Annotated in this window: 109 protein-coding genes, 2 tRNA genes and 1 pseudogene (1 of these 112 only partly in view); 85 read left to right on the forward strand and 27 right to left on the reverse strand. The window is 34.2% G+C overall.

The features are described from left to right. Window positions 1-23 precede the first annotated feature (23 nt). Both ACZ5EP_RS00280 and ACZ5EP_RS00285 read right to left on the reverse strand, forming a co-directional pair. The gene (locus ACZ5EP_RS00280) at window positions 24-1,430 is read right to left on the reverse strand and encodes a flagellar hook-length control protein FliK (protein ID WP_464508948.1); all 1,407 of its coding nucleotides are present in this window, start codon (window positions 1,428-1,430) and stop codon (window positions 24-26) included. A gap of 45 nt (window positions 1,431-1,475) precedes the next feature. Continuing rightward, a pseudogene (locus tag ACZ5EP_RS00285) lies at window positions 1,476-3,020 on the reverse strand (methyl-accepting chemotaxis protein); the annotation flags it as partial. A 336-nt stretch (window positions 3,021-3,356) separates the two neighbouring features. Between ACZ5EP_RS00285 and typA the strand changes: the two are divergent. From typA to rdgB, 8 genes are all read left to right on the forward strand, one after another. Next, window positions 3,357-5,165, forward strand: coding sequence for a translational GTPase TypA (gene typA, locus ACZ5EP_RS00290; RefSeq protein WP_464508949.1), 1,809 nt, complete (start codon window positions 3,357-3,359; stop codon window positions 5,163-5,165). A 192-nt stretch (window positions 5,166-5,357) separates the two neighbouring features. Further along, complete coding sequence (locus ACZ5EP_RS00295; RefSeq protein ID WP_464508950.1) at window positions 5,358-6,740, forward strand: TolC family protein; 1,383 nt, start codon at window positions 5,358-5,360, stop codon at window positions 6,738-6,740. After that, window positions 6,737-7,771, forward strand: a complete 1,035-nt coding sequence (locus ACZ5EP_RS00300; RefSeq protein ID WP_127681395.1) for an efflux RND transporter periplasmic adaptor subunit — start codon at window positions 6,737-6,739, stop codon at window positions 7,769-7,771. The genes ACZ5EP_RS00295 and ACZ5EP_RS00300 overlap by 4 nt, the downstream gene beginning before the upstream one ends. Before the next feature lie 8 nt (window positions 7,772-7,779). Next, a complete protein-coding gene (locus ACZ5EP_RS00305; protein WP_464508951.1) occupies window positions 7,780-11,256 on the forward strand; it encodes an efflux RND transporter permease subunit in 3,477 nt (1,158 codons plus the stop codon). 77 nt (window positions 11,257-11,333) lie between these two features. Next, complete coding sequence (locus ACZ5EP_RS00310) at window positions 11,334-13,247, forward strand: EAL domain-containing protein (RefSeq protein WP_464508952.1); 1,914 nt, start codon at window positions 11,334-11,336, stop codon at window positions 13,245-13,247. A gap of 27 nt (window positions 13,248-13,274) precedes the next feature. Next, window positions 13,275-14,243, forward strand: a complete 969-nt coding sequence (locus ACZ5EP_RS00315; protein WP_464508954.1) for a L,D-transpeptidase family protein — start codon at window positions 13,275-13,277, stop codon at window positions 14,241-14,243. After that, window positions 14,243-15,526 carry a M14 family metallopeptidase gene (locus ACZ5EP_RS00320; RefSeq protein WP_464508955.1) on the forward strand — a complete coding sequence of 428 codons (1,284 nt, stop codon included), beginning with the start codon at window positions 14,243-14,245 and terminating at the stop codon, window positions 15,524-15,526. Before ACZ5EP_RS00315 ends, ACZ5EP_RS00320 begins: the two co-directional genes overlap by 1 nt. After that, window positions 15,523-16,104: an RdgB/HAM1 family non-canonical purine NTP pyrophosphatase gene (gene rdgB, locus ACZ5EP_RS00325; protein WP_464508956.1), complete on the forward strand. Its 582-nt coding sequence runs from the start codon at window positions 15,523-15,525 to the stop codon at window positions 16,102-16,104. The genes ACZ5EP_RS00320 and rdgB overlap by 4 nt, the downstream gene beginning before the upstream one ends. Here rdgB and ACZ5EP_RS00330 read toward each other — a convergent pair. The 9 genes from ACZ5EP_RS00330 to ACZ5EP_RS00370 form a co-directional block, all read right to left on the reverse strand. After that, window positions 16,097-17,074 (reverse strand): hypothetical protein, encoded by a 978-nt coding sequence (locus ACZ5EP_RS00330; protein ID WP_464508957.1) that lies wholly within the window; start codon window positions 17,072-17,074, stop codon window positions 16,097-16,099. The genes rdgB and ACZ5EP_RS00330 overlap by 8 nt on opposite strands. Next, complete coding sequence (locus tag ACZ5EP_RS00335) at window positions 17,067-18,893, reverse strand: polysaccharide deacetylase family protein (protein ID WP_464508958.1); 1,827 nt, start codon at window positions 18,891-18,893, stop codon at window positions 17,067-17,069. The genes ACZ5EP_RS00330 and ACZ5EP_RS00335 overlap by 8 nt, the downstream gene beginning before the upstream one ends. Further along, the gene (locus tag ACZ5EP_RS00340; protein WP_127681379.1) at window positions 18,856-19,041 is read right to left on the reverse strand and encodes a hypothetical protein; all 186 of its coding nucleotides are present in this window, start codon (window positions 19,039-19,041) and stop codon (window positions 18,856-18,858) included. Before ACZ5EP_RS00340 ends, ACZ5EP_RS00335 begins: the two co-directional genes overlap by 38 nt. Further along, window positions 19,038-20,348 (reverse strand): glycosyltransferase family 2 protein, encoded by a 1,311-nt coding sequence (locus ACZ5EP_RS00345; protein ID WP_464508959.1) that lies wholly within the window; start codon window positions 20,346-20,348, stop codon window positions 19,038-19,040. The genes ACZ5EP_RS00340 and ACZ5EP_RS00345 overlap by 4 nt, the downstream gene beginning before the upstream one ends. Beyond that, window positions 20,345-23,782: a tetratricopeptide repeat protein gene (locus ACZ5EP_RS00350; RefSeq protein WP_464508960.1), complete on the reverse strand. Its 3,438-nt coding sequence runs from the start codon at window positions 23,780-23,782 to the stop codon at window positions 20,345-20,347. The genes ACZ5EP_RS00345 and ACZ5EP_RS00350 overlap by 4 nt, the downstream gene beginning before the upstream one ends. After that, window positions 23,779-25,110: a response regulator gene (locus ACZ5EP_RS00355; RefSeq protein WP_464508961.1), complete on the reverse strand. Its 1,332-nt coding sequence runs from the start codon at window positions 25,108-25,110 to the stop codon at window positions 23,779-23,781. The genes ACZ5EP_RS00350 and ACZ5EP_RS00355 overlap by 4 nt, the downstream gene beginning before the upstream one ends. After that, entirely contained in the window at window positions 25,107-26,972 is a 1,866-nt protein-coding gene (locus ACZ5EP_RS00360; RefSeq protein WP_464509649.1) for an ATP-binding protein, read from the reverse strand. The genes ACZ5EP_RS00355 and ACZ5EP_RS00360 overlap by 4 nt, the downstream gene beginning before the upstream one ends. 63 nt (window positions 26,973-27,035) lie before the next feature. After that, entirely contained in the window at window positions 27,036-27,674 is a 639-nt protein-coding gene (locus ACZ5EP_RS00365) for a response regulator transcription factor (RefSeq protein ID WP_127681369.1), read from the reverse strand. A 149-nt stretch (window positions 27,675-27,823) separates the two neighbouring features. Then, on the reverse strand, window positions 27,824-28,483 hold the full coding sequence (locus ACZ5EP_RS00370) for a 16S rRNA (uracil(1498)-N(3))-methyltransferase (protein ID WP_464508962.1): 660 nt from the start codon (window positions 28,481-28,483) through the stop codon (window positions 27,824-27,826). Window positions 28,484-28,534: 51 nt separating this feature from the next. Between ACZ5EP_RS00370 and ACZ5EP_RS00375 the strand changes: the two genes are divergently transcribed. From ACZ5EP_RS00375 to ACZ5EP_RS00435, 13 genes are all read left to right on the forward strand, one after another. Next, a complete protein-coding gene (locus tag ACZ5EP_RS00375; protein WP_464508963.1) occupies window positions 28,535-30,247 on the forward strand; it encodes an ATP-binding protein in 1,713 nt (570 codons plus the stop codon). Between the two features lie 159 nt (window positions 30,248-30,406). After that, window positions 30,407-30,745: an NADH-quinone oxidoreductase subunit A gene (locus ACZ5EP_RS00380; RefSeq protein ID WP_127681363.1), complete on the forward strand. Its 339-nt coding sequence runs from the start codon at window positions 30,407-30,409 to the stop codon at window positions 30,743-30,745. Next, window positions 30,729-31,202, forward strand: a complete 474-nt coding sequence (locus tag ACZ5EP_RS00385; protein ID WP_015901732.1) for an NADH-quinone oxidoreductase subunit B — start codon at window positions 30,729-30,731, stop codon at window positions 31,200-31,202. Before ACZ5EP_RS00380 ends, ACZ5EP_RS00385 begins: the two co-directional genes overlap by 17 nt. A 9-nt stretch (window positions 31,203-31,211) precedes the next feature. After that, window positions 31,212-32,861, forward strand: coding sequence for an NADH-quinone oxidoreductase subunit D-related protein (locus ACZ5EP_RS00390; RefSeq protein ID WP_464508964.1), 1,650 nt, complete (start codon window positions 31,212-31,214; stop codon window positions 32,859-32,861). 9 nt (window positions 32,862-32,870) lie between these two features. Beyond that, window positions 32,871-33,842 carry a complex I subunit 1/NuoH family protein gene (locus ACZ5EP_RS00395; protein WP_127681359.1) on the forward strand — a complete coding sequence of 324 codons (972 nt, stop codon included), beginning with the start codon at window positions 32,871-32,873 and terminating at the stop codon, window positions 33,840-33,842. 1 nt (window position 33,843) lies between these two features. Further along, window positions 33,844-34,410, forward strand: coding sequence for a 4Fe-4S binding protein (locus ACZ5EP_RS00400; protein ID WP_464508965.1), 567 nt, complete (start codon window positions 33,844-33,846; stop codon window positions 34,408-34,410). Beyond that, window positions 34,410-34,877 carry an NADH-quinone oxidoreductase subunit J family protein gene (locus tag ACZ5EP_RS00405; RefSeq protein ID WP_464508966.1) on the forward strand — a complete coding sequence of 156 codons (468 nt, stop codon included), beginning with the start codon at window positions 34,410-34,412 and terminating at the stop codon, window positions 34,875-34,877. Before ACZ5EP_RS00400 ends, ACZ5EP_RS00405 begins: the two co-directional genes overlap by 1 nt. 2 nt (window positions 34,878-34,879) lie before the next feature. Beyond that, entirely contained in the window at window positions 34,880-35,188 is a 309-nt protein-coding gene (locus ACZ5EP_RS00410; RefSeq protein WP_127681353.1) for an NADH-quinone oxidoreductase subunit NuoK, read from the forward strand. After that, a complete protein-coding gene (locus ACZ5EP_RS00415; protein ID WP_464508967.1) occupies window positions 35,181-37,034 on the forward strand; it encodes an NADH-quinone oxidoreductase subunit 5 family protein in 1,854 nt (617 codons plus the stop codon). Before ACZ5EP_RS00410 ends, ACZ5EP_RS00415 begins: the two co-directional genes overlap by 8 nt. Next, window positions 37,031-38,461 carry a complex I subunit 4 family protein gene (locus tag ACZ5EP_RS00420; protein WP_464508968.1) on the forward strand — a complete coding sequence of 477 codons (1,431 nt, stop codon included), beginning with the start codon at window positions 37,031-37,033 and terminating at the stop codon, window positions 38,459-38,461. Before ACZ5EP_RS00415 ends, ACZ5EP_RS00420 begins: the two co-directional genes overlap by 4 nt. Then, window positions 38,461-39,798: an NADH-quinone oxidoreductase subunit N gene (locus ACZ5EP_RS00425; RefSeq protein ID WP_464508969.1), complete on the forward strand. Its 1,338-nt coding sequence runs from the start codon at window positions 38,461-38,463 to the stop codon at window positions 39,796-39,798. The genes ACZ5EP_RS00420 and ACZ5EP_RS00425 overlap by 1 nt, the downstream gene beginning before the upstream one ends. 31 nt (window positions 39,799-39,829) lie before the next feature. Next, window positions 39,830-42,094 (forward strand): tetratricopeptide repeat protein, encoded by a 2,265-nt coding sequence (locus ACZ5EP_RS00430; RefSeq protein WP_464508970.1) that lies wholly within the window; start codon window positions 39,830-39,832, stop codon window positions 42,092-42,094. Window positions 42,095-42,199: 105 nt separating this feature from the next. Then, window positions 42,200-43,561 (forward strand): class II 3-deoxy-7-phosphoheptulonate synthase, encoded by a 1,362-nt coding sequence (locus ACZ5EP_RS00435; protein WP_464508971.1) that lies wholly within the window; start codon window positions 42,200-42,202, stop codon window positions 43,559-43,561. A gap of 11 nt (window positions 43,562-43,572) precedes the next feature. Here ACZ5EP_RS00435 and miaA read toward each other — a convergent pair whose 3' ends face one another. After that, the gene (gene miaA, locus ACZ5EP_RS00440) at window positions 43,573-44,430 is read right to left on the reverse strand and encodes a tRNA (adenosine(37)-N6)-dimethylallyltransferase MiaA (protein WP_464508972.1); all 858 of its coding nucleotides are present in this window, start codon (window positions 44,428-44,430) and stop codon (window positions 43,573-43,575) included. A 77-nt stretch (window positions 44,431-44,507) separates the two neighbouring features. Here miaA and mqnP point away from each other — a divergent pair, with 77 nt between their 5' ends. The 12 genes from mqnP to smpB all read left to right on the forward strand — a co-directional run bounded on the left by mqnP (window position 44,508) and on the right by smpB (window position 51,846). Continuing rightward, window positions 44,508-45,344, forward strand: a complete 837-nt coding sequence (mqnP, locus tag ACZ5EP_RS00445) for a menaquinone biosynthesis prenyltransferase MqnP (RefSeq protein ID WP_127681339.1) — start codon at window positions 44,508-44,510, stop codon at window positions 45,342-45,344. Window positions 45,345-45,346: 2 nt separating this feature from the next. Then, complete coding sequence (locus tag ACZ5EP_RS00450; protein ID WP_464508973.1) at window positions 45,347-45,856, forward strand: hypothetical protein; 510 nt, start codon at window positions 45,347-45,349, stop codon at window positions 45,854-45,856. Continuing rightward, the gene (locus ACZ5EP_RS00455; RefSeq protein ID WP_464508974.1) at window positions 45,849-46,313 is read left to right on the forward strand and encodes a DUF6115 domain-containing protein; all 465 of its coding nucleotides are present in this window, start codon (window positions 45,849-45,851) and stop codon (window positions 46,311-46,313) included. Before ACZ5EP_RS00450 ends, ACZ5EP_RS00455 begins: the two co-directional genes overlap by 8 nt. Window positions 46,314-46,422: 109 nt before the next feature. Further along, a complete protein-coding gene (gene rplM / locus ACZ5EP_RS00460) occupies window positions 46,423-46,845 on the forward strand; it encodes a 50S ribosomal protein L13 (protein WP_127681333.1) in 423 nt (140 codons plus the stop codon). 5 nt (window positions 46,846-46,850) lie between these two features. Next, complete coding sequence (gene rpsI / locus ACZ5EP_RS00465; protein WP_246831117.1) at window positions 46,851-47,243, forward strand: 30S ribosomal protein S9; 393 nt, start codon at window positions 46,851-46,853, stop codon at window positions 47,241-47,243. Window positions 47,244-47,481: 238 nt separating this feature from the next. Next, window positions 47,482-48,318 carry a patatin-like phospholipase family protein gene (locus ACZ5EP_RS00470; RefSeq protein ID WP_127681329.1) on the forward strand — a complete coding sequence of 279 codons (837 nt, stop codon included), beginning with the start codon at window positions 47,482-47,484 and terminating at the stop codon, window positions 48,316-48,318. Between the two features lie 41 nt (window positions 48,319-48,359). Next, entirely contained in the window at window positions 48,360-48,731 is a 372-nt protein-coding gene (locus ACZ5EP_RS00475; protein ID WP_127681327.1) for a RidA family protein, read from the forward strand. 84 nt (window positions 48,732-48,815) lie between these two features. Further along, complete coding sequence (gene rplU / locus ACZ5EP_RS00480) at window positions 48,816-49,127, forward strand: 50S ribosomal protein L21 (protein ID WP_127681325.1); 312 nt, start codon at window positions 48,816-48,818, stop codon at window positions 49,125-49,127. Window positions 49,128-49,141: 14 nt separating this feature from the next. Next, window positions 49,142-49,405 (forward strand): 50S ribosomal protein L27, encoded by a 264-nt coding sequence (gene rpmA, locus ACZ5EP_RS00485; RefSeq protein WP_015902555.1) that lies wholly within the window; start codon window positions 49,142-49,144, stop codon window positions 49,403-49,405. A 141-nt stretch (window positions 49,406-49,546) separates the two neighbouring features. Beyond that, window positions 49,547-50,620 carry a GTPase ObgE gene (obgE, locus tag ACZ5EP_RS00490; RefSeq protein ID WP_464508976.1) on the forward strand — a complete coding sequence of 358 codons (1,074 nt, stop codon included), beginning with the start codon at window positions 49,547-49,549 and terminating at the stop codon, window positions 50,618-50,620. Continuing rightward, complete coding sequence (proB, locus tag ACZ5EP_RS00495; protein ID WP_464508977.1) at window positions 50,601-51,359, forward strand: glutamate 5-kinase; 759 nt, start codon at window positions 50,601-50,603, stop codon at window positions 51,357-51,359. Before obgE ends, proB begins: the two co-directional genes overlap by 20 nt. A 31-nt stretch (window positions 51,360-51,390) precedes the next feature. Then, entirely contained in the window at window positions 51,391-51,846 is a 456-nt protein-coding gene (smpB, locus tag ACZ5EP_RS00500; protein ID WP_127681319.1) for an SsrA-binding protein SmpB, read from the forward strand. 152 nt (window positions 51,847-51,998) lie between these two features. On the opposite strand, the gene bcp is transcribed toward smpB, so the two are convergent. Next, the gene (gene bcp, locus ACZ5EP_RS00505; RefSeq protein ID WP_464508978.1) at window positions 51,999-52,454 is read right to left on the reverse strand and encodes a thioredoxin-dependent thiol peroxidase; all 456 of its coding nucleotides are present in this window, start codon (window positions 52,452-52,454) and stop codon (window positions 51,999-52,001) included. A 122-nt stretch (window positions 52,455-52,576) separates the two neighbouring features. Here bcp and ACZ5EP_RS00510 point away from each other — a divergent pair, with 122 nt between their 5' ends. Both ACZ5EP_RS00510 and ACZ5EP_RS00515 read left to right on the forward strand, forming a co-directional pair. Beyond that, window positions 52,577-54,562 carry a methyl-accepting chemotaxis protein gene (locus tag ACZ5EP_RS00510; RefSeq protein ID WP_464508980.1) on the forward strand — a complete coding sequence of 662 codons (1,986 nt, stop codon included), beginning with the start codon at window positions 52,577-52,579 and terminating at the stop codon, window positions 54,560-54,562. Window positions 54,563-54,627: 65 nt separating this feature from the next. Beyond that, on the forward strand, window positions 54,628-55,038 hold the full coding sequence (locus tag ACZ5EP_RS00515; RefSeq protein ID WP_464508981.1) for an NUDIX domain-containing protein: 411 nt from the start codon (window positions 54,628-54,630) through the stop codon (window positions 55,036-55,038). Between the two features lie 117 nt (window positions 55,039-55,155). Here the strand turns inward: ACZ5EP_RS00515 and prfA are convergent, their stop codons facing one another. Both prfA and rpsT read right to left on the reverse strand, forming a co-directional pair. Further along, complete coding sequence (gene prfA / locus ACZ5EP_RS00520; RefSeq protein ID WP_464508982.1) at window positions 55,156-56,223, reverse strand: peptide chain release factor 1; 1,068 nt, start codon at window positions 56,221-56,223, stop codon at window positions 55,156-55,158. A 96-nt stretch (window positions 56,224-56,319) separates the two neighbouring features. Further along, complete coding sequence (gene rpsT, locus ACZ5EP_RS00525; RefSeq protein WP_464508983.1) at window positions 56,320-56,592, reverse strand: 30S ribosomal protein S20; 273 nt, start codon at window positions 56,590-56,592, stop codon at window positions 56,320-56,322. A 79-nt stretch (window positions 56,593-56,671) separates the two neighbouring features. Here rpsT and glmM point away from each other — a divergent pair, with 79 nt between their 5' ends. The 4 genes from glmM (at window position 56,672) to ACZ5EP_RS00545 (ending at window position 59,098) form a co-directional block, all read left to right on the forward strand. After that, window positions 56,672-57,994: a phosphoglucosamine mutase gene (glmM, locus tag ACZ5EP_RS00530; RefSeq protein ID WP_464508984.1), complete on the forward strand. Its 1,323-nt coding sequence runs from the start codon at window positions 56,672-56,674 to the stop codon at window positions 57,992-57,994. A 3-nt stretch (window positions 57,995-57,997) separates the two neighbouring features. Further along, window positions 57,998-58,474, forward strand: a complete 477-nt coding sequence (lspA, locus tag ACZ5EP_RS00535) for a signal peptidase II (RefSeq protein ID WP_127681301.1) — start codon at window positions 57,998-58,000, stop codon at window positions 58,472-58,474. Beyond that, window positions 58,465-58,541: transfer RNA gene (locus ACZ5EP_RS00540), tRNA-Val, on the forward strand. Before lspA ends, ACZ5EP_RS00540 begins: the two co-directional genes overlap by 10 nt. 95 nt (window positions 58,542-58,636) lie before the next feature. Then, window positions 58,637-59,098, forward strand: coding sequence for an HAD family hydrolase (locus ACZ5EP_RS00545; RefSeq protein ID WP_464508985.1), 462 nt, complete (start codon window positions 58,637-58,639; stop codon window positions 59,096-59,098). 99 nt (window positions 59,099-59,197) lie between these two features. On the opposite strand, the gene tilS is transcribed toward ACZ5EP_RS00545, so the two are convergent. Next, a complete protein-coding gene (tilS, locus tag ACZ5EP_RS00550; protein WP_464508986.1) occupies window positions 59,198-60,055 on the reverse strand; it encodes a tRNA lysidine(34) synthetase TilS in 858 nt (285 codons plus the stop codon). A 52-nt stretch (window positions 60,056-60,107) separates the two neighbouring features. After that, on the reverse strand, window positions 60,108-61,406 hold the full coding sequence (gene rimO, locus ACZ5EP_RS00555; RefSeq protein WP_464508987.1) for a 30S ribosomal protein S12 methylthiotransferase RimO: 1,299 nt from the start codon (window positions 61,404-61,406) through the stop codon (window positions 60,108-60,110). Between the two features lie 66 nt (window positions 61,407-61,472). Between rimO and ACZ5EP_RS00560 the strand changes: the two genes are divergently transcribed. Further along, window positions 61,473-61,712 (forward strand): hypothetical protein, encoded by a 240-nt coding sequence (locus ACZ5EP_RS00560; protein ID WP_464508988.1) that lies wholly within the window; start codon window positions 61,473-61,475, stop codon window positions 61,710-61,712. Then, window positions 61,705-65,013 (forward strand): hypothetical protein, encoded by a 3,309-nt coding sequence (locus ACZ5EP_RS00565; RefSeq protein ID WP_464508989.1) that lies wholly within the window; start codon window positions 61,705-61,707, stop codon window positions 65,011-65,013. The genes ACZ5EP_RS00560 and ACZ5EP_RS00565 overlap by 8 nt, the downstream gene beginning before the upstream one ends. On the opposite strand, the gene panC is transcribed toward ACZ5EP_RS00565, so the two are convergent. Continuing rightward, entirely contained in the window at window positions 65,014-65,832 is an 819-nt protein-coding gene (gene panC / locus ACZ5EP_RS00570; protein ID WP_464508990.1) for a pantoate--beta-alanine ligase, read from the reverse strand. It lies immediately after the preceding gene. A 58-nt stretch (window positions 65,833-65,890) separates the two neighbouring features. Here panC and prfB point away from each other — a divergent pair, with 58 nt between their 5' ends. The 16 genes from prfB to ACZ5EP_RS00650 all read left to right on the forward strand — a co-directional run bounded on the left by prfB (window position 65,891) and on the right by ACZ5EP_RS00650 (window position 79,010). Further along, window positions 65,891-66,994 (forward strand): peptide chain release factor 2, encoded by a 1,104-nt coding sequence (prfB, locus tag ACZ5EP_RS00575; RefSeq protein WP_464508991.1) that lies wholly within the window; start codon window positions 65,891-65,893, stop codon window positions 66,992-66,994. After that, complete coding sequence (locus ACZ5EP_RS00580) at window positions 66,991-67,620, forward strand: type II secretion system protein (RefSeq protein ID WP_464508992.1); 630 nt, start codon at window positions 66,991-66,993, stop codon at window positions 67,618-67,620. Before prfB ends, ACZ5EP_RS00580 begins: the two co-directional genes overlap by 4 nt. Window positions 67,621-67,625: 5 nt before the next feature. After that, window positions 67,626-68,606 carry a type II secretion system protein gene (locus ACZ5EP_RS00585; protein ID WP_464508993.1) on the forward strand — a complete coding sequence of 327 codons (981 nt, stop codon included), beginning with the start codon at window positions 67,626-67,628 and terminating at the stop codon, window positions 68,604-68,606. 1 nt (window position 68,607) lies between these two features. Next, window positions 68,608-69,054: a hypothetical protein gene (locus tag ACZ5EP_RS00590; protein ID WP_127681278.1), complete on the forward strand. Its 447-nt coding sequence runs from the start codon at window positions 68,608-68,610 to the stop codon at window positions 69,052-69,054. Further along, window positions 69,054-69,503, forward strand: a complete 450-nt coding sequence (locus ACZ5EP_RS00595; RefSeq protein ID WP_464508994.1) for a pilus assembly FimT family protein — start codon at window positions 69,054-69,056, stop codon at window positions 69,501-69,503. Before ACZ5EP_RS00590 ends, ACZ5EP_RS00595 begins: the two co-directional genes overlap by 1 nt. A 4-nt stretch (window positions 69,504-69,507) precedes the next feature. Next, window positions 69,508-70,941 (forward strand): hypothetical protein, encoded by a 1,434-nt coding sequence (locus ACZ5EP_RS00600; protein ID WP_464508995.1) that lies wholly within the window; start codon window positions 69,508-69,510, stop codon window positions 70,939-70,941. Next, complete coding sequence (locus ACZ5EP_RS00605; RefSeq protein WP_464508997.1) at window positions 70,934-71,521, forward strand: hypothetical protein; 588 nt, start codon at window positions 70,934-70,936, stop codon at window positions 71,519-71,521. The genes ACZ5EP_RS00600 and ACZ5EP_RS00605 overlap by 8 nt, the downstream gene beginning before the upstream one ends. Then, a complete protein-coding gene (locus ACZ5EP_RS00610) occupies window positions 71,518-71,886 on the forward strand; it encodes a hypothetical protein (RefSeq protein WP_464508998.1) in 369 nt (122 codons plus the stop codon). The genes ACZ5EP_RS00605 and ACZ5EP_RS00610 overlap by 4 nt, the downstream gene beginning before the upstream one ends. Then, entirely contained in the window at window positions 71,883-73,232 is a 1,350-nt protein-coding gene (locus ACZ5EP_RS00615) for a type II secretion system protein GspD (RefSeq protein ID WP_464509000.1), read from the forward strand. Before ACZ5EP_RS00610 ends, ACZ5EP_RS00615 begins: the two co-directional genes overlap by 4 nt. After that, a complete protein-coding gene (locus ACZ5EP_RS00620; RefSeq protein WP_464509001.1) occupies window positions 73,222-73,905 on the forward strand; it encodes an AAA family ATPase in 684 nt (227 codons plus the stop codon). Before ACZ5EP_RS00615 ends, ACZ5EP_RS00620 begins: the two co-directional genes overlap by 11 nt. Further along, a complete protein-coding gene (locus tag ACZ5EP_RS00625; RefSeq protein ID WP_464509002.1) occupies window positions 73,902-74,558 on the forward strand; it encodes a tetratricopeptide repeat protein in 657 nt (218 codons plus the stop codon). Before ACZ5EP_RS00620 ends, ACZ5EP_RS00625 begins: the two co-directional genes overlap by 4 nt. Next, on the forward strand, window positions 74,542-75,066 hold the full coding sequence (locus ACZ5EP_RS00630) for a hypothetical protein (protein WP_464509003.1): 525 nt from the start codon (window positions 74,542-74,544) through the stop codon (window positions 75,064-75,066). The genes ACZ5EP_RS00625 and ACZ5EP_RS00630 overlap by 17 nt, the downstream gene beginning before the upstream one ends. Beyond that, window positions 75,063-76,736, forward strand: a complete 1,674-nt coding sequence (locus tag ACZ5EP_RS00635) for a GspE/PulE family protein (RefSeq protein WP_127681260.1) — start codon at window positions 75,063-75,065, stop codon at window positions 76,734-76,736. Before ACZ5EP_RS00630 ends, ACZ5EP_RS00635 begins: the two co-directional genes overlap by 4 nt. Beyond that, on the forward strand, window positions 76,726-77,943 hold the full coding sequence (locus ACZ5EP_RS00640; protein ID WP_464509004.1) for a type II secretion system F family protein: 1,218 nt from the start codon (window positions 76,726-76,728) through the stop codon (window positions 77,941-77,943). The genes ACZ5EP_RS00635 and ACZ5EP_RS00640 overlap by 11 nt, the downstream gene beginning before the upstream one ends. 159 nt (window positions 77,944-78,102) lie before the next feature. After that, window positions 78,103-78,525 carry a type II secretion system protein gene (locus ACZ5EP_RS00645; RefSeq protein WP_464509006.1) on the forward strand — a complete coding sequence of 141 codons (423 nt, stop codon included), beginning with the start codon at window positions 78,103-78,105 and terminating at the stop codon, window positions 78,523-78,525. Beyond that, window positions 78,525-79,010 (forward strand): type II secretion system protein, encoded by a 486-nt coding sequence (locus ACZ5EP_RS00650; RefSeq protein ID WP_464509007.1) that lies wholly within the window; start codon window positions 78,525-78,527, stop codon window positions 79,008-79,010. Before ACZ5EP_RS00645 ends, ACZ5EP_RS00650 begins: the two co-directional genes overlap by 1 nt. 69 nt (window positions 79,011-79,079) lie before the next feature. Here ACZ5EP_RS00650 and ACZ5EP_RS00655 read toward each other — a convergent pair whose 3' ends face one another. After that, window positions 79,080-80,039: a sensor histidine kinase gene (locus tag ACZ5EP_RS00655; protein WP_464509009.1), complete on the reverse strand. Its 960-nt coding sequence runs from the start codon at window positions 80,037-80,039 to the stop codon at window positions 79,080-79,082. Between the two features lie 96 nt (window positions 80,040-80,135). Between ACZ5EP_RS00655 and ACZ5EP_RS00660 the strand changes: the two genes are divergently transcribed. From ACZ5EP_RS00660 to ACZ5EP_RS00700, 9 genes are all read left to right on the forward strand, one after another. Continuing rightward, window positions 80,136-81,689 carry a fatty acid--CoA ligase gene (locus ACZ5EP_RS00660; RefSeq protein ID WP_464509010.1) on the forward strand — a complete coding sequence of 518 codons (1,554 nt, stop codon included), beginning with the start codon at window positions 80,136-80,138 and terminating at the stop codon, window positions 81,687-81,689. Window positions 81,690-81,844: 155 nt separating this feature from the next. Next, window positions 81,845-82,180 (forward strand): 30S ribosomal protein S6, encoded by a 336-nt coding sequence (gene rpsF / locus ACZ5EP_RS00665; protein ID WP_464509011.1) that lies wholly within the window; start codon window positions 81,845-81,847, stop codon window positions 82,178-82,180. Then, window positions 82,173-82,658: a single-stranded DNA-binding protein gene (ssb, locus tag ACZ5EP_RS00670; protein WP_464509012.1), complete on the forward strand. Its 486-nt coding sequence runs from the start codon at window positions 82,173-82,175 to the stop codon at window positions 82,656-82,658. The genes rpsF and ssb overlap by 8 nt, the downstream gene beginning before the upstream one ends. Window positions 82,659-82,668: 10 nt before the next feature. After that, window positions 82,669-82,953, forward strand: coding sequence for a 30S ribosomal protein S18 (rpsR, locus tag ACZ5EP_RS00675; protein ID WP_127681244.1), 285 nt, complete (start codon window positions 82,669-82,671; stop codon window positions 82,951-82,953). Window positions 82,954-82,992: 39 nt separating this feature from the next. Beyond that, window positions 82,993-83,970 carry an alanine racemase gene (locus ACZ5EP_RS00680; RefSeq protein ID WP_464509015.1) on the forward strand — a complete coding sequence of 326 codons (978 nt, stop codon included), beginning with the start codon at window positions 82,993-82,995 and terminating at the stop codon, window positions 83,968-83,970. An 8-nt stretch (window positions 83,971-83,978) separates the two neighbouring features. Continuing rightward, window positions 83,979-85,316: an exodeoxyribonuclease VII large subunit gene (gene xseA / locus ACZ5EP_RS00685; RefSeq protein ID WP_464509016.1), complete on the forward strand. Its 1,338-nt coding sequence runs from the start codon at window positions 83,979-83,981 to the stop codon at window positions 85,314-85,316. A 112-nt stretch (window positions 85,317-85,428) separates the two neighbouring features. Then, a complete protein-coding gene (flgL, locus tag ACZ5EP_RS00690) occupies window positions 85,429-88,038 on the forward strand; it encodes a flagellar hook-associated protein FlgL (protein ID WP_464509017.1) in 2,610 nt (869 codons plus the stop codon). Window positions 88,039-88,066: 28 nt separating this feature from the next. Beyond that, a complete protein-coding gene (locus tag ACZ5EP_RS00695) occupies window positions 88,067-90,226 on the forward strand; it encodes an FtsK/SpoIIIE family DNA translocase (RefSeq protein ID WP_464509018.1) in 2,160 nt (719 codons plus the stop codon). A gap of 10 nt (window positions 90,227-90,236) precedes the next feature. Beyond that, entirely contained in the window at window positions 90,237-90,854 is a 618-nt protein-coding gene (locus ACZ5EP_RS00700) for an OmpA family protein (RefSeq protein ID WP_464509019.1), read from the forward strand. Here ACZ5EP_RS00700 and mqnF read toward each other — a convergent pair whose 3' ends face one another. Continuing rightward, complete coding sequence (mqnF, locus tag ACZ5EP_RS00705; RefSeq protein ID WP_464509020.1) at window positions 90,855-92,069, reverse strand: aminofutalosine deaminase family hydrolase; 1,215 nt, start codon at window positions 92,067-92,069, stop codon at window positions 90,855-90,857. Between the two features lie 74 nt (window positions 92,070-92,143). Here mqnF and aroQ point away from each other — a divergent pair, with 74 nt between their 5' ends. Genes aroQ through fliY form a run of 10 tightly spaced genes read left to right on the forward strand, consistent with a single transcriptional unit; the run spans window position 92,144 to window position 99,378 of the window. Further along, window positions 92,144-92,635, forward strand: a complete 492-nt coding sequence (aroQ, locus tag ACZ5EP_RS00710; RefSeq protein ID WP_127681237.1) for a type II 3-dehydroquinate dehydratase — start codon at window positions 92,144-92,146, stop codon at window positions 92,633-92,635. Window positions 92,636-92,659: 24 nt separating this feature from the next. Next, window positions 92,660-93,673: a M24 family metallopeptidase gene (locus ACZ5EP_RS00715; protein WP_464509021.1), complete on the forward strand. Its 1,014-nt coding sequence runs from the start codon at window positions 92,660-92,662 to the stop codon at window positions 93,671-93,673. 16 nt (window positions 93,674-93,689) lie between these two features. Beyond that, window positions 93,690-93,854: a hypothetical protein gene (locus ACZ5EP_RS00720; protein ID WP_168175725.1), complete on the forward strand. Its 165-nt coding sequence runs from the start codon at window positions 93,690-93,692 to the stop codon at window positions 93,852-93,854. Window positions 93,855-93,857: 3 nt separating this feature from the next. Beyond that, the gene (gene folK, locus ACZ5EP_RS00725) at window positions 93,858-94,358 is read left to right on the forward strand and encodes a 2-amino-4-hydroxy-6-hydroxymethyldihydropteridine diphosphokinase (protein ID WP_127681235.1); all 501 of its coding nucleotides are present in this window, start codon (window positions 93,858-93,860) and stop codon (window positions 94,356-94,358) included. 1 nt (window position 94,359) lies between these two features. Further along, complete coding sequence (gene flhF, locus ACZ5EP_RS00730; RefSeq protein ID WP_464509023.1) at window positions 94,360-95,616, forward strand: flagellar biosynthesis protein FlhF; 1,257 nt, start codon at window positions 94,360-94,362, stop codon at window positions 95,614-95,616. Beyond that, window positions 95,613-96,479: a MinD/ParA family protein gene (locus ACZ5EP_RS00735; RefSeq protein ID WP_464509025.1), complete on the forward strand. Its 867-nt coding sequence runs from the start codon at window positions 95,613-95,615 to the stop codon at window positions 96,477-96,479. The genes flhF and ACZ5EP_RS00735 overlap by 4 nt, the downstream gene beginning before the upstream one ends. 9 nt (window positions 96,480-96,488) lie before the next feature. Continuing rightward, on the forward strand, window positions 96,489-96,824 hold the full coding sequence (locus tag ACZ5EP_RS00740; RefSeq protein ID WP_464509026.1) for a hypothetical protein: 336 nt from the start codon (window positions 96,489-96,491) through the stop codon (window positions 96,822-96,824). After that, window positions 96,821-97,510, forward strand: a complete 690-nt coding sequence (locus tag ACZ5EP_RS00745; RefSeq protein ID WP_127681231.1) for an RNA polymerase sigma factor FliA — start codon at window positions 96,821-96,823, stop codon at window positions 97,508-97,510. The genes ACZ5EP_RS00740 and ACZ5EP_RS00745 overlap by 4 nt, the downstream gene beginning before the upstream one ends. Further along, complete coding sequence (fliM, locus tag ACZ5EP_RS00750; RefSeq protein WP_464509029.1) at window positions 97,503-98,558, forward strand: flagellar motor switch protein FliM; 1,056 nt, start codon at window positions 97,503-97,505, stop codon at window positions 98,556-98,558. The genes ACZ5EP_RS00745 and fliM overlap by 8 nt, the downstream gene beginning before the upstream one ends. Window positions 98,559-98,565: 7 nt before the next feature. Then, window positions 98,566-99,378, forward strand: a complete 813-nt coding sequence (gene fliY / locus ACZ5EP_RS00755) for a flagellar motor switch protein FliY (RefSeq protein ID WP_127681229.1) — start codon at window positions 98,566-98,568, stop codon at window positions 99,376-99,378. On the opposite strand, the gene ACZ5EP_RS00760 is transcribed toward fliY, so the two are convergent. The 3 genes from ACZ5EP_RS00760 to thrS form a co-directional block, all read right to left on the reverse strand. Next, window positions 99,379-100,614, reverse strand: coding sequence for a diguanylate cyclase (locus ACZ5EP_RS00760; RefSeq protein WP_464509030.1), 1,236 nt, complete (start codon window positions 100,612-100,614; stop codon window positions 99,379-99,381). Window positions 100,615-100,689: 75 nt separating this feature from the next. Continuing rightward, entirely contained in the window at window positions 100,690-101,226 is a 537-nt protein-coding gene (gene infC, locus ACZ5EP_RS00765; protein WP_127681227.1) for a translation initiation factor IF-3, read from the reverse strand. Further along, on the reverse strand, window positions 101,223-103,058 hold the full coding sequence (gene thrS, locus ACZ5EP_RS00770; RefSeq protein ID WP_464509032.1) for a threonine--tRNA ligase: 1,836 nt from the start codon (window positions 103,056-103,058) through the stop codon (window positions 101,223-101,225). The genes infC and thrS overlap by 4 nt, the downstream gene beginning before the upstream one ends. A gap of 311 nt (window positions 103,059-103,369) precedes the next feature. Here thrS and ACZ5EP_RS00775 point away from each other — a divergent pair, with 311 nt between their 5' ends. Beyond that, window positions 103,370-103,714 (forward strand): hypothetical protein, encoded by a 345-nt coding sequence (locus tag ACZ5EP_RS00775; protein WP_127681223.1) that lies wholly within the window; start codon window positions 103,370-103,372, stop codon window positions 103,712-103,714. A gap of 94 nt (window positions 103,715-103,808) precedes the next feature. Here the strand turns inward: ACZ5EP_RS00775 and ACZ5EP_RS00780 are convergent, their stop codons facing one another. Continuing rightward, window positions 103,809-104,153 carry a hypothetical protein gene (locus tag ACZ5EP_RS00780; RefSeq protein WP_127681221.1) on the reverse strand — a complete coding sequence of 115 codons (345 nt, stop codon included), beginning with the start codon at window positions 104,151-104,153 and terminating at the stop codon, window positions 103,809-103,811. Window positions 104,154-104,334: 181 nt separating this feature from the next. On the opposite strand from ACZ5EP_RS00780, the gene ACZ5EP_RS00785 reads away from it, so the two are divergent. Beyond that, window positions 104,335-104,433 (forward strand) — tRNA-Sec (locus ACZ5EP_RS00785). A gap of 210 nt (window positions 104,434-104,643) precedes the next feature. On the opposite strand, the gene ACZ5EP_RS00790 is transcribed toward ACZ5EP_RS00785, so the two are convergent. Further along, window positions 104,644-104,898: an RNA recognition motif domain-containing protein gene (locus ACZ5EP_RS00790; protein ID WP_015902068.1), complete on the reverse strand. Its 255-nt coding sequence runs from the start codon at window positions 104,896-104,898 to the stop codon at window positions 104,644-104,646. A gap of 96 nt (window positions 104,899-104,994) precedes the next feature. On the opposite strand from ACZ5EP_RS00790, the gene ACZ5EP_RS00795 reads away from it, so the two are divergent. From ACZ5EP_RS00795 to ACZ5EP_RS00810, 4 genes are all read left to right on the forward strand, one after another. After that, window positions 104,995-105,426 carry a DNA polymerase III subunit alpha gene (locus ACZ5EP_RS00795; RefSeq protein ID WP_127681219.1) on the forward strand — a complete coding sequence of 144 codons (432 nt, stop codon included), beginning with the start codon at window positions 104,995-104,997 and terminating at the stop codon, window positions 105,424-105,426. Between the two features lie 67 nt (window positions 105,427-105,493). After that, on the forward strand, window positions 105,494-107,152 hold the full coding sequence (locus ACZ5EP_RS00800) for an EAL domain-containing protein (RefSeq protein WP_464509033.1): 1,659 nt from the start codon (window positions 105,494-105,496) through the stop codon (window positions 107,150-107,152). A gap of 2 nt (window positions 107,153-107,154) precedes the next feature. Further along, on the forward strand, window positions 107,155-107,709 hold the full coding sequence (locus ACZ5EP_RS00805; protein ID WP_464509034.1) for a LemA family protein: 555 nt from the start codon (window positions 107,155-107,157) through the stop codon (window positions 107,707-107,709). Next, complete coding sequence (locus ACZ5EP_RS00810) at window positions 107,706-108,644, forward strand: DUF3137 domain-containing protein (RefSeq protein WP_464509035.1); 939 nt, start codon at window positions 107,706-107,708, stop codon at window positions 108,642-108,644. The genes ACZ5EP_RS00805 and ACZ5EP_RS00810 overlap by 4 nt, the downstream gene beginning before the upstream one ends. On the opposite strand, the gene dnaE is transcribed toward ACZ5EP_RS00810, so the two are convergent. Together dnaE and ACZ5EP_RS00820 are read right to left on the reverse strand one after the other, a co-directional pair. Beyond that, window positions 108,639-112,037 (reverse strand): DNA polymerase III subunit alpha, encoded by a 3,399-nt coding sequence (gene dnaE, locus ACZ5EP_RS00815; RefSeq protein WP_464509036.1) that lies wholly within the window; start codon window positions 112,035-112,037, stop codon window positions 108,639-108,641. The two genes, ACZ5EP_RS00810 and dnaE, sit on opposite strands and share 6 nt — an antisense overlap. Before the next feature lie 30 nt (window positions 112,038-112,067). Then, window positions 112,068-112,376: an iron-sulfur cluster assembly protein gene (locus ACZ5EP_RS00820; RefSeq protein WP_127681209.1), complete on the reverse strand. Its 309-nt coding sequence runs from the start codon at window positions 112,374-112,376 to the stop codon at window positions 112,068-112,070. Between the two features lie 64 nt (window positions 112,377-112,440). Between ACZ5EP_RS00820 and ACZ5EP_RS00825 the strand changes: the two genes are divergently transcribed. The 3 genes in view from ACZ5EP_RS00825 to ACZ5EP_RS00835 are tightly spaced (at most 29 nt apart) and all read left to right on the forward strand, a layout consistent with a single transcriptional unit that may run on beyond the window. Continuing rightward, window positions 112,441-113,013: a hypothetical protein gene (locus tag ACZ5EP_RS00825; protein ID WP_464509038.1), complete on the forward strand. Its 573-nt coding sequence runs from the start codon at window positions 112,441-112,443 to the stop codon at window positions 113,011-113,013. A 29-nt stretch (window positions 113,014-113,042) separates the two neighbouring features. Next, window positions 113,043-114,824, forward strand: a complete 1,782-nt coding sequence (gene lepA, locus ACZ5EP_RS00830) for a translation elongation factor 4 (RefSeq protein ID WP_464509040.1) — start codon at window positions 113,043-113,045, stop codon at window positions 114,822-114,824. A gap of 21 nt (window positions 114,825-114,845) precedes the next feature. Then, on the forward strand, window positions 114,846-115,343 hold the 5' portion of the coding sequence (locus ACZ5EP_RS00835) for a rhomboid family intramembrane serine protease (protein WP_464509041.1). 60 nt of this gene lie beyond the right edge of the window; 498 of the gene's 558 nt are visible here — the first part of the coding sequence; its start codon is at window positions 114,846-114,848; the stop codon falls past the right edge of the window.

Raw genomic sequence — 115,343 nt, forward strand, 5'->3', positions numbered from 1 at the left:
AGATAGATTTTTGTTTTTTTGTATTATGCGTATTGGTAAGGTATCTCTATAATGAGCTCGTCATTTTCTTCGCTGTTGTTATTGCCGAATTTTTGATTTTGTCTGTATTCTTTGTTACCCTGATCCTGCTGATGGTTAAAACTCATATTTACGTCGGTAAAGCCCATGTTAATTAAGTTTTGTCTAAGCTCCTGCTGTTGAGAATGTAAAAAACTTACAGCGGTGTTGTTTGAATTTATCTGTATTTGTAAATTGTCTCCCCTGTGAACAAGAGTTACTTCTACTTTTCCAAGTTCTTTTGGATGAAGTTCCATTGATAATTTGGAAATAGGCGGTTTATAATTGTCTACGGCTTCTTTTAATCTGCTGCTGAAATGCTGAATAGACTGTTTGGCTTTGTGTATGTTTTGTTTTAACTGGTCGACACTGAAACCGCTGTTTTGTGTAATTGAATCTGTTTTAACGTTTCTGCTTTGTGTGTGTTTTTCTTTATTGTCAGACACAGTGTCTTTTAAAGCGTTGATATTTAACTGTTCTTCCGGGTTTAGAGTGTCTTTGCTCTGTTTAATTAAAGATGAAAGTATGTTTTTAGGGGTTTCTTTTGAAACCGTGTTTGTATTGTTAAATTTTAAATCTTTTTTTAAACTGTTTAATTTATCGGTTTTTAAAGCTATTTTGTTTTTAGGAAGAAATTGCTGAATATCCTGTTTAGGAGGATTTTTTTCATAAGAAATAACTATTTTGCTTATATTTAATTCTTTTTTGTTGGCAAAATCCACAAGTTCTTTAAATGTTTTTATTTCTTTGAATTCTTTTACGTCATTTTCTGAAAATTTTATATTTTCAAGTGTCTGCTGGGAAGTAATCATTTTTTTCGTTACATTTACTATCTTTTCTTCCAGAGCGTTTTTGTCGGTTGATAAAGAGGTATTAAGAGTGCTGTTTATCAGTTCAGCTATATTTTCACTGCTGTTGTCTGATTCATTTTTTTTATTGTCAGTAAAGAGTTTATTTATTTTGTCTTCAAGCTCTTTATTGGATATTGGTGTTTCGTTAATGAGTTTTTTTAGTATTTCCGATTCGGTTGAGTCAGTTTTAATGTCTTTGACGATTTTTTCATTTAATTTTTCTTTTGAATTTTTTATATCCGGTTTTGGAAAATCTTTTAAATTAGTGGTTTTTTCTTCTTTTAAAGATTGTTTTAAATCATCAATAAGCTTTTTTAGGCTCTGTGCGTCTTTATCCTGTAAAGTTATTTTGTCCAGATCTTTTTCGTTTAGATTTAAATTTTTAAAAAGTTTAGTAAGTTCTTCAGGATTGTCTTTGTATGTTTTCATTAAATCCAATAAAAAGTTGCCTTTGGAACCGTTTGAAGGTTTAACGCTCCCGTCATCGGCTGTATTTAAAATAAGACTTTCAATAATAGACATGCATGAGCCTTTTTTTAAGAGGCTCAAGCAATTTTTATTCCTAATTTAAATTTTAAATTTTTCTGTTTCGTTTTTCAGTTCGTTTGAAACGCTTTCAAGTTCAGTTACAATCTGTTTTAGTTTTTTTGAGATGTCTTCTGTCGTTTTGCTTTCTTCCAACAGACCATGAGCCGTTTCTATTAAGGCCTGAATGTGTTCGTTTATTTTTAACGTTTCTTCTTTTGCTATATGTGCGTTTTGTATGGTTGTGTTAAGTTTTTCCATGGTGCTGTTGGTTTGCGTTATCAGTTCGTCCGTTTCGGTTGTAGTGTTTTGAAATTCCTGAACGTTTTGTTCTATGGTATGCTGGGCCTGAAGTATACCCTGAACTATGATATTTACACCGGCGTCTATTTCGGAAAGAGATTTTTGTGTTCTTTCGGCCAGTTTTCTTACTTCATCTGCCACTACGGCAAAACCTCTTCCGTGTTCTCCCGCTCTTGCGGCCTCGATTGCCGCGTTAAGTGCCAGGAGGTTTGTCTGGTCAGCTATTTCTTTGATAATTGTAATTATATCTTTGATTTGATTTGACTGGCCCGCAAGATTTGTAATGTGCTGTGCTATTTCCGTTTCATTTTGAACTTCGTGCTGTATTTTATTAACAACGTCTGTCAGTTTTTTGGTTGTCATTTCAAGTGTTTTTTGAGTGTCGATTATATCGTCAACCGTTTTTACCACTTTGTCTTCTGCCGAGTCGACGCTTTGCTGAACTCTGTTAATATATGTGTTAAGATTTTTTATGAGGTTTGTCTGAGTTTCAACATTTAATTCGATGTTTTCAGCATTTTTTGAAATATTTGACGTAATGTTAAGCAGTTTTTGTGTTGAATATTTGATTTTATTGATAATATCTTTTAATGCTTTTATAAATTTATTAATAGCTTTGGCAATACCTTTTATTTCTTTTGAACCTTTTTCGTCCAGAGTTATAGTTAAATCGTCTTCATTTGCGGTTAAAACGTTGGAGTATTCGGTAACCGGTTTTATTATGTTTTTTTCAAAAAAGATATTAATTGCGATAATAATTATTGCAATAAACAGTATTAAAGCCAAAATTCCTCCGATAAGCATTATTTCCTGTGTTTTTGCTATAGATTTTTTAACCTGAGTCATAGGAACTTCCACCGAAACGATTCCTCTGATATCTCCTACTTTATAGTTAAAGGCAACAGGTCCGTAATCTTTTACCAGGGCTTTGTATAAATTTTCAGGAACGTCTTTGTGAGGCACACCGTGACACTTTAAACACGCTTTTTTAATATACAGCGGTTTTGCGTATCTTATAACCTGTTCCCCTTTTTCATTTTTCCCGATTTCATAATATTCCGGCAGTTTTTTTTCTTCAATGAGTTTTAAGATTCTTTTTTCATATTTATTTGGTTTGTTTAGAGGGTTTCTGTATTTTAAGGAAGTCTGTTTTATATAAAAACCTGATTTTTCGGTAACCGTTTTAGCGACGTTTCTCCCTGAATATGCAGGAGTGCATGCCCATCTTGAAATAGATTTGTCTTTTCGTGTAACATGTGGAGCTATTTTAGCCATATAACCTCTCATTGCTATAAGCTGGTCGGCTGCTTTTCTTGCCTTGTCTATATTTTCCTGTTCGGCAAGTTTGTATATCTGATTTTGGATTATAAAATATCCCGGTATCAGAATGGAAACAAATGCGAGTATTATCAGTAAAACAATTTTTAGTTTTGAGCTCATATTAATCCTTGATTAATTTTTTAATGCTCGAATCATATCTATTTTTTTTAAATATATTAGTAAAATGTCCGTTTATAAATTTTTTTTATTTTAATGTATGGTTTTAATTATATTTATTGTTATCTATATTGAACATAATTAGATATAATTGCGGAAAAATTTCAGAATAAAAGGCAATTAATGAAAAATATTAGAAATATTGCGGTTATCGCACACGTTGACCACGGTAAAACTACACTGGTTGACGAACTTCTAAAACAGTCAGGAACTCTTGACGAAAGAAAAGAACTGGGCGAAAGGGTAATGGACTCTAACGACCTGGAAAAAGAAAGAGGTATTACTATTTTAAGTAAAAATACCGCAATAAAATGGAACGATTACAAAATTAATATTATCGATACGCCGGGACACAGCGATTTCGGCGGAGAAGTTGAGAGGGTTTTAAAAATGGTTGACGGCGTTCTGCTTCTTGTTGACGCACAAGAAGGGGTTATGCCTCAGACTAAATTTGTTGTAAAAAAAGCTCTTTCACTGGGATTAAAACCTATTTTAGTAGTAAATAAAATAGATAAACCAGCTGCAGAGCCGGACAGAGTCGTGGATGAAGTTTTTGACCTTTTTGTAAGTATGGGTGCGAGTGAAGACCAGCTTGAGTTTCCTATTATTTACGCTGCAGCTAAAAACGGTATAGCAAAATGGGAGCTTGAAGACGACAATGAAAATATGACTCCGATATTCGAAGCTATAGTGGAACATATTCCTGCACCTACCGGTGAAGAGGACAAACCTCTTCAAATGCAGGTATTTACACTTGATTACGATAATTTCGTAGGTAGAATAGGTATTGCAAGAATTTTCAACGGGAGTGTAAGTAAAGGTGAAAGCGTAACGCTTGTTAAAGCTAGCGGAGAAAAAATAAACGGCAGAATTACTAAACTGTTAGGTTTTCTTGGACTTGACAGGGTTGAGATTGATAAAGCAAGTGCGGGGGATATTGTTGCTATTGCGGGGTTCAGCGCACTTGATGTCGGAGATACTATTGCAGACAAAGACAATCCTGTAGGACTTGACCCTCTACATATCGAAGAGCCTACAATCAGCGTAATTATGAGCGTTAACGATTCTCCTCTTGCAGGAACAGAAGGTAAAAACGTAACCGCTCCTAAGCTTAGAGACAGACTTTTTAAAGAGATGGAAACAAATATCGCAATGAAAATTGAAGAGCTAGGCGAAGGTAAATTTAAAGTATCAGGAAGAGGTGAGCTTCAGATAGCTATCCTTGCTGAAAACTTAAGAAGAGAAGATTTTGAGTTTTCACTTTCACGTCCGGAAGTAATTATCAAAGAAGAAAACGGTGTTAAACTTGAGCCGTATGAATACGTAGTGGTTGACGTTCCTGAAGAGTACAGCGGTGCGGTAATCGAAAAACTCGGAACCCGTGGCGGAATTATGAAAAACATGATGCCTTTAAGCGACGGTTCTACAAGAATCGAATTCGAAATGCCTGCACGAGGACTTATCGGATACAGAGGTGAATTTATGACAGATACTAAAGGTGAAGGTGTTCTTAACAGCTCATTTTTAGATTTCAGACCTGCGACTACAAAACCTTATACAAGAAAAAACGGTGCGCTTATTTCTATGGAAAACGGGGTTGCCGTAGGTTATGCGATATTCAATCTGCAAGAGAGAGGAAGAATGTTTATAAAACCTGGTGATAAAGTGTATAACGGTATGATAGTGGGAGAACACAGCAGAAGCAACGACCTTGAAGTTAATCCTATTAAAGGTAAAAACCTTACAAACGTGAGAGCCAGCGGCAGTGATGAAGCTATCAAACTTGTTCCTCCTGTTGAAATGACGCTTGAAAGAGCGCTTGAGTGGATAGAAGACGATGAGCTTGTGGAAGTTACTCCTCAGTCTATCCGTGTTAGAAAAAAATACCTTGATTCTTCAGTAAGAAAAAGAATGTCAAAAAATAAAAAATAATTCTTTTTCTTTTTTCTTTATTTCCTTTTACAAGTGTCAGACACATAAAATAAATACATGTTTTGCATTGTAAAATGTGTAAATTTTTACACTTTTAAAATTAAGATAAAAAAAATCTTATAATTTATTCTTATAACATAAGTAATTCATTCTTAATTTGATAAAATTCGACAAAATTATTAAAGGAGCGGTATGAAAAAATTCTTGTTTATTTCAGCCGCTTTGTCAAGTCTGCTTTTAGCTAAAACGGTTAATTTCGATACCGTGCTTAAGGAAAGTTTAAATAACAACTTGGAGCTAAAGGCTAAAAAGCTTAACATTGACAAAGCTAAAGCTGATTTAAAAACAGCCAAGGGATATGACTGGGGTAAACTTGTTTTCAGCGAAGAGATTAGCAGAAGCAATAACGCAATGTATGTTTTCGGCATGAAACTTGAAAGCAGGGAAGCTACTTTTAGGGATTTCGGTTTTGCAGATTTTTTAAGTGCATGGGGGAGCGGAGCGACTCCTGATCAGCTTTTGGCTATTCAGCCGAAAGATTTGAATTATCCTGGCAGCAGAAGCAATTTCAAAACAAAATTTGTTTATGAAGTTCCTATTTTTACAGGATTTAAATTAAAATATGCCAAAGAAATGGCAAAACTGCAGGTTCTTGCAAATAAATTCAAATATGCTCATGACAAAAACAAACTGGCAATAGAAGTGTTAAAGGCATATAACGGTGCCGTAGCGGCTAAATATTTTATTAAAGCTCTTCAAAAAGCCAAACAGACAACCAGCAGCTTTGTAAAAATGATTACCGAATTTAAGAAAGTCGGAATGGCAACGGATACTGATCTTCTTCAGGCAAAAAAAAGAGACAGCGAAGTAGCGGCAATGCTTGTGGAAGCAAAAAACAAATATGCTCTTGCTATTTCTTATCTCAGATTTTTAAGCGGGGATGACAGTATAAGCAATGTAGGCGATTTTAAGGTGATTGTTTCGCCTAATGCGGATTTAAAAGAGCTTGAAAAACTTGCACTTCAGAACAGAAACGATTTAAAATGGATGCAGAAAAACGTTGAAACAATGCAGAAAAAAGTAAAAATGGATTCTTCTGTAAAATATCCTACAATAGGAGCGCACCTTGAATACGGCTGGAATGACAATCAGCTTAATAACATCAGTGCGGACAAAGATTATTATGTGGCGGCTGTAGGGCTTAATTATAATATTTTCGATAACAGCGAAAAAGCTAAAATAGAAAAAAGTAAAATCGAAGCGCTTCAGACTGCTTATTATTACAAATATATGAAAAAAGGCGTAAAACTTCAGGTTGAACAGAAATATTTAGACCTGAGAGCAAAAGCGGCTGTTCTGAAAAATAAAATTATTAACAGAGATTTAGCGGAAGAAATACTTAAAAAATACGAATATATGTATAAACAGGGAATGATTAACATGACAATTCTTTTAATGAAAGAGGCGGATGCCAGAAAAGCCAGAGCGGAGCTTATTAAGGCTAAATATGATGAAGCGCTTGCTGCGGCTGAATTAAAAGCGGCATTAGGAGATTTAGTAAAGGAGAGTAAATGAAAAAAATAGCACTTTTGAGCGGTTTAGTTGCTGCACTGTTTGCGTTTGAAACGGCAACGGCGGTAAAAAAAGATATTAATATTAAAAAAGAATATGTTGCAAATATATATTCGCCTTCACAGGTTATGGTTGCAACAAGAGTAATGGGATATATTAAAAAAATCAATGTAGAAGAGGGTGATGTAGTAAAAAAAGGCGAAGAGCTGTTTGTTGTAGATCCGAGTGATATTTATTCAATGCTAAATCAGGCAAGAGGGGCGCTGCTTCAGGCACAAAGCGGTGTGCTTATGGCTGAAATGGCATATGCCGATGCAAAAAAAGATTATGAAAGATTCAAAAATTTATACGAGCACGGTGCGGTAAGTAAAAGAGATTTTGAAAAAATGACATTAAATATGAATATTAGAAAAAAACAGGTAGATATGGCAAAAGGTATGCTTAAACAGGCAAAAGCAGGTCTTGCTATGGCAAGAAACCAGCTTAAATATGCAAAAGTTAAATCACCTATCGACGGTGTTGTTACAATGAAAATGAAAAAAGTAGCCGAAATGGCTCTTCCGGGTTATCCGGTGCTTGTCCTTAGCGATATTCATAACCTTAAAGCAAAAAGTTTCGTAAAAGAAGAAGATATTGACAAATTTAAAATTGGAATGCCTGTAATTATAAAAGTTCCGGCAATCAAAAAAGAGTTTAAAGCAAAAGTTTCAACAATTATTCCTAGTGCGGATCCTGCCACACATTCATACATAGTTAAATATACTTTTGAAACTACAAAAGGCCTGCTTCCAGGAATGTATGCGAAAGCAGAAGTTACTATAGCTAAAAAAGAAGCGGTACTTGTACCTTTCAGCGCTCTAACATCAAGAAGCGGTATAGTAGGCGTGTTTGTTGTAAACGGAGATATTGCAAGATTTGTGCCTGTTACTCAGATAGGTCAGGTGAAAGATAAAATTGCCGTAAAAGGATTAAACGGAGGAGAAAAAGTTATACTTTATCCGCCTGCAAATTTAAGTGACGGACAAAAATTATAGGAGAAGCGATGGATGAATTAAAAACTTTAAAAGCTAAAATCGACGCTAAAAGAAAAGAGCTTGAAGAAAAAAAAGGCTCTTCTTGCAGCATTGAAGAGCTCAAAGAAACCGAAGCCGAACTGAAAGCTTTGGAAGAAGAGGTAGTAAAAAAAGAAAAAGAATTAGAAGCTATTGAAGAAGAGCTTTCATTAAATATTGCCGGAAAGCTGGCAAGAGCGTTTTTAAAAAACCCGCTGACTCCTGTAATTGCGATAACACTTATATTAATGGGGCTTATAGCGGTATTTTTTACGCCTCGTGAAGAAAACCCTCAAATAGACGTACCGGCGGCTAACGTAATGGTTGTATATCCGGGGGCCAGCAGCAAGGAAGTGCAGAATATTATTGTCGAGCCTCTTGAGAGAACTCTAAAAGCGATGACCGGCGTTAAACATGTATACGGTATGGCTATGAACAGTGTCGGTATCGTAACTGTCAGATTTAAGATCGGTCAGGATAAAGTCAGAAGTATTTCAAAACTTTATGACAGAGTTATGCAGAATATGGATAAAATGCCAAAAGGCGTTATGCCTCCGCTTATTAAACCGATAGACATTGACGAAGTTCCGATTGTTACATTGGCTCTATCAAGTACCAAATATAATGACGCCCAGTTATACAGAATGGCTCAAAGACTGCTTTCACCTTTAGCCGAAGTTAAAAACGTTAGTATTATAGGTATAAAAGGCGGACATAAAAGACAGTTTAATATTATTATAAATCCTGAGAAACTGGCTGCTTACCATCTTTCTTTAGGTCAGATCGCAATGGCTTTAAAAGCCGGAAACGTTGATTATCCTTTAGGCGGTGTTGATAATAAAAAATATTCTATTCCTGTGGAATTCGACGGATTTATAAAATCACCTAAAGACGTTGCGAATTTAGTAGTGGCGAATTATATGGGAAGACCTATTTATATTAAAGATATAGCAAAAGTTGTTGACGGTGTTGATTTCCAGCATAAACATCAGACATATTACGAAGCCGGACAGGCTTACTATGAAGATCCTAAAATTACAGGAAAAGCTGATAATAAATTTCCTGTAGGAGTAAGACAAAACCAGGTAACTATATTCATAGGTAAAAAAAGAGGAACTAACGCGGTATTTGTAGCTCACGACGTAATCAAAAAAGCAGAAGAGCTTAAAAAATCCCTTCCAAAAGATGTAAATATTTACATTACCAGAAACAACGGTAAAAAAGCCAACCATGCCGTTAACGAGCTGATTTACCATTTATTGATATCACTGGGTATTATCGTAATACTTCTTATTATTATGCTCGGATGGAGAGAAGCGCTGATCGTAGCCTTTACGGTTCCGCTTATTTTATCCATTACGCTGTTTATAGGTATGCTTGCCGGACAGACTATCAACAGAATTACTCTGTTTGCGCTTATTCTGTCACTGGGGCTTCTGGTCGACAGTGCTATTATTGTTATCGAAAATATACACAGACATTTTGAAATCGGTGACAAACCAAGAGAATATGCGGCTATTTATGCGACAAATGAAATAGGTAACCCTACAAATATTGCAACGTTGGCCATTATTCTTGCATTCGTGCCGATGTTTTTCGTTACGGGAATGATGGGGCCTTATATGCAGCCTATTCCTTTTAACGTTCCGATTGCGATGATTTCCTCACTTGTTATAGCGTATATTTTTACGCCTTGGGCATCTGTTAAATTCCTGCCTGAACACAAAAAAGACGAGCATCATGAACCGTTTGACATAAGAAAAACAAAAACATATAAAATTTTCTATAAAATCTTAAATCCTCTATTGACGTCGACTCCTAAAAGGGCAGTGTTCTTTACGGGACTTATCGTATTGCTGCTCGGTTCTATGGCGCTTCCTGCATTTAAAATAGTGCTTTTTAAAATGCTGCCTTCAGCTAATAAAAACACATTTAACATTACAATAGACCTGCCAAAAGGAAGCTCTATCGATTCAACCAAAGAAGTCAGCGACTGTGTGGCTTCTATTTTGGCCCAGCAAAAAGAGATTAAAGATTTTGAACAGTTTATAGGAATTACGGGAGTAGTTGACTTTAACGGACTTCTTAGAGGAAGTTCAATGAAAAGAGGTGAAAACATAGGTGAAATCAGAGTCAACCTTTATCCTAAGGAAGAAGGAAGAAAAGAGAGCTCAATCGATATGGTTTCGCGCTTAAGACCTATAATTCAAAAACAGTGCAGTTTTCATAACGCAAATATCAAACTTGTAGAAGACCCTCCGGGACCGCCTGTAATCGCTACGCTGTTAATGCAGGTATTCGGCGGTGATGAAAACGGAAGAGTCAAACTTGCGGAAGATATAGAAAAAATTTACAAACATACTAAAAGAGTCGTTGATATAGATGTAATGAGAGACAGGGAAATTGTAAAATACAAAATCATTCCTGACAGGGAAAAAGCAGCTCTTCTCGGAATAAGCACGGATCAGATTGCTAAAATTTTAGGAATGGGACTTAGAGGTGCGGTTGTAAGTGTTGCGCATATTCCTAGCGAAAAAGACCAGGTTGGAATTTTCGTAAGATTTGCTAAAAATGCCAGAAATTCCATTGACGCTCTTGATAAGATAAAACTTATGTCAATGACGACACACAGACTTGTTCCTTTAAAAGAGGTGGTAAAAGTCGTGCCTGTGGCATATGACGGTATGATTACATCTAAAGATTTAAGACCGATGGTAATGGTTACCGGTGAAATGGATAAAAGGGGTAGTTTATATGCACTGCTTGACGTATTCAGTGAGCTTAAAGATAAAGGCATACCTGGTTATAAAATAACATATGACGGAAATCCTAGACTTAATCTAAAAGCTACCGATTTAAAAACTGGCGAGACATACGATTTGATCTGGGGCGGAGAATGGGAACTTACATTTGACGTGTTCAGAGACCTCGGAAGCGCATTCGGTGTTGCGGTAATTCTGATTTATTTATTGATGGTTGCATATTATAAAAACTTTAGAGTACCGAGAATCGTTCTTGCGGCTGTGCCTCTTACATTTATCGGGGTGCTTCCGGGACATGCCATTATGAACTGGATTACATTAGCATTCTGGCATTCTAAAACTTATTTTACGGCGACGAGTATGATTGGGTTTATTGCCCTTGCAGGTATAGTTGTAAGGAACTCGCTGTTGCTTATTGACTTTACCAATGATCTTCTTAAACAGGGAAGATCTATAAATGAAGCGGTAATAGAAGCGGCTGCTACAAGATTCAGACCTATTATCTTAACAGCTCTTGCGATTATACTTGCATCAATGGTAATCGTACTTGATCCTGTATGGCAGGGTCTGGCTGTTGCACTTATTTTTGGTGTATTGGCTTCTACACTTCTTTCAGTTGTCGTAGTTCCGGTACTTTACTGGAGATATCTGATTTCTAAACATAAAAAAGAAAAACACGTACACTACGGGTTAGAAGAGGTATAAATTAAAGTTATATCCTTTTCTTTTTTTTTCTTTTTGTTATAATTACTCCCTGAACAAATGTTCATCAAGGGAACGTTATGACAAATCTTTTTATAAAAATGGCAAGAATTATAGTTTTGTCATTATTAGTGGCGAGTACTGCTTTGGTTATACTCTATTTTATTATTTATGAGCAACTTATAACCGATCAGATAGATAAAGCAAAAACCGCTACCGATTCGATTATAGTAATGAAATACTCTCAAATGCTTCATAATAATACATTTAAAGACATAATAAAAATTTATAGCAAAAGAACCGATATCAAGTTTAATATATATCCTGTGTTCGGAAATATGCCGTTTGATAAAAAATTTATAAACAATATTTTAAAAAACAATCAATTCTATAAAATTAAAAACGACAATCTTATTTATTACAGACCTCTAAGAGTTGAGGCCGAGTGTGTGAGGTGTCACGGTGGAATTAAAAGAAACAGATATACCGGATTTAAATTAGGAGAGTTTATAGGAGTGTTAGAGGCAAAACTCCCTATAAAAGAACAGCTGTACAAATATAATCATACATTTTTATGGATATTTGCGATACTCGGAATTGCGCTTATTTTTACTTTATATTATTTTTACGATTATATGAAAACCATTAAAACCGACATAGGCACTATTCTTTATTATTTCAGAAATAAAATAGAAAGAGGGCTGTATGAGCCTTTGAGAGCAAAAATGCAGTATGTAGAGTTTGAAAAACTCAAAAAAGAGATTAACAACGCAGTCAACTCTATAGTATATTTCAGAAATGAACTGATTAAAAGTTATCTGGTAAACGATTTGACAAAACTTCCTAACAGAATGAAACTTCTTGAGGATTTGAAAAAAGAGCAGTTTAATTTAGCGATACTGAACATAAACAATTTCAGGGAAATAAACGACTATTTCGGACAGGATATAGGAGATAAGCTTATCAGACTGATAGGAGAAAGGCTTAAAAACCTCTCAGACAGGGTTTATCATATAAATATAGACGAATTTGCAATGCCTCTTCCTTACGGAGTTAAAGAAAAAAATTTCGAATTTGTCCATAATATTATAGAAGAACTTGAAAAACCGTATAAAATTTATGATAAAGAGATTATTTTAACGTTCAGATGCGGTATGAGCAAAACGAAAGAAAACCTTTTGACTACTGCTGATATCGCTTTGGAATACGCAAAAAGAAAGAAAGTGAAATGTCTCTGTTTCTGTGATATAAAAGATACTCTTAAAGTATTTGAAAAAAACCTTCAGATGCTTAGTATCCTGGTCAAAGCGATTAAACATGACAGGGTGAAAGTTTATTATCAGGGAATAGTTGACAATAAATCGTTAAAAGTAGTTAAATATGAAGCTCTTGTAAGAATAGAGGATGAAGAAGGGAAAATATATCTGCCTAGCAGTTTTTTAGATATTGCAAAAAGTGCCAATCTTTATCCTGAAATTACAAAAAGAGTGTTTAAAAAAGCTTTGGATACGTTTAAAGACAGAAAAGAAATTATTTCTCTGAATTTGGACCTTGAAGATTTTGAAAATGAAAAGCTCAGGGAATTTGTAAAAAATATAATTAATCAGTTTCCTGAGCCTGAAAGAATAACAATAGAGCTTTTAGAAAGTGAAGATATTACACAGTCTGAAGTGTCAATCGAATTTATGAAATATTTAAAATCCATGGGAGTTAAAATTTTCATAGACGATTTCGGAAGCGGATATTCGAATTTCAGTTATCTGTTTAATTTTGAAGTAAACGGATTTAAAATAGACGGCAGTCTTATTAAAAATATTTTAACGGATAAAAAATCTCAGATGATTGTGGAAACCATGGTTGCTTTTGCTAAAAAAGGCGGTATGAGAATTGTTGCTGAGTATGTAGAATCCAAAGAGATTTTTGAAAAAGTAAAAGAGCTCGGAGTCGATTGTTCACAGGGATTTTATTTTTCAAAACCCTCAGAGATTATTTGATATAATTTCGCTTAAAAAAGGCGGGATTTGAGGTTTTTAATAATTTTACTGGCTACTTTGTTATATTCTTCAAATTTTTCAAAAATCATTGATTTATATAGATTTAAAGGTTCTGATGCCGCAGCGAAACAGATGGAAAAACTGCTTTGCAGCGAAGATTACTGGCTTAAAAGATTAAATAACGAAAATGTAAAATGGGGATATTACGAATCTGCTGAAGATCTTCTGGTATGTATTAAATCCAAGAAAATTTTAGATGTTTTGAAAAAACAAAACGGCAGTTTTGAACTGCTGGATAAAATAGACGTGTTGACGGGTCTTGACGGAGAAAAAGAAAAAGAGGGAGATTTAAGAACACCTATAGGCGTATATACATTAAAAGCCTTAATTAATAATGTAGAAAGTTTTTACGGACCTTTTGCTTTTGTGACCAGTTATCCCAATATGATGGACAGGATAGAAGATAAAGACGGACACGGAATATGGATACACGGAATGCCAATCCACGGTAAAAGAGACAATAACAATACAAAAGGGTGTATTGTTATGAATAATAAATTGCTGGAGAATTTGAAAAAAGAGATAAATTACCAAAAAACATATCTGCTTATCAGCGAAAACACTCCTTTGACTGCAACAAAAAAAGAAATCGCCGATATTTTGGCGTTTATATATAAATGGAGAAAAGCATGGAGAGAAAATGATTTTGACAAATACAAAACGTTTTATTCAAAAAATTTCAGAAAATCCAACGGTGAGGATTTAAAAGAGTTTTTAGATTATAAAAAAAGAGTGTTTAAAAACAAAAAACATCAAAAAGTCGAAATCTATTTCAGCGATATAAATATTATACCTTATCAGAATATCGAAAATAAAAAAATATTCAGAATAGATATGTATGAAAAATACTTATCAAACAGTTATAAATTTAAAGGCAAAAAAGAGCTTTATGTGCAGTTTATGCCTGACGGTTTAAAAATAATTGCGGAAAAATAATGAAAAAGTTACTGTTTTTACTGTTTGGTGTCTGTCTTTTCAGTGCTAATTTACATTTTCATTTATATAAAAAAAACGGTGAAATCCCCGGAAATACGCTTTTGGTTATAGGCGGAATTCACGGTAACGAACCAGGAGGGTATTATGCTCCTTCATTTTTAATCAGGTATTATAAAATTATAAAAGGTTCGTTATGGGTGGTTCCGAATCTTAATTTTGATTCTATTATAAGATTTAGAAGAGGCGTATACGGAGATATGAACAGAAAATTTGCATATGTCTCCAAAAAGGATAAAGATTACCGTATAGTAAAAGATATAAAAAAAATCATACTTAATCCGAAAGTGGATCTTATATTAAATCTTCACGACGGACACGGGTTTTACAGAAATTCATGGCAAAACTCTATTTTTAACCCGGCTGCCTGGGGGCAGACGTGTATAATAGACCAGGAAAAAATAAAAACGCCCAAGTTTGGAAATTTAGGTGAAATAGCCAGAAAAGTTGCAAAAACTTTAAATCAAAACCTTCAAAAAAACTATCATTTTTTTAATGTCAAAAATACTAAAACCAAATTTAAAGACGAACAGATGCGTCTTTCTCTTACATATTTCGCCATAACACATAATAAACCTGCTTTTGCCATTGAAACAAGTAAAAATATAAAAGATCTGCCTACAAAAATATATTATCAGTTAAGAGCAATTGAAGAGTTTATGAAAATTGTCGGAATTAAATATACAAGAGTATTTAAACTGAATATACCTGAAATCAAAAAACTTTTAAAAAAAGAAGATTATGTTGTTATAAACGGAAATGCCATACTTCCTCTTAACGGCCTTGATAAAGTTATAAATTATTTCCCTGTTACGGAAAAAACGATTAAATATAAAAGCGATAATCCTTTAGTAGCAGTTGTAAAAGAAGGAAACCATTATGTTTTATACGAGGCTTATCACAGACTGGCTGTTTTGTATCCTCAGTATTTTAAGAATTTTTGTCGAATAAAAAGTATAAAAGTTGAAATTGACGGAAGCGTGAAAAATGTTAAAATACCAAGTGTTGTCAATGTATATAAAAGTTTTAAAGTTTTGGGCGGTAAAAAAAGAATTAATATTATCGGATACAGTTCAAAAGGGAATGAAGCAAATATTGAAATAAGTAAAAATAAGCTTATCAGAAAATATGCCGTTGATAAAAACGGTAATATTTACAGAGTTGAGATTTATGATAAAAAAAGTTTTTGCGGAATGTTTTTAGTAAGATTTAAAGGGAAAAAATGAAAATTATTGTGGCAAGCTCAAATAAAGGTAAAATAAAGGAAATTAAAAAATATTTTAGCGATTTTGAAGTTGTGCCTTATTCGGAATTATTAGAACCGTTTGAAATAGAGGAAAACGGCAAAACATTTAAAGAAAACGCCGTTATAAAAGCCGTTACGATTTATGAAAAACTTCCGGGAAATATCGTTTTGGCTGATGACAGCGGCATTAGCGTTCCTGCTTTGGGAAATATACCGGGAATATATTCCGCCAGATTTGCCGGTGAGAATGCTACAGATAAAGACAATCTTTATAAGCTGATTGACGAATTAAAAAAAAGAGATATTAAAAAAACGCCGGCGTATTATACTGCCGCTATAGCCCTTGCGACGCCATACGGTGTCTTTACAACCCACGGTTTTATGAGAGGTAATGTAATAGATGAGGCGAGGGGTGATAAAGGTTTTGGATATGATCCTATGTTTATTCCTCAAGCTTATAAAAAAACATTGGGCGAACTTGACGAAGATATTAAAAAAAACATATCCCACAGAAGCAAAGCTCTTGAGCTGGCTAAAATAATTATAAAAACTATTTAAATTTTAAAAACTCTTTAAATGACGGTTTTTCTTTCCCGTCAGATTTTTTTATGCCGAAATATTTTTCTGCTTTTGCGAAATATCCTTTATGTCCGGGGACATCTATATAATGGAAAATATTTATTCCCATCAGGTCTGCGGTATGTTTGAAAATAGGAAGCATTTTGGAAAAATTTTTAAAAACTCTTGCCTGAAGTTTTTCGTTTTTATAGCTTGAAACGGCTAGATAAGCCAGAAATGTCGGTTTATGGTATTTTTGATGCAGATATGTTGCAAAAGCCAATGCTCTAAACGGTGTGTCGAGTATTTCTTTTTTACTGTTTTTTGTAAGAGCCCTCATCTCCTGAAAAGCTATAAAATCAGCCAGTTTTGAACTGAGTTTCATAGAAGGAGCGAAAAGATCCCAGTTGTAATCATCCCATATTTTACTGTAATCTCCGAAATCTCCTGGGCAGATGCCTACGAGGGTATTGTTTGTTTCTTTAAGTATTAAAATGGATTTTGCCTGGAGGATATCGAAGTTTTTTGAATCTGACATTCCGTTTTCGTTATATTCGGGATTTAAAATTACAATTTTGGTGCCGTTTATTTCTTGCAGATATTTGGAAAAATTTTTAAGAGATTTAAAATATTCTTTTTTATGGTCAGAAACGTATTTAGGAGATATATCATCTGCAAACCAGTAGAAAATAAATATGGGTGTATATCCCTTCTTAATGAAGTTATTTATAGTTTTGGCAGGATACCAGTTTTTTTTCCATCCTTTTGTTATCCATATTGAAACGGCGTTAACGTTAGGAGTTTCATTTTTTAAAAATTCATAAAGCGGCTGCTGTTTTTCATAAGGGCAGTTTTTATAATAACTGCTGCCGTTTTTAGATGCGCAGGCACTGAATCCGCCTACACCTATATAAAAGGAAGATGCGAACATGTATAATGCGGAAATTAAAAGAAAAATAATTTTATTCATTGTTTTCTTCCAGAATCAGGGATATTGTTGATTTTGGTCTCAATAAATCAATTTTAATATCCGTGTATTTTCTTTGAATATTTTGTTCAAGTGTTTTTATTTTAACATTTGACAGTTCTGGTATTATTTTTATGTTTTTAGAATTCGGCCAGTAAATTCTTAAAGAAAAATTTTTAATCTGTGCAGCGTTTTTGTTATGGATATATAAAAACGTTTTGTCGTTCATAGGCTGTATGGAAAGGGTGACTTTTTTATTCATTTTAATTCTGTTTGTAATTTCAATCCCTTTGAAAGGATGCAGGTTTTTGTGTTTTATCAAATAATTAAAATATTTTTCTGACACATCCAGATTTGATTTATAGCTTAAAAGATGGGTATGAACGCTTAAGGTGTAAACGGCATTAATGGAAGTTAGCATATTTGTTTCCTGAATTATCTTTTTCAGTATCTGTGCTTTATCCCAGTTTAAATTTATAAGATAGATATAATCATCGGTTCCGTGTCTAGGAATGGTTATCAGTTTGTCATATTCTTCTTCCGGAAGCAGATACGGCTTTGTTTTTTCCATTACATATTTATATCCGGCTTTTCTTAATTCGTTTTCCATTGTTTTATCGATTTCTTCCCTGGGAGGTCTGAATCCGAATACGGGTTTTCCTGTTATTTTTTCTAAAATTTCTTTTGAACCCAAAATTTCTTTTATAACTTTTTTAAGCGGTGCGCCCTGGATTTTGGTATGGCTGTAACTGTGTGAACCTATTTCCACATTCGAAAGCTCAGCCGCTTCTTTTGTAATTTGCGGATGTTTTTGGGCAAGTTCGGCCACGCAGAAGAGAGTTACAGGAATACTGTATTTATGTGCCAGTTTGGCAAAATGAATCATATTGGTATATTTGTATTCAGTATCTTCTGAAATGAAAATTGCGTTTTTGGAATCCAAAAAAGGATATTTTGCAATACTGAATGTATTGTTCATATAAGATAAAATGTTATTAAAAAATTTGTCGAAAGTGTTTTTCGGCATATCCAGAAATACATAACTCGGGAAAGAAAAATAAAACCATTTGCCTTTACCGTAAAATCCATGCCATATTATGCCGGAATCTTTTACGGGCAGCATTTTTTTATTTAATATAGGAGTCGAAGTTATTTCCCAATTGGTTAATATGGCATCAGGTGTATATTTAGAATGAAACAGAGGTACTGTGTCGTTAGCGTAAAGAACAAGGTCGTGTCTGTATGAGTTTTCGCCTAAATTCAAAGGAGAAAGTATTTTAGATACATAAAAATTAGACGATGCGCGAGATACGGACTCGCTTAAATATTTTAAACCTGTAATTTTTTCAATGCTTTTCGCTTTTATAAAACCTCTGTCGCTTATATATCCGAAATGATAATTAAAAAGGAGATTTCCGCCTTTTTTTAAAAAGTTTTTAATATTGCTCATTGTTTTGTCAGAAATATAATAATCATCAAGTACAATCAGTGTGTCTCCATTTTTTAAATCTGCAATATTTGATTCGTTAATAATTTTTGAATTGATTTTGTCGGAAGAAAGTTTTTTTATAAACTGGTTTATTTTGTCTTCATAAGCATCAACAGAAGCTCCTATTTTGTTTAAATAAATTTCATTTTCCTGTGACTGTAAAAAGTAAACCGTTTTTTTAGTTTTTGAAAAATAAAAAAATGAATTTTCTTTTTTCGGAATAAACTGATAAGAAAGATAACCGGCTATCAGTATAATTAAAAAGAAAGAAAATAATATCGGGAATATATGTATGCTATTCTTCGAAGAATATGTATTTATCGCCTGTCTCATTCAGCACCTCTTCATAATGTAATTTTTTGTCATATTTGTTTTTTTGAGATTCTCTGCTTTTATACAGAAAATATGCAATAAGACCGAATACCAAAGTTATTATTGTAATAACTAGAATCAGCATTGCTAGAAACGATAAAATATTCATAACTGTCCTTTCCTTTCAAGTTTTCCCCAGCTCATTTCTATACCGAACCATTCTTCGAATGTGGATAAAATTTTTGCAATGTTTATTATTTCTATGAAAAAAAGTCTGTAGTATATTGCGTAAAATATTAACGAAATTCTCTCTCCCGTTACAAGTACACAATATAATGCGCCAGTAATATCGAGTATAGTAAACATGCTCCACCAGTAAAAGATTAAAACGCTAAATCCAGATACGATAGATACATAGACGATAAACATATTTGTCCATAAATCCATAAACGGCCAAAATACCGATTCAAACAGCATATACCACATTGTAAACGACGCTGCGGGATTTATTTTGAAATGCCACAGCAGCGCTTTATGTTTTTTTATTGCCTGCAGAATGCCTCTTGTCCATCTGTAACGCTGCTTTATCAAATCAAGAAGATTGTCAGGCGCTTCGGTATAAGCTACCGCTTCCGGTTCGAAATCTATTTTATAGCCTTTGGAAATTAGTTTAAGCGTTACGTCGCAGTCTTCGGCAAAAGTATCGCTGTCATAAAGCCCAACGTCATACAAAGCCTGTTTTCTGAACATTCCTATAGGTCCCGGTATTATATTTACGAGTTTTAAAAAAGCCTGGCCGTTTCTTACCATATTAAGACCTTCAATATATTCAAGAGCCTGGAGTTTAGTCCAAATATTATGCTGATTGCTGACGTATACAGATCCGGCTACTGCGGCTATTTCTTCATCTTCAAAATATCTGCTCATTAATATAACAGCGTTTTTATCCAGTTTTGAATCGGCGTCTACTACCATTATAAGAGACCCTTTGGAATTTAAAATGCCGTAGTTTATGGCTTTTGCCTTTCCTCCGTTTTCTTTTGAAAGCACTCTTAAACTTCTGTCGCCGCTGTCGAATTCGTACTGTTTCGCCCTGATAAATGTCTGATCTTTAGAACCGTCGTCTATTATAAGTATTTCAAGATTCGGATAGGTCTGTTCCAGAAGAGATTTTATGGATGTTTCTATTACCACTTCTTCATTGTATGCCGGAACTATAATCGTTACTTTTTTGTTAGTTGATATCTGTTTTAGACTAATGTTTTTTTGTGACTTAAAGATAAGTTTAAGAATTGAAAAAAACAGCAAAAACATATATCTTAATATTATTATTGTAGTAAAAAACAGTATAAGCGCCGAGCCTATTTTTACAAATATGTTTTCTATATCAAAAAAATCATTGTAAAAATTATAAAGTACGAATCCTAAAAGCCCTATAAGGATCAGACTGACGGTTATAAGAAAAAAAGTTTTCACCAGATTTTCCTTGCTGAAATTTCACATTCCATACTTTTGTAATTTGAAGGGCTGCTTATGCCTGATGTGTTGCTAAACTGACATCCGGCTTTTGCTTCAAAGTTTTTGACGTTTTTTGAAAAAACCCAAAAACCGTAATTATATACATAAGTATTGTCAAAAAAGCTGTAACCGAGCCCGCCTTTAAACTTTAAGCGGATATACCGGAATTCTTTGAAAATTTTCAGACCGATAATATTAGTGTCCGTTTTATCAGGAGAATAGTAACAGTCCGTCTGTTTGGTGTTAAACTGATACCATCCTGAAAAATACAATACTGCAGGTATGTTTTTAAAAGAAAAACTTTTAATATCGTATTCAAGCTGGGGTGTTAAAACATTGTTGCCGTCGTCTACTTTTTCATAAGCTATTGACCACCACAGCTCTCTCGGTTTTTGAATAACTTTGTAACCGGTGATTTCCGCTTTTATTTTCATATGCTGCGCACTGCATACGGTTTTTCTGGAATAAACCATATTGTGTCTGTTTAGTCTAAACGTAATACCTCTTAGATAAAACGGAGAATATTCAAAATCCCATCCTACAGTATTTACACCGCTTCTGTCTATAAAAACATCAAATAAGAAAGGATTTTTTTTTACGCCGAAACCGTATAAAAACCCTTTCTTATCTGATGCTTCTGAGAGGTTGTAGTTTTTATAAAACAAAAAAGGATAATATCCTTTAACAAAATGCGAAAGCCGTATATACCTTGTAAACATATCAGTGTTTTGATTGTCTTTGAAATAGTTTATATATCCGTAAAGTTCCCAATTGTATGCTTTATTGTTTGACGCTTTCAAATCCTGCTGGATAATGTTTTTAACCGTGGCTTTTTCTTTTTTCAAATAAGTGTAATCCAAAGCCAGTTTTTCGCTTTGGGGATGCAGTGTAAGATCTGACGCAAGGACGATGTCCTGTTTTTTTATGTCGTCGGTGTTGGTCTGCTGGGCCGTTTGGGTTTTTGGAGTATAGTTTTTACCGTTTTTAGGAAAGGTTTTGTTCGTGAGTTTTATTTCCGTTTTTTTTGTGCTGTTTATTTCATTGAGATTGTCTTTAATATATTTTTCCAAAGAGTTGTCAGGATTGTAAGGAGTGTATGTTCCCGGAGTCCAGCTTTCTTTGATTATTTTACACTGTTGTTGATTGTCGCATTTTATCTCAAGCGTTTTATATCCTTTGTCTTTTTTTATTTTAGAGGCGTATACCTGAAAAAATCTTACTGTATAAATATTTCCTTTTTTGGATAAAAGTATAGGGTCATATATACCTACGCTGATAAAAGAGGCTCTTTTGAATATTGACTGTTTTTTAAGTCGCCAGTACAGTTTTTGAGAAATAGATTTGTCGTAAAAGGAAGCATACTTATTAAAGTTCATACTCTCCCATGCGTTTTTCCAGTCGTTTATAAACGTTTTCAAAAAACCAGGAAGAGGTTTTGGCACTTCTTTAAGAAGCTTTTCGTATATTTTTTTAGCTTGTTGGATTTTGCCCGCTTTTTGAAGATTGTAGGCGTAGTGGTATTCTATAAGAGGTGTTTTTTTATACCACATTAATAGATAAAATTCTCCGGCGGCTTTTGCATACTTTTTTGATGCTTCAAGCGCGTAAGCGTATTTTTCTCTTACGTCGTAATCGTTAGGTTTTAAGAAAAGATATTCTTTATAATAGTCTGATGCGCTTTTATATAAATTTGCAAAATAAGCCCTGTCACCCAGTGCCAATATTTTTTCGCTTCTTTTAGCATAATATTCGTCTATAGTTGCGGCACTGCTTGAATTTACGAATCTAGGATTTATTTTCAAAATTTTGGCTTTTAAAATGAGGGCGTCCTGATAATTAGGATATTTTTTCAATAGTTCATCCAGCACTTTAAGGGCTTCTTTGTTAAATCCGTTCCAGTAATATCTTTTTGCAAGATCAAGATAGGCTTCTTTTGTGTTTTTATAGCTGGCGTAGTATTCGAGGTCTCCAAATCCTTTATAGAAGTTTTTCAGTTTTAGGTAAATATCTCCAAGTGTTTTATAAATTTCCAGTTTTTCCGGATGTATTTTTAAGTATTTTTCATAATAATATGCGGCTTTTTCATAATTGTTAAGCATATAATTATAATCTGCCAGTTTTAATATATATTCTTCGTTACCTGGATCTTTTTTCAGTAGTTTTTCATATTTGGCAATTAAAGGTTTAATATTATGGTTTAAAACCATTAAAGCTTCTATGACGTCTTCATCTTTGGGATTTTGTTTTAGTAAAGATGTAAATATTTTTTTGGCTTTTGAGTTTTGATTCTGCCACATGGCGATAAAGCCCAGCATTTTTTTAGCTTCATATTTTTGAGAAGAGCTGCCGTGTTCGTAAACATCGCTTAAAAACAGCAGCGCTTTGTCGTATTCTCCCTGCCATGCCAATATTTTTCCAAATAAAAGCTTGGCTTTCATATCGTTTGAGTTTTGAAATTCTTTTAAATATTTTAAAGCTTCTTCGTTGTTGCCGCTCCAGCTTAAAAGCTGTGCCAAAAATATTTTTGCGTTTTTGTCATTAGGTTTTTGTTTAATATAGTCCTTAACCAAATCAATTGCTTTTTTGTGAGATGTTTCAAAAAGTGCGTAAGCCAGCTGCTGCAGATTTGAAAAGTTAGGGTTTTTTTCATACTGTTTTTCAAGGGTTTTTAATCTTTTTTGCTTTATCTGTGTTATTTTTTGTTCGTATTCTTTTGCAATTTTTGGATGAGTTCTTTTTAATGAAAGAAGTAATTTTTGTGCCGAATCGGTTTCTCCTAAATAAAAGTATATATCAAGGAGTTTTTTTGCATATTCTGTTTTTCCGGTAGTTTGAAACAGTGTCTGAAAATACCGTTTAGCGTTTTTGTAATCGCCTTTATAGTAAAGGTCGTAAGCTTTTATTTCGTAATAGTCAAGCGTTTTTTTGTTTTTTAATCTGGAAAGAATGTTTAAAGAAAGATCATATTTCCCTTCCCACATTGCGACTCTGGCAATATTTAATTTGTTGTTTTCATTTATTTGAGAAGTTTTTGAAAGAGTTTTTAAAGCATTATACAGATGTAATAGTTCTTTGTATTTTTGCTTTTTATATAAATCGTTAAAAGCGGTATTTATATCTTTGTATTTCTTTAGGAGCTTTTCATATAAATAAACGGCTTCAATTTTTTGTTTCAGTTTTAAGGCATATTTGTTTTTAGGCTCTTTTTTTAAAACTTCCGTTAAGTATTTTTGAGCTTTGGCATAATTATTGTGTTCTATATAATAACTGGCTACTACCAAACGATTTTTGATATCTTCTGGATGTTTTTGCAGCTCGTTTTCAAGCGAATGTATGTCAATATTCAGACTCCATGCAATTACACATAAAAGCAGTATTATAAGCTTTTTCATTTACATATCTCCTCTTTTTTTTCATTCCACTGTGTCGATTCTATAATCAAAATATCCGGTTTTGTTTCAAACAGTTTGTTTAAAACCGGGTCTATATTCATTTTTCTTATGTTTATTAGACATAATATATACTGTTTCGTTTTTGCATCATAATATATAATATCGGTGCTTCTTAGTTTTTTTCTTATGTTTTCAGGATTATGGTCGGATTTGAATTTTAGAACGGTAAAATAAACTCTTTCTTCATACATAGAATCAATAACATCGCAAAAATGTTTTATATTGTTTACTATTTTGTTGGTTAAAAGTTTGTTTAGAATATTCGTATAAAAATTGGTGCCTATCATTTTTTCAATTTCAAGAATATATTCGCCAAGCGTGAAATTCAAAGGAAACATTTCATAGCATCCGGATTCGATGGCTTTCATTTTATCTTCCATCCTTACATATTCGGACTGAGTGATATAAATAAGTTTTGAAGGTATTTTTTGCTGTTTGATAGTGTTGCATACGCTTAAATCCAGTTTTTCGTCTTTTGGATTGTAAATTATTATGTCCGGACCGCTTAAAATTTTGTTTATCGTATCTGACATGCTGGTTGCAATGTCTATAAAAAAGCCTTTTTTCCCAAATATATATTGATGAAGTTCTATCAGTTCTTTTTTATCCGTAATAAGTAAAATATGGATGTTTTTTGATGATTTTATCTGTATTTCCACAGGGTATATTTTTATTTTGTCGTTTTCGTATTTAAAAAAGTATTTATCCGGTGTTACCGGAAAAATAGAGTTTTTTATATAAATAATTCTTTCTTTTTCTTTTTTTATCTCAATATTTAAGTCGCTGAAATCTTCTATTGTTTCTATTATCGTTTCATTTTCCTCGTTTGGAATAACGGTTATAAAAAACTTACAGTCAAAATTTTCTTTTAAAGAGATAAGTTTTTCCATAAAGATAGAAGTGTTGTCGTTTATATGCGACCCGAATATCATATCAAGCCTGTGAAATATGACATTTTTCGGATTATATTCTTTTATTATTCTTTTTATGTCTTCTAGCAGAAAATCATACCCATATTTGATTTTATATTCCAGCCAGTCTTCTTTAAGGGTAAAAAATTTAAGTTTACTCAGCACATTTTGAATTTTATCGTCTTTCAGGTTAGAAATTGCACTAAGTCTTTTTAAAAATATAGGTTTGTTGTAAGCGGAAAAAATAACTGTTTTTTCATTTTCGCACTTGTAAAGGGCCAAACTCAGTTTTCCCTGTTTTTTACCGCCTTCGATTAAAATTATTTCGGATTTTTGAACTATTTCGTCAAAGTTCATTTAAGTTCCTTTAATTGTTCTTTAAAATACTGTAATAAAAATTTATTGTGTTCTTTTTCCTGAATGTTTATCATATATTTTAAAGCTTCTATATTTTTAGGATCGGCTTCTAATGTTTTATATAGGTATTTTTTGGCATTTTTATAATCTCCTAATTTATAGTAATTAAAAGCAAGTAGTTTGCTTACGTCTTTGTTTTTGATGTTTTTTAACAGATTTATACTTTTGTTGTAATAAGCATTTTTATAATATATAAGAGCCAGTTCGTATTTGGTCTGGTCGTTTTTGCTGATTTCATAAGCTTTTTTTGCATAATCCAAAGCCTGTGAACCGCTGCCAAGTTTTAATAAAATTTTTGCTTTTAACAGGTAAGGTTTATACGAATCGTTTCTTATGGTTGACAAACTTATGTTCAGAAGTGTGTTTGCCAGGCTTAAATCTCCCTGGTTAAAGGCCTGAAGGGCTTTTTCATAATTTTTCAGAGACAAGAAGGATTTAACCGCTGGAATTGAAAACAGGGATTCTTTTTCGCTTTGAACGGCAATATACCATTTTCCGTCTTCAAGCATATCGAAAGAAAGGTATTTTTTTGCGGTGTTTAATTTTATAAGAGGAATATCGGCAAAATTTTTGTCTCTTGATAAAGTTATTACAAAGTTTTTATAAGGACTGTCCCATGAAACGTCGGTATTGTAATTTCTGTCTGTAGTTATGACAATGTTTGTTACTTCAGCCGGTAAATTTTCTTTTACAAGTCTGCTTTTTTTGTAAATAAGTCCTTCGTTTTTCATAACATTGGTATCTCCCGCCTGAATACTTCCTTTGTAAACACTTGTTGCGAGTTCGTTCGTGTTAGCCACTGTTTCAAATTCCGTTCCGTGGTTTTTAATTACCTCTCCGTTTGCGATTACTTCAATAGGGTTAGAAGCCGTATTGATTGCAACATCGGCTTTTTTCAGAATAAACTTTGTTCTGGATTTTGTATTGAATATGTTTCTGTATGCGATTATTTGTAATTTATCGTTTTTATCGGCTCTGGCGACCACATTGTTTTGAAGTTTGTAAATTACACTGTTGTTGGAGGATTCGGTAATTATTCTTTGAGGGATTAAACAGTAAAAATAATCTATACTTATAAATAAAAACAGGGCGATCCCGGACAATGCAGTTGCTAGCTGTCTGATTCTTATCTGTTTGGCGGTTTTAGGAAGATATATAAAAAACTTGCTTCCTTTGTCTTTTTCACTTTCTATGGCGATTGCACCGCCTATCGATTCTATCACCGCCCTTGACATGTTCAGCCCGATTCCGGTTCCGTGATCTTTTCCGGAAGTATAGTATTTTTTAAAAATATTTTTCTTTTCTTCTTCGCTCATTCCTATACCGGTATCTTTTATTATAAGCATATAACCGTTTTTTTCTTTATTTATACTTATAAAAAGCTCTCCGTTTTCTTTATTGTATTTAATGCTGTTGTGAATTATGTTAAAAAGCGCTTTTTTCAGCCATTCTTTATTTGTCTTTATATATTCGGCTTCATCAGTGTTTACGTATAAGGTTATATTTTTTCTTTCTATGTCTATTTCCAGTTCTTTTACGATTTCATCGATTATTTCTTTTAGATGAAACTTCTCGTTTTTTAAAAATTTGGTTTTTTTAAATCGTTCCATTTCTATAAAGTCTTGGAGCATGTCTATAGTTTTTTCTATGGTAGAGAGCAGGGAGTTTATTAATTTTTCTCTTTGAGACTGGGCAATTTTCGGATTTTTAAGCATAGATATACTGAATTTAATACTGCCCAGTTTGTTTTTGATATCGTGAAAAAAAACATGCGCAAACGGCGTTTTGTTAAATTTGAACATTTTCACCCCAGTTTAGTTATTATGAAATAATATTTAAAGTAAATGATATTAAAATGACTGTTTTTAGAACATGATATAGCCGAGATCCCTTTTAGAGACTATAGCTCTTTTATCTCCGATTTTTTCCCTTACTCTTTTTATCATTACGGTTAAAGTGTTGTTTTCTACCTGTTCACCCCAGACTTCCTGCATTATCTGTTCGGGTGATAGGATTTTCCCCCTGTTTTTTAAGAAAAGTTCAAGAGTTGCCGACTCTTTTTTGGAAAGCATAATTTTTTCGTCGTTTTTTATCAAACATTTCGCATCCGCGTCATAGCTGACTTCATCATTGATTTTATAGTTTTTTTGATTAAATATTTTGTTGATTCTTAGTAATATTTCTTCATAATCGAAAGGTTTTTTTATAAAATCTTCCGCACCTCGGTTGAAAGCTTTTTTTATATTTTCAATTTCAGTCTGTCCTGAGATTATAATTGTCTTTGTTTTTTTTGCAATATTCGGATGTTTTTTCATTTCTTCTAAGAAATTTCCATCCGGAAGGGAAATGTCGGCGATTATAAGTTCGGCATCCAAATAATCATAAATAGATGAAAAAAAATCTTTTAAATTGTAATAAGAATGGACTTCATAACCTTCGCTTTCCAGAAACATGGTTAATGCGTCGTTAAGAGTTTCTTCATCTTCAATTACGATTATTTTCATGTAAATCCTTCCGTTTTTAACAATTATAATAAAAAAAACAGAAGAAAAAACAGAAAATAACGAAAAAAACAACCGTTTTGCAGAAGTTTGTCGTGAAAAAGATAAAAAATAGAAAAAAAGAGTTTTTTTGTGTAAAATTAATGTAATATTTATAACAATATTTTAGAGCTTATTCCGATTGCAGCCGTTTCGCTTCTTAAAATAAAACTCTCAAGTTTAAATTTTTCTTTAAAATATTTTCTTTCTTCATTACTGAAACCGCCTTCCGGACCTATTAGAAAAGGATAATTGCATTCAATATTTTCTTTCAGTTTTTCTCCGTCAAAATCAAGTGCGTAAAAACTGCCGTATTTGTCGAAAAACTCTTTTGAAGACTCTATTGTTTCAATTTCCATTAAGGAGCTTCTGCCGCACTGCTGGCAGGAGTTTATAAGTATTTTTTCCAATCTTTCAAGTTTTAATCTGAAATTTTTTTGAGAACGGTCGCAGTATATAAAACTTATTTTGCCGACTCCTATTTCGTTTAGCGACGGAAGGGCTTTTTCTATGTTTTTAGGGTCTATTACGCACCAGGCTATATGAAAATATTTTTTCGGTCTGTTCGGCTGCAGTTTTTTTTCTGTGAGTGAAAGCAGGGCTTCTTTTTTGTTGATGTTTTCTATTTTGTAAATATAAAGATAGTCGTCTTTTAAGTTTCTTACTTTTACAAGCTCGTCTTTTTTTATACGTCTGACTTTAAAAAGATATTTATGGGCTTCACCGCTCAGTGTTATCTGCGGTTGAGGGTTTGGCAGATATATAAACTGCATAAATGGCCTTTTTTTGATAAAATTATAATATATTTTATATAAAGGGACTGTATGATCGAAAATATAAAGCTTTTTTTAAACGAACCAAAAAAAAGCAAAATTATTGATATTTTGAATGTAAACGACGAAGAACTGCAGATATTAAAAAAACTTCTTTCCGAATACATAGACGGCAACGAAGACGTAAGAGTCAGAAATCTGTTAAAAGAGCTTTTCGGGGAAGATAAAATTACAGCGTTGGAAAAAGTCGCATTGATAAAAAATCTTTTGGAAGAGGGCTGGATTGTTGTAAGCAGTCTTAGCCAGATTAAAAATAACGATCTTTCAGTGCTTGAGATATTCAATTCTTCAGTTTCACTTTCGGTAGCGTTTTTAAAACTGATAGAACAGGGAAGTCTGGATTTGGTTATTCCTGAAAAAACGCCTTATAAAGATCATCTGGAATATCTGCATGATCAGTTTTTGAGGATTGAACTGTATGAGCAGCTAAGCGGAATAAAGTCAAATTCTACTAAAGAGACAGCCAGCATCAAAAGGCTTCAGAGCAAACTTAAACTAATTGAAAATACGATTAAAGAAAAAATTAAAAAAACGAAAATAGAACTTCCGGTTCAAAATTTCATTGAAGAGAACGAATTAAACGAAAAAGAAGAAATACTTTTTTTGGCTCTGTTAAAAGAAGAATATACTTCCAGCAACGAAAACGCGAGAGAGCAGAATTATCTTTTAAGTTTAATCAGCAACGATGAAATAGAAAGAATAAAAAACAGAACGCTTTTAGACGACAACTCCAAACTTTTAAGCGAAGGTATATTTGAATATGACGAACTGATAGGGGCGTTTGGCGGATACAGCAAAATATACTTTTTAAATGAGGATATTTTAAACGGACTTATTCATCCAAAGAAAAAACATAAAATCGAACATATTGTAAGAGAAACGATTTTTGATTTTATAGAGCCTAAAAAAGGGCTTGATGAGGTAATACTGCCCGCAAAAACCAAAGAAATGATAAATACGCTTTTAAAACAGATAGATAAAAAAGTTCTTAGACTGTTAAAAGAATGGGGTATTAAAGAAAGCAACGATATGGAGGCAAAAATTATTTTTTACGGCCCTCCGGGCACAGGTAAAACCCTGACGGCGCATTCTATAGCAAAAGAGCTGGAAAAACCAGTTTTAAGTCTGGATTCCAGTAAAATTTTATCAATGTATGTGGGGGAGAGTGAAAAAAACGTCAGAAAGATGTTTGACGAATATTATTCGATTTGCGAAAAACTGAAAACTAAACCTATTTTGCTGCTTAACGAGGCTGATCAGTTTTTAAGTTCGCGTACTACTTCGGCGCTGAGCAGTGCAGATAAAATGCATAATCAGATGCAGAATATATTTTTAGAGCAGCTGGAAAAATTTGACGGATTGTTAATTGCCACTACCAATCTTTTAGAAACTATTGACAGCGCTTTTTCCAGAAGATTCGAATATAAAATAAAGTTTGAAAAGCCTTCTTTTAAAGAACGGAAAAAACTATGGAAAATCAAACTTCCTAAAAATGCAGAATATGAAACTGATTTTAATATTGACAGGCTTGCCGAATTCGAATTAACCGGAGCGCAGATAGAAGTGGTAGTTAAAAATACCGCCCTGAAAGTCGCAATGAGGAAAAAACCGGTATTTAAAACCGATGATTTTATCGAACAGATAAAAACAGAAAAAGGCAACGCTTTTGACAGTGACAAAGAGTTAGGGTTTATAAAAGTGTGAAATATGGTAAGATAATTGAATGTTCATTTATTACTTAAAGTAACGAAAGTTAAAATAGCGTTAAGATAAAATTTGTGTAATTAATAATTTTCACTTATAATTTGATAAATTGAATTAGTAATAGGTTCATTTTGATAATATTTCCAAAAAGGAGAGTAAATGGGAACAATTCTATTTTTTGCGGCCGGAATTTTATTAGGCGTGATTTTACTGTACCTGATAGGTATAGCGGTGGCGCCTTTGAATCCGAGCGAAATAAAAAACGATCACTTTGAGTGTGGTCTTCCGCCGAGTTCAGAAGTACCGATGAAAGCAAATTTCGGATATTTTATTTTTGCGATTGCTTTTATCGTATTCGATATGGCAGGACTGTTTTTCAGTCTTTTTGTTTTTGCAGATTCTACTGATGCACTTAACTGGGCAATGGTATTTGGGATTTTGCTGTTCGCGGCTATTACGATTAGTATGAAGGAGTATAGAAATGCTAAAAGTTCTTGATTTTTTTAATTATGCAAGGAGTAAATCTCCTTGGATTGTGCATTTTTGTAGCGGATGCTGTTCGCTGGAAATGCTTGCGGCTATGGGGCCTAGATATGACTGGGAAAGATACGGATACATAATGACCCCGACGCCGAGACAGGCGGATATTATGTTTATTACGGGGCTGGTAAGCAAAAAAATACTTCCGGCGCTTCTTAGAACATATGAACAGATGCCTGAACCGAGATATGTGGTTGCGATCGGAGCTTGCGCATATGACGGAGGTCCTTACAACGATTCGGTTTCCGTTATTAAAAACATGACGGAAATTCTTCCGGCAGATGTGTTTGTAGCCGGCTGTCCGCCAAGACCTGAAGCTATTATCGCAGGGCTGGAGGAACTTAAAGAAAAAATCAAAAGAGGAGAGCCTAGCGCGTCAAGCCAGGGCGGACTCTGGAAACAAATGAAATTTTAAGGGTTGGCGATGGAGAATATTAAAAATATTTTAAATAAATTCGACATGGAATATGTTGAAGATTATAAACCTACATGGGTTAAAGCTAAACTTAAAAACAAAGAAGATTTGTTAGAAGTTGTAGAAGCTTTAAAAGAAGCGGGTGTAAAAACATGTTCAACTGTTTCACCAACCGATTTTATTGATGAGAACAAAATAGAAGTAAATTATTTTTTAGAAGATCTTTTTAACAAAAAGAATGTTTGGCTGAAAGTTGATGTCCAAAGAGATCTTGATAAATGTGAAATTGACTCGATTACTCCTTTAATGCCAAGCGCAGACTGGCATGAGCTAGAGGCATATTCTACTTTCGGAGTTAAATTTAAAGGCCATCCGAATTTAAGATATTTCTTAATCAGCCGTGATTATTACGGTAAATTTCCGTTTAGAAAAGATTTTGACTGGAAAGCACATGAAGAGCATCTGATCCAAAATATCAACGATATTACAGAAGAATATTTTGAAGAATATGATGAAAATGAAGAAAATCTCGGGCATGAAGGAAGCAGAACGGTTCTTAACTGGGGACCTACGCATCCTGCCAGCGGACCTATAAGATTAAAAGTATATGTAAACGGTGAAAATATTGAAAGAGTAGAGCCGGATATCGGTTACGTATGGCGTGCTCTTGAACATTTGGCGGAAAGAAAAGATTTTATAGGAACTATTGTAGCAGTTGAGAGAATCTGTTTTATGGATAATCCAAATCCAATGATTTGCTATTCACAGGCTGTTGAGGAAATAGCAGGAAAAGAAATTACCGATTTCGCTAAATACATGAGAGTGATTTTAGGAGAAACCGGAAGAATAGCTTCTCACTTGATTTCAATGGGAGGCTTCTTCGGTACAATGGGGCTTCATACGTTTATGATGTGGTGTCTTGACATAAGAGAATACTTCTTGGACGTATTGGAAGATTATTCCGGCGCAAGAATCGCCACTGCATGTGTAGAACCGGGAGGAGTGAGATACCCGCTAAACGATTACAAAGCATGGTTTGAAGGAATTAATAAGGCCATTAAAAAATTTGAAGACACAAAAGCGGATATTACTGATATTTTTATGAAAAACCCTCTAATGAACACAAGGGCTAAAGGTAACGGTATATTCACTCTTGAAGATGTTGCGGAATATTATCTGGCAGGTCCTATTGCCAGAGCCAGCGGTGCAAAAATAGACGTAAGAATCGACGAACCTTACGCAGCGTATGACAAATTGGAAATGGATTATGTAAATTGTGATACAGGTGATGCCAGAGACAGACTTTTAATTATATTCAAAGAATTAGAACAGGCAATGGATCTTATCAAGCAGGCAATGGCAAAAATAGAAGAAGGTATTGAATCAGGTGAAATGGATCCTAAAAAAGACCATCTTGTAAAAATGCCTAGAAGAATGCCGGCAGGCGAAGCAGTTTCAAGAATTGAATGGGCTAGGGGCGAAATATTAATGCATCTTGTTACACAGGATAAATCAACAAGTCCTTACAGACTTAAAATTAAAGCGCCTAGCGTAAACCATACGATGATGCTAAACAAACTATTAAAAGGTAAAACCCTTTCAGATATTCCGTTACTGTACGGAAGTATGCATATCTGTCAGGGTGACCTGGATAGATAAGGAGAGAAAATGAGTGTTGGAGCAATGTTATTTTACATTTTGGTATTTCCGGGTCTTCTGTTTTTATTAGCATGGACGTTTTTCGTGTTTTATTTCGCAAGAAAAACGCTGGCTTATATACATAAAAGGGTTGGTCCGCATTTTAACGGTCCTGCAGGAACGCTGCAGACAGTATTTGACGTATTTAAATTATTGACTAAAGAATCTATCACTCCTAAGAGTGCGGATCCTTATCTATTTAATATCATTCCAATAATTACGCCTTTGGTTGCCGCGCTTCCGGTTATACTTATACCTTGGACGCCTCTGATTAATAACGGGCACGGTATTCTAGATACAAATTACGGTGTTTTGGGACTTGTTGTATTAATCGGCGTTGAGCCGTTTTTATTATTCCTTACAGGTTTCGGTTCAAACAATAAATACTCATTTCTTGGCGGTATGAGGATTTTGGCTCAGATGCTTTCGATGGAAGCGCCGTTTTTCCTTTCGGCATTAGCTCCTGCTTTGCTGTTCGGAACAATGAATTTATATGAAATTCAGTCAATGAATACTTGGCTTACTACACTGATTTTATTGCCAGGGGCAATTATATTCATTATTGCAATGTTAGGTATTCTTGAACAGCCTCCGTTTCATATCCCGGATGCTGAGCAGGAAATCGTATACGGTTTTTATACGGAATATGCCGGTACAAACTACGTACTTTTAAAATTTGCTGAATTTACAGAAATGCTTGTTGTTTCAGCTGCAGCTGTAGTTTTGTTTTTCGGAGGATACAGAGGGCTGTTTTTTGACAGTTTCTGGTGGCTGTTTTTGAAAATAGCCCTTTTAGCAGTGGTAATGGTTGCAATTAGGGCAAGTAACCCGAGATTAAGACTTGATCAAATGCTTAAGTTCTGTTGGAGCTGGCTGACTCCTTTGGCAATTCTAAACTTAGTTTGGATAATTTTTGCAAAAATATATATTTTAGGAGCATAAGATGTTTTTTAATGTTGTAGAAAAAATAATCAGGGTTACTAAAGCTTTTAGAGAGCCTAGAGTTGCGACTAAAGACGTTACTCACGAAACTATGCACAATTCTCCTATTTTTAGGGGTAAACATGAAATTAAGTATGATATATGTACAGGGTGTGAAGCCTGTGCAAAAATCTGTCCGGTTGATGCGATTATAATGGAGCCTTTGCCGATTAAAAGACCTAAGGCTTTGCCTGAAGTTAATTTGGGTATATGTATATTCTGCGGACTTTGTGAAGACGTATGTCCGACAAAACCGGAAAAAGCCATCAAACTAAGCGGCGGTACGTTCGAAATGATTACCGGAGGTACCGATGATGATATTAAGAATTACTGGGTTAAACCGGAAGTTCCGGCTGAATGGATAGAACAAAAGAAAAAAGAAGAAGAAGAAAAAGCTAGAAAAAAAGCTGAAATGCTTGCTAAGAAAAAAGCGGAAGCAGAAGCTAAGAAAAAGGCTGAAGCAGAAGCAAAAGCAAAAGAAGCTGAAAAGTCTGCTGAAAATACTGAAGCTTCTAAAGGAGATGCATAATGAGCGTATTAATACTTGCATTGGCGGTAATTCTTGCAGTAATGTCGTTGACACAAAAAAACACGGTTCCTGCCGTGCTTGCATTTGTGATGATGATGTTTTTGCTGGGTATTTACTATATTTTAATGGATGAAAAACTTTTAGGTTTATTTCAAATATTCGTATATACCGGAGGTATTGTTGTATTGACACTTTTCGGTGTAACTGTTATCGGTGCGAAATTTCCTAAATTTGAAATCAGACCTTGGGCTGTTGCTATTGTAACGGTTGTAGTAATCGGTTTATTGATAATTCCGTTTATTTTACCTCCTATTCCGTATGAAGGGAAAGCTATTCCTTTAAAAGACCAGGTTAAGGTATTTACTGATTTTTATGCTGAAATAGCAATTTTTATGGGTGTTGTGGCTGCTAGCGTATTGTACGGTAGTATCAGAATGCTGCATACACTAAAACATGAAAAGGAATAAAAATGGTTAATTTTTATATAGATGCAATATTTGCAATTATACTGTTCGGAGTAGGTTTGTACGGAGTTACAAGTAAAAGCGATTTTTTAAAGATTTTCTTTTCACTTGAAATACTGCTAAATGCAGTAATTCTGTTTTTAGCCAGTGCGGCATATCATTTCGGTCTTACAAGAGGACTGGCGGTTGCATACGTAATTATTGTAATCGCAACACTTGAAGCGGCTGCCGGAGTGCTTATTTTCTTATTAAGCTACAGAATTACCGGCGAAATTATTCCAGATAAACTAGATAAGGCGGTGAGCGATGAATAATGCAGTATTAATATTATTGTGCGCACCGTTTTTAGGTGCGGTTTTAGCGTACATTTTAGGAAAAATCAAAATAAATTTAGCGTTTTGGGTAGCTGAAATAGTAGGTGCAATGCTGTTTTTAGCCAGTATTGTAATTTTTATTAATTACAGCAATACTCCGATAAACATTGATTATACATGGATATCGTACGGAGATTTAAAATTGCCGTTTGGTATTTATATTGACCATTTAAGTATAGTAATGTTGCTGATTGCTACAGGATTGGGATTTGCGGATATACACTTTGCGCATGATTATATGGGCGAAGATCCGGATCAGCCTAGATACTATGCAAAAGTTTTATTCTTTATCGGCGGTATGATTTTACTCGTAATTACAAAAGATTTAATCGGTGCCTTCGTAGGCTGGGAATTCATGGGGCTTGCGTCTTATGCACTGATTAGTTTCTGGTATTACAAAAATTCTGCGGCCGATGCGGGTATGCAGGCGTTTTTATATACGAGATTCGGTGATATATTCATTTTAGCGGCTATAGGTTTACTTGTTTATTATACAGGTACTGTTAATTTGGTTGAGCTGAATGAAATGGCAAATGCAGGTGAAATTTCTAAAAATGTCGCATTGGTTGTAGCACTGTTTATATTTATGGGTGCTATCGGTAAATCAGGTCAGTTTCCTCTTTATCCGTGGCTTATGAACGCTATGGAAGGTCCGACAACAGTATCGGCGTTAATCCACGGTGCGACAATGGTTAACTCAGGTATATATATTGTTGCTAGATTATTTGACTTCTTCCATTATACAGATGCGTTGTTTATTGTGGCTAACGTTGCTGCACTTTCAGCGTTTATCGGAGCGACAAGTGCGCTTGTGCAAAAAGAGATCAAAAAAATACTTGCGTATTCAACAATGTCGCATTTGTCTATAGCATTCGTAGGATTAGGTGTCGGCAGTTTAGCTGCAGGTATGCTTCATTTGGTAAACCATGCTATTTTTAAAGCACTTTTATTCTTAAGTGCTGGTGCCGTTATATATATAGCACACCATACAAAAGACGCATGGAAACTGGGAGGTTTAATTAAAACCGCTCCGTTTGTTGCGTTGTTTATGGCAATGGGATCACTTTCACTTGCAGGTGTTCCGCCGTTTAGCGGTTTCTTTTCTAAAGAAGCGGTAATTGCTTCAGCATGGGCTCACGGAAATGAATTTACAAAAGTGTTTGTAACTATTGCGGCGTTATTGTCAATCGGATACATTACAAGACTTTGGGTACTTATTTTCTTAGGCGAACCTAGAAATGAAGATATAGCGGGTAGTGTGCATGCGCCTAGCAATCTTTGGATAAGACTGCCTCTTGGAATATTGGCGTTTGTTACTCTGTTTATATCAATCTGGCAAAGCGATATTGTAAGCTTTATATTAAACGGTAAAGAAATGGTTGAACCGCATATTGCAGGTCTTACCGCATTTATGCTTACAGGAATGATGATTATTTTCTTAATTGTTGTTGGGCTTTATGTAAAAGGTCTCAATCTTTTATATAAAATTGCATCTCATCATTTTGTACAGACAATCCATCAGATTTTATTCAACGGATATTATGTTGAAAAAATGATTACATGGATATCAAAAACCATAGTTGTAAATGCTGTGGCTAAAGCAGCAAGATGGTTTGATACAAATGTAATAGATTATCTTGTAAACGCGACAGTGCCGGCTACACAGGGCGTATATAAAGTATTAAGAGCCGGACACAGCGGTAAAATCGGTACTTATATGGGTCAATTCGTTATCGGTGTTGCGATAATCGTTATTGCAATCTTAATAATTGTAAAGGGTCTATGATGGTGGCTGTAGATATTATCTTTGCACCGATATTTTTATCGGTATTACTCTATTTTTTAACGAGAAACAATCAGGAGCTTGCTAAATATATAGCTCTTGGCTGGTTTATAGTACAGTTTTTTATCGCGTTTAGTTGGTATAATGCTCTTCCTCAGGAAGGTTTTTTAGAACTTGGAACATATTTGAGCGTTCCGCAGTTTGGATTTGATTTGACGCTAAGAGTCGATGCGCTTAGTGTCGCAATGTTACTGCTTACGGCCGCATTGTTGATTTTGGTTGTATTTACATCATGGGAAGAAAAAAACCAGGCTGCGTATTTCAGTCTGCTTGTGCTATTCAGCGGACCAATTTTTGGTGTGTTTATGACAACAAACGTTTTATGGTTCTTTATGTTCTGGGAGCTTACATTAGTACCGATGTTTTTCCTCGTAGGTTTTTGGGGCGGAGAAAGAAGAATTTATGCAGCGGTTAAATTCTTCTTATATACACACGTAGCGAGTATGTTTATGTTTGTCGGTTTTTATCTTCTGTTTAAACAGACAGGATACTGGGATTTAACACTAATAAGAGAAACCGCTTTAGCGACTCCTGCATTAATCTGGTGGTTTATGTTTATAGGATTTGCAGCAAAACTTCCTGCATTTCCATTCCATACATGGCTGCCTGACGCACACGTTGAAGCGCCTAGCAGTATTTCAGTATTGCTTGCGGGTGTTTTACTTAAAATGGGTGCTTACGGTTTAATAAGATTTACTGTAGAGTTAATGCCGATAACTACTCAGGAATTTGCAAAATGGATGCTTATAATTGGTCTTAATACTACGTTGTTTGCCGGAATGCTGGCTATTTATGAAAGACATATCAAAAGAATGGTTGCTTACAGCTCAATTTCGCACATGGGACTTGTAGTGGTTGCCATTGCGACAATGAGTTATGACGGTTTAAGCGCAGCTCTTTATGAAATGATCGGGCACGCTCTTGTTATTTCTCCGTTATTCTTAATTGCGGGATGGATGCATCATAAAACCCATACATGGTATATGGATGAAATGGGCGGAATTATGAAAAAAGCTCCTTATGCGAGTGCAATATTTATATTAGCAGGTATGGCTGCATTGGGTCTGCCTGGCACAATGGGATTTGTAGGCGAACTTACTATTATAGTATCGGCTATTAAATCATTCGGATGGTGGATAGCTGTAATAGCAATAGCTTCACTGATCAGTGCCGGATATATTATCTGGGCTGTAAGAAGATCTATTCACGGTGAAATGTCACCGCTTGTGCAAAAAGTAGAATTTACTATGAGTTTTCCTGAAAAAGCTGCATTGGCAATTTTTGCGTTGTTGATTGTTTATTTCGGTATTCAACCACAGCCGATATTTGATTTAGCAAATAAAGCATTTAGCTTTCTTGGAGGTATGTAATGAGTTTTATAATATTAATAGCAGCGGGATTACTTGTACCGGTTTTTTATAAAAGCAACATTTTCATTGCAAAACTTATTGCAATTGTCGCTTTTATTGCTAGTGCGGTAATGATTTACAACGGAATGAGTTTAAATGACGTATTTCCGTTTTTTGTGTTGGACAGTTCAACTCAGTTGATGGAATATGTACTGTTGGCGACATTAGCCGCGGTTACACTTTCGTTAACAGGTTTTGAAAGACCTCTGATAGCGCAGATGCTTTTTGTAGCAGGTGCGAGTATTGCAATTTTAGAGACTGACAATTTCTTTTTATTTATAGTTTTATTTGAAGTGATTGCAATTATTTCTTATGTTTTAGTTGCAAATATCAGAAACTTTTACAATGCTGAGGGTGCAATAAAAGCGTTTATTGCTGGTGCGGTAGCAAGCGGTATTATTTTGCTTGGTTTTGCTTTGTTCAGTTTTGTAACAGACAGTTTTACTTATGCGGAAATGAACGTTCACGGTAAATTTACCTTAATTGCCGTAGCTATTATGCTTGCGGGTATTTTTTACAAACTTACAGTTGTACCTATGCACGGTTGGGCAGCGGATGCATATTCTCAGGTTAACCATGCTGCTGCTGCGATACTGAGCGGTGTTATTAAAAGTGTAATGTTAGTAGCTGTATTTAAAGCATTTTACAAGTTTTTAATCGCATATCCTACATCAACTGTTTTAATTTTCAGTTTCTTTGCGATTTTGACTATGACATTAGCAAACTTCATGGCCTTATGGCAAAAAAGAATATCTAAAATACTTGCGTATTCATCAATCGCACACAGCGGTTATGCATTAATTCCATTTGCGGCTGCCGCAAGTGTATATTCATATACGGGTGTGCTTTATTATGCGATTGCATATATATTTATGCAGACAAGCGTATTTTTAATTTTAAATGACTTGAGAAGAGAAGCAGGTGTGAAATATTTAGAAGATATTAAAGGGCTTGGCGCGAAAGCTCCTATGCATGCTTTATTCTTTACTATTCAGCTGTTTTCACTTGCGGGTATTCCTCTATTGGCAGGATTTTTATCTAAAGCGGTTGCGTTTTATGCAGGTATAGATGCTGGATTATGGCCGATTGTTTTAATTGCGTTGTTAAATTCAGCCCTAGCGGTTGCATATTACGCATGGATAGTTAAACATATTTATTTTGACAAGCCTGTTGAAGGAACTATTAAAAAAATAACAATTTCAAGCGGAAGTCTTATAGGCCAGCTTATACTGTTAATCGGAACTATTTACTTCGGTATAGTAGCAGCTCAAGTATTTAACACTACAATTTCAATGTAGTCTTTTGCTATAATTAGCAAAAAGGCTAGAGTTGAAATTTCTTCTTCTTTTATTTTCTTTTTTAAATTTATTTGCGTTAAGTATCAATGTCGATTATTCAAAAGAGAAATATCCTTATGAAATAATGACGTTATATAACAAACAGCCTTTTTCATGTATAAAAAAAGAGCACTCGGTAGAATGCGTTTTTGACAAAACTCCTTCAACTCCGGTATTTAAAACAGATACGATTTTTTTTAAAATCACACCGGTGTTTAAAAACGGCAAATTTTTTATTATTTTTAATATAAAAGGCAATTTTATTCTTAAATCTTTTGAAGAAAACCAGTATAACAATCCTGTTATAGGAGCCGATTTAAAAAAAGCAAAAAAATGGGTTGTTATAGCTTCGAAAATTATACCTTTTATAGACAATTCTAAAAATACGGGATTAAATTTTTATTTTCATAATTCTCCCAAACCTTATATAGGCACTATCGATGAAAACGGAAATCCTATTAATATTAACAATCAGGCGAAAGATATAATTAAATATTTTGAAATCAAAAAAGCATATGAAAAAGGAAGGGACGTACTTGATGAAATCAACCAGTTTATAAAAGATTACCCAAATTCCGTTTTTCTGCCGGATGTAGAGTTTTTAAAAATAAAAATATTAGACCAAGAAAATAAATCTGACGAAGTTATTAAACTTGCGAAAGAGTGGATAAAAAAATTTGCTTATAATGAGAATCTTCCAAAAGTGTTGCTTATAATGGCTAAAAACTATACAAAGCTCGGTTTTATGACAGACGCTAGTTATTTTTATCAAAGAATCATTACAGAATATCCTAATACAAAAGAAGCATACCTTGCAATGATATACTGGGCTGACCAGATGTATATAACCGGTGAAAGCAAAAAAGCTTTCGAACTGTATAAAAAAGCTTTATATTCAACAAAAGACATAAACATTGCATCGCTTGCAGCAATGAGACTGGCACAGAGATATATGGATAAAGGCGATATAAAAACCGCTTTTGAATATTATAAGAGAGTTTATCAGGCGAATAAGAATTTTATTTTAAAGGATAAACAAAAAGCGTATGAATTAGCAAAAACACTTGCTTCCCATCAGTTATATTCTCTTGCCATAGAAATAGGCGAAGATCTTCTTAAAAGGCTGAAAAAGCTTGATAATTTATATGAGCCGCTTGAATACCATTTGGCGGTATGGTCTTATGAAGCAGGCAATTATGATAAAGCCGCGTATTGGATTAATAAATATTTAAACGAATTTCCTTACGGTGATTACAGCGATCAGCTGCAGGCGTTAAGAGATAAGGTTCTTTTTGAGGTAAACGACGGAAACGTAACCGAACAGCTTCAAAAAATCGATGAAATTATAAAAAAATACAAAGGCCAGCCTATAGCGCAAAAAGCTTTATATAAAAAAGTAATGCTTTTATATAAATTAAAAAAATACGGCGATATATTAAAAATGAAAAAACAGATTATGAATATAGACGATAATCTTATGAAAAACAAAAAAGAGTTTATTCAAAAGGTTGCTAAAGAATATGCAGTGAAGCTGTTAAAAGAAAACAACTGTTTAGAAGCCGTTAAAATTATTAAAGAATACAGACTGGCTCTTGATAAAAAATATGATGACCGGCTGTATAAATGTGCGATAGATGCAAGAAATTTTGATCTGGCATCGGTAATATGCAATAAATATCTGGATTCTCCGAATGATAAAGTTTTTATTAAATGGATGGAAAGAAAGATAAAAGCTCTAGAAGGAATGGGAGACTATAAAAGCGTAGTAACGGCAATAGATGATTTATGCAGGGTAAAAAAAGTTAAATGTTATAAGTATGAATTAAAAAAATTCTTTGCTTTATGGAAACTTAAAAGATATAAAGAAGCGCTTGAAGTAGCTAAACAGCTAGATAAAACGAAAGATATAAGAAACTGTGATGCGTTTATTAAGATTGTAAACTGGTCTTTGGAAAACGGAGACGGTTTGACGGCCGCCGTTTATGCCAAAAAAATTATAGATCTGCAAAATATGTTTAAAGCGTATCCATATTCGCCTTTTGTAGAATTTACGTATGCTAAATATACTAAAAATAAAAAAGAAGCGATAAAAGTTCTTAAAGATCTCCTTCCGAGAGTCAGCGGCGAAGACAAGGCCAGGGCGCTTTATATGCTGGCTAATCTGACAGGAAAGAAAACTTATCTTAATCAGTGTATTAAAGTCAAAAATTCGAAACTTTGGAAAGGTCTTTGCAAAGACGCTTTAAATCTTTTTTAATAAAAAATATTAACGGATGTATTTTATTAGCTTATATCTGCGTGAATATTTGAAATTTAAGAAAAATTTTAATAATATTCCGATAATTATCTAAAAAGGAATATAATGGATTGGACAAAAAACAGCTGGAGAAACAAACCGATAAAACAGCAGCCGGTATATGAAGATCAAGAGAAATTAAAACAGGTTGAAAAAGAGTTGAGCAAATATCCTCCGCTTGTATTTGCCGGGGAAGTTAGAAGTTTAAAAAAAGATTTGGCAAAAGTATGCGAAGGAAAAGCCTTTTTGCTTCAGGGTGGGGACTGTGCGGAAAGTTTTGCGGAATTTGATGCAAATAATATAAGAGATATGTTTAAAGTTATGATGCAGATGGCTGTAGTACTTACTTTTGCAGGTGGACTTCCTGTAGTAAAAATAGGCAGAATAGCCGGTCAGTTTGCAAAACCTAGAAGCAGTGATTATGAAGAGAAAAACGGAGTTAAATTACCTAGTTACAGAGGAGATATAATAAATTCTATCGAATTTACTCCTGAAGCAAGAAAAGCTGATCCGGAAAGAATGCTTAAAGCATATAACCAGTCAGCGGCCACAATGAACCTTTTAAGGGCTTTTGCTAGGGGCGGTCTTGCGGATCTTAGAAAAATACACAAATGGACACTTGATTTCGTTAAAGAATCTCCGCAGGCACATAAGTTTGAAGAGCTTGCAGACAGAATTACGGAAAGTCTTAAATTTATGGAAGCTGTGGGAATAAATCCTGAAAACACTCCAAAATTAAGAGAAACAAGTCTTTATACGTCACATGAAGCGCTTTTACTGAATTATGAAGAAGCCCTTACAAGACAGGATTCTCTTACAGGAGAATGGTATGACTGTTCTGCACATATGCTGTGGATCGGAGACAGAACGAGAGATCCTAATGAAGCACATGTTGAATTTTTAAGGGGAGTTAAAAATCCTGTAGGCGTTAAAGCCGGACCAACTATGACTCCGGAAGGTCTTTTGGAAATAATTGAAAAACTGAATCCTGAAAATGAACCGGGAAGAATCAATATAATCGTGAGAATGGGTGCTGATAAAATTGAAAATGAATTTCCTAAATTATTAAAAGCAGTAAAAGATGCAGGTAAAAACGTTGTATGGAGCATCGATCCGATGCACGGAAATACGGTTAAAACCCCGAACGGGTATAAAACAAGAGATTTTAACGAAGTTTTAAGAGAAGTAAAAGGTTACTTCAAAGTACATGAAGAAATGGGAACATTCCCTGGAGGAGTTCATTTGGAAATGACCGGTAGGGAAGTTACAGAATGCGTCGGCGGTTCTCAGGAAATTAAAGAATGCGATCTGGAAAGATGCTATGAGACTCACTGCGATCCTAGATTAAATGCTACGCAGGCATTAGAGCTTTCATTCTTAATTGCGGATCTTTTAAAACAGGCAATTAACAAAAATCCTCAAATTTAATCCGGAAGGATTTATTTCCGGATTTCTTTTAATATAATTTCTTCCAGTTTATCAAGCGGTGCCGATATTTTTTGTTTGAACTGTGTTCTGTTGAATGTCTGCTGTCTTTTTGCAAGTCTTGCAGTGTTGGTAATAATTTTTTCTTTTAGTTTATCGTAAGTGTATAAACCGTTGAAATAATCCAAGACTTCTTTAATTCCTATTGCTTTTAGTGCCGGCAGTCTTCTGTCCAGATATTTTTTTTCAAGATATGCAACTTCGTCTATAAGTCCGTTTTTAAACATTTTTTCGGTTCTTTTTCTTATTCTTTCTCTAAGCAGTTCCCTGTTTACGTCAATTTCGAAAATAGGGATGTCTTTTATTACCGGTTTGGGAGGATTTAAACGGAAATAATCACTTGGAGGAGTGTTTGAAGCCAAGTATATTTCTATTCCTTTTTGTATTCTGTATGTGTCATTGGGAGAAATTTTTTCTGCGTAGTTTTTATCTATTGATTTTAAAAATTTATAATCTCTTTTTTTTGCCTCTTTTTTAATTTCTTCAGTAATTTCAGGCATTTGTGATATTCCTTCGGTCATAGCTTTAAGGTAAAATCCGGTTCCCCCAACTATTATAAGCTTTTTATGCGGAATCTGTCTGTAAATTTCAATAAATTTCGCTACGTCGAATTTTTGATTTGGATAAATTTCGTTTATACCGTAATGTTTTACGAGTGAGAGCTCTTTAGGAGAAGGTTTGGCTGATGCTATATCTATTTCTTTATAAATACTCAGCGAGTCTAGAGAAAGTATTTCATATCCGAGTTTTAATGCGAGATTTATTGCCAAATCGCTTTTTCCGCTAGCCGTAGGACCTATAATTGCAAACATAAAGACCTTTTTTGATACAATTATACAAAATAAGTTATTAAGTTGATAAGTTGTGAAGCAGTTAAGGAGAAAGAATAATGTTAAAAAAATATATGGATCTGGTTAAATTCTCACATACTATATTCAGTATACCTTTTATTTTGATAGCTATGGTTGTTGCGGCAGACGGATGGTTTGGTTGGAAACTGCTGTTTTTGGGTCTACTTGCAGCAGTAAGCGCCAGAAATTTTGCAATGGCCGTAAACAGGCTGGTTGACAGGGATATTGACGCTAAAAATCCCAGAACGCAAAACAGACCTTCTGTAACAGGAGAAATAAGTGAATCTCAAATAAAGCTCTTTATTTTAGCCAATGCTCTTATTTTTATAGGGACCGCGTATTTAATCAACTCATTGGCATTTAAACTTTCAATTCCGATTCTTATTGTTTTGGGCGGTTACAGTTATTTTAAAAGATTTAGCGAATTTGCGCATTTAATACTTGGAATATCACTTGGACTTGCGCCGATTGCGGGAGCAATTGCAATAAGTGCATCAATACCTTGCTGGTCTGTGTTTTTGGCTCTCGGAGTGATGTTTTGGGTGGCAGGCTTTGATATTTTATATTCGCTTCAGGATATGGAGTTTGATAAAAATGAGGGGCTGCATTCCATTCCGGTGCTTGTTGGAGAAAAAGGCGCTATTTTTATCTCAAGCATGTTTCATGTGTTCAGCGTAATATTCTGGGCTCTTTTCGCCGCTTATGCAAATCTTGGATTTTTTGGCTGGCTTGCGGTGGTTCTTGCTGCGGTAATGCTTTATTATGAGCAGAAACTTGTAAGAAGAGATTTTAAAAATATTCCAAAAGCATTTTTTGATGTAAACGGATATCTCGGAATAGCGTTTTTAATATTAATTATTCTTGACAAGGTGTAAAAATGCCTAGATTAATTCCTGCGTTTATCGAATTTGAATTTAACGAATATAATGAAGTGTTAAAAGAAGAGTATGATAAACTCGGAAGCGAAAGCGACGATCCGATAGGACAGTATATAAAGCTTGCAAAAGCAAGAGGCGAAACAAAAGAGACAGATCCCGTTTTAATGGAACTCCTAATAGCGCTTCACAGGAAAATAGACGAACTGAGCGCTTATATAAAAAATGAAAAAAAAGAGCTTTTAAAACTTAACGAAAAAACCGAAATAGAAAAGATCGGTTTTGACTATTTTGAAATAAAAGAGCCGCTTTTTAAAAAAGGCGTAAAATATTACGGCAGAATGTCTCTTCCGGTATTTCCTCCGAGAACAGTACCTATTATATTTGAAGCGGAAAATGAAAAATTGGGTAAAATTTTACTGATGCACGAACGAGACCTGAAAGATTACAACGCATTTATTATGGCTAGAGAAAGGGCAATAATCAGGGAAATGAAGGGAACTAATGGGTAAAATAGAAATAATTATGTTTTTAGGCCTTAGCGGGTTTATACTTTTTTTGTTTTTTTATATGTTAAAAAGGGACAAAGTCGTAGACAGTAAAATGGCGGCGCTAGAACTTGCGTTGGAAGATTTGAATCAGGAACTGTTTAAAATAAAAAAAGATTTAAAAAACAATAATACGCAGAAAACTCTGGAAGAGATGGAAAGTGTAATAGAAAAACTTATAAGCAATGTAAAAAAAATGGAAGAAAAAAACATTAAGTATATTAAAGAACTTGAAAATAAACTTTTCAGTGTTGAGCATTCTGTTAAAAGTAAGATGGTGGATTTTTCAAATATCAATAAAACAGACGAACAGAAAATAATCAATTTGTATAAAAACGGTTACTCCATTGAAGATATAAGCAGAGAATTGAGGATACCTGCAGGTGAGGTTGAACTGGTTATAAAATTTCAAAGTTTATAGAAAAAAGAATAAAAAAGAGTTTTAAAACTTAAAGTTTACTTAAATTAAGGTTTTTTTAAGTTTTCTAAACTAAAATTCCATACCTAAAAAATTCACAAAAGGTGTGATAATGAAATTTACTAAATCAATTAGAGAAGAAGATGTTAAAAGAGATTGGATTTTAATAGATGCAAAAGATAAAATATTCGGTAGAGTAATCACTGAAATCGCAACAATTCTTAGAGGTAAACATAAACCATATTTTACTCCTCACGTAGACTGTGGTGATTATGTAGTTGTTATTAATGCAGATAAAGTTAAATTTTCTACATCAAAAAAATTAGAAGACAAATACTATAAACATACAGGTTATTTTGGAAACCTAAAAGAAGAAACAGTAGAAAAACTTCTTACAAACAATCCAGAAAAATTATTTAAACTTGCGACAAGAGGAATGCTTCCAAAAACTAAACTTGGAAGAAAAATGCTTAAAAAATTAAAAGTATACGCAGGTGAAAATCATCCTCATACAGCTCAAGTAAAGGGTAACTAATGAAAATGCACGGAAGAATTTACGCAACAGGAAAAAGAAAAGAAGCAGTAGCAAAAGTATGGCTAAAAGCCGGAAGCGGTAATATTACTGTTAACGGTAAACCTTTAGACGAGTTTTTAGGTGGTAGAGAAGCGCTTAAACTTAGAGTAAGATGGCCGTTAATGCTTACTAAACAAGAAAATGCCGTAGATATCGATGTAAAAGTATTCGGAGGCGGGTTTGCGGCTCAAGCCGATGCTGTAAAACACGGTATATCTAAAGCGCTTGTAGAATATGCTCCTGAATTCAGAACTATTCTTAAACCTGCAGGTTTATTGACAAGAGATGCAAGAAGAGTAGAAAGAAAAAAATACGGGAAAAAGAAAGCGAGAAAATCTCCACAATTCTCAAAAAGATAAGTTTTTATCTTTTTTTCTTTTTTACTATCCAAAAGAGTGTCTGTCACTATCTTATCCGTTGTTTGTTTACTACTATATCATTTATATTAAACGAAGTTAGTTTGTTAAATTTTACTAATAGAAAAATATAAAAAAATTTTCAAATCAAAACTGTATATTTAAATAAGTATTTAATCTCTTTTAACATATAAATATAGAAGTTTTGATAAAATATAAAATATTAGACAAAAGGAGCTAAATGAAAATATCTTTAGTTTTAAGCGGCGGAGGTGCAAGGGGATATATACATATCGGTGTTATTGAAGAGTTAAAAGCTCAAGGATATGAAATTGTTTCAATTAGCGGCACTTCTATGGGAGCGCTTATCGGTGCTTTAGAAGCATGCGGCAAACTTGATATATATAAAAACTGGGTTGAATCGTTAGAACTTATTGACATACTCAAATTTATTAAACCTCCTTTTAAGTTAAACGGTGATAAAATTTTCAATAAAATCAAAGAGCTTGTCGGAGAATATTATATTGAAGATCTGCCTATAAAATTTACGGCTGTTGCAACGGATTTGAAAAAAGGCAAGGAGGTATGGTTTCAAAAAGGTCCTTTGTGGGAGGCTGTAAAAGCGTCAGCAGCTATACCTGGCGTGTTTGAGCCAGTACATCTTCATAATATGACGCTTGTTGACGGCGGTGTGCTTAATTTAATGCCGGTGGCGCCTGTAATGAGCGATATAAGCGATTTGATAATTGCCGTTAATTTATATGGGGAAGAAGATAAGGAAATCAAGGTAAGGTACAAGAAAGAGACAAAAAAGAAAATTAATATTCTTCATGAAATGTGGGATAAAATATTTGAAGAAAAAGACGACCCGACAAGCATGTCTATTGAACTTATGATGAAAGTGATCTTTAGATACAGAAGAGCGGAATATATTCCCGATCTGGAAATTAAATTTCCGTCAAATATAGCAAACTGGTACGAATTCCACAGAGCGATTGAGCTTATAGAAATAGGCAGGGAATATACAAGGGAAGTTTTAATAAAAGAAAAAATGAGAAAGCAGGATAAACACAAATAACTCAGTTTCATTTTGTTATAATTTCGCAAAAAGGAGAAGACATGCAAAAAATATTTACTAAAAACGCTCCTGAAGCAATCGGGCCGTATTCACAAGCTATTAAAGTAGGCAATTTTATTTATACATCCGGACAGATTGCTCTGACTCCTCAAGGCGATTTTTTGGATGTTGATGTTAAAACACAGACGAAACAGGTGTGTGAAAATTTAAAAGCTGTTTTGGAAGCTGCCGGTGCAAAACTGGAAAATGTAGTAAAAACAACAATATTTTTAGACGATATTAATAATTTTACGGCTGTTAACGAAGTTTACGGAGAATATTTCACTCACAAACCTGCAAGAAGCACCGTTGCTGTAAAAGAGTTGCCAAAAGGTGCTAAAGTTGAAATTGAATGCGTTGCATTCGTGGAATAAAACTTAAACTTTTCTTAATTTAAGTTTAGTTTAAGGAAATATAGTTAATATTTCATCCTAAAAAACCAATAAAGGGTTAAAGAAATGTATGCAGTTATTAAACATGGCGGAAAACAATATAAAGTAAGCGTTGGAGACGTATTAGAACTTGATAGAATTGAAGGTGCTGAGCCTAAATCAAGTATAGAATTAAATGAAGTTTTATTAGTAAAAGGTGATGATACTAAAATCGGTGCGCCTCTTGTAGAAGGTGCTAAAGTAGTAGCTGAAGTAATTAATAACGGAAGAGGAAAAAAAGTTATTATTTTCAAAAAAAGAAGAAGAAAAGATTCTAGAAGAAAAAGAGGTTTCAGAAGAGACTTCACTAGAGTAGTAATTAAAGAAATCGTAGCTTAATTTAAGGAGATTCCATGGCACATAAAAAAGGACAAGGGTCAACTCAGAACAACAGAGATTCTGCTGGTAGAAGACTTGGCGTTAAAAAATTCGGAGGAGAGTTCGTAAGAGCAGGTAATATTATTATCAGACAAAGAGGAACAAAAGTTCACCCTGGTAATAACGTTGGACTAGGAAAAGATCATACTATATATGCTTTAATTGACGGATACGTAAAATTCGAAATTAAAGACAAACAAAGAAAAAAAGTTTCAGTATATCCGATCGAAAACAACTAATTCTCTCTTTTTCCCCTCATTTTAATTCATAATTTGATAAAATTCATAATTAGTTAATGGCTAGTAGTTAATTATTAGCAGTTGAAAATATACAGTGTATATTAATAATCATTACCTATTATCCATTGTAAAAGGAAATAAATGTTTGTAGATAATATTAAACTAAAAGTAAAATCAGGCAAAGGCGGTCAGGGCTGTGTAAGTTTCAGACGTGAGAAGTTTGTAGTAAAAGGCGGACCTGACGGCGGAGACGGCGGAAAAGGCGGAGATGTTATTATTGAATGTGACAATAACACCCATACTCTTTCTCATTATAAAGGAAGAAAGCTTTTAAAAGCTAAAAACGGAAGACCTGGAGAGGGAAGAAAAAAACACGGTGCAAACGGTGAAGATTTAGTACTTAAAGTACCGCCAGGAACACTTATTAAAGACGCAGAGACAGGCGAAGTGCTTTTGGATATGAAAGAACACGGTGAAAGAAAAATTTTACTTGAAGGAGGCAGGGGAGGACTTGGAAACTGGCATTTTAGAGGTCCGAGAAACCAGACTCCAAGATACGCTCAGCCAGGAGAAGAGGGTAAAGAACTGGAAATTGTACTGGAACTTAAGCTAATAGCCGATGTAGGGCTTGTAGGATTTCCTAATGCCGGAAAATCAACTTTGATAAGTACTCTTAGCAATGCAAAACCTGAAATTGCAAATTATGAATTTACAACATTAACACCTAAACTGGGCGTAGTAAGAGTTGATGAATACAGAAGTTTTGTAATGGCAGATATTCCCGGAATTATTGAGGGTGCTCATGAAGGAAAAGGTCTTGGAATAGAGTTTTTAAAACATATAGAAAGAACTTCGACAATTCTTTATATGATAGATATGGCTTCATTCAGAGATCCAGTATATCAATTTAAAACATTGCAAAAAGAGCTTAAAGAATACAGTGAAAAATTGGCAAGCAGGGATTATGCCATTGCTCTTACTAAATGTGACAGTGTGGATACTGAAAAAATAGAAGAGTTTTTTGACAAACTCGGTATTGAAAAAAGCGAACCTAAGTATAAAGCAAATCCGGAATATCCTTGCCATTTTGATGATAAAACATTTGTTTTACCTATCAGTTCAGTCGCAAATATTAACATAGAGGCGCTTAAATTTGCTTTATATGATCTTATTGAAAAAAGTAAAAGAAAAGAAAATGAAGAGACTGGTTTTTAAAGTCGGAACGGCTACATTATACGAAGACGGACATTTAAGTAAAAGAATAGATGAAATCGTAGAGCTTTTAAGCGAACTTAATAAAAAATATGAAGTTTTATTGGTAAGCAGCGGGGCTGTAGGAGCCGGATATACCAGATGTCCGCTTGATAAAAGCAGACTGGAAAACAAACAGGCCCTTGCAGCAATCGGACAGCCGCTTTTAATGAAAGAGTATAAAGAAAGATTTCACAAATACGATGTGACTGTTGCTCAGGTTTTGGTTACGGCTGCCGATTTTGACAGCAGGAAAAGAACAGAGAATGCTAAAAAAATGATCAATGTTTTACTTGAAAATAAAGTGATTCCGATTATAAATGAAAACGATTCAGTTTCCGTTGAGGAGATATTATTCGGAGACAATGACCAGCTGAGCGCTTATGTTACTTATTATTTTAATGCTGATATGCTTTTTATTTTAAGCGATATAGACGCCTTTTATACCGATAATCCGAAAACGAACAAAAGCGCGAAGCCTTTAAAAGTTGTAAAAGAAATAAAAGACGAGTGGCTTAAACAGGAATGTAATCCAAATGATAAATTTGCAACCGGCGGAATAGTTACCAAACTGAAAGCCGCGAAATTTTTAATGGACAGAGGAAAATCTATGTTTCTTGCAAGCGGATTTAATTTAGACGATGTAAAATCGTTTATTAAAGGTGAACATAAAGGCGGAACACTCTTTATGGGAGAAAAGTAAAAATTAAAAGTGTAAAGTTGGGAGGTATTGTATGAAGGTCGTTGCTACAAACAGAAAAGCTTATCATGATTATGATATATATGATAAATACGAAGCCGGAATAGAACTAAAAGGAAGCGAAGTTAAGGCTCTCCGCCAGGGCAGGGTAAATCTTAAGGATTCATACGTAAGAATAAAAGACGGTGAAGTTTGGTGGCTTCAGGGGCATATAAGCAATCTTGACACCACATATAAAGCTTACAGACATGACGAAAAAAGACCGAGAAAACTTCTGCTTCATAAAAGCGAAATAGCTAAGCTTGCAGGATATACAAGCGAAAAAGGCTATACACTGGTGCCTTTAAGAATATATTTTAATAACCGTAACCGCGCCAAGCTTGAAATTGCAGTGGCCAAAGGTAGAAAGCTTCATGATAAACGCAGAGTAATGAAAGAAAAAGAACTTAAAAAAGAAGCCGCAAGCGCTATGAAGAGATACGGGTTTTAAAAAGTTAGCTGTGAAGTTGATAAGTAGTGAAGTTGTGAGGGATAAGGTTAATTAGTTATTTGTATATTGGTATATTAGTTATTAATGGTTAAGTTATTAAAGTTTGAAATTGGTTAAGATTAATTTGGGTTGACTAAGTTGGAAGAGGGAGTTTAAGCGTTAATAAGCTCTTTTAAATCTTCCAAAACTTTTGCCGCGTGACCTTTGGCTTTTACTTTTTTATATTCTTTTACAATTTCTCCTTCAGGGTTTATGATAAAAGTCGATCTGATAACTCCTTCATATTCTTTTCCGTACATTTTCTTTTTGCCCCATGCTCCGTAGGCTTTTAATACTTCTTTATCCTCATCGCTTAAAAGCGTAATGCTTAGGTTGTGTTTTTCGATAAAGTTACAGTGTCTTTTCGGACTGTCCGGGCTTATTCCTATTACAATTGCGCCAAGTTTTTCAAATTCATCCAACAATTCGCTGAATTCTTTTGCTTCAGTTGTACAACCCGGTGTATTGTCTTTTGGATAAAAATATAAAACTATCCATTTTCCTTTTAAATCCCTAAGACATATTTCAACGTTGTCCTGATTGGGTAAACAAAACTCATATGCTTTCATTATGCTCCTTTTACATTAATTTTACTTTATTTTAGTGATATTTTATAAATTTGTCAAAAAAAACGTCATAGCTTTTAAAAAGTGACATTTAAGTGATATAATAAAGAAAAAAAAGGGTGAAGATGAAGAAGATTTTTTACTCTCTTTCTTTAAGAAACACTATGATTATTATCATAGCATTGGCTACAATGGTGATTTCTTATTACAATATTAGGGATTTAATGACTTCAATGCAGATAGAAAAAGAAAAAACGGCATTGAGAGAACTGGTAATGCTTAGTAAATCATTAAGCGCCCTTATTCACGAAACTCAAAAAGAAAGGGGGGCCAGTGCAGGTTATATCGGAAGCGGAGGTAAAAAATTCAAAACAATATTACCTAAACAAAGACAGCTTACAGATGAAAAAATAAGAGAGTATAAAAAAGTATTGAAAACCGTAAATATTAAAAAATATGACGGTGAACTAGAAAGAGAGGTAAACAGATTAAATCAGTATTTAAGCCAGCTGCCTGAAATAAGACAGAAAGTTGATACTCTAAGTATAAGTCTGAAAGACGAAGTAAAATGGTATACGCAAATGAACGCCACTATTCTTAAAATTATAGGCTTAACTTCCAGACTTGCTCCGAATGAAAGAATAGCAATGGATCTTGCCGCATATGTCAGCTTTTTAAAAGCAAAAGAAAGATCTGGTATAGAAAGAGCGATACTTAGCGCCACATTTAGTGCTGATAAGTTTAAACCTGGAATGTTTGTGAAGTTTATAAGACTGATTTCAGAACAGGATGCGTATTTGGACGACTTTTTAACATTCGCTTCACCTGAAATGAAAAAAATGTATTATCAGCTTATACAGGATCCTTCTTTTAAAGAAGTAAACAGAATGAGAAATATAGCTTTACAAAAAGCTCAAGAAGGACATTTTAATATTGACCCTGAGTACTGGTTTAAAACCATAACCAAAAAAATAAATATTCTGAAAAAGATTGATGACAGAATTTCTGATATTATTTTGAGAGATTTAAACAATATAAAAGACCATTATATACTTCAGACTGTTATTGGAGTACTTATAAACATCATTATGATCATATTCGGTTATATGAGCGTTAAAAAACTTGAAATGCAGTTAAGAAGTTTAAAAGGGCTTATTTTAACAATCGCAAAAGATAAAGATTTATCTTTAGAAATCAGAATATATGAAAAAGACGAATTCGGAACAATCAGAATGGCCCTTAAAGAGTTCCTTGAAATATTGCATGATGTAATGACAAGCGCTTATATGAGTTCAAACGAAAATAAAAAATTTGCAACCAATTTAAGAAACGCGTTTAGAAAAATAAATGAAAATATCCAAAAAGAAGCTGAAATCGTAACCCAAGCCGCTGAAACAGCAGATGAACTTAAAGATAATCTTTTAGAAGAATCGCAGACTTCTAATGAAGTTAAAAATAATATTTTAATAGCAAACGAAAGTTTAAAAGAAGCTATGCAGTTGATAGATACAACAATGGAAAACATTCAGCAGAATGCTCAAAACGAAAACGATCTTGCTTTAAAACTGCAGCAGCTTTCCCAGGATGCGGAACAGGTTAAAAATGTATTGACTGTTATTAGTGAAATAGCCGACCAGACTAATTTACTTGCGTTAAATGCCGCAATAGAAGCCGCCAGAGCCGGAGAACACGGAAGAGGGTTTGCCGTTGTTGCGGATGAAGTGAGAAAACTTGCGGAAAGAACCCAGAAATCGTTAGGTGAAATTGATGCGACAATCAATGTAATAGTACAGTCTATCAATACTGCAAACGATGAAATGCATCAAAACATCGAAAATGTAAATTTAGTAACTAATCAAACCCAGGAAGTTCAGGCTAAAATAGGCGATGTTTCAAATGAAATGGAAGTTGTTGTGGAAAAAGTACAGCATAATGTGGACAAAGTTGAAGCCATTGTAAAAATAATGCAGGAATTTATTGAAAAAATGGAAAATATTAAAAAAATGTCAAATGAAAATAAAAAAAGCGTTCTTGAAAATAATCAAAATATTCAAACAATTGCAGAACTTGCGGATAAGCTTCTTAAAGAAATCAGCCAGTTTAAAATATAACCCCTTTTGGGTTGTATTAATTAAAGTAAATATTCCAGACTCTGTGACTTGAAAAAAGGAAAAATATGTGGCCTCCTGAAACTCCATATTTAACAGTAGACGGGATAGTGAAAATATTTAATCCAGAATTTGAAGGAATAGTACTTATAAAAAGAAAAAATCCTCCTTTGGGATTTGCTTTGCCGGGAGGTTTTGTAGACAGGGGAGAAAAGGTCGAACATGCTCTTGTTAGGGAAATGAAAGAAGAAATAGGAGTTAATGTAAAAATTCAAAGACTTTTAGGCGTTTATTCTGATCCAAATAGAGATCCCAGACTTCATACGGCAAGCTGTGTATTTGTATGTGTGGCAGAGAGCCTTCCGACAGCGGGAGATGATGCAAAAGAAGCGTTTGTCGTAAAGCTTGAAGATATACCATGGGATAAACTTGTATTTGATCATGCGGCCATTTTGAAAGATTTTTTATTGAGTTGTTAAATGGATAAATAGGAAAGTTGTGAAGTAGATAAGTTGTGAAGGCTGAAAGGTTAAGAATTGAGAATTGAGAATTGAGTTGTGGTGACAGACACTGTTATTTTAGAATAAAAAAAGCCGTTATAATCCGGCTTCTTTTAGAGCTTCGGCCTGATAGTGAGCAATTAGAGGATCTATAATTTCGTCAAAAAGTCCTTCACTCATAATTTGTTCAAGTCTGTAGAGCGTCAGACCGATTCTGTGGTCTGTTATTCTGTTTTGTGGGTAATTGTACGTTCTGATTCTTTCGCTCCTGTCACCACTTCCTACCTGGCTTTTTCGAGCTTCTCCGATAGCGGCAAGTCTTTCATTTTCAAGTTTTTCAAAAACTCTGGCTTTAAGTATCTGCATAGCTTTGTCTTTGTTTCTCTGCTGGCTTCTTTCATCCTGCATTGATACGGTGATACCTGTTGGTATGTGAGTCATTCTTACGGCACTTTCCGTTTTATTAACGTGCTGCCCTCCGGCTCCTCCGGCACGCATTACTTCTATTTTAATATCTTTTGGGTCCAGTTCAATATCAACATCGTCAACTTCCGGCATTACTGCCACCGTAACGGCAGAAGTGTGTATTCTACCCTGTGATTCCGTTGCAGGAATTCTTTGAACCCTGTGTGTGCCGCCTTCGTATTTAAGTCTGGAATAAACGCTTTCCCCTTTGATTAAAAGAATAATTTCTTTATATCCTCCCATATCGCTTTTGCTTTCGCTGACTATTTCTACTTTCCATCCTTTATTATCGGCGTAGCGCAGATATGCTTTTACCAAATCTCCTACAAACAGTGCGGCTTCGTCACCTCCCGTTCCGGCTCTTATTTCAAGGAAAATATTTTTATCGTCGTTTGGATCTTTTGGAAGAAGCAGTATTTTGATTTCTTCTTCTAGTTTTGGAAGTTTTTCTTCCGCTTCTTTTAATTCTTCTTTGGCAAGTTCGGCCATTTCCGGATCGTCAAGCATCATTTTTGCTTCTTCTATTGTCTGTATTATACTTTCATACTCTTTAGCTTTTTCTACAATCGGTTCTAGACTTCTGGCCTCACGCGAAAGTTTTGTCATTTTTTTTATATCCTGTGTAATTTCCGGAGAACTTAACATTTGATTTATATCGTTATATTTGTCTACGAACGGTTTTAATTTATCAAGCAGCATTTTAATCCTTTAAAGATTATGTAATTTTTTGGAATTATAACATTTACAGTTACAAATTATTAAAAAGTGGGGTGGGAAGAGGGGGAAAAATAAAAATTATGCTGACGGTTCGATTGATTTTACTAAATGATGAAGTCTAGAAATTTTTCTTCTTGCTGTGTTTTTCTTTAAAATACCTTTATTGATGAAGCTTTGGAATTTTTTGTTTGCTACTTTCCATGCATTTAATGCAGCTTCATAATTTCCTTCAGCTACCGCAGTTTCAACATTTTTAGTGATTGTTTTAATTCTTGTTCTGTAGTATCTGTTTCTCTCTGTTCTTTTTCTTGTTTGTCTGATTCTTTTCTCAGCAGATTTAACGTTTGCCATTTATGTCCTTTTTTGAAGCGTATTTTATAAAAATTTGGTAAAATTTGCAAATAAATATTTCATTTTTAAAAGGAAACGGATGAAACTTTTTGGAACCGACGGTGTAAGAGGCAAGGCGGGGGAGGTGATAACTCCTTTTTTAGCAATGAAGCTTGCAATGGCTTTCGGGGAGAGCCTTGAGAAAAAAACCGGTAAGATTTTAGTCGGAAAAGATACCAGAAGAAGCGGATATATGATAGAAAATGCCCTTGTAAGCGGACTTACAGCAATAGGATATGACGTAATACAAATAGGTCCGATGCCTACACCGGCTATAGCTTTTTTAACGGAAGATATGAGATGTGACGGTGGAATAATGATAAGCGCATCGCATAATCCTTACTATGACAACGGAATAAAATTTTTTGACAGTGAAGGAAATAAACTTTCTACAGATTGTGAAGAAAAAATAGAAAAAAGATATTTTGAAAATAATTTTAATTTAAAAACAGAAAAAGATATCGGAAAAAGTAAAAGAATTGACGACGTAATAGGAAGATATATCGTTCATATAAAATCATCATTTCCAAAACATGTGAATTTAAACGGAATGAGGATAGTTCTTGATACAGCAAACGGTGCGGCGTATAAAGTGGCGCCTACTATTTTTACTGAACTAGGTGCCGATGTTATTACCATTAACGATGAGCCTGACGGATTTAATATAAATCAGAATGCGGGAGCAATGCATCCGGAATATTTGGCTAAAAAAGTGCTTGAATACAGGGCTGACATCGGATTTGCCCTTGATGGCGATGCAGACAGGCTTGTAGTTGTGGATGAGAGAGGAGAAGTTGTAGACGGAGACAAACTTTTAGGCTCTTTGGCATATTACCTTCATAAAAACGGCAAATTAAAAAACAACGGTGTAGCGGTAACGGTTATGAGTAACGGCGCGCTTGAAGATTTTTTAAGCGGCTACGGCATAAAGGTATACAGAAGCGCCGTAGGGGATAAATATGTCTTGGAAGTTATGAAAGAAAAAGGACTGAATTTCGGAGGAGAACAGTCAGGCCATATAATATTCAGCGATTATGCAAAAACAGGTGACGGGCTTGTGAGTGCTCTTAAGGCTGTTGCATATCTTATTGAAAGCGGTAAAAAAGCCAGTGAGGCATTTGATCTGTTTGAACTTTACCCTCAGGTACAGGATAATATTAACGTTTCTACAAAGACTCCTATTAAACAAATAGAAGGTGCTGAGGAAATCCTGAAATCGGTTGAGAGTGAAGGGTACAGACATCTAGTAAGATATTCAGGTACGGAAAATAAACTAAGACTGCTGATAGAAGGTGAAAACGAAAAAAAAGCAAAAGAACTGCTGGTTAAATTAAAAGAATTTTTTAAAAGCAGGCTTTCATAAAGAATGGGGAATGGAGAATTGAGAATTGAGAAAAAGTTAGCGGTTAAGTTTTTAAGTGCGTTTTTTTTAATATTTATTATAGACCAATTGATAAAATATGTTTTTTTACAAGGTTTTGAATTTAACAGCAGGTGCATTTCTTTAGTTCTTACGTTTAATAAAGGTGTGGCTTTTTCCATGTTTGCTTTTTTGGGTGCATATTTAAAATATATTCAGCTGATTTTAATAGGAGTGCTTATTTATGTGTTTTATAAAGAAAAGCTTATTTTCACTCATCCTGTAATAAGCGGTATACTGTTTGCAGCAGCTTTATCCAATCTTTCTGACAGATTTATAAGAGGCGGTGTTGTTGATTATGTATACTGGCACTGCGGATTTGATTTTGCAATATTTAATTTTGCTGATGTTTGTATAGATTTTTCAATAATTATGTTTGCTTATTATTACTTTTTTGGTAAAATTCCAAAGAAGGTCGCGTAGCTCAGTTGGTTAGAGTACTACCTTGACATGGTAGGGGTCACAGGTTCGAATCCTGTCGCGACCACCATTAAATTCTACATATGGGTGTCTGTCACTATATCTATTTAAAGCTGATTAAATATTGTTGATGTATAATTGTGATAATAATTATAAAGGAAACGGATGAGACTATTAATTCAGAATGTGGGTGAAATAGAAATTGAAAATATTGTTTTGGATTATAACGGCACAATAGCGGAAGACGGGATTGTAAAAGAAAGCGTAAAAAGATATATTAAAGAGCTTCAAAGCGAATTCGATATATATGTGATTACTTCCGACACTCACGGCAGCGCGGCCAAAAATCTTGAAGGAACAGATGTTAAGCTTAAAATATTAACAAGTTCTAATCATACAGAAGAAAAAGAAAGTTTTGTAAAAGAGCTGAAAAACGTTTTTGCTATCGGTAACGGAAGCAACGATTCTCTTATGCTTAAAGCGGCGGATATAGGCGTATGCGTGATTGAAGACGAAGGGGCAAGCGTAAAAAGTGTTTTGAATGCTGATATTGTATGTAAAAGTATTGAAAATGCATTTGAGCTTTTGATAAAACCGAAAAGAATCATTGCAACTCTCCGTGAATGAGGCGTTTGAGCTGATTGGTGTATTTGTTGTTTGTGTTGGTGGTTCATAACTTTTATATAAACGTTGTATCATCAACTATAAACCATTAACCATCAACTGTCAACTGTCAAATTTATAAATATATCCTCTGACTTTTGGAGGTATTTTTTCTTTTCTCATTTTTTCTTTGAATTCTTTATCCATTGCGGTTTTTATATAAGGTGCTATATAGATATGTTTTTCATTGCTGTCTATTGCGATTTTTCCCTGGATTACACATGAAAAACCGGTTTTTATTACCTCATCCCTTTGAGCTTTGCTCATTATGACTCCCAGTTCTTTTAAAATAAGGTCTGTTTTTTTAATGTCTATTTCTGGCGATGTTTTTTGAAATCTGTAGAGTTTTTCTTTTTTTTCCCAGTTTTTCTGAAAGAGCAGGTTTAAATCATTTTCAAGATATTCAAAACTTTTTTTTACTCCTTCGGCATACAGATCGATGAATTTATTCGCAAATTCGTCTCTTATAAAATTTCTTTTATATTTTTTGTCAAAATTACTGCGGTCTATAAAATATTTAATTCCCTTTTCATTTAAAAAAGCTACAATTTCTTTACGAGATACATTATAAAAAGGTCTGTATATTTTATAACCCTCTCTCTCCTCCCATTCACCCATTGCTATTATTTCTTTAAGACCTGCGCCTTTTCCAAGCTGCATCAAAAGCCATTCGAATCTGTCGTTTAACTGATGGGCTGTAATGAGTGTATCATAGCCGTGATTTTTTATAATTTCTTCAAAAAATCTGTATCTGCATTCCCTTGCCGATTTTTCAGAAAATTTTTCTAAATAACAGTCTTTAATATAAATTTTTTTATTATATTTGCGTGCAAGCTCTTTGGCATATTCGACTTCTTCATTACTGGTTTCTCTGGTATGGTAATTGACAATGGCCATATCAAAAGATATATTATTTTCCATAAGCCGGAAAAAAAGGGCAGTTGAATCCACTCCCGCTGAAAATGCAAGTAGGTTATTTGATAATTTTTCCAATTAACTGTTCTCCTGCCTGATTTTCTATTTTTACGTTATATAAACCGCCTATTTCAAGATTTTCTATTTCGCTGTCGTTAATTAAAATATCTCCGTCTATTTCTGGAGCCCAGAGTTTAGGGCGGACGCTGTAAAACAGTTCGTCTTCCGTCAGTCCGTCAAGATAACATCTGCAGGTTTTGTTCAGATATTTTTTAAGGGCGTTTTTAGTTGTCTGTTTTACTATTTTTCCCATTTCTTTCGCTCTTTGATCAATTGTGTTTTGAGGAAGTTTGTCTTTTCTTTTGAAAGCCGCGGTATCTTCTTCGTCGGAATATGCAAATACGTTTACCCTGTCGAATTCGAACTCTTTTATGAAATTTTTAAGCTCTTCAAAGTCTTCTTCGCTTTCTCCAGGATGACCTACTATTACGGATGTCCTTATGAAACTGAACTCTTTTTTCATTTCATACAGAAGTGATTTGAGTTTATCAACGCTTCCCGGTCTTTTCATGATTTTAAGCATTTTTTCGCTGATATGCTGTATAGGCATATCGAAATAGTTTTCCACAACGGGTGAAGCGAAGATTCTTCTTATCAGTTTTTTGGTTGTTGTCGCAGGATATAGATATAAGATTCTAACGGTAATGTCTTCGATTTTATCAATTTCGTCAATTAATCGTTCAAGCCCGTCTTTAATGCCTTTGTCTCTTAAATATGAGCTGGAATCCTGAGAAGCAAGTGAGAAATCTTTAAAACCTTTATCTTTTAATCTTTTAATTTCATCAATAATTTCGGGAATTTCTCTTGAATTTAGTCTGCCTTTGAAATTCGGAATGGCGCAAAAGGCGCATTTTTGATTGCAGCCTTCAGAGAGTTTGATGTATGCGTGGTAGCTGCTGCCCGTTATTATTCTCTCGTCGTTGTGAATCAAATAAACTTTTGGGGAAAATTTGGATTTTTTTTCTTTTATGAGTTTGTCAATTTTATCAAAATCTCCGACTCCCGTCCATATGTCTACTTCCGGAATCTCTTTTGGAAGGATGTCTTTATATCTTTCACTAAGACATCCCGTAACAGCAAGAACCGCATTGTCTTTTTTAGCATCAGCCAGTTCAAGTATTGTCTGAATCGATTCCTCTTTTGCAGGATTAATAAATCCGCAGGTGTTTACTATAAGCAGATCCGCTTCGTCAGGATTGTCGGTAAGAGTGTATCCGTCTTTGAGACGGCCAAGCATTACTTCACTGTCTATAAGGTTTTTAACACATCCTAACGACGCTAAATAAAGTTTCTTCAAGAAAATCCTTTTTTTTAAAATTTTATCAAAAGTGTTATAATTATGTAAAATGTGAAAAGGCTGCTGATGGAAAGAATCGGGTTAATTATTGGGCTGGTTTTGACGATTATAGGAATAGTTAAGATAGATATGTTTTTAATTCCTACTTTAAATTATTTTGGGAAATATGTTTTTTTTGCGGCTTTTAATATTTTTGTTTTTTGGGTGGAATGGGTCTTTTATAAAAAATTCGGAGGTTTGATGAAAATAATTATGCCTGCGGTCTTCGGACTAATAATACTGCTGATCGGAGTTAAATTTGCGTAAGATAATTGTTTTTATTGCTACAGTATTGTTTGCTCTAAATACACCAAATCTTGATTACCGCATGGATGAGTGTAAATGGGATAATAATTCTAACACTTTTGAAATATTAAATAGCGGAAGTGCCGGAAGTGATTATAATGCATCGGCAGTAAGCGCTTATGTTCTTAAAGGGAAAATAAATAATGGAGGATACTTTAACGGAAGTTATATGCAGCTTAAAAACTATTTTCCTTTAGGTAACAGTTGGAGTGCTACTTTTTGGGTAAAATTTCCTTTAAATGGAACTGAGAGTCAGGATTATATTTATGAATGGAACCGTGGATGGGATAGATATTATTTATATGTGATAGGCAGTGTTGACGGAACAGGTGATATTGGACTGTTTTTAAAAGACAGTTACGGTGATTATCAGTTTGGAGTTTATGATAATAATGGATATTTAGAATATATTAATATTCCTGATTTAATTGACGGATGGCATTTTTTTGCATTAGTTAATAATGGCGTTTCCACCACTTTATATATCGACGGCAATTCTACGCCTTATACGGTGGACTTGTCAACCAAAGGTAATCTTGCACTTATCGGTAGTTCAACTGATTATTCTAATGATAAAACTATAGGTGCCGAAATGGATGAATTTAAAATTTGGAATAATTATGAACTTTCTACAAGTGAAATTTATAATATTTACAATAATGAAAACAGCGGATTAAATTATGACGGTAGTAGTAGAAATATTATTGAATGTCCTATAAATCAACTGATTGATTTAAAAATGGATGAATGCAGCTGGGATAATGATACTGCTACTTATGAAATAAAAAACAGCGGTGTTATGGGAAATGAATATAATGCCACATCAGTAAATGAAGCAAATGTTACCATAGGTAAGATATGTAACGGCGGAGATATCAACAGCACGTCTACAGAAGATAAAGCGGTTTTATTGGAAAATAATTTTATACTTCCAGCAGATTATACTTTGAATTTATGGATAAAATTTCCGTTAAGTTTTGAAGGACATTATAATTTCGGTAGTAATACTAATAATACTTATTTCTTTAATATTGCGGATAGACCGGGTAGCAGTTATGATTATATATACTTTGATTATAGTAATTCTACCTGGTATTTATGTGTAATGGATGATAATAATAAAGATTGTCAAGAATTTGATCCAAATTCATACAGCGGCTGGCATATGCTGACTTTTAATGTAAGTAGTAGCAATCAAGAAACTGATTTTTATGTAGACGCACAGAAAAAGTTAACATTTTCGGCATATCCTACAGGTAAACTCGGTCTTTTATTTAACAGTGATTATGGAAGTTTTATTGATAATCAGCCAAATGAACAGTCAATCGGAAGTGATGTGGATGAGTTTGAAATTTACTCCCAGATATTGGATGATTCTCAAATTCAAGAGATATATAATTATGAAAACAGCGGTAAAAATTATGATGGAAGTTTGAGAGTATGTCCTATATGTAATTACACGAATAATAAAGACTCTACATTCAATGCAGTGGATTATATATCGGATGTTGCACAGTGTAATGCCGTAAACGACTGGGATGATAATATTACTACAAAATTTGCCGATAAAGAATTTAATTTGACGCTTCTAGCAAAAGATCCTGATACCGATACTCCTTTGGAAGCTAATATTACGAAAGTTACATTGTATTATTACGATTCTTCAAGTAACGGTCAGTGCAGCGGTAATTTAATCGGAAGCAAAGTAATATGTAATAACTGCGGACAGACAAACGCTAACGGATGTATGACACTTGATGAAAACACTCTTAATGTCGACAGAGCCGTAAAATGTGTTGAGGTAAATATTCAGGGCAGGGCTTTAAGCAATACTTCTACCGATGTAAACGAATCAAATTCAACCGATAATTTTGCCGTCAGGCCTTATAAGTTTATAATTACTAATATTCCTAATACAGTGAAAGCCGGGAATGATTTTAATATTACGATAAAAGCTGTCGATGAAAACGGAAATCCAGTTAAAGATTATAATGAAACGGTATATGTTAACGGACAAAGCGTGGATTTAGAGTATAACGAAACAAAAAGCGGATGTAAAACCGGAATTTTAAATAAAGTTTCAGGAGGAAATTTCGTTAACGGTGAAGCCAATATAACGCTTAATTATAATGAAGTAGGAGATTTGAATTTAACGGTAAAAGAAGTAAACGGTAGTGAATACGCTTTAGTAGACAGTGACGATACAAACGATAATCAGAGATTTATACAAAGTGTTTCGGATGTGCTGGATTTTAGTGTGGATCATTTTAAACTCAGTGCGCTTTTTGAAAATTATGATAAAGACGGCAATTTTACCTATTATGACAGAGATTTGAATATCGCTTCTAAACTGGAGCTGAATATTACGGCTGTTGATAAAAACGGAAATGTGCTAAGCAATTACAATAAAGACTGTTATGCTAAAAACATTACCGTGGATATAGCACATAACAATGTCGATGTTAATGTGTCTAAGATACTGTATAAATATATAGATACCAACGGCACGGAATATGACGGCAACGTTTCAAAAGATGAAAATGTTACGTTTGTATATAATAAAAATAATTTTACTACCGATAATAACGGATCAACTAGCGTAAATGTATATTTCAATTTTGACAGAAACTCATCGGTTGTTTTAAATCCTTTTGAATTTAATATTACAGACATTGACGTTAACGATACCGATGCAAACGGAACATTGAATTTAAATGAGACTGCCAGATATTATTACGGCAATCTGCTTTTAAGCGATGTTCTGGCTGTGGAAAACGATTTTAACAAAACATATCCTTTTATCGTATATGATGGAAACGGAGTTCTTAATCCCGGCACAAAAGAGTTTGTTTACGACTGGTATTTAAATGATAAACATTCCGCAATAGACGGCAATGTTACAGATTCGGAAATTGTCGTTTCAAAAGATTTTAACGCATCAAATACCTTAAACGGCGTAACGGTCAGTGTTGTTTCTATTGACAGCGGGAAAATTACGTTTAAAATAGACAGAACAAACAGCAATGTCAATTATGCGGTTATTCATCTGTTAAGCCCGAATCTCAAGTGGCTCTGGTATTCCAAATTTTATGAAAAATATGATATTTCGAATAATTCCAGCTGTTTAAACCATTTCTGTTTTGCCGTTTCATGGCAGAATACAAATAATGAAGGAGAAGTCGGAAGCGGAGAATTTAACGGTACTGAAGCCAATGTAACGGATACCAATTCAACCAAAAGAGGAGTGAAGATATTTAGGTAATTATATCCATATATTATCGATAAGCCTTGTGTTTCCGACTTTTGCCGCAATTAAAATAATAGTATCTCCCGGTTTTATTTCATTAATATAATTGAAATCCCTGTCGACAAATGCGATATACTGAAGTTCGTCCACATCCAGAATATCAAGCATTTCTTTTTTAATTTCTTCAATATTTTTTGTCTTTGACGAAAGTTTGGCGGCTCTTTTAAGTGCTTTGCTGATGCTAAGCGCTCTTTTTCTCTCTTCATCGCTTAAATAAATGTTTCTGCTTGAAAGCGCCAATCCGTCTTTTTCCCTTTTGGTTTCGCATTCAACTATTTCTATATCAAAGAAAAAATTTTTAACCATTTGTTTTATCAGATAGAGCTGCTGGGCGTCTTTTTTGCCGAAATAAGCACGGGTTGGGCGGATTATGTTAAACAGTTTGTTTACAACCTGTAAAACTCCGTCAAAATGTCCCGGACGGTTAAAACCTTCTAGTATATAACCTTTGATTTTAGGGGCTTTTATTAAAACTTCGTCTTTAGTATACATGTTTTCGGCCGTAGGCGTGAAAACTGCGTCGACTCCCGCTCGTTTGCATATTTCAAAATCCGCTTCCAGACGTCTTGGATATTTGTCCAGATCTTCTCCCGGTAAAAACTGGGTAGGGTTTACGAATATCGAAACAATTACATAATCGTTTTCATTTCTTGCTTTTTCTATCAGGCTTAAATGGCCTTCGTGCAATGCTCCCATTGTTGGTACGAAGCCTACAGTGCCTTTAAGTTCTTTTCTGAATTCAGATGCCTCCTGTGGGGATTTTAAAATTCTCATCATCCGCCTTTTTTGGTAAAATTATATATAAATTTTAATACGTTATAAAAGGACGGCAATGGATGCTTATGAATACAGCGAGTTAATAAAAGAGCTGGAGAATAAAATTGAGAATATAGAATCTATTTTAAAACCCGATAATTTAAATAATAGGTTAAAAGAAATTCAGGAAATGGAAAACGATCCCGATTTTTGGAACGACCCTAAAACAAGCGCAAAAGTGCAAAAAGAAAAAAATGCGATAATGAGGAAACTTGAAAAATACGAAAAAGCCAAAAGAGCCCTTCAGGATAATAAAGACATGTTCGAGCTTGCAAGCATGGAAGAAGATGAAGAAACCCTCAACGAAGTATTTGAAGACGTAAAAGAGCTGAAAAAAGCCATAAGGGATTTGGAAATTGAAGTGATGTTAAGTGATGAAAACGATTCTAAAAACGCAATTATTTCAATACATCCGGGAGCCGGGGGGACAGAATCCCACGATTGGGCTTCGATTCTTTACAGAATGTATCTGAGATATGCCGAAAGAAGAGGATGGAAAGTTGACGTTCTTGATTATCAGGCCGGAGATGAAGCCGGAATAAAAGATGTGAGTTTTCTTGTAAAAGGGGAAAACGCTTACGGATATCTGAAAGCTGAGAACGGTATTCACAGACTAGTGAGGGTGTCTCCTTTTGACAGCGGCGGAAGAAGACATACTTCATTTGCGTCTGTTCAGGTTTCTCCGGAAATTGACGATGATATTGAAATAGAAATTGATCCTAAAGATATAAGAATAGACGTTTTCCGCGCAAGCGGAGCCGGAGGCCAGCACGTAAACAAAACCGAAAGTGCCGTAAGGATTACGCATATTCCTACAGGAATAGTTGTAGGATGCCAGACTGACAGAAGCCAGCATAAAAATAAAGAGATGGCTTTTAAAATGCTTAAATCAAAGCTATACGAACTTGAACTTGAAAAAAGAAAAGCCGAAGAGGAAGGCAAACCTAAAGACGAGATGGGATGGGGACATCAGATAAGAAGTTACGTGCTATTCCCTTATCAGCAGGTTAAAGACAACAGAAGCAATAAAGCTTATTCGAGGGTAGACGACATACTTGACGGCGATTTGGACGAAGTAATTGAGGATGTTTTAATTTCTGAAAAGGAAAAAGAGGATTGAGGAAATCTTTAACTTTAATTGAGCTTATATTTACGATTGTAATAATTGCCGCCGTTTTTACGGTGATTCCTAAAATAATATATATAAGCAATAAATCTTTGGAATTTTCTAAAAAAGAGGACGCGATATTTAATATGATGTCTAAAATAATGGATATTTCGTTAAAGGAATATGACGAGCAAAATACAAATTACGACGATATACTTCTTGTAAACGACCCGCCTAAAAACGTTTTGGACTGTAATGCAAGCAGCGGATACAGATTAGGAGGGTTCGCAGGAAGCAGAAACTGTAAAGACGGAATTTTCGAGAGCAGTATAGGCAAGGACGCAAACGAACCTCCTTATGACGACGTAGACGATTACAACGGAATAGAAGAGAACACCACAAAAGACGGAAGAGTGGTATATACGCTAAAAATTACGGCAGGCTATACGGATGAATGGAATAAAAGCGATTATTCAAACGGCAGTCTGTCTTTTGACTTTACCAAAACCAGCGACAATACCAAAACAAATATCAAAAGAATAAATGTAACCGTTTCTTTTAATAATCAGACAATATCTTCAGTCAGTTATTACAGCGCCAATATCGGACATATTAAAATAAACAGCTTACAATGGTGAATAAAATGAAAAGTGAAAAATTAAAAATGAAAGATTTTAAAAAATCGTTTACTTTAATAGAAGCGATTTTTGTAATTGTAATACTGGCTTTTATTTTAATAGGCGGATTTCAAATTATCAGCAAGCTGTATGTAAGAAACTACATCGCAAAACAGACTTCTAAATTTGAATTTGTTTCCCAGCAGGTTTTAGACCAGGTGGCGTCTCTCATATATTACAGAGTTCCTTTAAGTGTAATAGGCTATAATCAGTCTACCGGGAATTTTAAATACATCGGAAATATAACTGACACTGACGATTTTCCTGTTTTGGAATGGATAGGTTATCTGAATGATGCGATGGTGGATGCGAATCTCAGCGGATTTGCGGATCTTTATGCAAGTAAAAAGCCTGTTTTAAAAGCCGTTGACTTCAACAGCAGTTTTATAAACACAATACTGCAGAATAAATACAGTACTGCAAAAACGCTTAAGGATTTGACGTCAGTGATATTTGCCGGAAGTTTTGACAGGGGAAGCGAAGCCGCTTTGTATAAATATAAAAACGCTTTCGGCTGGCACGGAAACAGAGCCGATTATGTTTACCGTATAAGCAGTTATACCCAAAACGGCAGCGACTGTGATCTTAATCTCACAAGGTATGACGGAAGTGATGTGTCCGGAATTAAAATATATGAAAAGTTTTATCTGGCAGACAGCGCCTATGCCATAGCTTTAAAAAAAGATTTAAATGTCTCAAAATGGAACTGCGGCGTAAGTTTTGACAAATTTAAAAACGACGATCTGCTTTTGTTTTATAATTACAGACCGTGGCTGGGTGAGACATTCTGCGGTGACGGAGGAGACGGAAACGTTACTTTGCTGGCTTCAAATGTAAAGTCATTCAGGGTGAAAAAAATTAATTATCATCTTATGCTTAAACTGGAGCTTTTTAAAAGCAGAGCCGATATAAATATATCGGTATCAAAACAGAAGGTGGCTTTTTAAAATGCAGAGAAAAGGTTTCGGGGTAATAAGCGCTTTGATTATAATGCTGCTTGTTGCGACATTAATGGTTATCGTAGTAAAATTTTCATTTGTTACGGTTAAACATACCGGAGATTCTTATCTTCAGCAAAGGGCTCAGCTTTTTATGCAAAGCGCTATAGAAAATTCTATTCAGGCTATAGAAGGATATGACAGAAAAGCGAATAACGGATGTTTGGAACACATGACTTTTGAAGACGAAGATAAAAGATTTACAGCGAATGTAGATGTTTTAAGGTATTACTGTTATGATTTAAACGACTGTCCGTGTGGCAATGCGGTAAAAATTTCCACACCTGAATCGCACGGATATGTGCTGTTAAAAGTAACAGTGGAGAGTAATACAAGCAATCCTAAAAACAACGATAAAAAAATAAAATTAGAAAAAATCACACTGCAAAGGCCGTAATGAAAGCGTTTAGTTTAATAGAACTGATTTTTGTAATTGTTATTATGGGTATTCTTACTTTTGTGGGAATGCAGTTTATACCGGATGAAACACTTACGGTGGATACACAAATGCTTAAAGAAAAAATACTGCAGACAAAATCAAATGCGTTAGGTTACAAAACAACAGGAACAGATGATTATGTGTGTATTACTTTTGATAAAGACTGGTTAAACAGCGAGGATAAAAATTCAAGCGAAAAAGTCCATTATACGTTCAAATCTGATATAAGCGTATTGCAGGGTTTAAACGGGAACACTCTTTGCTTTGACTATTTAGGAAGACCTTTTGACGGGGAAATAGATACTGATTTGACAAAAATGGTACATACTAATATAATTATTTCGCTAAAATACAGGAATAAAGAGCAGAATATAACGATATATCCGATAACCGGAGCTATAAGGTGACACATTGAAAGTAATCTATTTATCTGAAAATTATATTTATATTAACGAAAATGACAGAATAATCAGAAAAGAACTTTCATATGAAAAAGGTATTATTACATCTTCAATCGGATATAAAAACATTCTTAATATTACTTTTAAACTTCCAAAAACCATTGATAAAGATATGCTTGAAATTGAGGCTGAGAAGTATGTTTTTACCGAAGGGTCTTTAGATTACAACAAAGAATATAAAATAAGTTATGTTTTCAGAGAGTTTGAAGAGTTTTATAATGTTGAAGCTTTTGTGGTTGATACGGAAGTTTTAAAAAAAGAATTTGAAAAATATCTCAAGGTTTTTAAATATATCGATTTTATTTCTCTCAAACCCAGAATATTTAAATCATATTACGATATAACGGGAGCTGCTCCTAAAAACGACGCCTTTATCTATTTGGATGAGGAAGAGGCCTTTTTAAGCTGTTTTGAAAACGGAGAATTTGTGTTTGTTAAAAGTATTTCTAAACTTTCATCTCTTGCAAAACAGCTTGATAAAAGCCTAAAAGAAGTTATAGAAATACTTAAAACCAAAGGCCTTAATGAAGAAAATTATGAAGACAAAGAAACATATAGCGCAATTGAGAACTTTTTTTCACAGTTTTTTATGAAAGTAAACAATTTAATAAATTATTCGGTCAGTTATTACTCCCTTTCTAAAATAGAAAGAATTTTTTTATACTCTCCTTTTGAAATAAAAGGTTTGATTGAAAATTATGAAAATTTTTGGAATCTCAGCGGTATAGAATTTAAAAAGTATTCCCTGGATAATACCGATTATGATTCTTTTGATTATACGGCTGCCGTATATAACAGCAGACATTATTTAAGTGAGGAAGAAAACTTTTCTATTTTTCCTAAACCCGTGCCTTTTTATAAAACTAAAACAGGTACTTTGTCTTTGCTGGCTGTCGTTTGTTTCGGATTTGTGGCCGCAGATGCTTTTATAAAATATCAGACTCTAAAACAGCAGGAAAATAAAATACTGGTTTTAAAAAGAAAAGTCCAAAGAATACAAAGGGAAGAGAAGCTTTTAAAAACAGCAATTGCCAAGTTTCAAAATGAAGCGGACAAACTGCACGAACAGAATATTGATTTGCAAAAACAGATATCGGATATTTCTGAAAAAGTGCTTTATCTGGATAATATTCAAAAACAGGAGCCTGTTACAAATCAGTTGGCGGACTTGGTAAAAGAATTAAAAAAATACAGTCTTAAACTTATATCTTTTGACAAAGAAGGGACTCATACGCAGCTTATTCTTACTAGTACGTTTGATAATTCTTCGGATATTGCAAGGCTTATGAAAGATTTAAATTCAATGGGATATAAAAACGTAACTTCAAGCGAAATAAAAAACAATTTGGGAATTTACATTGCAAAAGTGAGTTACGATGAATAAACTTGAAACATATTTAAATTCACTGGATAAAAAAAACATTATACTGTTATACCTTTCTATAATAATAATTGCCGTTATTGTTTATTACAATTTCAATTACGGAGTTTTATCAAAGCAGATAAACACAAACAGTGAAAAAATATCCTTTTTACAACGCAAAGTTAAAAAAGTATCCAACCTGCAGGATAAACTCAACAATATAAAAGCTCAATTAAATAAATTAAAAAAACAAAACCTTTCTCTGAACGAAGACTTGAAATATTTAAATCTTTTAATTAAAACGTCTTCAATTCTGCATGTTGATGAAAAAAGTTTTTTAAACGTATTGAAAGATGTTTTGCAAAACGCCACTAATAACAATATTGAAGCTTCGTATACGATTAATAAAAGCATTAAAGACTATGTAGTTTATCAGATTGATATCAACGGAGAGTTTTCACCGGAAGAATATGGAAATTTTTATAAATTTATCAGGGATTTGGAGAAAATCAGAGCTGTTAAAGAGATTAAAAATTTAACTTTTGAAAAGAAAAAAGATGTCAATTTTAATATTCAGCTTTTAATATGGGGTATTTTATGAAAAAGATTTTCTTACTGATTTTTATCGGATCGTTTGTTTTTGCCGATGTTTTGACTATAATAACCAAAATAAAGCAAATGGAAAAATATAAACCGGTATTTAAAACGGTGCCGGCATATAATATTTTTACTAAAGATATTGAAATCAATAAAAGCAAAATCACCGCGGTGCCTAAGCAAAACAGTCTTGTATTAAACGCGATTTTTCAGAATAAAGCCAATATTAACGGTGTCTGGGTTAAAAGAGGTGATAATATAGAAGGCTATGTTGTAGTTAAAATAACGGATAAAGAGGTTGTGTTGAAAAAGGATAACATATATAAAAAATTATCGTTAACCCCAAAAGTTTTAAAGGTTGCAAAATGAAAAGAATTATATTTTTAGTTTTAACAGTAACGGCTGTGTTTGCGGCAAACTGCAATAAAAAACTGTTTTCGCTGCATATAGTAAATCCTATAAAACTGAAAACGGTGCTTTCAGATTTGGTTAACGAATGTAATTTGAATATTGTTTTAAAAGATCAAAAAGCAAAAAAGCTTATCAACAAAAATATAGAGTTTATTAATGTAGAACATGTGCCGCTTAATGATCTGCTCAAAATTCTTTTTGAACATGCAAACCTTTTTTATAAAATTAAAAACAATACTATAACGGTTTCATATAATCAGACTAAAACATTCAGGGTTGATTTTATTCCTAATTCCATAAGCGGTATAACCAATATAGATTCTAACGACAATACAATAAAAACCGATTATAAGTTTGATTTCTGGGATAATCTGAAAAACAATATAATACAGATACTAAAAAACACCAATGCTGAATATAAAGATCCTATAATCGATAAAAACTCAGGTTTAGTAACGGTAACCGGAAATAAAAACCAGATTGAGGAAATTGCAAAATACATAAACGATTTAAATAAAAGGCTTCACAAAGAAGTGCTTATAGACGTTAAGATATACAGCGTAACACTTTCAAGCTCACACAAAACCGGTATCGACTGGTCGCAGCTTTCACTGTCTTTGGCCAATAAAAGCGTACCTATTACGGCATCAAACATTATAGGTGACAATGCGGTATTTAAAAGCGCCACTTTTAATATAGGCGGGCTTTTAGACTTTTTGGCTCAAAACGGGAATGTTAATTCGATTTCCAATCCTAAAATAGTTACTTTAAACAATCAAAAAGCCCTGATTAAAGTCGGAGATACCATTTATTACAAATATGCGTCTGAAATTACTACAGATAATAACGGCAATCCTACTACTCAGTATACGATAGATTCCAAGTTTGTAGGAGTTCTGCTTGATATTACGCCTCAGATAAGCGACAATAATCAGATAATATTAAGTATAAACCCGAGAATCAGTTCATTTAAAGACCCTACACAGCTTACAAACAGCAGCAGGGAAATGCCTCCTGATACACAGGATAACACTATGATAAGCGTAGTGAAACTGCAAAACAACGATACACTTGTTCTAGGAGGGCTTATTACTGATGATAAACAGCTTCAGGTTAACGGCGTGCCTGTATTAAAAGAAATTCCGATACTTAAATATCTTTTTTCTTCAAGGGAAGAAATTACGAATAAAAAAGAGCTGGTATTTATAATTACTCCTCATATTATTAATTTAAACGATAAAAAGACGTTAAAAGATTACGGATATAAAAAGCTTCCTAATTTAGAGGAATTAAATGTTAAGTGAGCTTATTGAAGAGTTCAGGGACAAGATAGATATAAATGATTTTTTCAGTTATATCAATTTTGAACTTGTAAAAGAAGAACTGCTTTCTACTAAGTCCAATATCGTATTTTTGCTCGGAAAACCCGGAAGCGGCAAAAGTTATATGCTTTCACTTTTAAAACACAAATATCCTGAAAAATATATTTTGCAAAAAGAGCCGTTTTTGACTAAAGAAGAGTTTTTAAATCTTCATAATGATTTAAAAGACAAAGTTATTTTAATTGATGAGGCGCAGCTTTTATCTATAGAAATGATCGAGTTTTTAAGACTGTTAAGCGATAACGGAAACCAGGTGGTTTTAAGTATGCATAAAAAGGAGGGTGAAAAGATAGCTTCGCTGCCTCAGTTTGCTTCAAGATATACCCAGAAAATTTTTATGAAGCCTCTAAGTTTTGATGAATTCGAAAAATATGTAATGTCGAAATTTATTAAAAACAACAGATATGATCTGATTGATAAAAAAAGATTAAAAAAAATTTATAAACTCACAAAAGGCAATTTCAGACTTTCCAAAAAATTTATTTTTACGGCGCTTACTCTGCTTGATTATTCACTAAGAAATTCTCTTAAATATAATAAAATAGACGACTGTATACTGGAAATGAGTGCGATAGAGTTAGGACTGGTAAAATGACTTTTTTAGAACTGGAAAAAAAATGCAAACAGAGAAGGTTTTTTAGAAGAATAAAATATTTTATATTTGTTTTGTTTTTATGCGGAGCCGGTATATTGGGGTATTACTTTTTTTATAAAACATCTGACACACAAAAGAACAAAAAAACAGAGTTTAAAACCATAATAAAAAAACCTGAAAAAAACGTCAAAAAAAACATTAAAAAAGAAATAAATAAAACAATCGAAAATAAAAAAACAGAAAAAAACAGACTTAAACTTATAATTGACCTTAATATTTCTGAACCCAAACCCGAAAAATCAAAACAGCCGAAAATTGTAAAGAAAGACAAAGAAAAAAAACCGGTAATGAAAACAGCAGATCAGAATAATACTGCTTTACTCCAGACCCAGACGCTTCCGTCATATGAAACATGTATTGCGCTGTCTGAAAAATATTATAATGAAGGTGATTATACGGATGCGTTAAAATGGGCAAAAAATGCAAACATACAAAATAATAAAAAACCGGAATCATGGATTATGAGCGCAAAAGCTCTTTATAAACTCGGAAAAAAGGAAGAAGCGGTAAAAATATTAAAAATATATTATAATTATCACAAGGATGAAAAAGTAAAAAAATTGTTGGGGGAATTTAATGAAGGGGATAAATAAAACTTTTTTAATGCTATTTTTAGGACTGAGTGTATTAAAAGCGGATATAGTCCAGGATTATTTAAACAAAAAATATGCGCAGATATGTTCGTTTAAAAATATTAAAAAATATGCAAACAATGAAAAGGCGTTAAGTATTATAGGCGTGTCATGTATAAAAGTTGACAGTCTGTATCTGCTTCCGTATATTATCAATTCACTTAAGCATACAAATTACGGAAGAAAAAACGCAATATATTTCTTAACGATTTTAATGGAAAAAAAACTTTTGTATTCATATCTGTTTGACAATATTTCTCTTGATTCGTTTTCGTTTCCGATGACGGATTATATACTTTCTTATATTTTTGAAGCAATTAAATACGGCAATTATAAGAAAGTGGGCGATCTTATTATTATAGAAAATAAGGATAAAAACCTAACATACAACGTATACAAAAAAAGAGACAGAATGTATATAGATGAATTTAAAAACGGAAAATTAATAAAAAGGCGATGGTATAGATGATTAAACAAAAAGTAAGATTAGGGGATTTGTTATTACATGAAAATATTATTACCGAAGAAGAGCTGAATAAAGCTCTTGCCAAACAGCAGGAATATAAAGCCCAGGGTGTATATAAAAAGCTTGGTGAAATATTAATCGAACTCGGTTTTGCTACTGAAAAACAGATACTTGAAGCTCTTTCAAAACAGCTTAATTTCCCTTTTGTAGATTTATACGGGGAGAAAATAGATTATGATCTTTTATCGTCTTTTCCTATCAGTTTAATTGAAAAACATTTTGTAATACCTTTTAAAAAAGATGACGAATATATTTATGTGGCAACGGCAGATCCTTTGGATTATGACGCTCTGGAGCTTATAGAAAAATTTTCTCCTAAACCTCTTAAAGTGTTTATCGCCTTAAGTAAAGACATCCAGATAATTATTGAGCGTTTAAAAATTAATATTTCCACTCAGGAGCTTATTAACAAGGTTAAAAAAGAGCTTAAAAGCGGAGGAACGGAAAATATAAGCGCAATAGACGAACTGTTGGATTTGATTTTGGAAAAAGCTATAAAAGACAGGGCTACGGATGTGCATATCGAGCCTCTAAGATATAACTTTTCAGTCAGAGCTAGAACTGACGGTGTTTTAAAAGAACTGTTTTCTTTTGAAAAAGAGATATATTTTCCTCTTGTATCAAAAATAAAACTTCTTTCAAATATGGACATCAGTGAAAAAAGAAAGCCTCAGGACGGAAGATTTACTAAAAACTACAATTCCAATATATATGATTTTAGGGTATCTACCACTCCTACGCTTCACGGTGAAAGCGTTGTTTTAAGAATTCTTGACCAGGAAAAAATACTTTTACGTATGACAGAACTTGGAATGAGCGAATATAATCTGAAACGTTTTGAAATGCTTATACACTCTCCTTACGGTATAGTATTCGTAACAGGACCTACAGGAAGCGGTAAAACCACAACGCTTTATGCGGCTTTAAATGAAATAAAAGGTGTGGATAAAAAGATTATCACCGTTGAAGACCCGGTAGAATATGAAATACCTTTGATACAGCAGATTCCTGTAAATTCTAAGATAGGACTAACATTCGCCACGGTTCTGAGAAGTATTTTAAGACAGGATCCGGATATTATTATGATAGGTGAAGTCAGAGACAGAGAAACTTTAGAAGCGGCTATTCAGGCTTCTTTAACGGGGCATTTGGTGCTTGCAACGCTTCATACAAATGATGCTTCAAGCGCTGTAACCAGAATGATCCAGATGGGCGCACAAAACTATATGGTGGCGGATTCGCTTATAGGGGTGGTCGCTCAGAGACTGGTAAGAAAAATATGCCCTTACTGCAAAACAAAATACGTGCCGGCTAAAGAAGAGCTTGAAATGATTAAACCTTTTTTAAAAGAAGAAATAGAGTTTTATAAAGGTTCCGGATGTAAAGAGTGCGGATTTACCGGATATATCGGGAGAGAAATGATAAGCGAAGTTTTGGTTGTAAACGATGAAATATCCCATTTAATTGCAACGAATAAAGATAAAACCGAAATTTTAAAAGCGGCAAAAGAATACGGATTCGTATCAATGGTTGAAGACGGTATTAATAAAATAAAAGCCGGGGTAACGACTTTAGAAGAAATTCTAAGGGTGGTTAAAGTAGATGTACTTTAAAGTTGAATATATACAAAAAGGGAAAATTAAAGAAATAATAATATCCGCTCCTTCCCCTAAGGACGCTATTAAAAAATTTAGAGAAAAAAAATTAGGTATTATTAAAAATATTGAAGAAATAAAAAAACCTTCCATCTGGGAAGAAATAGAAAAAAAACTTGATCTAAGCAAAATTGATCTTGAAGAATATATTGCCGTTTTGGAGCAGATGTATGTAATGCTTGATGCCGGTTTGGCAATTGATATGGTTGTCGGAAACATAAAAGAAAGTATAAAAAATAAAAAATTAAAAAAAATTTTTTATTCTCTGGAAAATGATATAAAAGCCGGGCTTTCTTTAACCGCCGCTTTTGAGAAATTTGAAAAAGAACTTGGCACGCTTACTATATCAATGATAAAACTAGGAGAAGAAACCGGTGATTTGGCTAGAGCGGTTAAAGATCTTTCCGTAATTTTACATGAAATTCTTGATAACAGAAAAAGACTAAAAAAAGCAACCAGGTATCCTATGTTTATAGTTTTTGCCATGAGTATTGCGTTTGTAATTGTGATTTTATTCGTAATTCCTCCGTTTAAATCAATTTTTGCCCAGTTAGGAGCACAGCTTCCTCTGCCAACAAGATTCTTATTATGGATTGAAGCGTCGCTGCAGCATTACGGGATGTATATATTAGCTGGGGCAGTTGTTATTTTCGGCGTTATTACGTTTTTATACAACACCAATCCTAAAATAAGACTTTTTATGGATAAGATGCTTCTAAAAATATATATAGTAGGGCCGGTAATTAAACTTGCAATGACTGGGAGATTTGTTTACGTTTTGCAAAGACTTATTGATTCTGGTATTCCGATTTTGGATGCGGTTGATATTGCTCTTAATATTATAGACAATACCTATATGAAAAAACAGTTTGAAAATATCAGGAATTCTATTGTTACCGGGGGAACTATAACACAGGGTTTTAAAGAAAGCGGTATGTTTGAAAATATGACAGTACAGATGATTGCCGCGGGTGAAGAGAGCGGATCTCTGGTATTGATGCTTCAAAAAGTAAGCAATTATTATCTTGAAAAATATAGGTATATTGTCGATAATATAGCAGTTCTTATAGAACCGATTCTTATTGCGGCAATTGCCGGATTTGTATTAACACTGGCTCTTGGAATATTCCTTCCGATGTGGAATCTTACAGAAGTCGTAAAATAGGAGAAAATGTGGGAGTTGAAACAGGAAGTATAGTTACGGCCGTTATAAGTATGTTTATACTTGGATTTGTACTGTGGATTGTTCACAAAATATCTAATGTATAAGCTTCAAATGCCGATTTTGTGTTATAATAATACAAAAATATGACAAGGAGTAGAAATGAGAAAAGCTTTTACGCTTATAGAACTGATTTTTGTTATCGTTATTATCGGACTTTTAGCTGCAGTTGCCGTACCAAAGTTTGTGAATCTTAAGCAAAACGCACAGGCAAGTACTGTTGTAAAAACTACGGTTGATGCTGCACAGCAGGCTGTTGAAGCTGCTATTAACCAAAGAGATTTAGAAAATAACAGTTCATATTCACTTAAAGATTTAATTTCATTAAACGGTAAAGGCTGGACATGGCCTGATGATAATACTACTGAATATAATGATAGCGGAAATATCGTTGCAAAAATCCAATTAGGTGACGGTTGGGTTAATTATGATATTAACTGTACACAATTTAAAGACACAAAAACACAAAGCAAATGTAGTACATTGCTAGGTCAAGATTCAGTGGACGTTAATCTATCATTCTAATGAAAAAAGCGTTTACGTTAATAGAACTTATTTTCGTAATTGTTATAATAGGCCTTTTGGCCTCTTTTGCTCTTCCAAAGTTTAAAAATCTTGCGACTCACGCAAAATCTTCAAGTATAAAATCTGTTGTCACAACCGTTCAGTCTTCAATTGACAATATTCACGGTAAATGGATAATAAACGATAATTATGTCTGGGATCCTGACGGAGACGGCACAAGTAACTTAAATACAGAAGGGTATCCTACTTCACTTGACAGCGGGAAAGGTGAAACGTCATTGTTTAAATATGTGTTGAAAATTCCAGTACCAAGCTGCGGAAATAGAACGCAAAGCTGCTGGAAAGAGTATAATGACAATGAATACGAATATATTTACAATCCTTCAAAAATCCTGAAAATTGATTACAATGCAACATCCGGAACACTGGAATGTATTGACGGAGTGAATGTAACAAAAGAAGAATGTGAACAGACCATATACTGAGAGATAAGCTGCACATAACATTAACTATTTATTATAGACTATCAACCATCAACCATCAATTATTTTCCATCAACCATCACATGCTTTCGGAAGATAAATTTTAAATCCTTTTTTTTGTTTAGAAACTTCTATTTTTCCGTTATGAGCATTGATTATTTCCAGGCTTAGCGCAAGTCCTAGGCCGTTTCCTTTTGTTTTGGTTGATTTAAACGGTTCAAAAAGTATATCTTCGTTTTCAAATTCTTTTCCGTTGTCATATATATTTATAACATGGTAATTGTCTGTGCTTTCATATAAAATTTCTATAAGGCCTTCTTCGGTTTCATCTTCCTCTATGGCGTCTATCGCATTAAACAGCATGTTTTGTAAAACTAAAAGCAGCAGGTCGAAATCGGCTTTTATTTCCATGTCCGGCATAAAAAACAAAAAATTTATTTCTTTGGAGTATGAATAATATTTTATTGAATTTTCAAGTTCATTTTTAAGTTCGCTCAAAAGAAAAGACCTTATTTTGGGTTTTAATCCTTTTGAAAAAAGAAGGGTTGATTTAATAATCCTTTCTATTCTGAAAACTGAGCTTTTCATTTCATCCAGCAGTTCACTGTTTGGACACTGTTTTTTAAGAAGGGAGATAAGAATAGAAATTGAACCGATAGGATTTCTTATTTCGTGTGCGAGATGTGCAGCCATCTGTCCCATTGCTATTAATCTTTCATTGCGTTTTTGTTCGGTGATATCGGTGGCGCTTATGATTGTTTTGTCTTTTATTGTTGACGATTGAATAAGATATACTCTGTTGTCAATTTCTATTTCTCCGATATTGGGGATTGTTTTAAACTTTTTGCTTTTGGAGTTCTGGGCTATTATTTCACCGCTGCCGTCTGTTACCCAAAGTGCTTGAGGAAGGAATTCTATTACACCGTTTAATATGTTTTTGAGTTCTATAAACTCTTTTTCAACTTCATATGTTTTTTCAATAAGCGTTTCAAGATTGCTTAAAAGTTCTTTTTGGTCTTTAGGTAAATCCATCGTTTCCCTTTTTTGGGATTTTAATATTAAATTTGCTAAAATTGTAGCATAATAAATCGGCGGGGAATAAAAGATAGTATATATTAAAGGAATGGTATGTTTAATTACGAATTTAATAATTTTTACGAAGTGTTGGAAAAAAATGCAAAAAAATTTCCAAAAAAAACGGCGTATTTTATTGATGACAGAAAAATCACCTGGGGCAGGGTAAAAAAGAAAGTCGATACTTTCGCAAGAACACTGGAATTTTTAGGCGTTAAAAAATATGACAAGGTTCCTGTTCTTGTAGGAAATTCTATTGAATATATTGTTGCTCTTTTGGGAATTCAAAAAATAGGTGCGGTACCTGTACCGATAAATACTTTCTTAAAAGAAGATGAAATAGCATATATTGTAAACGATGTTGAAGCTCAACTTATGGTTGCAAGCGCCAAATTTGAAAATAATTTAAAAAATATAAGAAATAAAACAAATATTAAAAAAATAATATGGGAAGGGGATATTAAAAACGTAGACAGCGAAAATATTTCTTTTAGCGAAATTCTTTCAAATTTCGAATCTCACGAAGTAGCAGAGCTTCCTAAAATAGACGATTTGGCTTTTATTATTTACACATCTGGAACAACCGGAAAGCCGAAAGGGGCAATGCTTAGCTATAAAAATATTTTTTCAAACATATACGGAGTCAACGAGCTTATAAAGCTGAATCATAAAGACAGATTCATTGCATATCTTCCTATGTTTCACTCTTTTACTCTGACTGTTAATATTATGCTGCCTATGTTTTACGGAGCTCCGGTAGTGATTATAAAGTCTATAATGCCTTTTAGCAATATCATTAAACAGACACTTCTTAAAAAAGTTACTATTTTTACTGGTGTGCCTGATGTTTATTCAGCTCTCAGCCGTGCGAAACTTCCTTTTTATTTTCACTGGTTTAATAAAGTAAGATTTTATATTTCCGGTGCTGCTGCGCTGCCTGGTGAGGTACTTGAAAGATTTTCAAAAAAATTTAAAAAAGGAAAACTTCTTGAAGGATACGGGCTCAGTGAAACATCTCCGGTTGTCGCAGTGAACAGACCTGAACTTCAAAAACCTTATTCGGTAGGTCCTGCAATACCCGGTGTAAAAGTTAAAATAGTAAATGACGATTTGATGGAAGTGCCTATAGGAGAAGTCGGAGAGATTATTGTCAAAGGTGACAACGTAATGCAGGGATATTATAAAAGAGAAGACGCTACTGAAGAAACTATTATAAACGGATGGCTGCTAACGGGTGATATAGGAAAACTTGACGAAGACGGATACTTATATATTCTTGACAGAAAAAAAGACCTTATTATCAGCAAAGGGGTGAATATTTATCCAAGGGAAATAGAAGAAATCTGTCTTAAATTTAACGGAGTAAAAGAGTGTGCGGTTGTTGGAATGAAAGATGAACAAAGCGGCGAAATTCCGGTGGCGTTTATTGAACTTGAAGAAGACGCTAAAGTCAAAGAAGGAGAACTTAAGAAATTTTTAAAATCTCAGCTTGCAAATTATAAAGTGCCTAAACATATATATTTTGTGGAAGAACTGCCTAAAAACGCAACGGGTAAAGTTTTAAAAAGGGTGTTAAGGGATAAAATAGACGAATATATAAAAGGGTAAAATGAAAAGGAAATTTATACTTATATAATTATGATGATAACGGTTAATTTTTTACATTTTACATTTTAAAAAAAATATAGTATAATTACGCCTCAAAATTTAAAAACGCCTCCTTGCTCCAAAAAGCAGGGGCTAAAAAGCCATAAGGAGAATTAATGAGTTTAAGACATTACGAAACGATGTTCATTCTTAAGCCTACACTTACAGACGAAGAAAAGGCTAAAAACATCGAAAACATTCAAAACGTTATCAAAGAAAACGGTGGAGAAGTAGCAGCATTAGATAAAATCGGTGTAAGAGAACTAGCATATCCGATTGATAAATTCGAAAGAGGTGATTACAGTATAATTTATTATAAAGCACCTGCAAGCGCAGTTCTTGAGCTTGAAAGACAGATGAGATATAACGAAGATTTATTAAGATTCATGACTGTTAAATATGAAAACAAAAAAGAAATTAAACGCTGGGAAGAGATGGTAAAAAATGTATAATAAAGTTATTCTCGTAGGAAATTTAACACGCGATGTTGAACTTAAATATACTCCTACGGGAACCGCTATTGCCAAATTCGGCTTAGCTACTAACAGAACATACAAAGACAATGTTACAGGTGAAAACAAACAGGAAGTAATGTTTATTGACATTACGGTATTCGGAAGAAGCGCGGAAATTGCCAATCAGTATCTTAGAAAAGGCAGACGCGTTCTTATTGAGGGCAGACTGGTTTTAGACCAGTGGGTTGACCAGACTGGGCAAAAACGCAGCAAACATTCTATAGTTGCTGAAAAAGTGCAGTTTATGGAGAACAAATCAAGCGGTGACGAAACCGGCGGTTATCAGACTAATAACTATAATCAGCAAAATGCTTATCAGCAGCCGGCTTCGCAGCAGCCTCAGATGCAGCAGAAACAAAATCAAAACAATAATATTCCGTCAATCGATATAGATGACGAAGAAATACCATTTTAAAGGATAAATAATGGCAGCAGATCCAAAGAAAAAATACGGAAAAAAAAGATGTAAATACTGTGAAATGAAAGTTGATTTCATCGGATACAAAGATCTTGATTTAATTAAATATTCTTTATCAGAAAGATATAAAATTATGCCAAGAAGACTTACTGGTACTTGTAAAAAACACCAGGATATGGTTACAAAAGCTATTAAAAGAGCTAGACAGGTTGCATTAATACCTTACGTAGTTGACAGACACAAAGTTGTAGAAAATCCTTTCGAAGCAATCAAACCTCTAAAAAGCAAATAATTCCCTTTTGGGGATTGTCCCCAATATTAAAGGCTTCAGTTGGCTAAAATTTTACTGCATAAACAAAACCTTTTTTATAATTTAAACAAAATCTCTCAAATAAATCCCAATATTCTTGCCGTTATTAAAGACAACGCATACGGGCACGGTATTATAAGTTTTTCAAAAATGCTCAGCGAATGGGGTATTAAAAAAGTCTGTGTAAAAAACACGGATGAGGCTGAAATGGTAAAACCTTTTTTTGAGGAAATAATCGTATTTTTCCCCAAAACGGGAAGAAATGCAAAAAATATTTCATATTGTATAAATTCATTAAAACAGCTTAAAAAAAACAGACATCCGTATATTCATCTGAAAATAGATACGGGAATGCACCGTAACGGAATTCTCATGAGCGAATTGAAAACCGCGCTTGAAATAATTAAAGAAAAAAATTTTGAACTCAGAGGTGTCTTTACGCATTTTTGCTGTGCGGACGAGACAGGAAACGATGTTTTTATACAGTATGAAAGATTTAAAGAGATAAAATCTCAAACAGAGGCTTTTTGCAGGCAAAACTCTTTTAGTGTACCGTATTTTCATATATCAAATTCATATGCATTAGATAAACTTCCCGATACTTTTGATTATGTAAGACCGGGTATTGCGCTTTACGGAGGAATAGAAGGGTATAAACCGGTTATGGAAGCTGTTGCCGGGGTTATTTCGAACAGAGTTTTAAAAAACAAACAGGGATGTGGCTATAATAAAAAATTTATGTCTCAAAAGGATATAAGCGTTACGACTGTAGATATGGGCTATGGAGACGGTCTGCCGTATTTTAAAAACGGATGCAGATTAAAAAATACAAACGCGCTTGGTAAAATATCAATGGATTCTATGATTGTGGAAGGTGATTTTGAAAAAGAAGTGGTTGTTTTTGACGACGTAAAGGAATTCGTAAAAAATTTTGATACCATCACGTATGACATTCTTGTAAAAATATCTCCTAGAATCCCGAGAAAAATAGTAGATTAAGGTAAAAATTGAGAGCAATCAGCGTAACAGAACTTAATAATCAGATTAAAAGCATTGTTGAGTCGCACTTCGAAATAGTATTGGTGGAAGGAGAGGTCAGCAAGGTTGTGTATCACTCTTCGGGACATCTTTATTTTACACTTAAAGATGAAAATTCATCAATAAACTGTGCAATGTGGAGAAGTAATCTTGCGCGTATGAAATTTAAACTTACAGAAGGCGAAAAAGTATATGTTTACGGAGCTTTAAGTGTTTATGTGCCAAGAGGCGAGTATAAAATCATAGCACAGAGTATTGAACCGAGCGGGATAGGCGCACTGCAAAAAGCTTTTGAACAGTTAAAAGAAGAACTGAGCCGTCTCGGATATTTTGACGAAGACAAAAAAAAGCCGATTCCGAGATTTCCTAAAAGAATTGCCATTGTTACATCCGCTACGGGAGCGGCGCTGCAGGATATGTTAAGAATCGCCCAGAAAAGATGGCTGTTGAGCGAATTTTATCTTTTTAATGCTTTAGTACAGGGAGACGGTGCGGCAGAAGATATAGCTTATAAAATAAAACTTGCGGATGAGTATCTTTTTGAAGACGGTGAAGGTTTTGATTTGATAATAGTCGGAAGGGGTGGGGGCAGTAAAGAAGATTTGTGGGCATTTAACGAAAGAGCGGTAGCCGATGCGATTTTTGAGGCCAAAACGCCTGTAATTTCGGCCGTAGGGCATGAAATAGATTATCTGATAAGTGATTTTGTAGCGGATAAAAGAGCTGCAACGCCTTCAAATGCCATGGAAATCGCCCTTCCGGATAAGAATGAAATTTTACTGATGCTTGATGAAATGAAAAATACGTTTATTTATAAAATTTCGCATCTGCTGCAAAAAAAAGAAAAAGAGCTTTTGCATTTAAAAGAACTTTTAAGCGTTAATTCGCCTTTAAGGAAACTTGAAATTAAATTGGAAGAATGTGAATTTCTGTTAAAAAAATTTAATCATTTTTATCTTTCTGTCATTCAAAGAAAAGAAAAAGAACTGAACGAACTGAAAAACGGTTTTAATATTCATTCGCCTGTTATGAAAATAAACACTCTGCAAAATGAAATAACGCTTTTAAAAGAGACTTTTCAGAAAAAGACCGCCCAGATTGTCTATTCCAAAGGAAAAGAGCTTGAAAATCTTAAAAGCGCATATGATACGTTAAATCCTAAAAAAAGAGAAAAAAAAGGTTTTGCCGAAGTTACGGTAAACGGTAAAAGGGCTGATTTAAAAAACATTAATGCCGGAGATATTTTTGAAGTAAGCAATTCAGAAATTTTGATAAAATCAAAAGCGCTTGAGAGAATTGAGAATTGAGAATTGAGAATTGAGAATTGGTGTCAGACGCCTTTAGTATGTAAATTTTAAACTGTTTTTGCCGATTTAGGAATAGAAATTGCTTTATTTCAAAAAAGTCCAAGGAAGGATTATGAGAGTTACACAATTTACACAATATAATAATTTTGTTTTAGACCAGCAAAGAACGTTGAGCGCTCTTAATAATGTTCAAACACAGATATCTACCGGGGAAAAAATTCAGAATATGTATGAAGATCCCGTAGTGTATACAAAATATCTGAAATTAAATGAAGAACTTAATTCATTTACCCAGATAAAATCTTCGGCTAATTTTGCTGAAACGTTTGCAAATGAGACTGACACCACCCTTAATGATTTTGTTACGACATTGGGAAGTTTTAAAACAAATCTTTTAAAAGCTGCAAACGATACAAATGATGATACTAGCAGGGAAGCTATTGTCAGTGAGTTAAAGGGAGAACTGGAACATTTAAAAGATTTGGCCAATACATCTATAGACGGAAAATATCTTTTCAGCGGCAGTAAATTTAATACAAAGCCTATTGACGATAATTATCAGTATCAGGGAAACGATGCGAAAGTAAAAGCTTATTTGGGTGCCGGAGTTGAGAGAGAATATAATATTGACGGTGCATCTTTATTTTTAGGAAGGGATAATGATTATTCAAAACATATTTCAACCAATATGCCACAGTATGATAAAATGAAAGCAAATCCTCAGTTTGTTGTAAGAGGAAGCGACGGGAAACTTTATATTGACAAAGATATAAAAGCACACGGAAAAGAGCCCGATTCTCAGGATAACCCTATCAACACACCCGTAACCGGTGATTCTCAGATAAGAATGCTTACAGGAGTTTCGGATATTTACGATCCTGCTACCGATACATATAAAGACGGGACCAGTTATTTTTATATAAAAGGGAAAAAACCGGACGGAACTTCAATAGATACTAAATTTTCAATGTCCAATTCGGATACGGTAAACGATTTATTAAATAAAATAGGAGAGCTTTACGGAAATACGGCTACTACTAAAGTAGTCGACGTAAGTCTGAACGATCAGGGCGAAGTTCAGGTTAAAGACGTACAGAGCGGTAAAATGCTTACTGATTTTTATATGGTTGCAAGCGATAAAGATGAACCGAGTATAGATGATTTGGCCAAAAATGGGGATTATACCGTGGCTTTCCAAAAAAGCGGATTTAATACTATCAGAAACCTGTCTTCAATCAGTGCGAATAACGGTTATTTTGACAACAGGATTTTTAAATTCGGAAGCGATTTTAAAACAATAGATACAAAAAGAGACGCGCTTCCGAGCGACACGCTTTATAAGGTGTTGGGAGAAAAAGGCGTTAGGGATTCTGACGGTACTATTCAAACGCTGGACCACTTGACGTTAAGCGGTACGGATACAGACGGAAACAGTGTAAACGTTACTTTAAACGTTGATTCAACTACTACAATGCAGGATTTAATGGATCAGATAAAAAATAATTTCGGCGATGTAAGTGTCAGTCTGGAAAACGGAAAACTGATAGTTACCGACAATTCTATAGATCAGACTGACAGTTCAAAATTAAGTTTAAATATTAACGCTTTTGATGCCAATAATAATTCTTTAGAAGTGTTTTCAAGCAGTGACGTTTCTAATTTTGACAAAATTTACATGGATAAAAACGGCAATGAAATAACTTCCAATGTGTCCCAGATAGTTAATGATTATAAAACCGTGTTTAAAGACGGTGAAAAAATAGTAGAAAAAAACCCGGATGCACAGACATATGCAAAAAACGATACTGTAATTGCGGATACAATGGGTACCGGCAGTATGCCTCAGGAGATTAAGGTAAAATTCAGAGATAAAAACGGAGATCTTAAAACAGCGGTTATAACTTTAAGAGACACTCCGGATGCGGACGGGCATTTAAGCAACTTTTGGATAGATCTGAATAATGACGGTGTAAGGGATTCTAACGAGGTTTTCGATATATATGAACCTGACGGAAGTTTGACTCCGGCCCACGATAAAATAACAACCACAACTGAAATGGATCCAAGTACCTGTGAGGTATGCACAAAAGAGAAACTTGACAAGGGAATGACTTATCAGCAGCTCGGTGACGTAATATCTATGATTACTTCGGGAAATCTGCCGGCTTCTAATTCAGCCGAGGATTATAATAAAGCTTTGAATACGGCAAAACAGGAAGTGTCTGCAGGTATGGATGATAAAGGGAGATTTTATTTAAAAGACAATTCAAATAATCCGAGCAATATAGATTTAAGTATGTATACGGATAACAATTCTCTTTATTTTCAGGCGAATAACGCTGTTACCGTAGATGAACCTCAGGTTGACTTTTTTGGAACGCTGCAAAAAGCCATCGATGCGGTGGAAAACGGAAATTTTTATCCTGACGGAGATAAAAATCCTAGAAGTTTCGGAATTCAGGGCGCAATTGAGGCGATAGACCACGTAACAGACCACGTCAGAAGAAGCCACGCCAAAATAGGTGCTGTAAGCAACGAATTTAAATTAACAATAGAAAGAACGGATATGCTGAAATTAAATGTTCAGCAGCTTCAGTCAGACAATATAGATACCGATATAGGCGAAGCTACAATGAAACTCAACTCGCTTCAGACTTCCTATCAGGCCTTGCTTGCTTCGGTAGCTAAAATTAATAATTTAACGCTACTCAATTATTTGTGATAAAATTACGATTAAAAAAGGTCTGATTTTGCGTAAAAGTATCTATATTTTCTTTTTTGCTTTTGCTGTTTATTTATTAATAGCTACAATTATTCCTCAACCTCATATAGTCGGAAAAGTTGGGGAGTTTTTAGGAAATGCCGATTTTAAACTTTTCGGTTATCTTTCTTATATCTTTCCTTTTTTACTGGCTGTACTGCTTTATCTGGGTTATAAGAAAAAATTTGACGCGACTGTCAGTATAAAGGTTTTAGGCGGTATATTTTTGTTTTTTGATTTGCTGTTTTTACAGTCGGCACTGTTTTCAAAAGGTATTTTGGGAAATCTTTTTGTAGATACGTTAAAAGCATATATAGGCGTTGCCGGTGTCGGGCTGCTTATATTTGTAATATTTTTGTGGAGTCTCTTTTTGCTTTTTGAAGATAAAATATTGAATTTTTATCAAAAAAGATATGTAAAAAAAGAAGCTCAAAAGAGTGCCGTTTCGGATACTGATACATATGAAAGCGATGTTTACGAAAAAGACACTGTTCAAAACGGTGATAATGCTAAAACTGAAATGGAAGAGATTGCTTTTGACAACGATGTAAGCAATATAGAACTTGACGACGAAGAAGTGTTGAGGGTAGAAGAAACAAAAGATAATGAAATAGTTCAGGAAAAAAATAATGAGGCTGTTTCAAATAATGAAAATACTGCCGACGTGAAAAACGAAGAAGCCCATCACGTAACGCATGTTCAGGAGCTTGAGGATACCAAAAAGCTTCTTTCCGAAATTGAAACAGGGGAGAGGGAAAAACCTAAAAACTGGAAATTTCCTCCTTTGAATTTTTTAAGCAAACCTAAGTCGGGGAAAAAAGAGATAAACGAAGCCGAAATAGATAAAAAAATAAAAATTTTAATAGAAAAGTTAAAACAGTTTAAAATAGAAGGAGACGTGGTAAGATATTATGTTGGACCGGTAGTTACCACGTTTGAATTTAAACCTCTTCCTCATATTAAAGTATCTAAAATACTGGCTCTTCAGGATGATCTTGCAATGGCTCTTAAAGCCCAGTCTATCCGTATTCAGGCGCCGATTCCCGGAAAAGACGTTGTAGGGATAGAAATTCCAAATGAAAAAGTGGAAACGATATATTTAAGAGAAATACTTGAAAGCGATATATTTAAAAAAGCCAAATCGCCTTTAACGCTTGCGCTTGGTAAAGATATAGTTGGGGCACCTTTTGTAACGGATCTGAAAAAGCTTCCGCATCTTTTAATAGCCGGAACTACCGGAAGCGGTAAAAGTGTCGGAATAAACGCAATGATTCTTTCATTGTTATACAGAAATTCTCCGGATGAGCTTAAGTTTTTAATGATTGATCCGAAAATGCTTGAATTTTCAATTTTTAACGATATCCCTCATCTGCTGACCCCCGTTATTACCGAGCCTAAAAAGGCTATAATGGCTCTGAATTCAATGGTAAAAGAGATGGAAAGAAGATATAAGCTGATGGCTAACGCTAGAGTTAAAAACATAGAAGGTTATAATGCAAAAGTTTCTCAGAACGAAAAAATGCCTTATATTGTTATTATCATAGACGAGCTTGCGGATTTAATGATGACAAGCGGTAAAGATGTGGAATATTCCATAGCCAGACTGGCACAGATGGCAAGGGCCAGCGGTATACATCTTATTGTTGCGACGCAAAGACCTAGTGTCGATGTAGTGACAGGGCTTATTAAAGCCAACCTTCCTAGCCGTATAAGTTTTAAAGTCGGACAGAAAATAGATTCTAAAGTTATCCTTGACCAGTTTGGAGCTGAAAGTCTTCTCGGTCGCGGAGATATGCTTTTTACTCCTCCGGGAATTACGGGTCTGATAAGGCTTCACGCTCCTTTTACCAGTGAAGAGGAAATTGAAAAAGTTGTGGAGTATTTAAAATCTCAGAGAATTGCCGATTATGATACAATGATAGTAAACACTTTGCAGGATACCGAAATGCTTGAAGAAATAGACGGACTTGACGAACTGTTCGAAGAAGCTAAAGAAATTATCCTTAAAGAGAAAAGAACAAGTATTTCATATCTTCAAAGAAGATTAAATATTGGGTATAATAGGGCAGCTAATATTATAGAGCAAATGGAAAGAATGGGAATCCTCTCTTCTCCTAACGCAAAAGGTCAAAGAGAGATATTAATATGAAAGGATTAAAATGAAAAAAGTAATCATCGCGACTGCCGCCATTGCGGGAATATTTATAGCCGGATGTGCGGAAACACCTATGGCTACTTCAGTAATAGATATGGCCGGGAATAAGAAAGTTGCCGGATGGGGAGAAAATAATAATACAAAGCCTAAACCGGTAATAAAAATTGTAAAATGTAAACCTGTTAAAGACAGCGATAAAGACGGAGTGCCTGATAATTTTGATAAATGTCCGAATACGCCTGCTAATATGCTGGTAGACCATAACGGATGTCCTATAATTACTACGCTAAGATTAAATTTTGATTTTAATAAAGCCGTAGTTAAAAAAATATATTATCCCGAATTAAAAAAAGTTGCGGAAATTTTAAAAAACAATCCTAGTTTAAAAATCGAAGTTGCCGGTTATACGGATAATATCGGATCCGCAGAATATAATTTAAAACTTTCTCAAAAAAGGGCGGAAGCTGTTAAAAAGATTTTAGTAAATGTTTATGGTATAAATCCTCAAAGAATTGTTGCTAAAGGATACGGAGAAGCATATCCTCTTGTACCTAATACCACAGAAACAAACAGAGCGTTAAACAGAAGGGTGGAAATAGTTAATATTACAAATCAAAAATAACTATTTTACCTCTTTTCCGTTTATATATAAATTATCCACTTTATTGGTATGGAGAATTATCTGTAACGGAAGCAGTTCTTCATCTTCTACTTTATTAGGCAGTCTGAATGTAATAATATCAGCCTCTTTGTTTTTTTCTAAAGATCCGTTGTTTAAATTTAAAGCTCTAGCCGCGTTTATAGTGACTGATTTTAACAAGTCTTTTGCAAGGTATTTAGGATGCAGATCTGTATGCATAAGTAGAGCCGCCCTGATTTCTTTAAACAGATTTAAAGAAAAGTTTGAACTTTTACCGTCTGTTGCAACATTATAAGGAATGGAGAAGTTTTTTACACTTTCTAAATTTAACAGTCCTACGTTTAAAAGTCTGTTTGAAATAGGGCAGTGGCTGATATAGCCTCCTATTTCGTTTATTTTCTGAAGTTCTTTTTCATTGGCGTGTACACAGTGGATGAATGTAGTTTTGGTGTTTTCAAACTGTTCAATGAATTCTTGAGGAGTTATTAAAGGTTTGGCGTTTTTGAAATGTTTTTCAAAAAATATTTTAAATTCTCCTTCTCCGTTTTCAAGCCATTTTCTCTCAGCCTTGCTTTCCATGAAATGCGTCTGTATAGGCAGATCTTCAGATTTTGCAATTTCAATAACCTTTTTCATCAGTATAGGATGAACCGAATATGGTGAATGTATTGAAAGGCCGATTTTAAATTTATCATTTTTAACTTCTTTTGACTGTTCTATTCTTGCCAGAAAATCCTGGTAAATCATATCGACGGCAGCAGGATTTGAACCGATTATTTCATTAAAATACACGACTTTTAACGGAGAGTGTTTAAGGTATTTAAGATCGTTGCCGGTGGAACTTATCTGACCGAATGCGCATATTCCGCTTTTTTTCATCTCTTTTATTGCCGATTTGTAACATTCGCTTTTACATCCGTGAAAAAGATCTTCTCGGTGTTCTAAAACTGAATTGAGCCAGCTCATAAAATCCCCGTATTCCAAATGTGTATAGTTAGAACTGAATTCTAAATGGGTATGTGTGTTAATAAGTGCAGGCATAATTACTGAGTTTTTTCCAAGGTAGATTTCTTTTAAATCGTATTCAAGATCGGTTCCTACGTCTATGATCTTATCATCAAAGACCACTTCCCCGTTTTTAATAATTTCATATTTTTCATTTAAAGTCAGAACGTAATCGGCTTTTAATTTAATCAAAATCGGTCCTTTTTTAAATTTGTAGCAAAACTTGTGCCAAATTATAGTAAAATAACATAAAAAAAGGAGATTTTATGAAAATAAAAGTTATACACGGTCCAAATTTAAACATGTTAGGTGTAAGAGAAGTGAATATATACGGTCCAATGAAATTGGAAGATATAAATAAAAACATGGAAGCGTTTGCTAAACAAAACGGTTTTGAAATAGAATTTTATCAGTCAAATCATGAAGGTGACATAGTTGACGCAATTCAGGAAAGCGTGAATGAAAACGTTGATGGAATTATTATAAATCCTGCGGCGCTTACACATTATTCTATAGCTGTAAGAGATGCGATTAAAGCTGTAAATCTACCTACAATAGAAGTTCATCTTTCAAATATTGCGGCAAGAGAAGAGTTTAGACAAAAATCTTTAATTTCTGATATCGTCGGAGGAACAATCAGCGGATTCGGTCCGTTTAGCTATCATTTGGGTCTAATTGCAATGATTCAAATTTTAAATGAAATAAAAATGGCTAAAGAAGCTCAGGCTAAAGCCCAGGCAGAGGCGGCTAAACAATAAGCCGCCGTTTTTTAAGGCCATATAATGGATTATATTGTAAATAAAGAAAATGAAATTTATTATGAATGCGGATGGAGCAGCGATAATGCCGTTTTTTTAAAGTTGGGCGATTACAGATATGTAATAACCGACGGTAGATATACATTAGAAGCAAAAGAAGAAGCCCAGGCCGAGGTTATTGAAGCCAGGGATTTATTAAAAAAGGCAAAAGAGCTTATTTTAAAACACAAAATTAAAAGAATAGTGCTTGACCCTTTAAACTGGGATATTGATTCCTACAGAAAACTTTCTAAAGTTGCAAATATAAAAGAAGAAAAATATTTTTCCCATAAAAAAAGAATGATTAAAACCGATCAGGAGCTTCATATTATAAAAAAAGCTGTTAAAAAAGGCGCAAAAGCTTTTGATGACTTTATTTCGGCTATAGATACTGGTATTGACGAATACGAGCTTTCTTACAGGTTTAAAGAGTTTCTGACAAAAAGAGGAAGAAGAGAGCTGAGTTTCGAACCTATAGTGGCAGTAAACGAAAATGCAGCTAAGCCCCATGCAAAAGTAAGTAATAAAAAGCTTAAGAAAAATGATCTTTTGCTACTTGATGCGGGTATTAAATATAAAAGATACTGTTCGGACAGAACAAGAACGGTACATATCGGTAAACATATCTCCATGAGTAAATATCAGAAATTTAAAGATAAAAAAATACAAAGAGTATACGACACCGTATTAAAAGCGCAGTTAAAAGCTATAGAAAATATAAAAATAGGCATGGAAATATGGGAACTTGATAAAATAGCAAGAGATGTTATCGCAAAAGAAGGGTTCGGTGATTATTTTGTTCATTCACTCGGGCACGGAGTTGGGCTGGATATACATGAATGGCCTTACGTAAATTCAAAAAACAGAATAAAAATACAAGAGGGTATGGTGTTTACCGTTGAACCGGGCATTTATCTTCCGGGAGAATTCGGAGTAAGAATTGAAGATATGGTTATGATTACGCATGACGGTAAAGTAGAAGTATTAAGCGAGTGGTAAAAAACAGGGGGATATTATGAGTATAAGCAAAATCAGAACGGTACTTTATAAAACGGCAAAATATTTAGGGGATGTGAATGCTATAAAAAGAGCAATAAAAAAAGGCGATTTCACTCCTATCATAAAAAGAATAATAAGAAGAATTTACGGATATATAGCCGGAAGAGGCATGCCTAAATAAAAAATGGAGTGTGGAAAGTTGGCAACTGAAAAAAACCGGAACAACAAAAATATAAAAATAATCAAAACCGTGTTTTTCCCGGCAAAAATCAAAAAAAGCAGGAAAAAAAATGCGGCTTTAATCGGAATAGGCTGTAATCTCGGCAACTGTATAAGAAGGTTTAAAAAACTGTATATTTTTTTACGGCAACATCCTAAAATAGATATTGTTCAGACTTCAATTATTTATAAAAATCCGCCTTTCGGGTATTTAAACCAGCCGGATTTTTATAATTCCGTAATGGTAATAAAAACAGATTTTTCACCTTGCGAGCTTTTAAGGTTTTTATTGTATACGGAAAAGAAATTCGGAAGGAAAAGAAGCTTTAAAAATGCGCCAAGAACGCTAGATTTAGATATAATATTGTATAATAATGTTAAAATAAATAAAAAAAGATTAATTTTGCCGCACCCGTATTACAAAAAAAGGGATTCAGTTTTAGTACCACTTGCATTAAAGGATTAAATTGAAACTAAAAACTTTTACCGCACCGACATATACAGAAGCATTGAATAAAGTTAAAGAAGAACTCGGAGATGACGTTGTTATTGTCTCAAGCAAGGAAATAAAGAAAAAAACTTTAACTTCTCAAGGGCTGTATGAAATAGTGGTTGCAATAGAAGAAGAAAATATTAAACCACGCAAAAACGTTACGAGTGACGAAGAACATGTAAAAGAAGTTATGCTTAAACTCAGCAGTGCGGCAAAAGAGATTTCTTCTCTTTCCGATGACGAAAAAAGTTATGAATACGCTTCACATACACAAAATACGGCGACAGCCGTACATTCAAATCCTTTAGGACCTCAAAAGAGCGAAGATATTATAGCTCTTAAAAACCAGATATCGCAAATAGCCGATACGCTTAAATTTTTACAGGCAACTGTATGGGATATGGTAAACAATAACGAATTGGAGCTGCCTCCAGAATTTAGTGAAATATATGCTCTTTCACGAGCAAGCGGAATGAGCGAAAAACATCTTGACGAAATAATGAAACTCACTATCAAATATATGCCTCTTAAAATGAGAAAAAACAGAGAAACAATAAAAAGATATTTTCATACGCTTCTAAAAAAAATGGTTCCGATAAGGGTAGAAAGGGAAGTAAGACCGCCGCATAAAAAAATAATGATGTTTGTAGGGCCTACTGGGGTAGGTAAAACGACTACTATCGCAAAACTTGCGGCCAGATATGCATATAAACTTTCTCAAAGACATAAAGTCGGAATTATTACCCTTGACACATACAGAATAGGTGCGGTAGAACAGCTTATGACTTATGCCAAGATGATGAGGCTGCCTATTGAAACAGTGGTTGATCCTAGCGATTTTGGAGATGCGCTGAATTCTCTCAGACACAATGATTATATTCTTATAGACACAGTCGGGAGCTCTCAGCACGACAAAGAAAAAATTGAAAAACTTAAGAGTTTTTTGAAAGTGGATACATTTGCCGAAATAAATATCAATCTTGTGTTATCGGCGGTTACAAAATATGAAGATTTAGTTGATATTTATAAAAACTTTTCAATACTGCCGATAGATACGTTTGTTTTTACAAAACTTGACGAAACAAAAACATACGGTAATATATTTTCGCTGCTTCTTGACACCAAAAAACCTGTGAGCTATTTTTCAATAGGTCAGGAAGTGCCGGATGATTTGATGGAGGCGGGGGCGGATTATTTACTAAAAGGTATATTAAATAAGGAGTTTAATTGAAAACTCAAGCAGACAAACTAAAAGAATTATTACAGACAGATAATATTAAACGCCCTAAGAATACACGTTTTATAGCGATAACAAGCGGTAAGGGTGGGGTTGGTAAAACCACAGTTACCGCTAACCTTGGATACGCGCTTCATAAATTAGGATTTAAAGTGGCTCTTTTTGACGCTGACATCGGTCTTGCGAATTTAGATGTTATTTTAAAGGTTAACGCTAAAAAAAATATTTATAACGTATTGAAAAACGAATGTTCTTTAAAAGATATAGTCGTTGAGATAGAAAAAGACTTTGTATTGATTCCGGGTAAGAGCGGGGATGAAATTATGGATTTTGCCGATGAGGTAAGTTTAAGCCGTTTTTTTAACGAACTGGAATTTTTAAATGATTACGACTTTTTCATTATAGACACTGGAGCCGGTATCGATAAAAAAGTACAGATGTGGCTTGATGCCGCAGATGATATAATCGTTGTAACGGTTCCGGAGCCGGCCGCAATTACGGATGCGTATGCAATGATTAAAATTATCAGTGAAAAGAAAGAACTTGCGTTTATGCTTTTAAATGAAGTTTCAAGTGAAAAAGAGGCTATTAATATTTTTACAAAAATAAAAAATGTTGCAAACAGCAATCTTAGCAGCGATTTCAGGCTGCAGATGATCGGATATCTTAAAAAGGACAAACTTGTTACAAACTCGTCTATTAAAAGAGTTTTGTTTGTAAAAGAAGATCCTCTCTCGGCTCCAAGCGAGCAGATTTTTAAAGTGGCAAGAAAGATAGCAAAAATTTCGGAACGAAAAGTGCTAGAAGAAGAAAAGGGCATTACTCGCTTTTTCAGAAAAATATTTTCAGGATTTTAAAGGTGAAAAATGAGAGGAGAAAACTTTATCTTTTTTTTAGCTTCTTGCGGATTTTTTATAGGTGTCATATTTTCTATACTGCATGAACTCGATTTCGAACATTTTTTATACGCAACTGTACTGATTACCGCATTGTTTTATTTACTGGGACTTGCCAGTGTAACGTTTTTTATTAAATATCTTGATATTAAAAAAGTAATATATTTTAACAAACACGAAATAGACGAAATATTGGATGTTCAGATAAAAGAATTAGAGAAAAAAGAAGATTTTATTCTTGAAAGTTATGAGTTTATTAAGCAGATTGAAGAAGAAGAATTACAAATCATAAAGAATAAATCATGACGCAGGTAATGAATAATCCTTATGAGGAAAATTTAAAAACATATAAAGACGAACTTGCGGTGGATTATATGCCTGCCGTAAAAGCAATGGCGGCCAGACTTAAAGAAAGGCTTCCTAGCAGTGTGGAGTTTAACGATCTTGTGTCTATCGGACTTGAAGAGCTTGTAAAGCTTGCAAGAAGATATGATCCGAAGCAAAACGATAATTTCTGGGGATATGCCCAAAAAAGAATATACGGAAGCATGCTTGATTTTCTTAGAAGTCTGGATACGGTCAGCAGAAGCGACAGAAAGATTATAAAAGATATTGAAAAAATAGTGGAAAGTTATCAGGCTGAATATGATGTTGAGCCTGATGACGAATATATTGCGCAGCAGCTTGGCATTGATGTTGAAAAAGTAAGGCGGGCTAAAAACGCCAGTGAAATATACAATGTGATGCCTATTGAAGAGCAAATGAATTTTTTTGAAAACGTAAGTATGAAAATAGAAGAAGAAGAGCTGATCGAAACAATTAAAAAGGTTTTAAAAAAAATGAGTGAAAAAGAACAGCTCATTATACAGCTTTATTATTTCGAAGAGCTTTCTTTAAAAGAAATAAGCGAAATTTTAGGTGTTACCGAAAGCAGAATTTCTCAAATTCATAAAAACGTAATTAAAAAATTAAGGAAAGAGTTAAATGGCTGATATTCTATCACAAGAAGAAATAGACGCTCTACTTGAAGTTGTTGAAGAAGAAGATATAGCACCGGACGAGCTTGATAAAGCGTCCGATATACTTGATAACAGACAGATAACGCTATACGATTTTAAAAGACCTAACCGTGTAAGCAAAGAACAGCTTCGTTCAATTAGAGCTATACATGATAAAATGGCAAGAAGTCTGGCAAGCGATATTTCTTCTTTAATGAGAAGTATAGTTGAAATACAACTGCATTCGGTAGATCAGATGACTTACGGCGAATTTTTGATGAGTCTTCCGAGTCCTACGTCATTTAACGTTTTTTCTTTGAAACCTCTGGACGGTAAAGGTGTTATAGAACTTAACCCTTCAATTGTTTTTCCTATGATTGACAGACTTTTAGGAGGCAGCGGAGCCCCTTTTGATACGACAAGGGAATTTACCGATATAGAACTGAATCTGCTTGATCAGATTTTAAAAGTAGTAACACAGAATATGAAAGAAGTTTGGTCTCCTATTATGGATCTGTATCCTATTGTTGAAGCAAAAGAGTCTTCTCCTAACGTAGTACAGATTGTTGCTCAAAACGAAATCGTTATTATGGTTATTATGGAAATCATAATAGGACAGACCAGCGGTATGATGAATATATGTTATCCGGTAATCACTATAGAATCTTTACTTCCTAGACTTGCAAACAGAGATTTGATGCTTAACGAAACAAGCGGAAGAAAATCAAGAAATAAAGAATTAAGAGCGCTGTTAAGAGGTGCTAAAATAGAGCTTGAGGCAGTTCTGGGATATGCTGAGCTTAATATGAATCAGGTTTTGGATCTTGAAGTCGGTGATATAATCAAACTGAACAGGCCCGCAGACGATACCGTTATTGTAAAAGTTGACGGCAGAGAAAAATTTGTGGCGGAATTTGGAGTCAGAAGATACAGAAGAAGTATAAAAATAAAAGAAATCCTAAAAACCGAACATGACGAAATAAAAGAAATTTTACAAAAACTGGAACAAAAACGTAAAGAAAGACTTGAACAGATAACATGAGAAGAAAGTGAATGAGTTTAAAGAACTGTTAATAAACGAAATAAAATCCACTATAGAAGGATTAATAGGAATAGCGCCTGAAGTTTCGGTGTTGTCCGAAACTAAAGATTTAGGTCCTACAAAGCCTCCTTATGCAAAAATTGTTATTAAAGTAAAACCTAAAGGGGAAATACTGTTCCTGGTTCCCGCAGAAGTTGCTACTGCTCTCGGTGATTTAATGTTAGCGGGTGAGGGTACTCCGAAAACTGAAATGAACGATGATGATTTAGACGCAATAAAAGAGATTATTTCAAATGTGTTCGGGGCGCTTAAAACAACTTTGGGCGCACAGGACAATATGCCGAATCTGGATTTTGAAATAACAAATGTGTTTTTTGTAGACAAAGAAGAAGACCTTAGCGAATACGCATATGCCATAAATATGGAATGTAAGGTAAATGATGTGGTTAAAGTTTGTCAGGTTGTGTTTGATGAAAACGTATATGACGAACTGATGCCTTCAAAAGCGGCTGCAGAAGCACAGCATCAGGCTAAACATCCGGATTTAAAAGGTGAAATGAAAAATCTTGAAATGCTTCTGGATATTAAACTGCAGCTGAGAGTTAGAATAGGCAGTAAAATTATGCTTTTAAAAGACGTAATAGGAATGGATATAGGAAGTATCGTAGAACTTAACCAGCTTGCAAAAGAGCCTCTTGATATTTTAATTGAAGATAAAAAAATAGGTGAAGGTGAAGTGGTGATAGTAGACGGAAACTTCGGTATTCAGATTACTTCGATAGGCAGCAGGGAAGAAAGATTAAACTCTCTTAAAAAGTAGTTATTTTTCAATAATCGTATTTCTTGTTTTTTTTGCTTCATATAAAGCTTCATCCGCTCTTTTATACCAGTTGTGATATGATTCTTCAGGCTGGTATTTGGTAAAGCCTATACTTATTGTTATATTGCCTACTTTGTCAAAAGTGTGTTTTTCTATCAGATTTTTAATTTTTTCAGCAAAAATTCTTTCATTTTCGTTGTTTTTCTGTGTGGAGATTATTGCAAACTCTTCACCTCCGATTCTATAGAATTTATCGTTGCTTCTGATGTTTTCAGATATTAGTTTAGTAAGTTCTTCTAACACGTAATCTCCCACCGGATGGCCGTAAGTATCATTTATTTTTTTAAAATGGTCAATATCTATGAGCATCAGATATGGTGAAAGTTTATTAAAGTTTTTCATGTTTTTTTTGATATCGGTATTGAATTTCTTTCTGTTAAATATCTGGGTTAGCTCATCCGTATATGAACTTTCGATGATCTGTCTGTCTTTTTTGTCAAGTTTTTTTATTATAAAATAGATAATTATATATGTAAAGATAAACAGTCCGAGAAGAATTAGATTAAAAATGAAACTTATTTTTTTAATAAAAGTGTATTCTTCTTCAAGAGGCAGAGTTAATGAAAGCAATGCCCTGATATGACCGATTTTTTCGTGAAAACCTGCTTTGTTTCCATACATTTTGATTAAATCTTCCGGAGCCAGATTAGGATTACTGTGGCATTTCATGCAAGACTTGTTGTTTGGTACTACCGGGATTGCGTAATATATATAATCTTTTCCGTTAATTTTAATTTTTTTTGAATAAATATCGATTTCTTTATTATTAAATTTTTTTAAAAGTTTTAATTCTTTTTTATTTGCCTTATTTACAGGGTTTCTTGGATTGTCTGAAGCAATTTTGTATTTTATTTCAGGAAGATGTTCTTTTTTTCTTAGTTTGTTATACTCTTGCAACGTATGCCTTGTTATAAATGTGGCAGACATTAATACCGGTGAAAAAAATTCTTTTGAAAGTATGTTTTGATGCTGTAGGGAATAAATAAATTTCTTTTGATATTTGTCTACGTAATTTTTTTGTGCCTGTTCGTATAAAAGTATGTTATGAAGTTTTTGTTTGTTTTGGTTAATGGCTATATCGTTAAGAATGTAATAAAAAGAAACTACAATAACACTATATAAAAATATAAACAATACGGCTATATAAATAAGCAGTTTTTTATTATGCGGGAGCATAAAGTTCCTTTATTGATATATATACCAATATATTAACATATTTATAATAAAAGAGGGTTAAGAAAGAAGGAAGTTTTATTTTTTAGTTTTCTTTTTAATTGGAGTTACTAAGAGGTTTATATAGTTTCCTTCAAGTTTCGGCTCATTTTGTTTTTCAGCTACATCGCTTATCATATCCCATACTCTGTTGATTACTTCAAATCCTTTTTCAGGCGTGGCAAGTTCTCTACCTCTTAAGAAAACTCTCAGTTTTACGTGTTTTCCTTTTTCAAGAAATTCTTTTATATGTTTTACTTTATAATTTATATCGTTTTCCTGGATTTTAGAAGTGAATTTGATTTCTTTTACTTCTATTTTAACCTGTTTTTTCTTAGCTTCTTTTTTCTTTTTTTCCTGTTCGTATTTGTATTTTCCGTAATCCATTACTTTAGCTACGGGAGGATTTGCATTAGGTGCCACTAAAACTAAATCCAGTCCTTTATTATATGCAATTTCAAGAGCTTTGTTTGAATCAACGATTTTAGGCTCACCTTCTCCGTCAACTAGTCTTACTCTGTCTGTTAAATCAACAATTTCTTCGTTAATTAGTACTTTATCTTCTTTTTTACTCATAGTTTAACCTCGCTTAAGTTTTTGATCATTTCCACAAATTCTCCTTTTGTCATTTTGTATTGTTCTCTTTTTTTTCTGTCTCTGATTGCAACTGTTTCAGTTTCAACCTCTTCATCACCGACTATTACAACATAACCGACTCTTCTTTTTTCTGCGTTTCTGATTCTTTTATTAAGTGAATCGTTGCTTGCAAATATTTCAGTATTAATATCGGCTTCAAGAAGCTCTTTTTGAAGCTTTTTCGCGTATTCTACGTGTGATTCTGAAATCGGCACGAATATAGCTTTTATAGGAGCTATGAATGTAGGGAATTCACCCGCATAATGTTCTGTAAGGATTGCTATAAATCTTTCAAAGCTTCCTATAATAGCTCTGTGAATCATTACAGGTCTTACTCTTTCGTTGTTTTCATCTACGTATGTGATGTCGAATCTTTCAGGCAGGTTAAAATCCACCTGTATAGTTCCGCACTGCCATTTTCTGCCAATTGCGTCTGTGATTTTGATATCGATTTTCGGTCCGTAAAACGCTCCACCGCCTTCGTCTATTCCGTATTCTCTGTTTAGGGAATTAAGAGCTTTTTTAAGTGATTCGGTAGCTTTTTCCCAAATTTCGTCGCTTCCGATTGATTTTTCTGGTCTTGTTGATATTTCCATTTCATAGTTAAATCCGAATCTTTCCATTATAGAGTCGACGAATTCAAGCACCTTAATAACTTCTTCTTCAATCTGGTCTGGTCTACAGAAGATATGTGCGTCATCCTGAGTAAACTCCCTAACTCTGAGCAGTCCGTGAAGCACTCCGCTTTTTTCATGTCTGTGTACTGTTCCGAATTCGAAAAGTCTAAGAGGAAGTTCTTTATAGCTTCTTACCTTATGACCGAAAATTTTTACGTGGGCTAAACAGTTCATAGGTTTAATTCCGTATTCGTCTGCAGGTTTTTCAGGATCGTCGTTTTCAATTTCAGTAAAGTACATATTTTCTTTGTAGTTATAATAATGTCCTGAAATTTTCCACATATGGCTTCTAAGAAGCTCAGGACCTCTTACAGGCAGATATTCGCGTCTAATGTGTGCAGAATAGAGCAGTTTTTCAAGGTTTGCCCTAAGAAGGGCGCCGTTTGGAAGCCATATAGGCATACCTGCTCCGACTTCTTCGTCAAACATCCAAAGATCTAATTCAGTTCCAAGTTTTCTGTGATCCCTTTTTGCAGCTTCTTCAAGCATTTTGAGATATTCCTGAAGTGCTTCTTTTGTGGCAAACGCTGTTCCGTATACACGGGTTAGCATCTCATTTTTAGAATCGCCTCCTAAATATGCACCGGATACTTTTTGAAGTTTTACGTTATGGAGGTATTTAGTGTTCGGCACGTGAGGGCCTCTACATAAATCTTCAAAATCTCCCTGTTTGTAAATGGATACCGTATCTCCCGGAATCATATCAAGAACGGCCTTTTTCAATTCGTCGTTTTTAAATTTTTCCCTTGCTTCTTCTTTAGAAATTTCGTATCTTGTAATATCGAATTTTTTCTTGGCAAGGGCTTTCATTTTCTTTTCTATGTTTTTTAAATCTTTATCGGTAATAGGAGTGTCTGTTTTTAGGTCGTAATAAAATCCGTTTTCGATTGTAGGGCCGACATAGAATTTAGCTTCCGGATAAAGTTCTTTTATAGCCTGAGCCATAAGATGAGCGGCAGAATGTCTGATTACTTCGAGTGCTTCGGGCGAATTGTCAAAATATACAGGCTCTCCGCCTTCAATGCCTTTAGCTTCCGCTGTTTGAAGATCAATTACCTGATCGTCGATTTTTAAAGCAATAACATCTTGTTGCATTAAAATTCCTTTTTATTTATTGAAGAATTAATTAAATGAGGATTGTTGATTTGTAGATATGAAGAAAATAGATTATTCAAGAGTCTCCTTATTTATTGCATTCTCCTTTTTTAGTTGAATTTTAGCTTAATAAAAATTTAATGTCAACACATAATCTCTGTAAGTATCAGCATAGAAATGAAAAAGAATAAAATAGGCCTTTTTATAATTTGAACTTATATTAAGTTTTATTTAAGTTTTGAGGTTTATAATTACGATGAAGGTTCGTTTATTTAAAATAAACTGAACCTATATTCATAAAAGGAGAAACTATGAGACGCTTTGCAAAGATTTTTGTAGCAGGTTTGCTACTTGCAAGTGTTAGCGTGACTGCAGCTTTCGCTGACTACAACAAAGGGTTTAAGTACTACCAAAAATATGTAAAAAGAATGAGCCACATTAAAGGTACTCAGTTCTTAAAAATTATTGGAGTACAAACACCTGACCAAATGAAAGCATTACTTAAAGATGATGCTAAACCTCTAATTGCAAAATTAGAAAAACTTGGTAAAAAGAAAGCTGCAAAAGCCATTGAGAAAATTGCTAAGAAACATAAACTTAAAGATTTACAAGATTTCTTAGTAGGTATGCTCAATGGTAAAATTCCTGCTGGCTGATAACGCTTAATAGGGCACAGGTTGTGCCTTACATTTTTAAATTAGTATTTTAGTGACAGACACTTATCTCTCAAAAGATAAAAAGAAACAGGATTTAACATCCTGCCGGAATTTTTCCTTCCATAATTCCTCTTAAAAAGTCATGAACGTCTTTTAATTTTCCTTTTTTTATAACTTTTTGCATTGCTTTTGCCGCTTTTTCCTCTCCAGCCGCTTTTAATTTTTCAATTAAAGGCTTACCGTTGTTTTCAAACAGTTTGTCTAAATCGTTAAGACTTTTTACTCCCAGAATTTTGATTAACTGAGTAGATTTTACTCCGGATTTTTTCTTTACGTATTTATTGTAATATTTGAACCCTTTGTTGTAATCTGCAGATGCAGTAGTAATAAAAAGTCCACCTGCTAATACTGCCGCTAATGCGATTTTAGAAATTTTCATAAAAGCTCCTTTTCTTTGTTTTCATCAAATTCTAATAAATAATTTTCACAATGATTAAAAAAAAGTTAAAATATAAGAAAAATTTTAATGTTGTTATAATTTTTGTTACTATCTTGGAACATGACCGTTTATTCATGTTTGCATTTTTTAAATTTATTGTGTAAAATAACAATCCTGCTTTGGAGGGGATGTGATCCTGGTGGACACCCCGGGCTTCAAACCCGGTGGGGCGGCAGGTGACTGTCTGCCCGGAAGGTTCGATTCCTTCCCCCTTCCGCCATTAATGGTATCTAAGTGTCTGTCACTAAAATATTCACTTATATTCTTTTTACTGAGGTGAAAATTTAATAAATAAATTTTTGGTAATAATTGCCCGGGTGAGTTAATGTATCAATGTATAATATTATGATGTTAAATGATAAAAATGTTTTCTGTTTACATAAGAAAGTGACAGACACTAAATAAAAGAATTATTAAAAAGAGGAAGAAATTATTCTCCTCTAGGAGCTCTTGGTCTTGCTTCGTTAACTCTAAGTCTTCTTCCTTGGAAGTCTTTACCGTCTAGCTCTTCAATAGCTGTATCAGCTCCGCTTTCCATTTCAACGAATCCAAATCCTTTGCTTCTTCCTGTTTCTCTATCATTTATAATTTTTACTGAGATTACTTCTCCATATTCTGCGAATACCGGTCTTAAATCGTCTTCAGTTGCTTGATAGTTAATGTTTCCTACGTAAATTGTTTTCATGTGATCTTTCCTAATTGTGAATTTTGCATCGACATTGTAACACCATTATGTAAAAAAAGCAAATAAATGTTAAAATTTCTAAAAAAAAGGAAACTTATGGATATCAAAAACAATTATTATGAATTTAGAAACGCTTTAACCAAAGGTGATACACAAAAAGCACAGGAGTATTTTCAAAAAGCTTTTAACGAAGCATTTGATTTGTATCAGATTAAACTTACCAACAATGAAAAATTTAATTTACTTGATGAAGACGAACTGTTTGCGGTGGTAGTGCTTGTCGATAATGCAATTGGATTTTGGAAAGAGGGAATGATAGAAGAAGGCACGGCTTTTTGTGAGAGTATGATCGATTTGATTGATTCTCCGAAATTAAAAGAAATGTTTAAAGGGTATTCTCTTGGAATGCAGTCGGGAATTGACGTTGATACTTTCTTCAGAAATTATGTGGATTTGAGTAAAGTAGATGAAGAATTCCCTCAGTTTTTATGTAATTTCAATGATAATATCAAGGAATTAATTAAATAATATTTAAATTTTTTTTCTTTTTCTATTATGTTATAATATTAATATAAAATTAAAAAAGTAGCGGCTTATGGAACACTTTGAATATAAACTCGGCGAAATGCTTCAATCATTGTCAGATTCCGGAATTATTAATAATCTAAATAATTCATTTAACAGCGAAGAGCAGATTATTAATTTTCTCGATCAGATTATAAATTCAACAATAGAAGGTCTTATAGTCTTTGACGAGAATAAAAAATGCATAAGAGCCAATAAGTCAGCCAGTTATATTTTTGGATACACGCCGGAGGAGATGATAGGCAAATTTGCTTTTGAATTTGTCGCCGACGACTCAAAAGAACTTGTGAAAAACAGAATTAAAATAAAAGACCAGTCTCCTTATGAGGCCTATATGGTAAAAAAAGACGGCACTAAATTTCCCGCCATGCTCAGAGGCAGGGATATATTGATTAACGGCAAAAAAATCAGAATTTCTGCAATTATAGATTTAAGCGAACTTAAAGCCAAAGAAGAGGAAATATACACTATAGCTTACTACGATAAACTTACCGGTCTTCCAAACAGACAGAAAATGATTGCAGATATGAATAAAATGGACCGTCTTCATTCATGTGTGATTTTTAATATTGATAAATTCGGACAGATAAACGATCTTTTTGGCTCGGCAATCGGTGATAAGCTTTTAATTAAGTTTGCTGAAGAGCTGAAAAATGAAAACACACATCCTTACAGAATCGGAGGTGATGAATTCGCAATACTATTTGACAGCAGTATTACTTATAAAGATTTAAAATTATTTATAGAAAAAATAATAGATAAAATAGAAAAAATGGAATTTCTTGCAGACAACGAACCGTTTCATATACATATCAGAGCAGGTGCGGCAATCAATAAACACAAGCTTCTTACTCACGCAGATATAGCGGTAAGGGAAGCCAAAAGAAAAAAAATCCCTTATCAGATATACGACGAGTCTCTGAAAATAGAAGAAAAATATAAAAAAAATCTCGAAATGACCGTTGCGATTCATAAAGCTTTGCAAAATAACGGAATACTCTGTTATTATCAGCCTATATTTAATAAAGACGGAGAAATTGTAAAATATGAAGTACTCGTCAGAATGAGAGACGAGAAAGGAAATATTGTTTTGCCGGGAGAGTTTTTGCCGATTGCAAAAACCACGAAACTGTATACGCAGATTACAAGACAGGTTGTCAGATGTGCCTGCAACAGTTTTGCGAGTATAGATAAAAGTTTTAATATAAATATATCGATTGATGATATCAATAATCCCGAATTGGTGGAATATATTATAAATACGATAAAAAAAACGGGAACGGGAGAAAAAATCGGTTTTGAAATTTTGGAGACCGAAGGTATAGAAAATTATGACATAGTAAAAAAATTTATCGATAAAGTAAAAGCGTTAGGAGCAACAGTAGCAATTGATGATTTCGGCAGCGGTTATTCAAATTTTAAACATATTTTTTCACTGAACATTGACTGTATAAAATTAGACGGCTCTTTGATTAAAGAAGTATATAAACAAAAAAAGAATTTAATAGTTGTTGAAACGATAATAAATTTTGCTAGTAAAATAGGTGCAAAAACGGTTGCGGAATTCGTATGCTGCAAAGAAGTGTTTGATGCCATAAAAAATCTGGGTATTGATTATTTTCAGGGATTTTATTTTGGCAAACCTTCTCCGGAAATTGTAAAAGGATGATTATGAATATCGGATATATCGTTGTAGGGGTTATAATAGTCGCAGCTGTTTTACTGTATAACTCTTTAATTTCAAAGAAAAACCAGGTCGAAAATATATACGGAAGTATTGACGCTCTGCTAAAAAAAAGAAGGGATCTGATTCCTAATCTGGTAGAAAGCGTAAAAGCGTATATGAAACACGAAAAAGAGGTATTGGAAAAAATAACAGAACTCAGAAGCAAAGCAATAAACGCTACGGATGAAAACGAACGTATGAATTATGAAAACAAGATTTCTTCAATGCTCGGTAAAATTTTGATAAATGTTGAAAATTATCCTGAACTTAAAGCCAATGAAAACGTAATGAATCTGCAGATAACATTAGCCGAAATAGAAGAACAGATAAGCGCAGCAAGAAGGGCTTACAACCAGGCTGTTACTGATTACAACAACGCAATAGAAATGATTCCGACTAATTTTATAGCTAAAATAATGGGATACAAAAGAAAGAGCGTGTTTGAAATAAGTGATGAAGAAAGAAAAAACATCAACGTAGGCGATCTTTTTAATAAATGACACTATCAGGTTTAATAGAAGAATATTATAAAAATCCGTATATTCAAGAACTTGATAAAAAAAGAAAAAGTATTGTTTTAAATTTAAAAATTGTTTTGTTTGTATTAACGGCGGTTTTGTTTGTTTTGATTTATTATCTTAAACCGGATTTTGTCGGTATTATTCAGCTGGTAGCGGTTGAAGCCGGTGTTTTTGCCGTTTTGTATTATCTGATAATTAAAAATTACAGGCGGGAATTTAAAGAAAAAGTTGTTTATTCCCTGGTGTCTTTGTTCGGTGATAATTTCAAATATTTTCCGGAAGATAAAATAAACAGCGTAAAATATGATTTAAGCGGACTTTTTTTAATTCCTTACGATAAATATGAAGGCGAAGACTATGTAAAAGGCAGCTTAAAAAACGTAGCATTTGAGTTTTCCGATATACACACTGAATATAAAACGACAGATTCCAAAGGAAGAACACAGTGGCATACGATTTTTAAAGGAACGTTTTTTTTGAGTGAATTTAACAAGTCTTTTAAAGGTATAGTACTTGTTTATCCTGATTACAGCGAAAGATTTTTGGGATCTGTCGCAAATACTTTTCAAAAGTTTAATTCCAACGGTCTTGAATTTGTCAAAATGGACAGCCCGGAATTTGAAAAAGAATTTAAAGTATATTCAAACGATCAGATTTTAGCCAGGTATGTGCTGAGCACTTCGCTTATGGAAAAAATTCTTAAATTTAAAAAAGCCGTAAACAGGCCAATTTATCTTTCATTTAGACACAACATGATGTTTGTGGCAATAAGCGGAAATAATAATTTTGAACCTCCCGTTTTTAAATCGCTGAGTGATTACGGATATGTGGAGAATATGCTTAAAAGCTTTTATTATATTGCGAAGCTTGTTGAAATGCTTTCACTGGAAAGAAAAATTTGGAAAAATTTATAAAGATGTCCTTATATTCGTATTAATCCTTAAGCTGAATCCGAATGGCGTGGTTAAAAGTAAAACCGCTCTTTTATTTCCCGGATTTTTGGTCAGTTCGGAGTGGATTTTCAGCAAATCTTCTTCATAGTTTTCGCCTATTTGTCTTTGAATTACGGTAATTTCATCTTTAACGGCGCCTTTTTCCTCTTTGGCTTCTTCCAGACTCATAAGTTTACGGCATGTAATTCTTAAAAATTCTCCGACTTTGTCCACCTGTGCTTTTATGGCAATTGGTTCGTCGAGGTTGAATTCGTTTAGTTTTTCCAGATCCCTCTCAAATATCATTACATCAAGCTTGCCGTGAAAATCCATAAGGGTTGCAATTGCAAATTTGTTTCCTTTTTTGGAAATTCTCACTTTCATTGCGTCTATTTTTCCTACAAACAGCGCTTCCTGGGAAATTATCTCTTCTATTTCGCTTGATAGGTTGTAGTTTATACCCTGCATTTTGTCTTTATACGGATCTAACGGATGGGCTGATACGTAAAATCCGAGTGTCTGATATTCATATTCAAGAAGCGTTTTAATGTCGAATTCAACGGTATTCGGAATGTCCAGATGTTCGTCGATTTCTTCATTTTCCTCCATATCTGCAAAAAGTGAAAATTCGTGGTTGATTGCGTTTTTCTTTTCTTCTATACGTTTTTTGAATTCAAGCATTTCTTCAACACGGCTGAGCATTGCTTTTCTGCTTAAACCGAAATCATCCATTGCCCCGGCTTTTATCAGCTGTTCGAGTACTTTTTTATTAACTTTGCTCGTATCGACTTTAAGAATAAAATCTTCGATGCTTTCATAAGGTCTGTTGGCGACAATGCTCTCAATTGCTTTGCTTCCGACTCCTTTAATGGCGCTGAGTCCGAAGAGAATTTTGTCGTCAATAGGTGTAAATTCGGCATTTGATTTATTGACGTTCGGAGGCAGGACTTCGATTCCCAGAACTTTAGCTTCTTCAATGTATTTGGCTATTTTATCAGTGTTTTCAGCTTCGAAAGTAAGAAGTGCGGATAAAAATTCAGTCGGATAATATGTTTTGAGGTATGCGGTCTGATATGTAATCATTGCATATGCGGCTGAGTGCGATTTATTAAATCCGTAGCCTGCGAATTTTTCGATTAATTCGAAAAGCGATTTGGCGTTATCATAAGAAAAGCCTCTTTTTTGAGCCCTCTGGGCGAATTCTTCGGCGTATTTTTTCATTAAATCGAATTTCTTTTTACCCATCGCCCTTCTGATAATATCTGATTCACCGAGACTGAATCCGCCTATCGCCTGAACTATCTGCATTACCTGTTCCTGATAAACGATAACTCCGTATGTCGGTTCGAGTATCGGTTTGAGGGCTTCTTCAAATTCGTCAAAAAAGTAGCTTATAGGTTTTCTTCCGTGTTTTCTGTCTATGTAATCGTCAAGCATTCCGCTGTCCATCGGTCCCGGACGGTAGAGGGCCAGCATAGCGATTATGTCTTCGAAATTAGTAGGTTTTAATCTTTTGGCTAGATCCTGCATACCGTCTGATTCTATCTGGAACAGTCCCAGCGTATGGCCTGACTGTATGAGTTCAAACACTTTCGGATCGTCTAACGTAAGCAAATCTATATTTATATCTTCGTTTTTGTTGTTTTTAACGTTTTTTACGGCCCTGTCTATTACCGTCAGCGTTTTAAGACCCAAAAAGTCGAATTTAATTAAATCAACAGGTTCGAGATAATTTAGCGAATACTGCGTAACAATCGTATCGTCGTGTTCATCCTGTTTGTAAAGAGGCGATTTTTTCCACAGCTCCTCGTCGCTTATAACCACACCAGCGGCATGCATTCCGGTGTTTCTTTTAAGGCCTTCTAAATGCTCTCCGAATGAATATAGACGGTTGTACAGAGGGTCTTCTTCCGTGATTTCAACTATTTTGGGCTCGAGTTCTTTTGCTTTTTGAAGCGTTATTCCCAGCTGGTCAGGTATAAGCTTTACAAACCTGTCGGCTTCGGAATAGTCTATTTCAAATATTCTCGCCACATCCCTTAATACACCCTTAGCAAGCAGGGAACCGAATGTAATAACCTGTGCAACGTTTACCTTTCCGTATTTTTCACGGACGTATTCGATAATTTCCCCCCGTCTTTCCTGACAGAAGTCCATATCGATATCGGGCATGCTCACCCTCTCAGGATTCAAAAATCTCTCAAAAAGAAGCCCGTATCTTAACGGGTCGATATTAGTAATCTGTAAAGAATACGCCACTAGCGCACCGGCCGCACTTCCCCTTCCGGGACCTACGGGGATTTTTCTTTTTTTGGCTTCTCTTACAAAATCCCACACTATGAGCATGTATCCAGGGAATTTCATTCTTTTGATAATGTCTATTTCGTAATCGAGTCTTTTTCTGTATTCTTCATGCTGATTTTCCGGGATGTGTTTCAGTCTTTCTTCAAGCCCTTCTTTACATTTGTATTCGAAATATTCCACATCGTTATCGATATCAAGCCCTTCCGCCGCCGCATACTCTTTTGTAAATTTAAAAGTAGGGGGTGTCGGGTTACCAAGAGGTATTTCAAGGTTTATGGACTCCGCAAGTTTATCTGTGTTTTCAACTGCTTCGGGAAGATCCGAAAAAATATTTTCAAACTCTTCAACGCTTCTGAAATAATTTTCTTTTACCACCGGGCGTCTGTGCAGATCGTCAAACCTTTTGTTGTTTTCTATACACTCAAGGGCGTCTTTGTAAATATAATCCATTTTGTTAAGGAAAAATATGTTTGATGACGCAAGAAGAGGTGTGTCCGTTTCTTTTGAAAGGGTGATCAAATCGTTTTCAATCAGTCTTTCTTCTTCGCTGTCCCTGGTTATTTCAAGGTAAATTTCATTTAAATCTTTTTTATATTCTTCAAGGATTTTTTTTGCCTTTTCTATTCCTTCGGCGCCATTTAATACGTTTTGTTCGTTAAAAACATTTAAATGAAACCCGATTTCGGAATCAAGCATCGGAAGGATAAAACAAAGGCCTTCTTTGTTTTTCACAATCTCTTCATACGGCAGATACGGTTTATCTCCGTGCATGTTGTAAAGATATGAGATGGAGCTTAAATACATAAGATTGTCGTATCCGGTTTTGTTTTTGGCTATTAGAATCAGTCTTGATATTTTTCCGTCTCTTACAATGCTGACATCGCTTCCGATTATAGGTTTTATTTCACTGGCCCTGCATGTTTCATAGAAATCAATGGCGCTGAACATATTGTCGAGTTCCGTTATGGCAAGCGCTTTATAGCCGTATTCTTTGGCTTTTTTAACGAGATCTTTTATTTTAACGGTGGAATGAAGAAGCGAATAATCGCTGTGGATATGGAAAGGTGTCAAGACAGTCCTTTTTAATGAAATTTTAGCATATTATGCGCCGCAGGCAGCAGGACCGCCTTTCCAGTATTTTTTTTCAAGTTCAAGGAATTTTTCTTTTTCGCTTTCGTCCATAATTCTTTCGCTGTATTCAAAATCCAGTCCCATCTGATTAAGAGGCTGCTTAACGGAATTTATAAGCTGCTCTTTTATAGGAATGTTTGCAAAAGGCCATGCAAACGTAGCTGTTACTTTATTACCGTCGATGTCGATATCCTGTAAAATACCCAGATTTACCAGGCTTGTAGCGATTGCGGGATGCTGAACGTTTTCAATTGTCTGGATTATTTTAAAAAAGTCCATTTTAATCCTTTTTTTTCGAATTTTATCATAATGAATATTATATAATTATCAAAAAGGAAATTATATGTCAAAATTTTTTCTTCTTATTGCGGTTACGCTGTCTCTTTTTGCTTCAGATTTAGACTTTATGCTTAATAAAAACGAAGCAGTCAAATATTACAGGTATGTTTGCGCAAAACAGGAAACCAAGGCTTTAATAAATTTATTAAGAAAAACGGTTGCGGATGAAAGATTTGCTAATTTTTCAGAACTTTTTGAAAGCGGACGTGCAAAAGTTTATTCAGTTTCCCTTTTAAAAGAATATCTTAATGTTCTGGAAAAATCTCAAATACTCAAAGAACTTGATGCAAAAAACGGATATCTGTATCTGGATTTAAGCAGTAATTTGAGAAAAAAAATTCTAAAAAGTGTCAATTCTATTGGTTTTTTTGAACTTTATCAGCATGCTTTTACTCTTATTCCAAAATTAAAGTCTTCACATAACGTTAAGCCTATAGGAGAGATTGAAAAATCTTTTGTATTTTTGAGTGAAAAATATATCAATGACCTTTCAAAACTAGGTTTTGATCAAAATACAATCAAAAAGCTTGAAATAATCAACAAAAATCTTAAACATAACGCAAAATTATATAAATAAAGTATAATTTCATTAAAAAAAGGCTTTGAATGCAGGACAAAATCAGGAACTTTTCTATCATAGCCCATATCGACCACGGCAAAAGTACGCTTGCCGACAGACTTATAGAGTTTACGGGCGGTGTGAGCGAAAGGGAAAAAGAAGACCAGCTGCTTGACAGTATGGATATAGAAAAAGAAAGAGGTATTACCATTAAAGCCCAAAGCGTAAGGCTAGAATATAAAGGGCATATCCTAAACCTTATCGACACGCCGGGGCATGTTGACTTTTCTTATGAAGTCAGCAAATCTCTTAAATCCAGTGAAGGTGCTCTTTTGGTGGTGGACGCTACGCAGGGAGTCGAGGCGCAGACGCTGGCGAATGTCTATATGGCCGTTGAGAATGATCTCGAGATTATTCCTGTAATTAACAAAATCGACCTTCCAAGCGCAGAGCCTGAGAGAGTTGCGGAAGAAATCGAACAGACTATAGGAATAGACGCAAGCGACGCAATACTCGTCAGCGCCAAAACGGGAATAGGAATAGAAGAGCTTCTTGACGCTATCGTAGAAAGGGTGCCGGCTCCGAACGGTGACCCGGAAGCTCCTGCCAAAGCACTTATATACGACAGCTGGTTTGATAATTATTTAGGAGCTGTATGTTTAGTCAGAATGTTTGACGGATCTATTAAAAAAGGCCAGGAAGTTTTAGTAATGGGAACGGGTAAAAAACATAAAGTTTTGGATCTCTATTATCCGCATCCCGTTAAAAAACTGAAAACAGACGAGATTAAAACGGGTGAAATAGGCGTTGTCGTAATGGGGCTTAAAAACGTGGCCGATATCAGGGTAGGCGATACCATAACAGATGCCAAGAATCCGGCAGAGGAACCTGCGGACGAGTTTGAAGAGGCAAAAAGTTTCGTATTTGCAGGTATTTATCCAATCGATACCGATAAATACGACGATTTAAGAGACGCTCTTGAAAAACTTCAGTTAAACGACGCTTCCATTACGTTCGAACCTGAAACTTCACAGGCTTTGGGATTCGGTTTCAGGGTAGGATTTTTAGGTATGCTTCATATGGAGGTTGTAAAAGAGAGACTTGAAAGAGAGTTTGGAATAGAACTTATCGCAACGGCTCCGAGCGTTACTTATAAAGTTAAACTTACAGACGGCAGCGAACTGGAAATAAGCAACCCGAGCGAGCTTCCGGCTCCGAATAAAATAGATAAAATTTACGAACCTTACGTAAAAGCCACAATTCTTACACCTAGTGAATTTGTGGGGAATTTAATAACGTTTCTTAATGAAAAAAGAGGAGTTCAGGTAAAAATGGACTATCTCTCTCCTGAGAGGGTGCTGCTTGAATATGAAATACCTCTGAATGAAATAGTTACGGATTTTTACGATAAACTTAAAACGCTTACCAAAGGATACGCAAGTTTCGATTACGAACCTATAGGCTACAGGGAAGGAGACCTTGTAAAAATGGATATCAGGGTTGCCGGAGAGCCTGTGGACGCTTTAAGCGTAATTGTTCCTAAAGACAAAGCCGAAAGAAGGGGGCGCGAGCTTATCAAGGTTATGAAAGAGCTGATCCCGAGACAGCTTTTCGAAGTTGCAATCCAGGCAAGTATAGGCAATAAAATTATCGCCCGTGAAACGGTAAAAGCTCTAAGAAAAGATGTAACCGCCAAATGTTACGGGGGAGATATAAGTAGAAAAAGAAAACTTCTTGAAAAACAGAAAAAAGGTAAAAAAAGAATGAAAGCGATAGGAAAGGTTAATATTCCTCAGGAGGCGTTTTTAAGCGTACTGAAGATAGATTAATCTATATTTTTAAGGATGAAAATGGGGACTCTTTTAATTTTTTTAATCAATGCTGCCGTATTTTGGTATATCAATATACATAACGGCCCTTATGCGGCCGATTATATGGTTCATTACGGTATGACTGCACAAAACAGGGATGATCCCGTCGTATGGATTACTAACGCTTTTATTCACGGGGGATGGGGGCATATAGCAATGAATATGCTGGCACTTTTGGAAGTAGGGTTCGCAACGGAAAAAGTTACCAATACGTTTTGGTTTTTTATAGTTTATCTTGTTTCTATGTTAGGTGCCGATCTGGCTAATTACTATTATCTTCAAAACCACTGGAATGTTTACGTAATAGGCGCTTCGGGGGCTATATTCGGGTTGTATGCTTTTTATTCGTTAATTACAAAAGAGTTTAAAGATTTTATTATTTTTGCGGTTATATACAACGGAGCCGTATTTATGTTTAATATGAATATTGCGTGGTTCGGGCATTTAGGCGGGGCAATAGCAGGTTTTATAGTGGGG

The sequence above is a fragment of the Nautilia abyssi genome (assembly GCF_055388085.1).

Bases quoted from the DNA above. Each gene is read 5' to 3' on its own strand.
- ACZ5EP_RS00450 (WP_464508973.1), top strand. From the start codon at position 45,347: ATGCCTAGATTAATTCCTGCGTTTATCGAATTTGAATTTAACGAATAT.
- ACZ5EP_RS00790 (WP_015902068.1), bottom strand. From the start codon at position 104,898: ATGAAAACAATTTACGTAGGAAACATTAACTATCAAGCAACTGAAGAC.
- ACZ5EP_RS00475 (WP_127681327.1), top strand. From the start codon at position 48,360: ATGCAAAAAATATTTACTAAAAACGCTCCTGAAGCAATCGGGCCGTAT.
- rpmA (WP_015902555.1), top strand. From the start codon at position 49,142: ATGGCACATAAAAAAGGACAAGGGTCAACTCAGAACAACAGAGATTCT.
- ACZ5EP_RS00585 (WP_464508993.1), top strand. From the start codon at position 67,626: ATGAAAAGTGAAAAATTAAAAATGAAAGATTTTAAAAAATCGTTTACT.
- rdgB (WP_464508956.1), top strand. From the start codon at position 15,523: ATGAAAATTATTGTGGCAAGCTCAAATAAAGGTAAAATAAAGGAAATT.
- ACZ5EP_RS00655 (WP_464509009.1), bottom strand. From the start codon at position 80,039: ATGGATTTACCTAAAGACCAAAAAGAACTTTTAAGCAATCTTGAAACG.
- ACZ5EP_RS00405 (WP_464508966.1), top strand. From the start codon at position 34,410: ATGAGCGTATTAATACTTGCATTGGCGGTAATTCTTGCAGTAATGTCG.
- ACZ5EP_RS00410 (WP_127681353.1), top strand. From the start codon at position 34,880: ATGGTTAATTTTTATATAGATGCAATATTTGCAATTATACTGTTCGGA.
- ACZ5EP_RS00470 (WP_127681329.1), top strand. From the start codon at position 47,482: ATGAAAATATCTTTAGTTTTAAGCGGCGGAGGTGCAAGGGGATATATA.
- ACZ5EP_RS00660 (WP_464509010.1), top strand. From the start codon at position 80,136: ATGTTTAATTACGAATTTAATAATTTTTACGAAGTGTTGGAAAAAAAT.
- panC (WP_464508990.1), bottom strand. From the start codon at position 65,832: ATGAGAATTTTAAAATCCCCACAGGAGGCATCTGAATTCAGAAAAGAA.
- ACZ5EP_RS00640 (WP_464509004.1), top strand. From the start codon at position 76,726: ATGTACTTTAAAGTTGAATATATACAAAAAGGGAAAATTAAAGAAATA.
- ACZ5EP_RS00395 (WP_127681359.1), top strand. From the start codon at position 32,871: ATGAGTGTTGGAGCAATGTTATTTTACATTTTGGTATTTCCGGGTCTT.
- ACZ5EP_RS00805 (WP_464509034.1), top strand. From the start codon at position 107,155: ATGAATATCGGATATATCGTTGTAGGGGTTATAATAGTCGCAGCTGTT.
- ACZ5EP_RS00390 (WP_464508964.1), top strand. From the start codon at position 31,212: ATGGAGAATATTAAAAATATTTTAAATAAATTCGACATGGAATATGTT.
- ACZ5EP_RS00715 (WP_464509021.1), top strand. From the start codon at position 92,660: ATGGATTATATTGTAAATAAAGAAAATGAAATTTATTATGAATGCGGA.
- ACZ5EP_RS00510 (WP_464508980.1), top strand. From the start codon at position 52,577: ATGAAGAAGATTTTTTACTCTCTTTCTTTAAGAAACACTATGATTATT.
- ACZ5EP_RS00595 (WP_464508994.1), top strand. From the start codon at position 69,054: ATGAAAGCGTTTAGTTTAATAGAACTGATTTTTGTAATTGTTATTATG.
- ACZ5EP_RS00560 (WP_464508988.1), top strand. From the start codon at position 61,473: ATGGAAAGAATCGGGTTAATTATTGGGCTGGTTTTGACGATTATAGGA.
- ACZ5EP_RS00310 (WP_464508952.1), top strand. From the start codon at position 11,334: ATGACAAATCTTTTTATAAAAATGGCAAGAATTATAGTTTTGTCATTA.
- ACZ5EP_RS00340 (WP_127681379.1), bottom strand. From the start codon at position 19,041: ATGAATATTTTATCGTTTCTAGCAATGCTGATTCTAGTTATTACAATA.
- ACZ5EP_RS00455 (WP_464508974.1), top strand. From the start codon at position 45,849: ATGGGTAAAATAGAAATAATTATGTTTTTAGGCCTTAGCGGGTTTATA.
- rplM (WP_127681333.1), top strand. From the start codon at position 46,423: ATGAAATTTACTAAATCAATTAGAGAAGAAGATGTTAAAAGAGATTGG.
- ACZ5EP_RS00295 (WP_464508950.1), top strand. From the start codon at position 5,358: ATGAAAAAATTCTTGTTTATTTCAGCCGCTTTGTCAAGTCTGCTTTTA.
- bcp (WP_464508978.1), bottom strand. From the start codon at position 52,454: ATGAAAGCATATGAGTTTTGTTTACCCAATCAGGACAACGTTGAAATA.
- ACZ5EP_RS00330 (WP_464508957.1), bottom strand. From the start codon at position 17,074: ATGAATAAAATTATTTTTCTTTTAATTTCCGCATTATACATGTTCGCA.
- ACZ5EP_RS00350 (WP_464508960.1), bottom strand. From the start codon at position 23,782: ATGAAAAAGCTTATAATACTGCTTTTATGTGTAATTGCATGGAGTCTG.
- proB (WP_464508977.1), top strand. From the start codon at position 50,601: ATGAAGAGACTGGTTTTTAAAGTCGGAACGGCTACATTATACGAAGAC.
- ACZ5EP_RS00615 (WP_464509000.1), top strand. From the start codon at position 71,883: ATGAAAAGAATTATATTTTTAGTTTTAACAGTAACGGCTGTGTTTGCG.
- ACZ5EP_RS00280 (WP_464508948.1), bottom strand. From the start codon at position 1,430: ATGTCTATTATTGAAAGTCTTATTTTAAATACAGCCGATGACGGGAGC.
- ACZ5EP_RS00400 (WP_464508965.1), top strand. From the start codon at position 33,844: ATGTTTTTTAATGTTGTAGAAAAAATAATCAGGGTTACTAAAGCTTTT.
- ACZ5EP_RS00375 (WP_464508963.1), top strand. From the start codon at position 28,535: ATGATCGAAAATATAAAGCTTTTTTTAAACGAACCAAAAAAAAGCAAA.
- ACZ5EP_RS00370 (WP_464508962.1), bottom strand. From the start codon at position 28,483: ATGCAGTTTATATATCTGCCAAACCCTCAACCGCAGATAACACTGAGC.
- ACZ5EP_RS00740 (WP_464509026.1), top strand. From the start codon at position 96,489: ATGAGAGGAGAAAACTTTATCTTTTTTTTAGCTTCTTGCGGATTTTTT.
- ACZ5EP_RS00590 (WP_127681278.1), top strand. From the start codon at position 68,608: ATGCAGAGAAAAGGTTTCGGGGTAATAAGCGCTTTGATTATAATGCTG.
- lepA (WP_464509040.1), top strand. From the start codon at position 113,043: ATGCAGGACAAAATCAGGAACTTTTCTATCATAGCCCATATCGACCAC.
- ACZ5EP_RS00720 (WP_168175725.1), top strand. From the start codon at position 93,690: ATGAGTATAAGCAAAATCAGAACGGTACTTTATAAAACGGCAAAATAT.
- ACZ5EP_RS00820 (WP_127681209.1), bottom strand. From the start codon at position 112,376: ATGGACTTTTTTAAAATAATCCAGACAATTGAAAACGTTCAGCATCCC.
- ACZ5EP_RS00795 (WP_127681219.1), top strand. From the start codon at position 104,995: ATGGATATCAAAAACAATTATTATGAATTTAGAAACGCTTTAACCAAA.
- smpB (WP_127681319.1), top strand. From the start codon at position 51,391: ATGAAGGTCGTTGCTACAAACAGAAAAGCTTATCATGATTATGATATA.
- rpsF (WP_464509011.1), top strand. From the start codon at position 81,845: ATGAGTTTAAGACATTACGAAACGATGTTCATTCTTAAGCCTACACTT.
- ACZ5EP_RS00365 (WP_127681369.1), bottom strand. From the start codon at position 27,674: ATGAAAATAATCGTAATTGAAGATGAAGAAACTCTTAACGACGCATTA.
- rpsI (WP_246831117.1), top strand. From the start codon at position 46,851: ATGCACGGAAGAATTTACGCAACAGGAAAAAGAAAAGAAGCAGTAGCA.
- prfB (WP_464508991.1), top strand. From the start codon at position 65,891: ATGGATGCTTATGAATACAGCGAGTTAATAAAAGAGCTGGAGAATAAA.
- ACZ5EP_RS00800 (WP_464509033.1), top strand. From the start codon at position 105,494: ATGGAACACTTTGAATATAAACTCGGCGAAATGCTTCAATCATTGTCA.
- rpsR (WP_127681244.1), top strand. From the start codon at position 82,669: ATGGCAGCAGATCCAAAGAAAAAATACGGAAAAAAAAGATGTAAATAC.
- ACZ5EP_RS00780 (WP_127681221.1), bottom strand. From the start codon at position 104,153: ATGAAAATTTCTAAAATCGCATTAGCGGCAGTATTAGCAGGTGGACTT.
- ACZ5EP_RS00425 (WP_464508969.1), top strand. From the start codon at position 38,461: ATGAGTTTTATAATATTAATAGCAGCGGGATTACTTGTACCGGTTTTT.
- aroQ (WP_127681237.1), top strand. From the start codon at position 92,144: ATGAAAATAAAAGTTATACACGGTCCAAATTTAAACATGTTAGGTGTA.
- ACZ5EP_RS00630 (WP_464509003.1), top strand. From the start codon at position 74,542: ATGAAGGGGATAAATAAAACTTTTTTAATGCTATTTTTAGGACTGAGT.
- ACZ5EP_RS00515 (WP_464508981.1), top strand. From the start codon at position 54,628: ATGTGGCCTCCTGAAACTCCATATTTAACAGTAGACGGGATAGTGAAA.
- rplU (WP_127681325.1), top strand. From the start codon at position 48,816: ATGTATGCAGTTATTAAACATGGCGGAAAACAATATAAAGTAAGCGTT.
- mqnP (WP_127681339.1), top strand. From the start codon at position 44,508: ATGTTAAAAAAATATATGGATCTGGTTAAATTCTCACATACTATATTC.
- ACZ5EP_RS00700 (WP_464509019.1), top strand. From the start codon at position 90,237: ATGAAAAAAGTAATCATCGCGACTGCCGCCATTGCGGGAATATTTATA.
- ACZ5EP_RS00825 (WP_464509038.1), top strand. From the start codon at position 112,441: ATGTCAAAATTTTTTCTTCTTATTGCGGTTACGCTGTCTCTTTTTGCT.
- ACZ5EP_RS00545 (WP_464508985.1), top strand. From the start codon at position 58,637: ATGAGACTATTAATTCAGAATGTGGGTGAAATAGAAATTGAAAATATT.
- ACZ5EP_RS00620 (WP_464509001.1), top strand. From the start codon at position 73,222: ATGTTAAGTGAGCTTATTGAAGAGTTCAGGGACAAGATAGATATAAAT.
- typA (WP_464508949.1), top strand. From the start codon at position 3,357: ATGAAAAATATTAGAAATATTGCGGTTATCGCACACGTTGACCACGGT.
- ACZ5EP_RS00635 (WP_127681260.1), top strand. From the start codon at position 75,063: ATGATTAAACAAAAAGTAAGATTAGGGGATTTGTTATTACATGAAAAT.
- ACZ5EP_RS00305 (WP_464508951.1), top strand. From the start codon at position 7,780: ATGGATGAATTAAAAACTTTAAAAGCTAAAATCGACGCTAAAAGAAAA.
- ACZ5EP_RS00625 (WP_464509002.1), top strand. From the start codon at position 73,902: ATGACTTTTTTAGAACTGGAAAAAAAATGCAAACAGAGAAGGTTTTTT.
- thrS (WP_464509032.1), bottom strand. From the start codon at position 103,058: ATGCAACAAGATGTTATTGCTTTAAAAATCGACGATCAGGTAATTGAT.
- obgE (WP_464508976.1), top strand. From the start codon at position 49,547: ATGTTTGTAGATAATATTAAACTAAAAGTAAAATCAGGCAAAGGCGGT.
- fliM (WP_464509029.1), top strand. From the start codon at position 97,503: ATGGCTGATATTCTATCACAAGAAGAAATAGACGCTCTACTTGAAGTT.
- ACZ5EP_RS00355 (WP_464508961.1), bottom strand. From the start codon at position 25,110: ATGAACTTTGACGAAATAGTTCAAAAATCCGAAATAATTTTAATCGAA.
- ACZ5EP_RS00810 (WP_464509035.1), top strand. From the start codon at position 107,706: ATGACACTATCAGGTTTAATAGAAGAATATTATAAAAATCCGTATATT.
- ACZ5EP_RS00610 (WP_464508998.1), top strand. From the start codon at position 71,518: ATGAAAAAGATTTTCTTACTGATTTTTATCGGATCGTTTGTTTTTGCC.
- rpsT (WP_464508983.1), bottom strand. From the start codon at position 56,592: ATGGCAAACGTTAAATCTGCTGAGAAAAGAATCAGACAAACAAGAAAA.
- folK (WP_127681235.1), top strand. From the start codon at position 93,858: ATGGAGTGTGGAAAGTTGGCAACTGAAAAAAACCGGAACAACAAAAAT.
- ACZ5EP_RS00415 (WP_464508967.1), top strand. From the start codon at position 35,181: ATGAATAATGCAGTATTAATATTATTGTGCGCACCGTTTTTAGGTGCG.
- ACZ5EP_RS00760 (WP_464509030.1), bottom strand. From the start codon at position 100,614: ATGCTCCCGCATAATAAAAAACTGCTTATTTATATAGCCGTATTGTTT.
- ACZ5EP_RS00385 (WP_015901732.1), top strand. From the start codon at position 30,729: ATGCTAAAAGTTCTTGATTTTTTTAATTATGCAAGGAGTAAATCTCCT.
- tilS (WP_464508986.1), bottom strand. From the start codon at position 60,055: ATGGAAAATAATATATCTTTTGATATGGCCATTGTCAATTACCATACC.
- miaA (WP_464508972.1), bottom strand. From the start codon at position 44,430: ATGTTTGCAATTATAGGTCCTACGGCTAGCGGAAAAAGCGATTTGGCA.
- ACZ5EP_RS00435 (WP_464508971.1), top strand. From the start codon at position 42,200: ATGGATTGGACAAAAAACAGCTGGAGAAACAAACCGATAAAACAGCAG.
- ACZ5EP_RS00335 (WP_464508958.1), bottom strand. From the start codon at position 18,893: ATGAGACAGGCGATAAATACATATTCTTCGAAGAATAGCATACATATA.
- glmM (WP_464508984.1), top strand. From the start codon at position 56,672: ATGAAACTTTTTGGAACCGACGGTGTAAGAGGCAAGGCGGGGGAGGTG.
- ACZ5EP_RS00650 (WP_464509007.1), top strand. From the start codon at position 78,525: ATGAAAAAAGCGTTTACGTTAATAGAACTTATTTTCGTAATTGTTATA.
- ACZ5EP_RS00420 (WP_464508968.1), top strand. From the start codon at position 37,031: ATGATGGTGGCTGTAGATATTATCTTTGCACCGATATTTTTATCGGTA.
- ssb (WP_464509012.1), top strand. From the start codon at position 82,173: ATGTATAATAAAGTTATTCTCGTAGGAAATTTAACACGCGATGTTGAA.
- ACZ5EP_RS00645 (WP_464509006.1), top strand. From the start codon at position 78,103: ATGAGAAAAGCTTTTACGCTTATAGAACTGATTTTTGTTATCGTTATT.
- ACZ5EP_RS00360 (WP_464509649.1), bottom strand. From the start codon at position 26,972: ATGTTCAAATTTAACAAAACGCCGTTTGCGCATGTTTTTTTTCACGAT.
- ACZ5EP_RS00320 (WP_464508955.1), top strand. From the start codon at position 14,243: ATGAAAAAGTTACTGTTTTTACTGTTTGGTGTCTGTCTTTTCAGTGCT.
- ACZ5EP_RS00775 (WP_127681223.1), top strand. From the start codon at position 103,370: ATGAGACGCTTTGCAAAGATTTTTGTAGCAGGTTTGCTACTTGCAAGT.
- lspA (WP_127681301.1), top strand. From the start codon at position 57,998: ATGGGGAATGGAGAATTGAGAATTGAGAAAAAGTTAGCGGTTAAGTTT.
- ACZ5EP_RS00380 (WP_127681363.1), top strand. From the start codon at position 30,407: ATGGGAACAATTCTATTTTTTGCGGCCGGAATTTTATTAGGCGTGATT.
- ACZ5EP_RS00300 (WP_127681395.1), top strand. From the start codon at position 6,737: ATGAAAAAAATAGCACTTTTGAGCGGTTTAGTTGCTGCACTGTTTGCG.
- flgL (WP_464509017.1), top strand. From the start codon at position 85,429: ATGAGAGTTACACAATTTACACAATATAATAATTTTGTTTTAGACCAG.
- ACZ5EP_RS00745 (WP_127681231.1), top strand. From the start codon at position 96,821: ATGACGCAGGTAATGAATAATCCTTATGAGGAAAATTTAAAAACATAT.
- infC (WP_127681227.1), bottom strand. From the start codon at position 101,226: ATGAGTAAAAAAGAAGATAAAGTACTAATTAACGAAGAAATTGTTGAT.
- prfA (WP_464508982.1), bottom strand. From the start codon at position 56,223: ATGCTGCTTGATAAATTAAAACCGTTCGTAGACAAATATAACGATATA.
- ACZ5EP_RS00605 (WP_464508997.1), top strand. From the start codon at position 70,934: ATGAATAAACTTGAAACATATTTAAATTCACTGGATAAAAAAAACATT.